The 115,343-nt window shown below is 49.8% G+C and carries 104 protein-coding genes and 4 pseudogenes; 66 read left to right on the top strand and 42 right to left on the bottom strand.

Going from position 1 to position 115,343, the window contains the following annotated elements; translation table 11 throughout:
- Positions 1-121: 121 nt before the first annotated feature.
- The 3 genes from FEK66_RS18225 to pdeR all read right to left on the bottom strand — a co-directional run bounded on the left by FEK66_RS18225 (position 122) and on the right by pdeR (position 3,272).
- Positions 122-871 (bottom strand): DNA-binding transcriptional regulator YciT, encoded by a 750-nt coding sequence (locus FEK66_RS18225; protein ID WP_135493844.1) that lies wholly within the window; start codon positions 869-871, stop codon positions 122-124.
- Between the two features lie 93 nt (positions 872-964).
- Positions 965-1,138 (bottom strand): protein YciZ, encoded by a 174-nt coding sequence (gene yciZ, locus FEK66_RS18220; protein ID WP_130208833.1) that lies wholly within the window; start codon positions 1,136-1,138, stop codon positions 965-967.
- Between the two features lie 148 nt (positions 1,139-1,286).
- The gene (pdeR, locus tag FEK66_RS18215) at positions 1,287-3,272 is read right to left on the bottom strand and encodes a cyclic di-GMP phosphodiesterase (RefSeq protein ID WP_135493846.1); all 1,986 of its coding nucleotides are present in this window, start codon (positions 3,270-3,272) and stop codon (positions 1,287-1,289) included.
- A gap of 53 nt (positions 3,273-3,325) precedes the next feature.
- Between pdeR and FEK66_RS18210 the strand changes: the two genes are divergently transcribed.
- The gene (locus FEK66_RS18210; RefSeq protein WP_135493848.1) at positions 3,326-3,448 is read left to right on the top strand and encodes a hypothetical protein; all 123 of its coding nucleotides are present in this window, start codon (positions 3,326-3,328) and stop codon (positions 3,446-3,448) included.
- Between the two features lie 63 nt (positions 3,449-3,511).
- Here FEK66_RS18210 and FEK66_RS18205 read toward each other — a convergent pair whose 3' ends face one another.
- From FEK66_RS18205 to fabI, 3 genes are all read right to left on the bottom strand, one after another.
- A complete protein-coding gene (locus tag FEK66_RS18205; protein WP_130208827.1) occupies positions 3,512-5,446 on the bottom strand; it encodes an exoribonuclease II in 1,935 nt (644 codons plus the stop codon).
- Positions 5,447-5,513: 67 nt separating this feature from the next.
- Positions 5,514-6,641: a CMD domain-containing protein gene (locus FEK66_RS18200; RefSeq protein ID WP_135493850.1), complete on the bottom strand. Its 1,128-nt coding sequence runs from the start codon at positions 6,639-6,641 to the stop codon at positions 5,514-5,516.
- 143 nt (positions 6,642-6,784) lie between these two features.
- Positions 6,785-7,573, bottom strand: a complete 789-nt coding sequence (gene fabI / locus FEK66_RS18195) for an enoyl-ACP reductase FabI (protein ID WP_000506490.1) — start codon at positions 7,571-7,573, stop codon at positions 6,785-6,787.
- A gap of 514 nt (positions 7,574-8,087) precedes the next feature.
- Here fabI and FEK66_RS18185 point away from each other — a divergent pair.
- The 5 genes from FEK66_RS18185 to FEK66_RS18165 all read left to right on the top strand — a co-directional run bounded on the left by FEK66_RS18185 (position 8,088) and on the right by FEK66_RS18165 (position 15,580).
- Positions 8,088-8,651, top strand: coding sequence for a TetR/AcrR family transcriptional regulator (locus FEK66_RS18185; protein WP_130208821.1), 564 nt, complete (start codon positions 8,088-8,090; stop codon positions 8,649-8,651).
- A 151-nt stretch (positions 8,652-8,802) separates the two neighbouring features.
- Entirely contained in the window at positions 8,803-9,924 is a 1,122-nt protein-coding gene (locus FEK66_RS18180) for an efflux RND transporter periplasmic adaptor subunit (protein ID WP_135493852.1), read from the top strand.
- Complete coding sequence (locus FEK66_RS18175; RefSeq protein WP_167854225.1) at positions 9,924-13,031, top strand: efflux RND transporter permease subunit; 3,108 nt, start codon at positions 9,924-9,926, stop codon at positions 13,029-13,031. The genes FEK66_RS18180 and FEK66_RS18175 overlap by 1 nt, the downstream gene beginning before the upstream one ends.
- A gap of 3 nt (positions 13,032-13,034) precedes the next feature.
- Entirely contained in the window at positions 13,035-14,408 is a 1,374-nt protein-coding gene (locus tag FEK66_RS18170; RefSeq protein WP_135493854.1) for a TolC family protein, read from the top strand.
- Positions 14,409-14,416: 8 nt separating this feature from the next.
- Positions 14,417-15,580 (top strand): multidrug effflux MFS transporter, encoded by a 1,164-nt coding sequence (locus tag FEK66_RS18165; RefSeq protein WP_135493856.1) that lies wholly within the window; start codon positions 14,417-14,419, stop codon positions 15,578-15,580.
- A gap of 52 nt (positions 15,581-15,632) precedes the next feature.
- On the opposite strand, the gene sapF is transcribed toward FEK66_RS18165, so the two are convergent.
- From sapF to puuA, 9 genes are all read right to left on the bottom strand, one after another.
- Positions 15,633-16,439: a peptide ABC transporter ATP-binding protein SapF gene (gene sapF / locus FEK66_RS18160; RefSeq protein ID WP_000573415.1), complete on the bottom strand. Its 807-nt coding sequence runs from the start codon at positions 16,437-16,439 to the stop codon at positions 15,633-15,635.
- A gap of 1 nt (position 16,440) precedes the next feature.
- Complete coding sequence (gene sapD, locus FEK66_RS18155; RefSeq protein WP_001128856.1) at positions 16,441-17,433, bottom strand: peptide ABC transporter ATP-binding protein SapD; 993 nt, start codon at positions 17,431-17,433, stop codon at positions 16,441-16,443.
- Positions 17,433-18,323 (bottom strand): peptide ABC transporter permease SapC, encoded by an 891-nt coding sequence (gene sapC / locus FEK66_RS18150; protein ID WP_130208813.1) that lies wholly within the window; start codon positions 18,321-18,323, stop codon positions 17,433-17,435. The genes sapD and sapC overlap by 1 nt, the downstream gene beginning before the upstream one ends.
- Positions 18,310-19,275, bottom strand: a complete 966-nt coding sequence (sapB, locus tag FEK66_RS18145; RefSeq protein ID WP_064527260.1) for a putrescine export ABC transporter permease SapB — start codon at positions 19,273-19,275, stop codon at positions 18,310-18,312. The genes sapC and sapB overlap by 14 nt, the downstream gene beginning before the upstream one ends.
- Entirely contained in the window at positions 19,272-20,915 is a 1,644-nt protein-coding gene (gene sapA, locus FEK66_RS18140) for an ABC transporter substrate-binding protein SapA (protein WP_130208811.1), read from the bottom strand. The genes sapB and sapA overlap by 4 nt, the downstream gene beginning before the upstream one ends.
- 312 nt (positions 20,916-21,227) lie before the next feature.
- Positions 21,228-21,473 (bottom strand): YmjA family protein, encoded by a 246-nt coding sequence (locus FEK66_RS18135; RefSeq protein ID WP_130208809.1) that lies wholly within the window; start codon positions 21,471-21,473, stop codon positions 21,228-21,230.
- Positions 21,474-21,607: 134 nt separating this feature from the next.
- The gene (puuP, locus tag FEK66_RS18130) at positions 21,608-22,993 is read right to left on the bottom strand and encodes a putrescine/proton symporter PuuP (RefSeq protein WP_135493858.1); all 1,386 of its coding nucleotides are present in this window, start codon (positions 22,991-22,993) and stop codon (positions 21,608-21,610) included.
- Positions 22,983-23,147 carry a hypothetical protein gene (locus tag FEK66_RS18125; RefSeq protein WP_130208911.1) on the bottom strand — a complete coding sequence of 55 codons (165 nt, stop codon included), beginning with the start codon at positions 23,145-23,147 and terminating at the stop codon, positions 22,983-22,985. The genes puuP and FEK66_RS18125 overlap by 11 nt, the downstream gene beginning before the upstream one ends.
- Positions 23,148-23,295: 148 nt before the next feature.
- Positions 23,296-24,714 (bottom strand): glutamate-putrescine ligase, encoded by a 1,419-nt coding sequence (puuA, locus tag FEK66_RS18120; protein WP_130208805.1) that lies wholly within the window; start codon positions 24,712-24,714, stop codon positions 23,296-23,298.
- 211 nt (positions 24,715-24,925) lie between these two features.
- Between puuA and puuD the strand changes: the two genes are divergently transcribed.
- The 5 genes from puuD (at position 24,926) to puuE (ending at position 30,510) form a co-directional block, all read left to right on the top strand.
- Complete coding sequence (puuD, locus tag FEK66_RS18115) at positions 24,926-25,690, top strand: gamma-glutamyl-gamma-aminobutyrate hydrolase (protein WP_130260919.1); 765 nt, start codon at positions 24,926-24,928, stop codon at positions 25,688-25,690.
- 25 nt (positions 25,691-25,715) lie between these two features.
- Positions 25,716-26,273, top strand: coding sequence for an HTH-type transcriptional regulator PuuR (gene puuR / locus FEK66_RS18110; protein WP_001278727.1), 558 nt, complete (start codon positions 25,716-25,718; stop codon positions 26,271-26,273).
- 164 nt (positions 26,274-26,437) lie between these two features.
- Entirely contained in the window at positions 26,438-27,925 is a 1,488-nt protein-coding gene (gene puuC / locus FEK66_RS18105; protein ID WP_135493860.1) for an aldehyde dehydrogenase PuuC, read from the top strand.
- 1 nt (position 27,926) lies between these two features.
- Positions 27,927-29,207 (top strand): gamma-glutamylputrescine oxidase, encoded by a 1,281-nt coding sequence (puuB, locus tag FEK66_RS18100; protein ID WP_135493862.1) that lies wholly within the window; start codon positions 27,927-27,929, stop codon positions 29,205-29,207.
- Between the two features lie 37 nt (positions 29,208-29,244).
- Positions 29,245-30,510: a 4-aminobutyrate transaminase gene (gene puuE, locus FEK66_RS18095; RefSeq protein WP_131161811.1), complete on the top strand. Its 1,266-nt coding sequence runs from the start codon at positions 29,245-29,247 to the stop codon at positions 30,508-30,510.
- 131 nt (positions 30,511-30,641) lie between these two features.
- Here the strand turns inward: puuE and pspF are convergent, their stop codons facing one another.
- Entirely contained in the window at positions 30,642-31,619 is a 978-nt protein-coding gene (pspF, locus tag FEK66_RS18090) for a phage shock protein operon transcriptional activator (protein ID WP_130208795.1), read from the bottom strand.
- A 166-nt stretch (positions 31,620-31,785) separates the two neighbouring features.
- Here pspF and pspA point away from each other — a divergent pair, with 166 nt between their 5' ends.
- From pspA to tyrR, 8 genes are all read left to right on the top strand, one after another.
- The gene (pspA, locus tag FEK66_RS18085; RefSeq protein ID WP_000511019.1) at positions 31,786-32,454 is read left to right on the top strand and encodes a phage shock protein PspA; all 669 of its coding nucleotides are present in this window, start codon (positions 31,786-31,788) and stop codon (positions 32,452-32,454) included.
- 53 nt (positions 32,455-32,507) lie between these two features.
- Complete coding sequence (pspB, locus tag FEK66_RS18080; RefSeq protein ID WP_001274965.1) at positions 32,508-32,732, top strand: envelope stress response membrane protein PspB; 225 nt, start codon at positions 32,508-32,510, stop codon at positions 32,730-32,732.
- Complete coding sequence (gene pspC, locus FEK66_RS18075) at positions 32,732-33,091, top strand: envelope stress response membrane protein PspC (RefSeq protein ID WP_130208793.1); 360 nt, start codon at positions 32,732-32,734, stop codon at positions 33,089-33,091. The genes pspB and pspC overlap by 1 nt, the downstream gene beginning before the upstream one ends.
- An 8-nt stretch (positions 33,092-33,099) precedes the next feature.
- Positions 33,100-33,321 (top strand): phage shock protein PspD, encoded by a 222-nt coding sequence (pspD, locus tag FEK66_RS18070; protein ID WP_096839698.1) that lies wholly within the window; start codon positions 33,100-33,102, stop codon positions 33,319-33,321.
- A 74-nt stretch (positions 33,322-33,395) separates the two neighbouring features.
- The gene (gene pspE / locus FEK66_RS18065; RefSeq protein WP_064527288.1) at positions 33,396-33,710 is read left to right on the top strand and encodes a thiosulfate sulfurtransferase PspE; all 315 of its coding nucleotides are present in this window, start codon (positions 33,396-33,398) and stop codon (positions 33,708-33,710) included.
- A gap of 118 nt (positions 33,711-33,828) precedes the next feature.
- Positions 33,829-35,226: a YcjX family protein gene (locus FEK66_RS18060; RefSeq protein ID WP_130260914.1), complete on the top strand. Its 1,398-nt coding sequence runs from the start codon at positions 33,829-33,831 to the stop codon at positions 35,224-35,226.
- The gene (locus FEK66_RS18055) at positions 35,223-36,284 is read left to right on the top strand and encodes a YcjF family protein (RefSeq protein WP_138211519.1); all 1,062 of its coding nucleotides are present in this window, start codon (positions 35,223-35,225) and stop codon (positions 36,282-36,284) included. Before FEK66_RS18060 ends, FEK66_RS18055 begins: the two co-directional genes overlap by 4 nt.
- A 146-nt stretch (positions 36,285-36,430) precedes the next feature.
- Positions 36,431-37,972 carry a transcriptional regulator TyrR gene (gene tyrR, locus FEK66_RS18050; protein ID WP_130208787.1) on the top strand — a complete coding sequence of 514 codons (1,542 nt, stop codon included), beginning with the start codon at positions 36,431-36,433 and terminating at the stop codon, positions 37,970-37,972.
- A gap of 44 nt (positions 37,973-38,016) precedes the next feature.
- Here tyrR and tpx read toward each other — a convergent pair whose 3' ends face one another.
- Positions 38,017-38,523: a thiol peroxidase gene (gene tpx / locus FEK66_RS18045; protein ID WP_064527317.1), complete on the bottom strand. Its 507-nt coding sequence runs from the start codon at positions 38,521-38,523 to the stop codon at positions 38,017-38,019.
- A gap of 118 nt (positions 38,524-38,641) precedes the next feature.
- Here tpx and ycjG point away from each other — a divergent pair, with 118 nt between their 5' ends.
- Complete coding sequence (gene ycjG / locus FEK66_RS18040; RefSeq protein WP_135493864.1) at positions 38,642-39,607, top strand: L-Ala-D/L-Glu epimerase; 966 nt, start codon at positions 38,642-38,644, stop codon at positions 39,605-39,607.
- On the opposite strand, the gene mpaA is transcribed toward ycjG, so the two are convergent.
- Positions 39,582-40,310, bottom strand: coding sequence for a murein tripeptide amidase MpaA (gene mpaA / locus FEK66_RS18035; protein WP_064527321.1), 729 nt, complete (start codon positions 40,308-40,310; stop codon positions 39,582-39,584). The two genes, ycjG and mpaA, sit on opposite strands and share 26 nt — an antisense overlap.
- Positions 40,311-40,492: 182 nt before the next feature.
- Here mpaA and mppA point away from each other — a divergent pair, with 182 nt between their 5' ends.
- The 3 genes from mppA to FEK66_RS18020 all read left to right on the top strand — a co-directional run bounded on the left by mppA (position 40,493) and on the right by FEK66_RS18020 (position 45,302).
- The gene (mppA, locus tag FEK66_RS18030; RefSeq protein WP_131161814.1) at positions 40,493-42,106 is read left to right on the top strand and encodes a murein tripeptide ABC transporter substrate-binding protein MppA; all 1,614 of its coding nucleotides are present in this window, start codon (positions 40,493-40,495) and stop codon (positions 42,104-42,106) included.
- A gap of 187 nt (positions 42,107-42,293) precedes the next feature.
- Positions 42,294-43,373, top strand: a complete 1,080-nt coding sequence (locus FEK66_RS18025; protein ID WP_240727103.1) for a GH25 family lysozyme — start codon at positions 42,294-42,296, stop codon at positions 43,371-43,373.
- Between the two features lie 3 nt (positions 43,374-43,376).
- Positions 43,377-45,302 carry a GH25 family lysozyme gene (locus FEK66_RS18020; RefSeq protein ID WP_135493866.1) on the top strand — a complete coding sequence of 642 codons (1,926 nt, stop codon included), beginning with the start codon at positions 43,377-43,379 and terminating at the stop codon, positions 45,300-45,302.
- Positions 45,303-45,359: 57 nt separating this feature from the next.
- On the opposite strand, the gene ynaI is transcribed toward FEK66_RS18020, so the two are convergent.
- A complete protein-coding gene (gene ynaI / locus FEK66_RS18015; RefSeq protein WP_130208775.1) occupies positions 45,360-46,391 on the bottom strand; it encodes a low conductance mechanosensitive channel YnaI in 1,032 nt (343 codons plus the stop codon).
- Positions 46,392-46,634: 243 nt separating this feature from the next.
- Here ynaI and FEK66_RS18010 point away from each other — a divergent pair, with 243 nt between their 5' ends.
- Entirely contained in the window at positions 46,635-46,892 is a 258-nt protein-coding gene (locus FEK66_RS18010) for a DUF2534 family protein (RefSeq protein ID WP_130208773.1), read from the top strand.
- A gap of 50 nt (positions 46,893-46,942) precedes the next feature.
- Here FEK66_RS18010 and uspE read toward each other — a convergent pair whose 3' ends face one another.
- From uspE to FEK66_RS25725, 4 genes and pseudogenes are all read right to left on the bottom strand, one after another.
- Positions 46,943-47,893 carry a universal stress protein UspE gene (uspE, locus tag FEK66_RS18005; RefSeq protein WP_130208771.1) on the bottom strand — a complete coding sequence of 317 codons (951 nt, stop codon included), beginning with the start codon at positions 47,891-47,893 and terminating at the stop codon, positions 46,943-46,945.
- A 150-nt stretch (positions 47,894-48,043) separates the two neighbouring features.
- A complete protein-coding gene (gene fnr / locus FEK66_RS18000) occupies positions 48,044-48,796 on the bottom strand; it encodes a fumarate/nitrate reduction transcriptional regulator Fnr (RefSeq protein ID WP_000611911.1) in 753 nt (250 codons plus the stop codon).
- A gap of 194 nt (positions 48,797-48,990) precedes the next feature.
- Entirely contained in the window at positions 48,991-49,506 is a 516-nt protein-coding gene (gene ogt, locus FEK66_RS17995; RefSeq protein WP_135493868.1) for a methylated-DNA--[protein]-cysteine S-methyltransferase, read from the bottom strand.
- Between the two features lie 10 nt (positions 49,507-49,516).
- A pseudogene (locus FEK66_RS25725) lies at positions 49,517-49,659 on the bottom strand (AbgT family transporter); the annotation flags it as partial.
- A 654-nt stretch (positions 49,660-50,313) separates the two neighbouring features.
- Here FEK66_RS25725 and smrA point away from each other — a divergent pair.
- The gene (gene smrA / locus FEK66_RS17990; protein ID WP_130208769.1) at positions 50,314-50,877 is read left to right on the top strand and encodes a DNA endonuclease SmrA; all 564 of its coding nucleotides are present in this window, start codon (positions 50,314-50,316) and stop codon (positions 50,875-50,877) included.
- 30 nt (positions 50,878-50,907) lie between these two features.
- Here the strand turns inward: smrA and FEK66_RS17985 are convergent, their stop codons facing one another.
- Entirely contained in the window at positions 50,908-52,140 is a 1,233-nt protein-coding gene (locus FEK66_RS17985; RefSeq protein WP_135493870.1) for a sensor domain-containing diguanylate cyclase, read from the bottom strand.
- Positions 52,141-52,396: 256 nt separating this feature from the next.
- On the opposite strand from FEK66_RS17985, the gene zntB reads away from it, so the two are divergent.
- From zntB to dbpA, 3 genes are all read left to right on the top strand, one after another.
- A complete protein-coding gene (gene zntB / locus FEK66_RS17980; RefSeq protein ID WP_130208765.1) occupies positions 52,397-53,380 on the top strand; it encodes a zinc transporter ZntB in 984 nt (327 codons plus the stop codon).
- Positions 53,381-53,654: 274 nt separating this feature from the next.
- Entirely contained in the window at positions 53,655-53,828 is a 174-nt protein-coding gene (ynaL, locus tag FEK66_RS26250; RefSeq protein ID WP_276319618.1) for a protein YnaL, read from the top strand.
- Between the two features lie 29 nt (positions 53,829-53,857).
- Entirely contained in the window at positions 53,858-55,231 is a 1,374-nt protein-coding gene (dbpA, locus tag FEK66_RS17975) for an ATP-dependent RNA helicase DbpA (RefSeq protein WP_131161816.1), read from the top strand.
- Between the two features lie 118 nt (positions 55,232-55,349).
- Here the strand turns inward: dbpA and ttcA are convergent, their stop codons facing one another.
- The 4 genes from ttcA to nifJ form a co-directional block, all read right to left on the bottom strand.
- Positions 55,350-56,285 carry a tRNA 2-thiocytidine(32) synthetase TtcA gene (gene ttcA, locus FEK66_RS17970; RefSeq protein ID WP_130208761.1) on the bottom strand — a complete coding sequence of 312 codons (936 nt, stop codon included), beginning with the start codon at positions 56,283-56,285 and terminating at the stop codon, positions 55,350-55,352.
- A gap of 175 nt (positions 56,286-56,460) precedes the next feature.
- Positions 56,461-56,895, bottom strand: coding sequence for a universal stress protein UspF (uspF, locus tag FEK66_RS17965; protein WP_130260872.1), 435 nt, complete (start codon positions 56,893-56,895; stop codon positions 56,461-56,463).
- A 139-nt stretch (positions 56,896-57,034) separates the two neighbouring features.
- Positions 57,035-58,153 (bottom strand): porin OmpC, encoded by a 1,119-nt coding sequence (gene ompC / locus FEK66_RS17960; RefSeq protein WP_138211518.1) that lies wholly within the window; start codon positions 58,151-58,153, stop codon positions 57,035-57,037.
- A gap of 365 nt (positions 58,154-58,518) precedes the next feature.
- Positions 58,519-62,043, bottom strand: a complete 3,525-nt coding sequence (gene nifJ / locus FEK66_RS17955; RefSeq protein WP_135493873.1) for a pyruvate:ferredoxin (flavodoxin) oxidoreductase — start codon at positions 62,041-62,043, stop codon at positions 58,519-58,521.
- A 272-nt stretch (positions 62,044-62,315) separates the two neighbouring features.
- Here nifJ and FEK66_RS17950 point away from each other — a divergent pair, with 272 nt between their 5' ends.
- The gene (locus FEK66_RS17950) at positions 62,316-62,582 is read left to right on the top strand and encodes a DUF333 domain-containing protein (RefSeq protein ID WP_130260869.1); all 267 of its coding nucleotides are present in this window, start codon (positions 62,316-62,318) and stop codon (positions 62,580-62,582) included.
- Here the strand turns inward: FEK66_RS17950 and hslJ are convergent.
- Together hslJ and ldhA are read right to left on the bottom strand one after the other, a co-directional pair.
- A complete protein-coding gene (gene hslJ, locus FEK66_RS17945) occupies positions 62,579-63,001 on the bottom strand; it encodes a heat shock protein HslJ (RefSeq protein ID WP_130208751.1) in 423 nt (140 codons plus the stop codon). The genes FEK66_RS17950 and hslJ overlap by 4 nt on opposite strands.
- A 141-nt stretch (positions 63,002-63,142) precedes the next feature.
- A complete protein-coding gene (gene ldhA / locus FEK66_RS17940; RefSeq protein ID WP_064527367.1) occupies positions 63,143-64,132 on the bottom strand; it encodes a D-lactate dehydrogenase in 990 nt (329 codons plus the stop codon).
- Positions 64,133-64,339: 207 nt separating this feature from the next.
- Here ldhA and FEK66_RS17935 point away from each other — a divergent pair, with 207 nt between their 5' ends.
- From FEK66_RS17935 to FEK66_RS26035, 5 genes and pseudogenes are all read left to right on the top strand, one after another.
- Positions 64,340-66,979, top strand: coding sequence for a YdbH family protein (locus FEK66_RS17935; RefSeq protein WP_135493875.1), 2,640 nt, complete (start codon positions 64,340-64,342; stop codon positions 66,977-66,979).
- Entirely contained in the window at positions 66,976-67,161 is a 186-nt protein-coding gene (locus FEK66_RS17930) for a YnbE family lipoprotein (protein ID WP_000706310.1), read from the top strand. Before FEK66_RS17935 ends, FEK66_RS17930 begins: the two co-directional genes overlap by 4 nt.
- Before the next feature lie 7 nt (positions 67,162-67,168).
- Complete coding sequence (locus tag FEK66_RS17925; RefSeq protein WP_135493907.1) at positions 67,169-67,492, top strand: YdbL family protein; 324 nt, start codon at positions 67,169-67,171, stop codon at positions 67,490-67,492.
- Between the two features lie 365 nt (positions 67,493-67,857).
- A complete protein-coding gene (gene pdxI / locus FEK66_RS17920; RefSeq protein ID WP_135493877.1) occupies positions 67,858-68,718 on the top strand; it encodes a pyridoxine 4-dehydrogenase in 861 nt (286 codons plus the stop codon).
- Positions 68,719-68,799: pseudogene (locus tag FEK66_RS26035) on the top strand (hypothetical protein); the annotation flags it as partial.
- A 41-nt stretch (positions 68,800-68,840) separates the two neighbouring features.
- On the opposite strand, the gene azoR reads toward FEK66_RS26035, so the two are convergent.
- Positions 68,841-69,446: an FMN-dependent NADH-azoreductase gene (gene azoR, locus FEK66_RS17915; protein ID WP_097740873.1), complete on the bottom strand. Its 606-nt coding sequence runs from the start codon at positions 69,444-69,446 to the stop codon at positions 68,841-68,843.
- Positions 69,447-69,646: 200 nt separating this feature from the next.
- Here azoR and hrpA point away from each other — a divergent pair, with 200 nt between their 5' ends.
- The 3 genes from hrpA (at position 69,647) to aldA (ending at position 76,257) form a co-directional block, all read left to right on the top strand.
- Complete coding sequence (gene hrpA, locus FEK66_RS17910; RefSeq protein ID WP_135493879.1) at positions 69,647-73,549, top strand: ATP-dependent RNA helicase HrpA; 3,903 nt, start codon at positions 69,647-69,649, stop codon at positions 73,547-73,549.
- 272 nt (positions 73,550-73,821) lie between these two features.
- On the top strand, positions 73,822-74,622 hold the full coding sequence (gene ydcF, locus FEK66_RS17905; protein ID WP_135406531.1) for a DUF218 domain-containing protein YdcF: 801 nt from the start codon (positions 73,822-73,824) through the stop codon (positions 74,620-74,622).
- A gap of 195 nt (positions 74,623-74,817) precedes the next feature.
- Positions 74,818-76,257 carry an aldehyde dehydrogenase gene (gene aldA, locus FEK66_RS17900; RefSeq protein WP_130260864.1) on the top strand — a complete coding sequence of 480 codons (1,440 nt, stop codon included), beginning with the start codon at positions 74,818-74,820 and terminating at the stop codon, positions 76,255-76,257.
- Positions 76,258-76,297: 40 nt separating this feature from the next.
- Here the strand turns inward: aldA and gap are convergent, their stop codons facing one another.
- A complete protein-coding gene (gene gap / locus FEK66_RS17895) occupies positions 76,298-77,299 on the bottom strand; it encodes a type I glyceraldehyde-3-phosphate dehydrogenase (protein ID WP_135493881.1) in 1,002 nt (333 codons plus the stop codon).
- Positions 77,300-77,487: 188 nt separating this feature from the next.
- On the opposite strand from gap, the gene cybB reads away from it, so the two are divergent.
- Together cybB and FEK66_RS17885 are read left to right on the top strand one after the other, a co-directional pair.
- On the top strand, positions 77,488-78,018 hold the full coding sequence (cybB, locus tag FEK66_RS17890) for a cytochrome b561 (RefSeq protein ID WP_130210235.1): 531 nt from the start codon (positions 77,488-77,490) through the stop codon (positions 78,016-78,018).
- 273 nt (positions 78,019-78,291) lie between these two features.
- Positions 78,292-78,465 carry a hypothetical protein gene (locus FEK66_RS17885; protein WP_130210233.1) on the top strand — a complete coding sequence of 58 codons (174 nt, stop codon included), beginning with the start codon at positions 78,292-78,294 and terminating at the stop codon, positions 78,463-78,465.
- Positions 78,466-78,530: 65 nt separating this feature from the next.
- Here FEK66_RS17885 and FEK66_RS17880 read toward each other — a convergent pair whose 3' ends face one another.
- Positions 78,531-78,680: a type I toxin-antitoxin system Hok family toxin gene (locus FEK66_RS17880; RefSeq protein WP_064527420.1), complete on the bottom strand. Its 150-nt coding sequence runs from the start codon at positions 78,678-78,680 to the stop codon at positions 78,531-78,533.
- Positions 78,681-79,078: 398 nt separating this feature from the next.
- Between FEK66_RS17880 and FEK66_RS17875 the strand changes: the two genes are divergently transcribed.
- The gene (locus FEK66_RS17875; RefSeq protein ID WP_135493883.1) at positions 79,079-80,719 is read left to right on the top strand and encodes a methyl-accepting chemotaxis protein; all 1,641 of its coding nucleotides are present in this window, start codon (positions 79,079-79,081) and stop codon (positions 80,717-80,719) included.
- A 30-nt stretch (positions 80,720-80,749) separates the two neighbouring features.
- Here FEK66_RS17875 and FEK66_RS17870 read toward each other — a convergent pair whose 3' ends face one another.
- Complete coding sequence (locus FEK66_RS17870) at positions 80,750-81,673, bottom strand: LysR substrate-binding domain-containing protein (RefSeq protein WP_130210229.1); 924 nt, start codon at positions 81,671-81,673, stop codon at positions 80,750-80,752.
- Between the two features lie 216 nt (positions 81,674-81,889).
- Here FEK66_RS17870 and FEK66_RS17865 point away from each other — a divergent pair, with 216 nt between their 5' ends.
- The 4 genes from FEK66_RS17865 to rimL all read left to right on the top strand — a co-directional run bounded on the left by FEK66_RS17865 (position 81,890) and on the right by rimL (position 86,081).
- Positions 81,890-83,233: a VOC family protein gene (locus FEK66_RS17865; protein WP_131161509.1), complete on the top strand. Its 1,344-nt coding sequence runs from the start codon at positions 81,890-81,892 to the stop codon at positions 83,231-83,233.
- Positions 83,234-83,457: 224 nt separating this feature from the next.
- The gene (gene opgD / locus FEK66_RS17860; RefSeq protein ID WP_135493885.1) at positions 83,458-85,113 is read left to right on the top strand and encodes a glucan biosynthesis protein OpgD; all 1,656 of its coding nucleotides are present in this window, start codon (positions 83,458-83,460) and stop codon (positions 85,111-85,113) included.
- Between the two features lie 141 nt (positions 85,114-85,254).
- Positions 85,255-85,479: a YdcH family protein gene (locus tag FEK66_RS17855; RefSeq protein WP_001296778.1), complete on the top strand. Its 225-nt coding sequence runs from the start codon at positions 85,255-85,257 to the stop codon at positions 85,477-85,479.
- Positions 85,480-85,541: 62 nt separating this feature from the next.
- The gene (gene rimL, locus FEK66_RS17850; protein WP_130260857.1) at positions 85,542-86,081 is read left to right on the top strand and encodes a 50S ribosomal protein L7/L12-serine acetyltransferase; all 540 of its coding nucleotides are present in this window, start codon (positions 85,542-85,544) and stop codon (positions 86,079-86,081) included.
- On the opposite strand, the gene ydcK is transcribed toward rimL, so the two are convergent.
- Entirely contained in the window at positions 86,073-87,053 is a 981-nt protein-coding gene (ydcK, locus tag FEK66_RS17845; RefSeq protein WP_135493887.1) for a YdcK family protein, read from the bottom strand. The genes rimL and ydcK overlap by 9 nt on opposite strands.
- 123 nt (positions 87,054-87,176) lie before the next feature.
- Here ydcK and tehA point away from each other — a divergent pair, with 123 nt between their 5' ends.
- From tehA to FEK66_RS17830, 3 genes are all read left to right on the top strand, one after another.
- Entirely contained in the window at positions 87,177-88,169 is a 993-nt protein-coding gene (tehA, locus tag FEK66_RS17840; protein ID WP_130210219.1) for a dicarboxylate transporter/tellurite-resistance protein TehA, read from the top strand.
- Positions 88,166-88,759: a tellurite resistance methyltransferase TehB gene (gene tehB / locus FEK66_RS17835; protein WP_130219288.1), complete on the top strand. Its 594-nt coding sequence runs from the start codon at positions 88,166-88,168 to the stop codon at positions 88,757-88,759. Before tehA ends, tehB begins: the two co-directional genes overlap by 4 nt.
- A gap of 297 nt (positions 88,760-89,056) precedes the next feature.
- Complete coding sequence (locus tag FEK66_RS17830) at positions 89,057-89,725, top strand: DUF3313 domain-containing protein (RefSeq protein WP_064527441.1); 669 nt, start codon at positions 89,057-89,059, stop codon at positions 89,723-89,725.
- A gap of 34 nt (positions 89,726-89,759) precedes the next feature.
- Here FEK66_RS17830 and ydcO read toward each other — a convergent pair whose 3' ends face one another.
- Entirely contained in the window at positions 89,760-90,971 is a 1,212-nt protein-coding gene (ydcO, locus tag FEK66_RS17825) for a BenE family transporter YdcO (RefSeq protein WP_138211521.1), read from the bottom strand.
- Between the two features lie 52 nt (positions 90,972-91,023).
- Here ydcO and FEK66_RS17820 point away from each other — a divergent pair, with 52 nt between their 5' ends.
- Together FEK66_RS17820 and rlhA are read left to right on the top strand one after the other, a co-directional pair.
- The gene (locus tag FEK66_RS17820) at positions 91,024-91,560 is read left to right on the top strand and encodes an XRE family transcriptional regulator (RefSeq protein WP_130210213.1); all 537 of its coding nucleotides are present in this window, start codon (positions 91,024-91,026) and stop codon (positions 91,558-91,560) included.
- Between the two features lie 72 nt (positions 91,561-91,632).
- On the top strand, positions 91,633-93,594 hold the full coding sequence (rlhA, locus tag FEK66_RS17815) for a 23S rRNA 5-hydroxycytidine C2501 synthase (protein WP_135493909.1): 1,962 nt from the start codon (positions 91,633-91,635) through the stop codon (positions 93,592-93,594).
- A 92-nt stretch (positions 93,595-93,686) separates the two neighbouring features.
- On the opposite strand, the gene FEK66_RS17810 is transcribed toward rlhA, so the two are convergent.
- On the bottom strand, positions 93,687-93,917 hold the full coding sequence (locus FEK66_RS17810) for a YncJ family protein (RefSeq protein ID WP_130260851.1): 231 nt from the start codon (positions 93,915-93,917) through the stop codon (positions 93,687-93,689).
- Positions 93,918-94,137: 220 nt separating this feature from the next.
- Here FEK66_RS17810 and FEK66_RS17805 point away from each other — a divergent pair.
- From FEK66_RS17805 to patD, 8 genes and pseudogenes are all read left to right on the top strand, one after another.
- Positions 94,138-94,314: pseudogene (locus FEK66_RS17805) on the top strand (type II toxin-antitoxin system HicA family toxin).
- 43 nt (positions 94,315-94,357) lie between these two features.
- Complete coding sequence (gene hicB / locus FEK66_RS17800) at positions 94,358-94,774, top strand: type II toxin-antitoxin system antitoxin HicB (protein ID WP_130210249.1); 417 nt, start codon at positions 94,358-94,360, stop codon at positions 94,772-94,774.
- A 79-nt stretch (positions 94,775-94,853) separates the two neighbouring features.
- Positions 94,854-96,263: a PLP-dependent aminotransferase family protein gene (locus tag FEK66_RS17795; RefSeq protein ID WP_135493889.1), complete on the top strand. Its 1,410-nt coding sequence runs from the start codon at positions 94,854-94,856 to the stop codon at positions 96,261-96,263.
- Between the two features lie 241 nt (positions 96,264-96,504).
- On the top strand, positions 96,505-97,650 hold the full coding sequence (gene ydcS / locus FEK66_RS17790; RefSeq protein ID WP_135493891.1) for a putative ABC transporter substrate-binding protein YdcS: 1,146 nt from the start codon (positions 96,505-96,507) through the stop codon (positions 97,648-97,650).
- 17 nt (positions 97,651-97,667) lie between these two features.
- Positions 97,668-98,681: an ABC transporter ATP-binding protein gene (locus tag FEK66_RS17785; RefSeq protein ID WP_138211517.1), complete on the top strand. Its 1,014-nt coding sequence runs from the start codon at positions 97,668-97,670 to the stop codon at positions 98,679-98,681.
- Entirely contained in the window at positions 98,682-99,623 is a 942-nt protein-coding gene (locus FEK66_RS17780; RefSeq protein ID WP_001251315.1) for an ABC transporter permease, read from the top strand.
- On the top strand, positions 99,613-100,407 hold the full coding sequence (locus tag FEK66_RS17775) for an ABC transporter permease (RefSeq protein ID WP_130260846.1): 795 nt from the start codon (positions 99,613-99,615) through the stop codon (positions 100,405-100,407). Before FEK66_RS17780 ends, FEK66_RS17775 begins: the two co-directional genes overlap by 11 nt.
- Before the next feature lie 21 nt (positions 100,408-100,428).
- Entirely contained in the window at positions 100,429-101,853 is a 1,425-nt protein-coding gene (gene patD, locus FEK66_RS17770) for an aminobutyraldehyde dehydrogenase (protein WP_135493893.1), read from the top strand.
- Between the two features lie 98 nt (positions 101,854-101,951).
- Here patD and yncL read toward each other — a convergent pair whose 3' ends face one another.
- The gene (gene yncL, locus FEK66_RS17765) at positions 101,952-102,047 is read right to left on the bottom strand and encodes a stress response membrane protein YncL (protein ID WP_074399477.1); all 96 of its coding nucleotides are present in this window, start codon (positions 102,045-102,047) and stop codon (positions 101,952-101,954) included.
- A 194-nt stretch (positions 102,048-102,241) separates the two neighbouring features.
- Between yncL and FEK66_RS17760 the strand changes: the two genes are divergently transcribed.
- Both FEK66_RS17760 and ydcY read left to right on the top strand, forming a co-directional pair.
- Positions 102,242-102,415 carry a GhoT/OrtT family toxin gene (locus FEK66_RS17760; protein WP_135493895.1) on the top strand — a complete coding sequence of 58 codons (174 nt, stop codon included), beginning with the start codon at positions 102,242-102,244 and terminating at the stop codon, positions 102,413-102,415.
- A gap of 85 nt (positions 102,416-102,500) precedes the next feature.
- Positions 102,501-102,734, top strand: coding sequence for a DUF2526 family protein YdcY (gene ydcY / locus FEK66_RS17755; protein WP_113649882.1), 234 nt, complete (start codon positions 102,501-102,503; stop codon positions 102,732-102,734).
- Here ydcY and FEK66_RS17750 read toward each other — a convergent pair whose 3' ends face one another.
- Together FEK66_RS17750 and mddA are read right to left on the bottom strand one after the other, a co-directional pair.
- Entirely contained in the window at positions 102,735-103,184 is a 450-nt protein-coding gene (locus FEK66_RS17750) for a DMT family transporter (RefSeq protein ID WP_001548534.1), read from the bottom strand.
- Positions 103,181-103,699 carry an L-methionine sulfoximine/L-methionine sulfone acetyltransferase gene (gene mddA / locus FEK66_RS17745; protein ID WP_130210195.1) on the bottom strand — a complete coding sequence of 173 codons (519 nt, stop codon included), beginning with the start codon at positions 103,697-103,699 and terminating at the stop codon, positions 103,181-103,183. The genes FEK66_RS17750 and mddA overlap by 4 nt, the downstream gene beginning before the upstream one ends.
- A 180-nt stretch (positions 103,700-103,879) precedes the next feature.
- Here mddA and curA point away from each other — a divergent pair, with 180 nt between their 5' ends.
- Together curA and mcbR are read left to right on the top strand one after the other, a co-directional pair.
- The gene (curA, locus tag FEK66_RS17740; RefSeq protein ID WP_138211516.1) at positions 103,880-104,917 is read left to right on the top strand and encodes an NADPH-dependent curcumin/dihydrocurcumin reductase; all 1,038 of its coding nucleotides are present in this window, start codon (positions 103,880-103,882) and stop codon (positions 104,915-104,917) included.
- Between the two features lie 198 nt (positions 104,918-105,115).
- Positions 105,116-105,781 (top strand): colanic acid/biofilm transcriptional regulator McbR, encoded by a 666-nt coding sequence (mcbR, locus tag FEK66_RS17735; RefSeq protein WP_130210191.1) that lies wholly within the window; start codon positions 105,116-105,118, stop codon positions 105,779-105,781.
- Between the two features lie 142 nt (positions 105,782-105,923).
- On the opposite strand, the gene pqqU is transcribed toward mcbR, so the two are convergent.
- Positions 105,924-108,026, bottom strand: a complete 2,103-nt coding sequence (gene pqqU, locus FEK66_RS17730) for a TonB-dependent receptor PqqU (RefSeq protein WP_135493897.1) — start codon at positions 108,024-108,026, stop codon at positions 105,924-105,926.
- A gap of 240 nt (positions 108,027-108,266) precedes the next feature.
- On the opposite strand from pqqU, the gene FEK66_RS17720 reads away from it, so the two are divergent.
- Positions 108,267-109,328 (top strand): YncE family protein, encoded by a 1,062-nt coding sequence (locus FEK66_RS17720; RefSeq protein WP_135493899.1) that lies wholly within the window; start codon positions 108,267-108,269, stop codon positions 109,326-109,328.
- Positions 109,329-109,408: 80 nt separating this feature from the next.
- Here FEK66_RS17720 and ansP read toward each other — a convergent pair whose 3' ends face one another.
- Positions 109,409-110,908: an L-asparagine permease gene (gene ansP, locus FEK66_RS17715; protein ID WP_131161496.1), complete on the bottom strand. Its 1,500-nt coding sequence runs from the start codon at positions 110,906-110,908 to the stop codon at positions 109,409-109,411.
- Between the two features lie 973 nt (positions 110,909-111,881).
- Between ansP and FEK66_RS17705 the strand changes: the two are divergent.
- The 4 genes and pseudogenes from FEK66_RS17705 to FEK66_RS17690 all read left to right on the top strand — a co-directional run.
- Positions 111,882-112,411: pseudogene (locus tag FEK66_RS17705) on the top strand (type IV secretion protein Rhs).
- Entirely contained in the window at positions 112,408-112,764 is a 357-nt protein-coding gene (locus FEK66_RS17700) for a hypothetical protein (protein WP_130210181.1), read from the top strand. Before FEK66_RS17705 ends, FEK66_RS17700 begins: the two are co-directional and overlap by 4 nt.
- Positions 112,765-112,974: 210 nt before the next feature.
- On the top strand, positions 112,975-114,969 hold the full coding sequence (gene tssI / locus FEK66_RS17695; RefSeq protein WP_135493901.1) for a type VI secretion system tip protein TssI/VgrG: 1,995 nt from the start codon (positions 112,975-112,977) through the stop codon (positions 114,967-114,969).
- Between the two features lie 51 nt (positions 114,970-115,020).
- Positions 115,021-115,343, top strand: a 323-nt coding sequence (locus FEK66_RS17690; RefSeq protein ID WP_138211515.1) for a DcrB-related protein, incomplete at its 3' end; no start/stop codon positions are given.

The following is a 115,343-nucleotide window of genomic DNA, read 5'->3' as shown; positions in this document are numbered from 1 at the left end:
CTAATGTTAAGTTTACAACTTTGAAGTTTTAAGGACAGGTAAATAGTCTTAATTAACAGCCAGGAATCATCTTAGAGCGGATGATTTGCGAAAGTGCAAATCATCCGTAGAGGAGGGGAAATTAATTGTCGACGACGTGAACTGTCAGTCTATTATGCTCAAGATGCAACAGGTGGCTGGCAGGTATCTTCGAGTCGGTAATGACCCGTTTGATTTTCTCAACAGGGCCGATGGAGTAAGAATGTACGGCACCAAATTTTGAGCTGTCCGTCAGAACTATTGCTTCGCACTCTTTTTCCAACACTGCATTGACTACGTCGGTACGCATCATGTCGCGTCCAGTAAATCCAGTTTCAGGTTGCCAGCCATCAATACCAATAAATGCCTTACTGAAATGAACCTGCTGGATACACTGACGTGTCAGAGGGCCAACCATGCTTTCGCTTTTTTTCTGGTACACGCCACCAAGTAAAATGACTTCACAGGGGGCGTCTTTCAACAAATGCGCAATGTAGCTGCTAACCGTAATGATGGTAACATCTTTCTTCTGTTCGCCTAACGTGCGAGCCAGAAGGGCATTGCTGCTGCCATTTTCAATAAAGATAGTTTCACCTGACTGAACCAGAGCAGCCGCAAACTCGGCAAGTTCACGCTTCAGCGTATAATTACTCATCATCCTGGTTTCAACATCATCGCTATCAAGCGAAACTGCAAAACCATGCGCGCGGCGCAGATAACTCAGTTTTTCGAGGGTGTTGAGATCCTGGCGAATAGTAACTTCAGAAACACCAGTGGTTTTTGCCAGTTCGGTTACGCTAACCTGACCCTGGTCAATGACCATCTGTAGAATTGTTTGTTGTCGGGAATTCATCGCTGTAATTCTTATAACGTTATAATATTCAATAAAAAAGCTGACGCGCCTGGCATCCTTTTCTGCTAAATGGAAAGCCTGAAAGCACGACTGTTAAATCTCCCACGGTGCCTTCGGGATGTCTGGCGTAGATGCAGCAACCTGGCGCAAGAGTTCTGCTTTTAGTATCTCGAGATTATGGATCGCAGAGTGGTGATCGCCCGCCACAAGGATATCTAACACAATATCAATACGTTCGGCAACGCGCTGGGCATCAAATTCAGACATGAGGGTATCCTTATGGCAAATAAAGGCAAAAATGAATAATGCAAAAATTGCCACTAAAAGAGAAGCGTATAGTGGCAAAGGCCAATTTTCATTCGAGAAAATGATGTGTGATAAGATTATATATCGCTAATTATATACATTCGTCTCTTTATAAGCGTTTCAGGTAACGTTTAAACCAACGTTCAAAGGCCACGGCAGGCATTGGTTTGGCAAACAAAAATCCTTGCCTCTCATTGATGCCGTTTTTGGTTAAAAAGGCATCTTCTTTTTTGCTTTCCACGCCTTCGGCGATGACTTGCAGATTCAATGCCTGTGCGACGGCGACAATCGCACGCACTAATGACTGCGAGACAGGTTGTTTGTGAATATTACGGACAAAAGCCTGGTCAAGTTTAATGGCATCGATGGGAAAACGGGCCAGTTGCGAAAGCGAAGAGTAACCGGTGCCAAAATCATCCAAATGCACTTGCGCGCCTAACTGACTAAATTGCTGAATGACGGAGAGGGCGAGTTCATCATTTTCTATCAGACAGCTTTCAGTTAACTCGATATCAATAGGGCAGTATTCAAAATTCAGTTCTTGAAGAACCTGCTTCAGATCGGTAAAAAGAGTTTGATCGGCAAACTGGCGAGCAGAGATGTTCACCGCTACCCGCAGATTAATGCCTTTATCACGCCATTTCGCCACCTGACGCACCACATCGAGAATCACCCAACGTCCTAATGGAACAATTAGCCCAGACTCTTCTGCATAGGAAATAAAGTCTAACGGGGGAATGAGTCCGCGTTCAGGCGACTGCCAGCGCACCAACGCTTCCAGGCTTCGAACTTCACCGCGCCAGGTGATTTTTGGTTGATAATGAATAACTAACTGATCGTTTTCCAGCGCTTTACGCAGGTTGGTATCAAGCCAAAGATATTCGAAAACACGTTGGTTCATTTCTGGCGAAAAAACACAGAACTGTCCGCGCCCACCTTCTTTTGCGGTGTACATTGCGGTGTCGGCATGGCGAATAATGGCTGCGCTGTCCATACCATGTTGTGGCGAAAGTGAAATACCGACGGAACAGCCAGTATAAACTTCAATTAAACCAATACGGAAGGGTTGGCGAAGCCGGGTTAAAATACGTGATGCCATCGCTTCCAGTGCGCTTTGTGATGTATTGGGTGCCAGCACCAGAAACTCATCCCCGCCAGGACGCGCCAGCACCTGATCCTGTTCAAGGCAGCTTAAAATGGCCAGTGACACCTCACGTAACAACTGGTCGCCAAATAAATGCCCGTAAGCGTCGTTTACCTTTTTAAAATTGTCTAAATCAAGATATACAACACCAACCTTACAGTCGTTAGCTTGATCAATGGCATGATCGATTAACGCCTGCATGGCGTTACGATTCGGTAGTCCAGTGATGCTGTCGGTATTTGCCAGTATGCGAAGTCGTTCCTGGGCGCGACGCTCTTCGGTAATATCGGTGCCGGAACAGATTAAATAGATCTCATTTTTGCCGCTACCGCTGTGCACAAATTTGTTGCGAAACAGAAATAGCCGTTGACCGTTGCGCGTTGGTATCCAGAGCTCAATTTCATAAGCATTACCACTGCGAAAAAAGCCTCGGTTATTGCGGCTGGATGCCGCAGCTTCACGACGACTCATAAATAGCTTAAATACGCTTTGCCCAATGACATCGTGCTCTTTGAAACCTGTGTATTCTTCACATAATCGATTAAACCGTTGGATATTTCCCCGGCTGTCAAGAATGACTATCGCGGAATGAGCTTCAGACACTACCTGTTCAGCAAAAGAAAGCCCATGCGATAAATCGCGGGCTACTGCAAGTGTGTCATGCCATGCAGACGCGTTGCCGCCCCATTCGCGCTTATTGATTTTTCGTCCAACCAGATGCACAGAAAGATCGCTCTCATTGACGGTCAGACTCATCATCAGGCTGGAAGTGATGACCGTCATTTCCCTGATGCGAGCAGCCTGTTCAGCAGTTAACTGCAAAGTACGTTCAGGTTCTGTGGTTTCGGTGGTGGAAAAGCGCAAAACATCGCTGCTTTCCGATAAACGCCAGTATGGATTGTGCGATCCGAGAAAGTTGTACAACGTTGTGGACTCCCTAACTGTTTTCATGAAGCGTGTCTTCCGGTTAACAGCGGAGTTCGCGATTAAAAGAAAGGTCCAACATGAATTACATAAAATTAGCGACGGCTAAACGTATTGTTTTATTTATATATTTATTTGTAATCCAGTTTTGGAAAAACGCCAGTTTACAAACGAAAGTCTGTGAAAAAAGTCTGGGGGGATAAAAACGAATGCGGAGACGAGTAAAGTAAACGGCCCATCCGTAATGAATGGGCCGGAAAAGAATATTACGCTACCGGACGAGCAATAATGCTGCGAGTTTCCATACGAACTTCGGCAATAGTGACGTCGATAACATCGGTTACCTTGTAAACCGTTTCACCTTTAATTTGCACGGTGCCATTTTCCTGACTGCAAACCAGTTCGTCGCGTACGGCGTGTAAGAATGGCGCAGGAATAAAAGCGATAGCGCCATTATCAACCAGACGCACACGCATGCCGCCACGGCTGATATCGACAATTTCCGCCGCAAAACGGGTGTCGGTCCCGGCTTTGTCTTTCAGGAAACGGGCGTATAACCAATCACCGACATCACGTTCCGCCATCCTGTTGAGACGACGACGCTCGGCCATTTGAACGGTGATCTCATCCTGCGGACGCGTCGCCGTTTCGCCTTTGATGACCGCTTTCAGCAGACGATGGTTGATCATGTCGCCATACTTACGGATTGGTGAGGTCCAGGTGGCATACGCTTCCAGACCGAGGCCAAAGTGAGGGCCTGGCTCAGTGCTGATTTCGGCAAAGGACTGGAAACGACGAATACGGCTGTCGAGGAAACCGGTTGGTTGCGCATCCAGTTCGCGACGCAGCTTGCAGAAACCATCCAGCGTGAGCACTTCTTCAGCATCGACATGCAGACCGTGCGTTTTTAGCAATGCTGCCAGCGCTTCAGCATTTGCCGGATCAAAGCCCATATGCACGTTATAGATACCAAAACCGAGCTTATCGCGCAGTACGCGGGCAGCACAAATGTTAGCAGCAATCATCGCTTCTTCGACGATACGGTTGGCAATACGACGAGGCTCGGCGACGATATCCAGCACTTCACCTTTTTCACCGAGAATAAAACGGTAATCCGGGCGATCTTTAAACACCAGTGCATGGTTATGGCGCCACTCGCCGCGACGCTGGCAAATTTGCGCCAGAAGGCGAATTTGTTCGGCAATGGCCTCACTTTCTGGCTGCCAGTCGCCGGTGTTTTCCAGCCAGTCGGAAACCTGGTCATAAACCAGTTTCGCTTTGGACTCGATAGTCGCGGCAAAGAACTCGATATTGTCTTCAATGGTGCCATCTGCGGAGAGCGTCATCCGACACGCCATTACCGGGCGAACTTCATTGGCGCGCAGTGAGCAGAGATCGTCGGAAAGCTCACGCGGCAGCATTGGGATGTTGAAACCTGGCAGATAGTTGGTGAATGCACGAACTTTTGCCGCTTTGTCCAGTTTGCTACCTTCTGCAATCCACGCGGTTGGATCGGCAATCGCCACGATCAGTTGCAGTTTGTCATCCGGGAGCGCCTTCGCGAAGAGGGCGTCATCCATATCTTCCGTGCTGGCGCTATCGATGGTGACAAAATCCAGTGCAGTCAGATCTTCGCGCACCAGACCTTCGTCGAGCATTTCAGTAGCAACGCCGTTCGGCGCTTCTTTTTCCAGGTTATGACGCGCCAGAGTTACCCACCACGGCACGAAGTGATCGTCGCCAAAAGTGATGTACTGCGTGAGTTCTGCATAGAAAGAACGATCGCCTTTCAATGGATGACGGCGCATTTCGGCAACTGCCCAGTCGCCTTCTTTAAATTCATGTGTCAGGCCACGGGCTGCGCGGCAAGGAATGGCATCTTTCAATAATGGATGATCAGGGACAATGGCCAGACGGTCATTCTTGCCCTGAACTTTACCCACGAAGCGGGTTAGAAAAGGTTCAACCAGCTCTTCTGGTTCGGCAGATTCACGATCTTTTTCGCTGTGGATGACTGCGATAATTCTGTCGCCATGCATCACTTTTTTCATTTGCGGCGGCGGAATGAAATAACTTTTCTGTGCATCGACTTCCAGGAAGCCAAAGCCTTTTTCAGTGGCTTTTACCACCCCTTCAGCGCGGGGCGTCTGGGAATGCAGTTGCTGTTTAAGCTGCGCTAGCAGCGGGTTGTCCTGAAACATAATTGTCTATTTTGGTGGCCATTAGAGCGGCTGACAGTTTTACGCGATTCTGTCTGACGCAGCAAGGTTAATATGTTTCACCCAACGCGATTTTTAAGCGATTGATCCAGCCACAAAGCCCGCTCCATACCAACAAATTAATAACCTGTGTTGATGATATTTCGTGTTCGAGTAATGGGCTGAACTGGGCGGCGCTAAAGCGATCGGGTGCTCGGGTCAGCCATTGTATCGCCTGAACGGTAGCGCGCTCAACACAATGGCTATCAGCCCACCGATTAATTTCATTTTCGCCCTGACGTAGAATGAGGATTGCCTCTTTATATTCTGCTGTTGAATATGTTTGGCTAGCGAAGCAAGCGGCGCTGCCATTAATCCGCGCGGTTAACAACGTCGCAAGTTGATGGTTGGTTTTGGCGCTAACCAATGTGCTGGCGAATAGCTCCTCAAGGCGTGAAAGTAGAGCTGGGTGAAGATTGAGTATTTCGGTCAGTTGGCTGAGTTCAACCGACGAACTATTCACCGCATCTTCACATGATTTTTCTACGGCGTAGCAGGTACGCCAGCGAGTTGATTCATTCGCAAATAGTGATGCATCGGCGTAGTTTTGCATCTCCGGACCGGGTAGCCAACGAACTGGTTGCTCAAGATAAGCCTGCAATGAGGCAATCACTCGCGCCTGAAAACCGACAAAGCCAATAATTTGGTTAATGAACACACAGTCCCAGGCGGTAAGGCCGACATCTTTAAGATGCTCACGGGATCGACCGTCGATAATAGATGGAGAGAAGGCCAGTTGGCGGGCATATTGTGTGATTTGCGCCAGCCGATGATTACTTTCCCTGGAGGAATCCGGTCCGGGAAGTGGTGTCAGGCGCGCGGAATAGTAGTTGCACAACCGCTGGACGCCGCAGACCTGGGCAACAGTCAGAGCTGTAGACAGGCGTTCATAAGCGGTGAATGTCTGCAAGCGGGTCACGGCCAGCTGATCCGGGAACAATGTTCCAGCGAGTGCACGTGCGGGTGCCAGCCATGACTGAAAGGGGGCCAGCGTTTGTTCCTCAAGAATCACGTCGAGCAAAAAAGGGTCGTTGACCTTTGCGGCTTCGGGTACAAGTGGCAGAACGTTATGCTCTGAAGTGCTGGATTGGATTTCATGATACCAATGGCTTTTTCCTGAACTGTGGCGTTGTTCCATGGGCGCTCCTTGGTCATAACGGAAATCGTTATCCTGACGCAAGGCGGGAAGGGGAGAAAGACGGATCGGCGATAACAAATATCAGAAAGGTATAACAGAGAAAACGGGCGGCAGAACGCCGCCCATCTTGACCAACAGAACGATTATTTCAGTTCCAGTTCGTTCATTGCAGCGATGCTGAAACCGCCGTCAACGTGGACCACTTCACCGGAGATACCGGCAGAGAGATCGGAGCACAGGAACGCTGCGGAGTTACCCACATCTTCGATGGTAACGGTACGACGAATCGGCGTAACGGCTTCGCAGTGCGCCAGCATTTTACGGAAGTCTTTGATGCCGGAAGCGGCCAGCGTACGGATCGGACCTGCGGAAATGGCGTTAACACGCACACCTTCCGGCCCCATTGCGTTGGCCATATAGCGCACGTTAGCTTCCAGAGACGCTTTTGCCAGACCCATAACGTTGTAGTTCGGGATAGCGCGCTCAGCGCCCAGATAGGAAAGGGTCAGCAGAGCAGAGCCCGGATTCAGCATGGAGCGGCAAGCTTTTGCCATTGCAACGAAGCTGTAGGAGCTAATGTCGTGGGCAATTTTGAAGCCTTCACGAGTTACGGCATTAACATAGTCGCCATCCAGCTGATCGCCAGGTGCAAAACCAATAGAGTGTACGAAACCGTCAAATTTCGGCCAAACTTTACCCAGTTCAGCGAACATGGTGTCGATGCTGGCATCTTCGGCAACATCGCACTGCAGAACGATGTCAGAACCTAATTGAGCGGCAAATTCTTCTACGCGGCCTTTCAGTTTGTCGTTCTGGTAGGTGAATGCCAGTTCAGCTCCTTCGCGGTGCATCGCCTGAGCGATACCGTAGGCGATGGACAGTTTGCTGGCAACACCGGTTACCAGAATGCGCTTACCGGAAAGAAAACCCATAGCTTTAATCCTTATTGTTGATGCTTGTTGTGCCTGAAAATCAGGCGATTCGTCGTTTTAGTAAACAGTACGAACAGATAAACGGTTATTATAATCAACCTGGCTGTGGGTGGCTATAGTTGCGCTTTCTGTACCGGAGAGAATCAGCAGTCCAGAGCATTTTGCGACGCCTGCGAGGGGCCGATTGTGGAAATATCTTATAGCGTCTGGCTTTAAAACTATTCGTATTACTTCCGGTAAGTTTGATGATAAAACAGACGCGGATTTATCAGGTCCGGCGTTTGTTGTGTCATCGACGATTAATAATCTGGCGACAACAAGTCGCGGTCTTATCTCTGACAAATAGCCCCCAATTTAATATTGTCAACTATCTTCACAGAATCTCCACAATCTCTTCATTATCAGAATATACACCATGAATGAGATAAAAATACTTTCCCTCACTTTGGAGAAATGTATAATTGGCAAAAATGAGAATGATCGTTCTCACTAAGTGAAAGGACAGGAGACAGAAATGACCAGCAAGCTGGAGATACGTCACAAACAGCGTCAGGATGAAATCATCAACGCCGCCCGTCGGTGTTTTCGTCGTTGCGGTTTTCACGCCGCCAGTATGTCGCAAATTGCCAGCGAAGCTCAGCTTAGCGTGGGTCAGATATATCGTTACTTCGCCAATAAAGACGCCATTATTGAAGAGATGGTTCGCCGTATCATCGACTTTCGTATTGCCCAGATGGACATTGACGCGCGTACCGATCACTTCCCGGAAGTTCTTGCTTTGCGGAAATCCTTAAATGAGGACGACGACGCGTTGATGCTGGAAGTGGCTGCAGAAGCCACACGCAACCCACGGGTGATGGCGATGCTCGAGGAAGCTGACGCCAGAATGTTCGCTAACGGTTGTGCACATATGAAAAGAATGCATCCCCATCTTAGCGATGAGCACATTCGTTGCTGCGTTGAAGTGCTTGCCACCATGATGGAAGGTACGGTTTATCGTCGCTTAACACCGCAAAAAAGCGATCCCCAACGTCTGCAAAAAATATATCAGGACATTGTTAGTATGTTGATAAATTAATAAGAAAAGAATTAACCGATAGTGGGGGATATTAATCCCCCTTATTTCATTGCGAAATTCATTTCGCGATGCGGGTTCGTTATATCTGAATATCCCTGACATATCCTCATTAATTTTAATGGGGAGGGTATTGTTCACCCTGGAGAAAATAATGAAGTATATAGCAACGTCTGTAGTGGCAATGCTACTCTTATCTGGTTGTGATAATACGCAAAATAACAATTCATCCCCGTCGGAAACAGAAGTGGGCGTTGTTACGCTCAAATCTCAACCGGTTTCGGTAGTCAGTGAATTAACCGGGCGCACCAGTGCGGCACTCAGTGCTGAAGTACGTCCGCAGGTTGGGGGAATTATCCAGAAACGCCTATTTACTGAAGGCGATTTGGTTAAGGCTGGACAACCATTGTACCAAATTGATGCGGCCAGTTATCGGGCGGCATGGAATGAAGCCCGGGCAGCATTACAACAGGTACAGGCACTGGTAAAAGCCGATTGCCAGAAAGCGCAGCGTTATGCCCGACTGGTGAAAGATAACGGTGTCTCACAACAGGATGCTGATGATGCTCAGTCTACCTGCGCACAAGATAAAGCCAGTGTTGAAGCGAAAAAAGCCGCACTGGAAACCGCGCGCATTAATCTTGACTGGACCACGGTAACCGCGCCGATTTCGGGGCGTATTGGCATTTCGTCGGTGACCCCTGGCGCACTGGTGACCGCGTCGCAGGATACGGCGTTAACGACTATTCGTGGTCTGGATACAATGTATGTCGACCTCACTCGCTCAAGTGTCGATTTATTACGTCTGCGCAAACAGTCACTGGCGACCAACAGTGACACCATGAGCGTCTCACTTATTCTGGAAGATGGCACAACCTACAGCGAAAAAGGGCGTCTGGAACTCACCGAAGTCGCTGTGGATGAGTCTACCGGCTCGGTGACATTACGGGCGATTTTCCCCAATCCACAACAACAGTTATTACCAGGCATGTTTGTTCGCGCTCGTGTCGATGAAGGCGTGATGGAAGACGCTATTCTCGCGCCTCAACAGGGCGTCACGCGCGATGCTAAAGGCAATGCAACTGCGCTGGTGGTGAATAAAGACAATAAAGTAGAGCAGCGAACGCTCGAAACGGGAGAAACGTATGGTGATAAATGGCTGGTGCTGAACGGCCTGCATGACGGCGACCGACTGATTGTTGAAGGTTCCGCCAAAGTAACTTCAGGGCAGACCGTCAAGGCTGTTGAAGTTCAGGCTAATGGAGGCAACGCCTGATGTTTTCGCGCTTTTTTGTTCGCCGTCCGGTCTTTGCCTGGGTTATCGCCATTTTGATTATGTTGGCGGGTATTCTGGCCATTCGCACATTACCCGTCGCGCAATATCCTGACGTTGCGCCGCCGACCATAAAAATTTCAGCCACTTATACCGGTGCTTCAGCCGAAACGCTGGAGAACAGCGTGACCCAGGTTATCGAACAGCAACTCACCGGGCTGGATAATTTGCTCTATTTTAGCTCAACCAGCAGCTCTGATGGTTCGGTCAGTATTAATGTGACCTTTGAACAAGGTACCGATCCCGACACTGCACAGGTTCAGGTGCAGAATAAAATTCAGCAGGCTGAGTCACGCTTACCGAGTGAAGTGCAGCAAACGGGCGTCACAGTGGAAAAATCACAAAGCAACTTTTTGCTGATTGCTGCCGTGTATGACACCACTGACAAAGCCTCCAGTTCGGATATCGCCGACTGGTTGGTCAGTAACGTTCAGGACCCGCTGGCGCGCGTTGAAGGTGTGGGGAGTCTGCAAGTCTTTGGCGCAGAATATGCTATGCGCATCTGGCTTGACCCGGCCAAACTGGCGTCTTACTCGCTGATGCCTTCAGACGTGCAGAGTGCTATCGAAGCGCAAAACGTGCAGGTTACTGCCGGGAAAATTGGGGCTTTGCCCTCGCCGAATACTCAGCAACTGACGGCGACAGTACGGGCGCAGTCTCGTTTGCAGACGGTGGAACAGTTCAAAAATATTATCGTGAAAAGCCAGTCAGACGGTGCAGTTGTTCGCATAAAAGATGTGGCTCGCGTTGATATGGGCAGTGAAGATTATACCGCGATCGGCAAACTTAACGGTCACCCGTCTGCCGGGGTTGCTGTAATGCTTTCGCCCGGTGCGAATGCGCTGAATACAGCGACGCTGGTCAAGGATAAGATTGCCGAATTCCAGCGGAACATGCCGCAGGGATACGACATCGCATACCCGAAAGACAGCACTGAATTTATTAAAATCTCTGTAGAGGACGTAATTCAGACGCTGTTTGAAGCCATCGTACTGGTGGTTTGCGTGATGTATTTATTCCTGCAAAACCTGCGCGCTACGCTGATCCCGGCGTTAGCTGTCCCCGTTGTTTTGCTGGGCACATTCGGCGTTCTTGCGTTGTTTGGTTATTCGATTAATACCCTGACGTTGTTTGCAATGGTGCTGGCGATCGGCTTGTTGGTGGACGATGCCATTGTGGTGGTGGAGAACGTCGAACGCATTATGCGTGACGAAGGGTTGCCCGCGCGTGAAGCCACGGAAAAATCAATGGGCGAGATTTCTGGCGCACTGGTTGCTATTGCGCTGGTGTTGTCAGCCGTATTCCTGCCGATGGCCTTCTTTGGGGGATCTACGGGAGTAATTTATCGTCAGTTTTCGATAACCATTATCTCCGCAATGCTGCTTTCCGTGGTGGTGGCATTGACCTTGACTCCCGCGCTGTGCGGTTCCGTCCTTCAGCATGTTCCACCGCATAAAAAAGGCTTTTTCGGCGCATTTAACCGCTTTTACCGCCGTACTGAAGATAAATATCAGCGAGGCGTAATTTATGTCCTGCGCCGTGCTGCCCGAACGATGGGTGTTTATGCCGTGCTGGGTGGCGGAATGGCCCTGATGATGTGGAAACTGCCGGGCAGTTTCTTACCCACTGAAGACCAGGGTGAAATCATGGTGCAGTACACGCTGCCTGCCGGGGCAACCGCAGCTCGTACAGCAGAAGTGAATCGCAAGATTGTTGACTGGTTCCTAGTAAACGAAAAAGCAAATACCGATGTCATCTTTACCGTTGATGGTTTCAGTTTTAGCGGCAGCGGACAGAATACCGGGATGGCGTTTGTCTCGTTGAAAAACTGGTCACAACGTAAAGGGGCAGAAAATACCGCCCAGGCTATCGCCTTACGGGCAACCAAAGAGTTGGGCACAATTCGTGATGCCACGGTATTTGCCATGACGCCGCCAGCCGTTGACGGACTGGGGCAAAGCAATGGCTTTACGTTTGAATTAATGGCAAGTGGTGCGACTGACCGTGAAACCTTACTTAAAATGCGTAATCAGTTGATTGAACAGGCTAATCAAAGCCCTGAATTGATTTCTGTGCGCGCCAATGACCTGCCGCAAATGCCGCAATTGCAGGTAGATATCGATAACAATAAAGCCGTATCGCTGGGGTTGAGCTTAAGCGATGTCACCGACACGCTGGCCAGCGCGTGGGGCGGTACTTATGTGAATGACTTTATTGACCGTGGTCGTGTGAAGAAAGTCTACATTCAGGGCGACAGTGAATTTCGTTCCGCGCCGTCAGATTTAGGGAAATGGTTTGTGCGCGGTAGCGATAACGCCATGACGCCGTTCTCTGCTTTTGCCACTACACGTTGGATCTATGGCCCGGAAAAACTAGTTCGCTACAACGGTTCTGCGGCTTATGAAATTCAGGGCGAAAACGCGACTGGCTTTAGTTCCGGCGATGCAATGACAAAAATGGAGGAACTGGCAAACAGTCTTCCTGCGGGAACGACCTGGGCCTGGAGTGGTTTGTCATTGCAGGAGAAACTGGCCAGTGGTCAGGCATTAAGTCTGTACGCAGTCTCTATTCTGGTGGTTTTCCTCTGTCTTGCAGCCCTGTACGAAAGCTGGTCAGTTCCGTTCTCGGTCATTCTGGTGATCCCACTGGGGCTTCTTGGCGCGGCGCTGGCGGCCTGGATGCGTGATTTAAACAACGATGTTTACTTCCAGGTGGCGCTATTAACCACTATCGGCTTGTCGTCGAAAAACGCCATTCTGATTGTTGAATTTGCTGAAGCGGCAGTTGCTGAGGGCCATTCCCTGAGTCGGGCGGCATTACGCGCGGCGCAGACTCGTTTACGCCCAATCATCATGACCTCGCTGGCGTTTATTGCGGGGGTAATGCCGCTGGCGATGGCGACCGGCGCAGGTGCGAACAGCCGTATCGCCATTGGTACGGGCATTATTGGCGGTACGCTGACCGCTACGTTGCTGGCTATTTTCTTTGTTCCTCTGTTTTTTGTACTGGTGAAACGTTTGTTTGCCGGTAAACCGCGCCGTCAGGAGTAAGTTATGTTGCGTCGTTCTCTTATTTTTCTGGTGCTGTTGAGTGCGGGATGTGTCTCGCTCGATCCTCACTACAGCACGCCTGAATCCCCAATCCCGGCGACCTTGCCGGGAGCACAGGGCCAGGGAAAGGCAATCAGCCATGACTGGCAGCAGGTGATCCACGATCCCCGATTGCAGCAGGTGGTGACCATTGCTCTGAACAGTAACCGCGATGTGCAAAAAGCGATAGCTGATATTGACTCCGCACAGGCGCTCTATGGGCAAACTAATGCGTCGTTATTCCCGACGGTGAATGCGGCCTTAAGTTCGACCCGCAGTCGTTCGCTGACGAATGGTACGGGAACCACTGCCGAGGCTGATGGCACGGTGTCCAGTTTTACGTTAGATCTGTTTGGTCGTAATCAGAGTTTATCTCGGGCGGCGCGGGAAACCTGGCTTGCCAGTGAATTTACAGCCCAGAACACCCGTTTAACGCTGATTGCTGAAATCAGCACCGCCTGGCTGACCCTGGCGGCTGATAACAGCAATCTGGCCCTGGCAAAAGAAACGATGGCCAGTGCAGAAAACTCATTGAAAATTATCCAGCGCCAGCAACAGGTTGGCACGGCGGCAGCGACAGATGTCAGTGAGGCGATGAGTGTTTATCAGCAAGCGCGCGCCAGCGTTGCCAGCTATCAGACACAAGTGATGCAGGATAAAAATGCTCTGAACTTACTGGCAGGTACAACGCTTGCGGAAAATCTGCTACCGGGAACACTGGAAAGCCTGCCGGAACAGATGATAAGCCTGGTTCCTGCGGGAGTGTCATCTGACGTTCTGCTGCGTCGCCCGGATATCCAGGAAGCGGAACATAATCTGAAGAGCGCCAATGCCGATATTGGCGCCGCGCGGGCTAACTTTTTCCCGACGATTTCGCTGACTGCCAGCGCTGGTGTTGGCAGTGACGCATTGTCATCGCTGTTCAGCCACGGAATGCAGATCTGGTCATTTGCGCCATCGGTCACATTACCGCTGTTCACCGGCGGTAGTAATCTGGCGCAGCTTCGTTACGCAGAAGCACAAAAGCGCGGGCTCATTGCCACCTATGAGAAAACCGTTCAGAGCGCGTTTAAAGATGTCGCTAACGCACTGGCGCGGCGGACCACGCTTGAAGAGCAACTGGATGCACAGCGCCAGTATGTTAAAGCTGAACAACAAACGGTCGATGTTGGCCTGCGTCGCTATCAGGCGGGTGTTGGTGATTACCTGACCGTGTTGACGGCACAGCGCAGCTTGTGGAGCGCACAGCAGGAGCTGCTGGCATTGCAACTGACTGATTTTACGAACCGGATCACGATCTGGCAGTCGCTGGGCGGCGGCATGTCATCACTCAAGTAAGGAATAGTATGGCTAGAGTCTCTCTTTCATGGGCATTGATTCTTGGTCTTTTAGCCGGTATCGGCCCGATGTGTACCGATCTTTATTTGCCTGCTTTGCCGGAGATGTCAGAGCAACTGGCGGCAACCTCGACCATAACGCAATTAACGCTGACCGCATCACTGATCGGTCTTGGCGTCGGACAACTGTTATTTGGCCCTCTGAGCGACAAAATAGGGCGTAAACGTCCGTTAATCTTGTCGTTGCTATTGTTTATTGTTTCTTCCATTTTGTGCGCGACAACGAACAATATTTACTGGCTGGTGGTCTGGCGTTTTATTCAAGGGATCGCGGGGGCAGGTGGTTCGGTGCTCTCTCGTTCTATTGCTCGTGACAAATATCAGGGAGTAACGCTGACCCAGTTCTTTGCGCTGTTAATGACGGTGAATGGCCTGGCTCCGGTGTTGTCGCCAGTGCTGGGCGGTTATATTGTCAGCACGTTTGACTGGCGCACTTTATTCTGGGTGATGGCTGAAATTAGCACCGTACTGTTGCTGGGCTGCCTGTTATTTATCAATGAGACATTGCCAGAAAATAAAAGGGGCTCTTCATTGCTATTAACCGGACGAAGCGTGGTGCAGAACCGCCGTTTTACGCGCCTTTGCCTGATTCAAAGTTTTATGCTGGCAGGCTTGTTTGCGTACATCGGCTCTTCGTCGTTCGTGTTGCAGAAGGAATTTGGCTTTAGTCCAATGCAATTTAGCCTGGTGTTTGGCCTTAACGGCATCGGACTTATCATCGCTTCATGGATCTTCTCGCGCCTGGCGCGACGAGTTAACGCGATGAAATTGTTGAGAGGTGGCCTGATAGCGGCAATTTTGTGTGCATTGCTCACGGTCTTATGCGCATGGTTGCAGTTACCCATTCCGGCACTGGTGGCATTATTTTTCACCATCGCATTTTGTAGCGGCATCGGCACTGTTGGCGGGGCAGAGGCTATGAGTGCAGTAGGGACGCAGGAATCTGGAACGGCGTCTGCATTGATGGGGATGAGCATGTTTGTCTTCGGCGGTATAGCCGCGCCATTGTCGGGGCTTGGTGGGGAAACGCTGTTAAAAATGAGCCTGGCAATTATGGTGTGTTATACGCTGGCATTGCTGGTTGCTCTCACCAGAATCGACAATCAAAAGTAATGAATACCTCATTCTGACGGGGATTTCCCCTGTCAGAATGAGGTACCGAATACTAACGATCTTTACGCCACGCATCCGCCGTCAATGCTTCGCCAAAGTGGCCGGAAATTAGCCGTTTGGTGAGTTCGTGCAGTGGCGATGCCAACACATCCGCGGTGCTACCGCGTTCGACAACTTCTCCCTGATGCATGACCAGCACCTGGTCGCTGATGTGCTTCATCATCCCGATATGCTGGGTAACATAAATATAAGAAATACCCTGTTTCTCTTGTAACTCCAGCATCAGGTTAATTAGCTGCGAACGCATCGACATATCCAGCGAGGCGAGGGCTTCATCGGCAATAATCACTTTTGGGCGCAATATCAGCGCGCGCGCCAGACCAAGACGCTGTTTTTGCCCGGGGGCCAACATATGCGGATAGTAACTGACGTGATCCGGCAGCAGTCCGACCATCCGCATCGTTTCAATTATCTGTTTGCGGCGCTGTTCCGGTTCCAGGTCTGTGTTCAAACGCAGTGGAAAATCAAGGATCTGCGAAATACGTTGACGTGGATTCAATGAAGTCGACGGATCCTGAAATATCATGCGAATACGCTGGCTTCGGAAGGAATAATCGCCAAAATGCAGAGGGTGATCGTCAATCAATAACTCGCCGCTGGTTGGCTCAATCATTCCTGCCAGCATCTTTGCCAGCGTCGATTTACCGGAACCGTTCTCACCAATAATCGCCAGTGTCTGGCGTTCACGCAGCGTAAAGCTCAATGGTTTTACCGCTTCGACTGTCTGACGGCGAAACCAGCCGGTCCTGTAGCGGAACGTTTTGCTTAAATTACGCACTTCGAGCAGAGTTTCTATCATCTCACTCTTTCTCCATGTTCAGCGGGAAATGACAGGCATAGAGATGATTTTTCGCTCCCGTCAGACGCGGCGTCACAATGCATTCTCGTTGTGCATAAGGGCAACGCGGTCCCAGACGACAACCAATCGGTAATTGTTCCAGCAGCGGGATTGCGCCCGGCAGGGTATTGAGGCGGCTTTTATGCGGCATCGCACTGCCAAAGTCCGGTATCGCGCGTATCAGCGCCTGGGTGTAAGGATGATGCGGCATTGTCACCAGCTCCTTACTTGGCGCGGATTCCACCGTCTGACCACAATAAAGCACGTTGATTTTATCCGCCCATTGGCTAAGCATTTGTAAGTCATGACTGATAAGCAAAATGGTGGTGTTGCTGTTTTGGTTGAGACGCGTCAACAGGCGGAAAATTTGCGCCTGCGTTGTTGGCTCCATCGAGTTGGTCGGTTCGTCGGCAATCAGTAGACGCGGTTGATTCGCCAGTGCAATGGCTATCATCACTTTCTGGCATTCACCTTCGGTCAACTCGTAAGGGAAACTGCGCATCGCATCTTTATGATCTTTAATCCCAACGCGGTGTAGCAACTCAATGGCGCGGCGTTTGCGCCAGCCAAAACGCTGCCACCAACGGCCTTTATAGGTCCAGGCCGGGATGTTTTGCATCAACTGGCGACCCACACGTTCCGATGGATCAAGACACGATTGCGGTTCCTGGAAAATCATCGACACGTTGTGTCCAACCAGTTTGCGCCGTTCGCGTGCGGAGAGACGCAGCAAATCGATATCATCAAAACGCATTCGGTCAGCGGTAACACGCCAGTTATCTTTATTCACCCCACAAATCGCTTTCGCAATCAAACTTTTGCCGGAGCCGGATTCGCCAACAAGACCGCGAATTTCACCTTCGGTTAAGGTCATACTCACGCGGTCGACGGCTTTAACCCATTCATCACCGGTTTTAAATTCAATAGTCAGGTTACGAATATCCAATAATGGCATTATTCCACCCCCGCAATAATCGCACGACGAACGCCATCGCCAAGGAGGTTAACCAACAACACGCTAATCATAATTGCCGCACCTGGCAGCATTACGGTCCACGGGGCGACATAAATCAGTTCCAGCGCGTCACCAAGCATCGCGCCCCATTCAGGCGAGGGCAGTTGTGCGCCGAGGTCAAGAAAGCCCAGCGCGGCGATATCGAGAATTGCCATCGACAATGCGCGAGTGATCTCGGTGACCAGTCCGGCGGTGATGTTAGGCATCACCGCAAACCAGAGAATATTCAGCGTCGTTGCGCCATCCAGACGGGCGGCGATAACGTACTCTTTTTCCAGTTCGTCATGAACCATGCTGTAAATCGAACGTACCATACGCGGCAGCAGTGCCAACCAGACGGCAAACATGGCGTGCGATAAACTCGGTCCGGCAAATGCTACTACGATGATCGCCAACAGCAGGGACGGAATCGCCAGCAAAGTATCCAGAATATGGTTTAGCACCGCTGACCGCAGACCGTGCGTTGCACCGGCGAAGGTGCCAAGTACCAGACCACAAATCGTCGCGGCGAGCGTCACCACAAATGCGCCCCCCACGGTAGGTGCTGCGCCACTCAATAAACGGCTTAAAACGTCGCGCCCCAGGTCGTCGGTCCCAAGGAAGAACGAGACTTCGCCATAGCGTGACCATGACGGCGGCAACAATTGATAACCAAGAAATTGCTGGTCGATGCCGTAAGGCGCAAACCAGCTACCAAAAATACACAGCACCGCCAGCCCCGCGCAGCCGTACAGGCCGACCATCGCAGCGGCGTCTCCATAGAATTTGCGCCAGGCAGTACGCAGCGTGCCCGGCGGGCGCTTCTCGCTGTATACGCTATCGTAAGGCATACCATTCCTTATGTTTCAGAGGGTTAGCCATGGCACCCAAAATATCAGATATCACGTTAATAATAATGACCAATGAACCGCACACCATCACTCCGGCGGAAATGGCTGCGTAATCCTGCTGGCGGATGGCGTTAATTAACCAGCGCCCTAAACCCGGCCAGCTAAAAACCATTTCGGTGATCATCGCCAGCGTCAGCATGGTGGAAAACTGCAAGCCCAGGCGAGGAATAACCGGAGGTAACGCGTTATGCAGCACGTGGCGACGCAAAATAGTAAAGCGCGACAAACCGCGAGTCGCCGCCGCTTTCACATAGTTTTGGTCATAGACTTCGATGGTGCTGATACGCATCAATCGGATCACTTCAGTTGTTGGCGCAACCGACAGGGTAATCACCGGTAGCACCATATGGCGAAGTGCGCTCATGATCATTTCGTCCCGCCACGGTGAGTCCGAAAGCCAGGCATCAATTAACGCAAAGCCGGTAATCGGTTTCACTTCATAGAGCAGATCGAAACGCCCTGAAACGGGCAGCCAACCTAGCGTGAGTGAACAAAACAGCGTCAACAGAAGCGCCAGCCAGAACACCGGGATGGAAAAGCCCAGCAAGGCGATGGCGTTGATCAAGTTATCCTGCCACTTATGGCGTGTAATCCCGGCAATCATGCCCACCGGGATCCCGACAATCAGCGCAAAACCGAAGGCGAGGATGCACAACTCCATCGTTGCCGGAAAGACTTCTTTTAACTGTTCGGCAATAGGCTGGCCGTTAATGCTGGAAACACCAAAATCCCAGTGGATCAGTCCATTAAACCAGAACACCCAGGCATTCCACAGTGAAGCGCCTTGTAACGGCGCGTGTGGCGTGAAATAGCTCAAACTGAAGCCAACAAAGGTCAGCAGGAATAAGGTGACGATTAATAACAAAATACGACGTAAGGTGAAGATAATCATGGTTTTTTCACCTCTTCTTGCTTCTCGCGATACACCCCCGCGAAGGAGGCGTTACCGAACGGGCTCAGTACCAGACCTTTAATATCGTAACGGTAGGCCTGCAAGCGCAGTGATGAGGCCAGCGGCAGAATGGGCAGTTCCTGCGCCAGAATGCTTTGCGCTTCATCATAAGCTTCAATACGCGCCGCCAGTTGCTGCGAGGAGAGGGCATTACGCAACACGCTGTCGAATTTCGGATCGCACCAGTGGGCAAGGTTGGTTTGCGAGTGAATAGCCGCGCAGCTCAGTAACGGACGGAAGAAACTGTCCGGGTCGTTACTGTCCGTCGCCCAACCAGATAACGTCAGATCATGGCTCATATCCATCAACCGCGCCTCCTGAAAACGACCTTCTACCGGCACAATCACCACTTTCACGCCAACCTGCGCCATATCCGCCTGAATCAGTTCGGCAGTTTTCAGCGGACTGGGGTTCCATGCCTGCGATCGTGTCGGTACCCACAGTTTCAGCGTTAAGTTTTCCAGCCCCAACGCTTTCAGTTGTTCGCGCGATTTCGCTGGGTTGTATTCAGTAATTTTAGCCTCGTTGTCATAAGCCCACGAGGCGCGCGGTAAAATAGAGGCCGCAGTTTCAGCCGTACCATAATAGATGGATTGCATCAGGCGCTGGTTATTGATAGCCAACGCCAGTGCATGGCGGACAGCCGGATTATTTAGCGGTGGTTTAGCGGTATTAAACGCCAGATAGGCCACGTTCATCCCCGGGCGCAGCGTTAAACGCAAACGCGGGTCGTCGCGCAAAATGGATAACTGGCTGGCGGCAGGCCAGGCCAGAACGTCGCATTCACCGGTCAGGAGTTTCGACAATCGTCCGGTACCGCCGGAGCCTAAATCCACCACCACCTGCGGCATCAACGGTTTGCCACGCCAGAACTCATCGTGACGTTGTAAGCGAATATATTGCCCGGCGCGGTATTCCGACAATTGATACGGCCCGGTGCCGACCGGTTGACGGTCGAGTTGTTCCTGGCGATCTTCTTTCTCTAATTTCTGCGCGTATTCGGCAGACATTACTGACGCATAGTGGGTCGCCAGGTGCCATAAGAAGGATGCATCCGGCTGGGCGAGACGGAACTCAACGGTGTGATTATCCAGCTTGCGGACACTTTTAACGTTATCGGCAAATTGCAGACTGTCGAAATAGGGGAAGTTACTGCCGTTGACGTTATGCCACGGATTATTGCGGTCAAAAATCCGTTGGAAGGTAAACACCACATCATCGGCATTCATTTTGCGAGTGGGAGTAAACCAGGCGGTTTTTTGAAACGGGACATCGCGACGCAGGTGGAAGCGATAGGTTGCGCCGTTGTCGAGCACTTCCCAGCTTTCGGCAAGTTCTGGCATCAGGCGATAGGTATACGGATCGACATCCAGCAGTCGATCATAAAACTGGGCGGCAAGGGTATCGACAATTAACCCACTGCTCGCTTTGGATGGGTTAAAGGTGTTGACTTGCCCGCTGACGCAATAGACAAAACCGCTGTCGCGGATATCAGCATGCGGGGGGGATTCAGGCGCGGCTATTGCCTGACCACTCACAAGTCCAGCAATCACCAAAAGAGACGATAATACCTGGCGCATAATATTAAGGGATTTTATGTAAAGAGGCTATCTTACTAATATTTAATGACATTTGCCATTACCGTTTGTGTTCAGGGGGCGTAATGAGGGCCGTGTGGTTGGTCGTTGAACAGGTAGCGTCGCCATCTGTTCAACATTCGTACCCGTGATTTCTCTATAACTATAACTCACAGAACAACTTAGCGAAGAGCAGAGTGGTACGATCGTGAGAAACCCATTAAAGCAGGCTGCGGTGCGTGTCATTTATAGCCGGATGCGCCGTGAACGCTTTATCCGGGCAACGATACTGACCGACTGTCTGCAATTAAATAATTATTCATTACCCCATTGATTCAAAAACTCTGCGATTTCATCAATGCGCGCGGGATTAATCCCCGCTTCAGCGGCCATGTCATGCTGGGCTTCTTCGCTGATCTCTTCATTGTTCATCAAACGGGTGAGTAGTAACTGGAAGTAATGGGCCAGCGGTGTGCGTTCTGCGTCTGCGACAGGTTCTGCGCATTCAGTTGCGTATTCATCGGCAATATCGAAATATTTTAATGGGATATCGTGGTTCATTGTTTGCCCCTGGAGTTAATGCGCTAAGCATAAGGGCGGATGATAGCACTCGTGATCCGGGTCATACATCTTTTTATAGTTAATGGCGCGGCGCATTACCCTCAGGCAGGATAATGCGCCGTGTATCCTGGATATTACGTTTCGCTCACCGGCGTTCTGTCACCATCATACAACGGCACTTTGCGATAGCGGCGGATCAGATACCACAAATATGCGCCGCCTAACGAAGCCCATACCAGCCCTAACGTCAGCGAGGTGGCTTCGAGGTTAACCCACAGGACACCCACCGTCAGCGCGCCAACCAGCGGCATCAGTAAGTAGTGGAAGTGTTCCTTCCAGCTTTTATTCATCCCTTTGCGCCGCCAGAAGTGGTTGAACACCGACAGGTTAACGAAGGTAAACGCCACCAGCGCACCGAAGTTAATCAGCGCCGTGGCGGTGACTAAATCGAAGAACAACGCCGACAATGCGACAATTCCGACCATAATGACGTTCAGCGCCGGGGTGCGCCATTTTGGGTGTACATAGCCAAACACGCGCTCCGGAAACACATTGTCACGCCCCATCACATACAGCAGACGCGACACGCTGGCATGTGAAGCCAGGCCAGACGCTAACGTGTTCACAAACGTGGTGCAGAGGAAAATCGACTGGAACAGCTTGCCGCCGACGTACAGCGCAATTTCCGGCAGCGCGGCGTCCGGGTCTTTAAAGCGGCTGATATCCGGGAAGAACAGCTGCATAAAGAACGACGCCGCAATAAAGATAACGCCGCCGTAGACCGCCGTCAGGAAGATGGCTTTCGGGATCACGCGTGCGGCGTCCGGCGTCTCTTCCGAAAGCGTGGTCACCGCATCGAAACCGAGGAACGAGAAACAGACAATCGTCGCCCCGGTAATAATCGGGATCAAGTGCGCGTTCTCGCTGATAAACGGCTGAAGTGACCAGACGGTGCCAACGCCTTCACCTTTATGCAGTCCCTGAACCACCAGGAAGATAAACACCACCATGATGGAGATTTGCACCAGCACAAACAGGGTATTGAAGTTAGCCACCAGGTTGACGCTCTTCAGGTTCGCGGCAGTTAAGATGGCGACGAACGTCACCACCCACACCCACGGTGGCACTTCCGGGAAGAGGGCGGAGAGATAGATCTTCGCCAACAAGACGTTGATCATCGGCAAAAAGAGGTAATCCAGCAGCGATGACCAGCCGACCATAAAACCGACGTGCGGGTTAATCGACTTTTGCGCGTAGGTATAGGCCGAACCTGCCTCCGGGAACTGGCGAACCAGTTTGCCGTAGCTGATAGCGGTAAACAGCACGCCCGCCAGCGCCAGCAAATAAGATGCCGGAACGTGACCGTTGCTAATACCGGAAACGATGCCAAACGTATCGAACACGGTCATTGGCGTGAGATAGGCAAGCCCCATCATCACCACCTGCCACAACTTCAGCGACTTGCGCAGTTTAGTTTTGCCGGGTTGCGCAGCAATATTCAGTGGTGAATTAATAGCCATAATTGTTGCCTCCCCTGCGTAATAAGGTTTGCGGTCGTGTCGACCTGAAATCAAACCTGTTTAGCAAGGGAAGCAAAGGGGGCGGAGTCCAGTCAGTCGCAGGGAGGGCGCACACGCAGCCTCCCTCGCCATGCGGGGATTTAATCATCGGCATCATCTCATTTCCTCGTCACAGTCTTAATCGTTAACGGAAGCCCGTTGCCGCCTGCGCTCCATAACGCGACATCCGGGAAATGTCTGGATTACCAGCAAATGTCAGGCCTGGCTCCGCTCAGGCCGATGAAACAACCCCGCAAGGGGTACTATGCGTTTTTCAACATCCACTCAATTTCTGTTTCTGTGATGAGGCGCTCAAACTGCAACAACTCATCATTTTTACAGGCGTGATACACATGGCAAAAACGCTCGCCTAAATAGCGGCGCAAATGATCGTTCTCGATAAACTCCCACAGGGCATCGCTCTGGCGAATCGGGAAGGGTAAGCCTTCCTGCTCCAGCCCGTTGCCTTCTACTTCTTCCTGCAACGGCAGTTCGTTATCAAGGCCATGCAAAATACCGGCAAAAATCGCTGCCATCACCAGATATGGGTTGGCATCGGCACCTGCCACGCGATATTCCACGCGGTGGTTATGACGATCGCCGCACGGAATACGCAGGGCGACGGTACGGTTGTTATGGCCCCACGACGCCTGCGTTGGCACATACATGCCTGGCTGGAAGCGGCGATAGGAATTCACGTTCGGCGCCAGCAGCGCCATTGATGACGGCATCAGGTCGATCATCCCGGCGAGCATCTTTTTCAGCAGCGGCGAATCTTCGCCTTCTGCGTCAGAAAGCACGTTCTCGCCACGATTATTTTGCATACTGATATGGATATGCATCCCGCTGCCCGCGTGCTCTTCATACGGCTTCGCCATAAAAGTGGCGTGCATCTTATGCTTTTCTGCCATCAGGCGCACCAGGCGTTTTAGCGCCAGCGCATCATCGCAGGCTTCCAGCACGTTATCGGTATGGTAAAGGTTGATTTCAAACTGGCCTGGCGAGGCTTCGGCGACCGCACCGTCGGCGGGAATTAACTGTAACTGCGCCAGTTCATCAATATCATTGAGCACATCGGCGAAGTGGTTGAGGTTATCAACCGAGTAAACCTGACTTTGTGTATTGCGGTCATCGGTGCCGGGCGCGCAGGGCGGTTGCAGATACCCTTCAGCGTCGCGCTGGCGATCCAGTAAATAGAACTCCAGCTCTACCGCTACAACCGGGAACAATCCGCGCTGGCGTAGCTGCTGCCACAGACGGTTAAGTACGTTCCGCGGCTCAACGTCAAAGGGAGCGCCATCTTCATCGACCATGGTCAGGAGTATCTGACCGATAAACTCTGGATCGGCAGCAGAAGGGGTTAAGGTACCGAGTATTGGCACACAAGTACGATCTGGTTCACCCATTTCCTGACCCAGGCCCGCTTCTTCTACTACATTGCCCAGAATATCCATTGCAAACACCGAGGCCGGGAAATAACACCCTTTCTCCAGCTTCTGCAGACTTGAAACAGGAATGCGTTTCCCACGGAAGCAACCATTCAAATCAGTAAGTAAAACATCAACATATTGTGTATTCGGGTAGCGCTCCAGGTAGCGTTTCACTTCCTGCGTAAAGGCGCTACCCCGCCTCTCTTCTGACTGCTGAACAAAGTTCTCTACTTCAACGATATTGGTTTCCATGATTCTTCGCCTTTGGTTTGTTTTCCGCTCGATAGCAAAGCGTAAAATATAATGACCACTATTCGAATCTGTATGCAAGCTAAATGTTTGTCAAATGTTAAATTGAGTTTGCAAAAATGAAAATCGACTGCTAGATTGAAAAAATATTGAACATAAAGGTCATTTAAACCGCAGTAATGGCGATAATTTAGTCCACTTTGTGAGATTGAGCATGGAAAATATAATGAACAATCCGGTTATCGGTGTCGTAATGTGCAGGAACAGGCTTAAGGGTCATACGACCCAGACTCTGCAAGAAAAGTACCTGAATGCCATCGTCCACGCGGGCGGTTTACCGATTGCGCTGCCACATGCGCTGGCGGAACCGTCATTACTTGAAGAACTGCTGCCTAAACTTGATGGCATTTATCTTCCAGGTAGCCCCAGCAATGTGCAGCCGCACCTATATGGTGAAAACGGCGATGAGCCTGACGCCGATCCCGGGCGTGATCTTCTGAGCATGGCGTTAATTAATGCTGCACTCGAAAGGCGCATCCCCATTTTCGCCATCTGCCGGGGGTTACAGGAACTGGTGGTAGCAACCGGTGGGTCGTTGCATCGCAAACTGTGCGAACAGCCTGAATTGCTGGAACATCGTGAAGATCCCGAACTGCCGGTGGAGCAGCAATATGCGCCGTCGCACGAAGTTCAGGTTGAAGAGGGGGGATTACTGTCTGCATTGTTACCTGAATGTAGCAACTTTTGGGTAAACTCTCTGCATGGACAAGGGGCGAAGGTCGTTAGCCCGCAGTTGCGTGTTGAAGCTCGCTCGCCGGATGGCCTGGTTGAGGCGGTGAGCGTCATCAATCATCCTTTCGCGCTGGGCGTACAGTGGCACCCGGAATGGAACAGTAGCGAGTACGCGCTTTCGCGTATATTGTTCGAGGGCTTTATCACCGCTTGTCAGAACCATATCGCTGAAAAACAGCGACTCTGACCACTACAGTTAAGGAAATGCAAATATGAGTGATGAGGGACTGGCGCCAGGAAAACGCTTGTCAGAAATCCGCCAGCAGCAGGGGCTTTCACAACGTCGTGCCGCCGAACTCTCCGGGCTGACTCACAGTGCTATCAGTACGATAGAACAAGATAAAGTCAGCCCTGCCATCAGTACGCTGCAAAAGCTACTGAAGGTGTATGGTCTGTCACTCTCGGAATTCTTTTCCGAGCCGGAAAAACCTGATGAACCGCAGGTCGTCATTAATCAGGACGACTTAATTGAAATGGGCAGTCAGGGTGTGTCGATGAAGCTGGTGCATAACGGTAACCCGAATCGCACGCTGGCGATGATCTTTGAAACGTACCAGCCGGGCACAACCACTGGGGAAAGAATTAAGCATCAGGGTGAGGAAATAGGCACTGTACTGGAAGGTGAAATTGTTCTGACCATTAACGGCCAGGATTATCATCTCGTCGCGGGGCAAAGTTATGCCATTAATACCGGCATCCCGCACAGTTTCAGTAATACGTCGGCAGGCATTTGCCGAATTATCAGCGCCCATACGCCCACCACGTTTTAATCTTTTTGCTTTTGTAGGCCGGGTAAGCGAAACGCCACCCGGCTAGCTATAAAGGCAATCTATAAAGAATGTCGCCAGAAATAAACGGGCATGCAGCCCGGGGATCTCTGCGCCCTGACGTTCACAAACTGCATATATCTGATAGACGTGAAACAGGAGTCATAATGAATTTTCATCATCTGGCTTACTGGCAGGATAAAGCGTTAAGTCTCGCCATTGAAACCCGCTTATTTATTAACGGTGAATATACCGCTGCGGCGGAAAATGAAACCTTTGAAACCGTTGATCCGGTCACCCAGGCACCGCTGGCGAATATCGCGCGCGGCAAGAGCGCCGATATCGACCGTGCGGTGAGCGCAGCACGCGGCGTATTTGAACGCGGCGACTGGTCGCAGGCCGCCCCGGCAAAACGTAAAGCGGTGCTGAATAAACTCGCCGACTTAATGGAAGCCAACGCCGAAGAGCTGGCACTGCTGGAAACTCTCGACACCGGCAAACCGATTCGTCACAGCCTGCGTGATGATATTCCCGGCGCGGCGCGCGCCATTCGCTGGTACGCCGAAGCGATCGACAAAGTGTATGGCGAAGTGGCGACCACCAGTAGCCATGAGCTGGCGATGATCGTGCGTGAACCGGTCGGCGTGCTTGCTGCCATTGTACCGTGGAACTTTCCGCTGCTGCTGACTTGCTGGAAGCTTGGCCCAGCGCTGGCGGCAGGGAACAGCGTGATTCTAAAACCATCTGAAAAATCACCGCTCAGTGCGATTCGTCTCGCGGGGCTGGCGAAAGAAGCAGGTCTGCCGGATGGCGTGCTGAATGTGGTGACGGGGTTTGGTCATGAAGCGGGGCAGGCGCTGTCGCGTCATAACGATATCGACGCCATTGCCTTTACTGGTTCAACCCGCACCGGGAAACAGCTGCTGAAAGATGCTGGCGACAGCAACATGAAACGCGTCTGGCTGGAAGCGGGCGGCAAAAGCGCCAACATCGTTTTCGCTGACTGTCCGGATCTGCAAAAAGCCGCGAGCGCAACAGCCGCAGGTATCTTCTACAACCAGGGCCAGGTGTGCATCGCTGGAACGCGTTTGTTGCTGGAAGAGAGCATCGCCGATGAATTCTTAGCCCTGTTAAAACAGCAGGCGCAAAACTGGCAGCCGGGCCATCCGCTTGATCCCGCGACCACCATGGGCACCTTAATCGACAGCGCTCACGCCGACTCGGTGCATAGCTTTATTCGTGAAGGCGAAGGCAAAGGGCAACTGCTGCTGGATGGACGCAACGCCGAACTGGCAGCGGCCATCGGCCCGACCATCTTTGTGGATGTGGACCCGAATGCGTCCTTAAGTCGCGAAGAGATTTTCGGCCCGGTGCTGGTGGTCACGCGTTTCACATCAGAAGATCAGGCGCTACAGCTTGCTAATGACAGCCAGTACGGGCTCGGCGCGGCGGTATGGACGCGCGATCTCTCCCGTGCGCACCGCATGAGCCGCCGCCTGAAAGCTGGTTCCGTCTTCGTCAATAACTACAACGACGGCGATATGACCGTGCCATTTGGCGGCTATAAGCAGAGCGGCAATGGTCGCGACAAATCCCTGCACGCGCTGGAAAAATTCACCGAACTTAAAACCATCTGGATAAGCCTGGAGGCCTGAAATGACCGAACATACCAGCAGTTACTACGCCGCCAGTGCGAATCAATACGCGCAATTCGACACGCTGAATGAGTCGATTTCCTGCGACGTTTGCGTGGTCGGTGGCGGCTATACCGGGCTGTCTTCCGCGCTGCATCTGGCGGAAGCGGGCTTTGACGTAGTGGTTCTCGAAGCCTCACGCATCGGATTTGGCGCCAGCGGGCGCAACGGCGGGCAGCTTGTAAACTCCTACAGCCGCGACATCGACGTTATCGAAAAAAGCTACGGCATGGACACCGCCCGTATGCTTGGCAGCATGATGTTTGAGGGTGGTGAGATCATCCGCGAACGTATCAAACGTTATCAGATTGACTGCGACTACCGCCCCGGCGGCCTGTTTGTAGCGATGAATGATAAACAGCTCGCCACGCTCGAAGAGCAGAAAGAGAACTGGGAACGCTACGGTAATAAACAGCTGGAGATGCTGGACGCCAACGCCATTCGCCGCGAAGTGGCCAGCGATCGCTACACCGGCGCGCTGCTGGATCACAGTGGCGGGCATATCCACCCGTTGAACCTCGCCATTGGCGAAGCGGACGCCATCCGCCTGAACGGTGGGCGCGTGTATGAGCTCTCTGCGGTGACTCAGATCCAGCACACCACGCCAGCGGTGGTGCGCACTGCCAAAGGCCAGGTGACGGCGAAGTATGTGATTGTCGCCGGGAATGCGTACCTGGGCGATAAAGTGGAGCCGGAACTGGCGAAACGCAGCATGCCGTGCGGCACTCAGGTGATCACCACCGAGCGGCTTTGCGATGAGTTAGCCCGTTCGCTGATCCCGAAAAACTACTGCGTTGAAGACTGTAATTATCTGCTTGATTACTACCGTCTTACCGCCGACAACCGCCTGCTGTACGGCGGCGGTGTGGTGTACGGCGCGCGCGACCCGGATGACGTTGAGCGTCTTGTGGTGCCGAAACTGCTGAAAACCTTCCCGCAGCTGAAGGGCGTGAAAATTGATTACCGCTGGACGGGCAACTTCCTGCTGACCCTTTCACGGATGCCGCAGTTCGGTCGCCTTGATACCAACATTTATTACATGCAGGGCTACAGCGGACACGGCGTCACCTGTACCCATCTTGCAGGGCGCTTGATTGCCGAACTGCTGCGCGGTGACGCCGAGCGTTTCGACGCCTTCGCCAATCTGCCGCATTACCCGTTCCCAGGCGGGCGCACGCTGCGCGTGCCGTTTACCGCGATGGGCGCGGCTTATTACAGCCTGCGCGATCGTCTGGGCGTTTAATTTCCGATTAACCGTGAAGAGTCAAAAGGTGTGAAACATGAGCAACAATGAATTCCATCAGCGTCGTCTTTCTGCCACCCCGCGCGGGGTTGGCGTGATGTGTAACTTCTTCGCCCAGTCGGCTGAAAACGCCACGCTGAAGGATGTTGAGGGCAACGAGTACATCGATTTCGCCGCAGGCATTGCGGTGCTGAATACCGGTCATCGTCACCCTGAACTGGTGGCGGCGGTGGAGCAGCAACTGCAACAGTTTACCCACACGGCGTACCAGATTGTGCCATACGAAAGCTACGTCACGCTGGCGGAGAAAATTAACGCCCTTGCCCCGGTGAGCGGGCAGGCTAAAACCGCGTTCTTCACCACCGGTGCTGAAGCGGTGGAAAATGCGGTGAAAATCGCCCGCGCCCATACCGGACGCCCTGGTGTGATTGCGTTTAGCGGCGGCTTCCATGGTCGCACGTATATGACCATGGCGTTAACTGGAAAGGTCGCGCCGTACAAAATCGGCTTCGGCCCGTTCCCCGGTTCGGTGTATCACGTGCCGTATCCGTCAGATTTACAGGGCATTTCGACGCAAGATTCCCTCGACGCCATCGAGCGTCTGTTTAAATCAGACATCGAAGCGAAGCAGGTTGCCGCCATTATTTTCGAACCGGTGCAGGGCGAGGGCGGCTTTAACGTGGCGCCAAAAGAGCTGGTTTCTGCGATTCGCCGTCTGTGCGACGAGCACGGTATTGTGATGATTGCTGATGAAGTGCAAAGCGGGTTTGCGCGTACCGGTAAACTGTTTGCCATGGATCACTACGCCGATAAGCCGGATTTAATGACCATGGCGAAAAGCCTCGCGGGCGGGATGCCGCTTTCAGGCGTGGTCGGTAACGCGAATATTATGGACGCCCCCGCGCCGGGCGGACTTGGCGGTACCTACGCCGGGAACCCGCTGGCGGTGGCTGCCGCGCACGCGGTGCTCAACATTATCGACAAAGAATCACTTTGCGAACGCGCGAATCAACTGGGCCAGCGCCTGACAAACACGCTTATTGAGGCCAAAGAAAACGTTCCGGCGATCGCGGCAGTACGTGGTCTGGGGTCGATGATTGCAGCAGAGTTTAACGATCCGCAAACGGGCGAACCGTCAGCGGAGATTGCGCAGAAAATCCAGCAACGTGCGCTGGCGCAGGGGCTGCTACTCCTGACCTGTGGCGCATACGGCAACGTGATTCGTTTCCTGTACCCGCTGACCATCCCGGATGCGCAATTCGATGCGGCAATGAAAATTTTGCAGGATGCGCTGAGAGATTAATACGCAGAAGCGAAGGCCAACGCAATAATGCCTGATGCGCCGCGCTTATCAGGCCTACAAATGACGTATTGATTATGTAGGCCGAATAAGGCGTTCACGCCGTATCCGGCAAGTTGTATTGCCCAACTTCGCTAAATCTGGTGCTTTTTCAACAACGCGCGGAACTGATGATAGGTTAATCCCAGCAATTCAGCTGCGCGTTTCTGGTTATATTTCCCCTGTTGCAAACTGAGTTGTAGCAACTCTTTTTCCTGCTGCATCTGAAACTCACGTAAATCCAGCGGCAGCGTCGGAAGCAAGGTGGTTTCTGAAACGGCGATGGCTTCTTCAGGTGGACGCCGTTTAAAGGGATCAATAATGATGTCATCAAGCGGATAATCGCTGGTGCCGTGGCGATACACCGAACGTTCCACCACGTTTTTCAATTCACGAATATTTCCCGGCCAGCGATAATTCAGCAACGTTTCTCTGGCGCGCTCGGTAAAACCCGGGAACAGAGGCAGTTTGATTTCCCGACACATCTGGATGGCAAAATGTTCTGCCATCAACATAATGTCGCTTTCGCGTTCGCGCAGTGGTGGCAGTTGCACAACATCAAAAGCCAGCCGGTCGAGCAGGTCAGCGCGAAAAGTACCTTCATTGACCATCGCCGGAAGATCGGCATTCGTCGCGCATACCAACCGCACATTCACCTGCAATGGCTGGCTGCCGCCAACGCGCTCCAGTTCACCATACTCAATCACGCGCAATAATTTTTCCTGCACCATCATCGGTGCCGTAGCGAGTTCATCAAGAAACAGCGTACCGCCGTCGGCACGTTCAAATCTCCCTGGATGACGTTTTTGCGCACCGGTAAACGCCCCCGCTTCGTGACCAAATAGTTCGGAATCCAGCAGATTTTCATTTAACGCCGCGCAGTTAAGGGAAATAAACGGCCCTTGCCAACGAGAGGAGAGATAATGCAGACGGCTGGCGATCAGCTCTTTACCTGTTCCGCGCTCGCCGATGATGAGCACCGGTTTGTCCAGCGGTGCGAGATGCGAAACCTGCTCTAAAACTTCGAGAAAGCTGTTCGCCTCACCGAGTAAGTTATCTTTGTATTCTGCCATGATGAAATTCGCCACTTGTTAGTGTAATTCGCTAATTCATCCTGGCATGTTGCTGTTGATTCTTCAATCAGATCTTTATAAATCAAAAAGATAAAAAATTGGCACGCAAATTGTATTAACAGTTCAGCAGGACAATCCTGAACGAAGAAATCAAGAGGACAACATTATGGGTATTTTTTCTCGCTTTGCCGACATCGTGAATGCCAACATCAACGCTCTGTTAGAGAAAGCGGAAGATCCGCAGAAACTGGTGCGTCTGATGATCCAGGAAATGGAAGACACGCTGGTTGAAGTGCGTTCTACTTCGGCACGTGCGCTGGCGGAAAAGAAACAGCTGACTCGCCGTATTGAACAAGCGTCGGCGCGTGAAGTTGAGTGGCAGGAAAAAGCCGAACTGGCACTGCTGAAAGATAGAGAAGACCTGGCGCGTGCGGCGTTAATTGAAAAACAGAAACTGACCGATCTGATTAAGTCCCTGGAACATGAAGTGACGCTGGTGGACGATACGCTGGTGCGTATGAAGAAAGAGATTGGCGAGCTGGAAAACAAATTGAGCGAAACTCGTGCTCGCCAGCAGGCATTGATGTTACGCCATCAGGCGGCAAACTCGTCGCGCGATGTGCGTCGTCAGTTGGACAGTGGCAAACTGGATGAAGCGATGGCCCGTTTCGAATCTTTCGAGCGCCGTATCGACCAGATGGAAGCAGAAGCGGAAAGCCACAGTTTCGGCAAACAAAAATCGCTGGATGATCAGTTTGCCGAGCTGAAAGCTGATGATGCAATCAGCGAGCAACTGGCACAATTAAAAGCCAAAATGAAGCAAGACAATCAATAATAACATCCAGGCGGCGTCCGAACACGCCGCCGCTCATCCCTTAAGGAGTCCTTATGAGCGCGCTATTTCTGGCTATTCCGTTAACCATCTTTGTGCTGTTTGTTTTACCGATTTGGTTATGGCTGCATTACAGCAACCGCTCCAGTCGTGGAGAGCTTTCGCAAAGCGAACAACAGCGATTAGCGCAATTGGCTGATGAAGCAAAACGGATGCGCGAGCGTATTCAGGCGCTGGAATCCATTCTTGATGCTGAACATCCGAACTGGAGGGATCGCTAATGGCGGGTATTAATCTCAATAAAAAATTATGGCGCATTCCACAACAGGGCATGGTTCGCGGGGTCTGTGCCGGGATTGCTAACTATTTTGATGTACCGGTAAAACTGGTACGTATTCTGGTGGTGCTGTCGATTTTCTTCGGCCTGGCGCTGTTTACCTTGGTTGCTTACATCATTTTGTCATTTGCGCTTGATCCGATGCCTGACAACATGGCATTTGGTGAACAACAACCTTCCAGCAGCGAATTGCTGGATGAAGTCGACCGTGAACTGGCGGCCAGTGAAACGCGTTTACGCGAGATGGAACGTTATGTCACTTCCGACACCTTCACGCTACGTAGTCGTTTCCGTCAACTGTGAGGAAAGTTATGAATACTCGCTGGCAACAGGCCGGGCAAAAGATGAAGCCTGGTTTCAAATTAGCAGGCAAGCTGGTACTTCTTACCGCACTGCGCTATGGCCCGGCGGGTGTGGCTGGTTGGGCGATAAAATCAGTTGCTCGCCGACCGCTGAAAATGTTGCTGGCTGTGGCGCTGGAACCGCTATTAAGTCGGGCGGCCAATAAACTGGCGCAGCGTTATAAAAGGTGAGGGGAGTTCCGCAAAAATTGTTAGATCTCAGGCGTATAATGGATGGCAATTTTCATCCATAGAAGGATACTTATATGTTTAAAAAAGGCTTACTTGCCCTGACTCTGGTGTTTTCACTGCCTGTTTTCGCCGCTGAACACTGGATAGATGTTCGTGTTCCAGAGCAGTATCAGCAAGAGCACGTTCAGGGGGCCATCAACATTCCCCTGAAGGAAGTGAAAGAGCGCATAGCCACCGCCGTTCCGGATAAAAACGACACCGTGAAAGTGTATTGCAACGCCGGACGCCAGTCCGGGCAGGCAAAAGAGATCCTCAACGAGATGGGATATACCCACGTTGAGAACGTCGGTGGCCTGAAAGACATCGAAATGCCGAAGGTCAAAGGTTAACAAATTATTGCCTGAGCGGTGTAACTAACGCCGCTTATTCATTTGATAAATCAAAATTAACCCACATTATTATCTCCAGTATCTAATCCTTTCTACGGCTTTCTGGCACAGGACAGCAATGAAGCGACTTAAAAATGAACTTAATGCGCTGGTGAATCGGGGTGTCGACAGACATCTGCGCCTCGCTGTAACCGGACTTAGCCGCAGCGGCAAAACAGCGTTTATCACCGCGATGGTTAATCAGTTGCTCAATATTCATGCCGGAGCACGCTTGCCGCTATTAAGCGCGGTGCGTGAGGAGCGCCTGCTGGGCGTAAAACGCATTCCCCAGCGTGACTTTGGTATTCCGCGCTTCACCTATGATGAAGGGCTGGCGCAGTTATATGGCGATCCTCCCGCCTGGCCGACGCCAACGCGCGGCGTCAGTGAAATCCGCCTGGCGCTACGTTTTAAATCGAATGATTCACTGCTGCGTCACTTCAAAGACACCTCCACGCTGTATCTGGAGATTGTGGATTATCCCGGCGAATGGCTGCTCGACCTGCCGATGCTGGCGCAGGATTACTTAAGTTGGTCGCGGCAGATGACGGGCTTACTCAATGGTCAGCGCGGCGAATGGTCGGCGAAATGGCGAATGATGAGCGAAGGGCTGGATCCGTTAGCGCCTGCCGACGAAAACCGACTGGCGGATATTGCCGCCGCGTGGACCGATTATCTCCACCAGTGTAAACAGCAGGGGCTGCACTTTATTCAGCCAGGGCGCTTTGTTTTGCCTGGCGATATGGCAGGAGCGCCCGCGCTGCAATTCTTCCCGTGGCCTGATGTCGATGCCTGGGGCGAGTCCAAACTGGCGCAGGCCGATAAACACACCAACGCCGGAATGCTGCGCGAGCGGTTTAATTATTATTGTGAGAAGGTGGTGAAAGGGTTCTATAAGAATCATTTTCTGCGCTTTGACCGCCAGATTGTGCTGGTGGATTGCCTGCAACCTCTCAACAGTGGGCCACAGGCATTTAATGATATGCGTCTGGCGCTGACGCAGCTGATGCAAAGTTTCCACTACGGGCAGCGTACCCTGTTCCGGCGCTTGTTCTCGCCGGTAATCGACAAACTGTTGTTTGCTGCTACTAAAGCGGACCATGTGACCATCGATCAGCACGCCAATATGGTTTCATTACTGCAACAACTGATTCAGGATGCCTGGCAAAATGCGGCGTTCGAAGGGATCAGCATGGACTGCCTGGGGCTGGCGTCAGTTCAGGCGACCACCAGCGGCATTATTGATGTTAACGGTGAGAAAATCCCGGCGCTGCGCGGTAATCGACTCAGCGATGGCGCACCGCTCACTGTATATCCTGGCGAAGTTCCCGCACGTTTGCCTGGTCAGGCGTTCTGGGATAAGCAAGGCTTCCAGTTTGAGGCGTTTCGTCCGCAGGTGATGGATGTCGACAAACCGCTGCCGCATATTCGTCTTGATGCTGCGCTGGAATTTTTAATAGGAGATAAATTGCGATGACCGAACCGTTAAAACCACGTATTGATTTCGACGGTCCGCTGGAGGTCGATCAGAGTCCAAAATTCAGGGCGCAGCAGACCTTTGACGAAAGTCAGGCGCAAAATTTTGCCCCGGCAACGCTCGATGAAGCACAGGAAGAAGAGGGGCAAATTGAAGCGGTGATGGACGCAGCGTTACGTCCGAAACGCAGTCTGTGGCGCAAAATGGTGATGGGCGGGCTGGCGCTGTTTGGCGCAAGCGTTGTCGGCCAGGGTGTACAGTGGACAATGAATGCCTGGCAAACTCAGGACTGGGTGGCGCTGGGCGGTTGTGCCGCAGGAGCATTGATTATTGGTGCAGGCGTAGGGTCTGTAGTGACAGAGTGGCGGCGCTTATGGCGCTTGCGCCAGCGTGCTCATGAACGCGATGAAGCGCGCGATTTGTTACACAGTCACGGCACGGGTAAAGGCCGCGCGTTTTGCGAAAAACTGGCGCAGCAGGCGGGTATTGATCAGTCTCATCCGGCGCTGCAGCGCTGGTATGCCTCAATCCATGAAACGCAGAACGATCGTGAAGTGGTTAGTTTGTATGCTCACCTGGTCCAGCCGGTTTTAGATGCCCAGGCGCGGCGCGAAATCAGCCGATCAGCGGCGGAGTCGACGTTGATGATTGCGGTCAGCCCGCTGGCGCTGGTGGATATGGCCTTCATCGCCTGGCGTAATTTGCGCCTGATTAATCGCATCGCCACGCTGTATGGCATTGAACTGGGGTATTACAGCCGCCTGCGCCTGTTTAAACTGGTCTTGCTGAATATCGCTTTCGCGGGTGCCAGCGAACTGGTACGTGAAGTGGGGATGGACTGGATGTCGCAGGATCTCGCCGCGCGCTTGTCTACTCGCGCCGCGCAGGGAATAGGTGCCGGGTTACTGACCGCACGACTGGGGATCAAAGCTATGGAACTTTGCCGCCCGCTGCCGTGGATTGACAATGACAAACCACGTTTGGGTGATTTCCGTCGTCAGCTCATCGGTCAGGTAAAAGAGACGTTGCAAAAGAGCAAAACGTCCGGCGAAAAATAGTGCACTTTCGGGCACTGATCGGATACCTTTACGCCGAAGTGCCCGTTTATCCATCGTTGTGTCAATGTTTGTTGACAGAAACCTTCCTGCCACTCGAATAGTGTCATATCATCATATTTATTGTTCTTTTTCATGTGAAGGTTCCCATGCGTCTGGAAGTCTTTTGTGAAGACCGACTCGGTCTGACCCGCGAATTGCTCGACCTACTGGTGCTAAGAGGCATCGATTTACGCGGTATTGAGATTGACCCAATCGGGCGGATTTACCTGAATTTTGCCGAACTGGATTTTGACAGTTTCAGCAGTTTGATGGCGGAAATACGCCGTATCGCGGGCGTTACCGATGTGCGCACTGTGCCGTGGATGCCTTCCGAGCGAGAACATCAGGCGTTGAGCGCATTGCTTGAAGCACTGCCTGAACCCGTGCTTTCTGTCGATATGAAAAGCAAGGTGGACATGGCAAACCCGGCGAGCTGTCAGCTATTCGGGCAAAAACTGGATCGCTTACGCAATCATACCGCTGCGCAATTGATTAACGGATTTAATTTTTTACGTTGGCTTGAGAGCGACCCGCAAGATTCACATAACGAACATGTAGTGATTAATGGACAAAATTTCCTGATGGAGATAACGCCTGTCTATCTTCAGGATGAAAACGACCAACATGTCCTGACCGGTGCGGTAGTGATGCTGCGCTCAACAATCCGTATGGGCCGTCAGTTGCAAAATGTGGCTGCCCAGGATGTCAGCGCCTTCAGTCAGATTGTCGCCATCAGTCCTAAAATGAAGCATGCGGTAGAGCAGGCGCAAAAGTTAGCAATGTTAAGCGCGCCGCTGCTAATCACGGGTGATACCGGCACGGGTAAAGATCTCTTTGCTTACGCTTGCCATCAGGCAAGCCCGCGTGCGAGCAAACCTTATCTGGCGCTGAACTGTGCTTCTATTCCAGAAGATGCTGTAGAGAGTGAACTGTTCGGGCATGCGCCAGAGGGGAAAAAAGGATTCTTCGAACAGGCGAACGGCGGCTCGGTTTTGCTGGATGAGATTGGCGAGATGTCGCCGCGAATGCAGGCAAAATTATTGCGTTTTCTCAACGATGGCACTTTCCGTCGCGTTGGGGAAGACCACGAAGTGCATGTGGATGTGCGGGTAATTTGCGCGACGCAGAAGAATCTGGTCGAGCTGGTGCAAAAAGGCATGTTCCGCGAAGATCTCTATTATCGTCTGAACGTGCTGACGTTAAATCTGCCGCCGCTGCGGGACTGTCCGCAGGACATCATGCCGTTAACCGAGCTATTTGTTGCCCGATTTGCTGACGAGCAGGGCGTGCCACGTCCGAAATTAGCTGCAGATCTGAATACCGTGCTTACACGTTATGCATGGCCGGGTAACGTGCGGCAGTTGAAAAACGCCATTTACCGCGCACTGACGCAACTGGAAGGTTATGAACTGCGTCCGCAGGATATTTTGCTGCCAGATTATGACGCTGCAACTGTGGCCGTTGGTGAAGATGCTATGGAAGGTTCGCTGGACGAAATCACCAGCCGTTTTGAACGTTCGGTATTAACCCAGCTTTATCGCAATTACCCCAGTACGCGCAAACTGGCAAAACGTTTGGGCGTTTCACACACCGCGATTGCCAATAAACTGCGGGAATATGGATTGAGTCAGAAGAAGAGCGAAGAATAAGTGGGATAAATGCCTGATGGCGCAATACCATCAGGCATAATAATTTACGCTTTCAGTACCGCGAGAGCTGCTTCGTAATCCGGCTCAGTGGTGATTTCATTGACCAACTGACTGAAGATCACATTATCATTTTCATCAATAACGACAACCGCACGAGCCGCCAGACCTTTCAGTGGGCCTTCAGCGATCTCAACGCCGTAAGCTTGCAGGAATTCAGCGTTACGGAAAGTGGAGAGAGTGATAACGTTGTTCAGACCTTCCGCGCCGCAGAAACGAGACTGAGCAAACGGCAGATCGGCGGAGATGCACAGCACAACCGTGTTGTCGATTTCGGTTGCCAGTTGGTTAAACTTACGTACTGATGCGGCGCAAACACCGGTATCAATGCTCGGGAAAATGTTCAGCACTTTGCGTTTGCCCGCAAACTGACCGAGGGTGACGTCAGACAGATCTTTTGCCACGAGAGTAAAAGTCTGCGCTTTGCTACCCGCTTGCGGGATGGAATTGGCGACTGTAACCGGGTTGCCCTGGAAATGAACGATTTGTGACATGATTATCTTTCCTGTTTACATATAGTTAACGTCACGCCTAGTTTATGCTAACTGTCAATAACACAGCAATCGCTATTTGCGCTTAATCCGCAGACCACCGCGGCAACAAGGAGTAAAGATGAGAACCGTTAAGGTATTTGAGGAAGCCTGGCCGTTACATACCCCGTTTGTTATTGCGCGGGGAAGCCGCAGTGAAGCGCGCGTGGTGGTGGTTGAACTGGAAGAAGAAGGCGTCAAAGGTACGGGCGAATGTACGCCTTATCCGCGCTATGGCGAAAGTGATGCCTCAGTCATGGCGCAAATAATGAGCGTGGTCCCACAACTGGAAAAAGGGCTGACGCGCGCAGAGTTGCAAAAAGTTCTGCCTGCCGGTGCGGCGCGTAATGCGCTGGATTGTGCGCTGTGGGATCTGGCCGCAAGACAACAGCAGCAGACGCTGGCTGTACTTACCGGTATCTCTCTTCCTGAAACGATCACCACTGCGCAGACGGTAGTGATCGGTACGCCGGATCAGATGGCAGCCAGTGCCGCAGCACTATGGCAGGCTGGGGCTAAGCTGCTAAAAGTGAAGCTGGATAATCATCTTATCAGCGAGCGGATGGTGGCGATTCGCGCGGCAGTGCCGGATGCGACGTTAATTGTTGATGCTAATGAATCCTGGCGTGCGGAAGGACTGGCGGCTCGATGCCAGTTGCTGGCCGATTTAGGCGTCGCAATGCTGGAGCAACCTCTCCCGGCTCAGGACGATGCGGCGCTGGAGAATTTTATCCATCCATTGCCTATTTGCGCGGACGAAAGTTGTCATACCCGCAGCAACCTGAAGGCGCTGAAAGGGCGCTATGAGATGGTTAATATCAAGCTTGATAAAACCGGCGGCCTGACGGAAGCGTTGGCGCTGGCAACAGAAGCGCGTGCACAAGGCTTCAGCCTGATGTTGGGCTGCATGTTATGCACCTCACGCGCCATTAGCGCAGCATTACCGCTGGCGCCGCAGGTCAGCTTCGCCGATCTCGACGGGCCGACCTGGCTGGCGGTGGATGTGGAACCGGCTCTTCAGTTTACGACCGGCGAATTGCATCTTTAGGATGCCAGCGCAGTAAATTCGCCATCGCAAAAAGATATTTTTCGCTGGCTTCATCGGCGGAGATGGGGGGAAACTCAGCAGTGATACAGTGCAAGTTCAGGTCTGCACACCAACTGCCAAAGGATCCGGGGGTGTCGTAGCCGACGCTGGTTACCAGCGGCAATTCAAATGCCTGGGCCAGCCATTCACCTAATTCGCTGTGTCTGGGATCTTCAATACACGCCAGCGGATCGTGGAACGAGACGACCCAGGCGGGCTGAATGCGGTGAATGAGTTGGCATAACGCCTGGGTTTCAGGTTCGGAGCCGGGTTTATCTCCGGTCAGCAAGACAACGTCGCGCTCTTCGGCGGCACTGTTCCAGCGATAAACCGTTTCACCTTCCTTCCAGTTCGCCGCGGGAAAGTTTCGGTTTAAATCCACACCATTAGCATTGGCACGTAGACCCAACTGGCAACCGTCGGGATTCACACACAGCACCACATGATGGCGGCGCAAAGACGGTGTTAATGTGCGTAATGCGCAGGAGAGGGCGACGACGGAAGAATTCTCATCGCCGTGGGTACCAGCAAGAATCAAACCACTTTCGCTGCTGGCGGCATGGGCGGGAAACCAGAGCAGCGGCGCACCCAATAATGAACGTCCGTAATGTTCAGTTCCTGGGGGGAAAGCGCCCCGTTCGGCGCGTGGGCGAGTCACGGTCATAATCGTCTCTGACAATAGAAGTATTACAGGCAGTGTTGTGCAAATTTTGTGGATTATCAAATCCTTTTCGACAACGATATGTTATCGATCTTTTATCACTTTTTGGCCGGAAGTTATTTGCATTTCTTTAAGGAGAAACAAATAATTACGCATCAATATTAACGTCGGTTTGAGGGTAACTTATGAAGCACTCTGTTTCAGTAACTTGTTGTGCGCTGTTAGTCAGCAGCATTTCTCTTTCGTATGCTGCTGATGTTCCGAGCGGCACAGTACTGGCAGACAAGCAGGAGCTGGTGCGTCATATTAAGGATGAGCCTGCATCATTGGATCCCGCGAAAGCGGTTGGTTTGCCAGAGATTCAGGTGATTCGCGATTTGTTTGAAGGACTCGTGAATCAGAATGAAAAAGGGGAGATTGTCCCCGGCGTCGCCACCCAGTGGAAAAGCAATGACAACCGTATCTGGACCTTTACCCTGCGCGATGATGCTAAATGGGCAGATGGCACACCGGTTACCGCGCAGGATTTTGTCTATAGCTGGCAACGTCTGGTAGACCCGAAAACGTTGTCCCCATTTGCCTGGTTTGCCGCGCTGGCGGGGGTAAACAATGCTCAGGCGATTATTGATGGTAAAGCCACGCCTGACCAACTTGGCGTCACTGCCGTTGATGCCCATACCCTGAAAATCCAGCTTGATAAGCCATTGCCGTGGTTTGTTAATTTGACGGCCAACTTTGCCTTCTTCCCGGTGCAAAAAGCCAACGTTGAAAGCGGTAAAGATTGGACAAAACCAGGGAAACTTATCGGCAACGGCGCATATGTGCTTAAAGAACGCGTAGTGAATGAAAAGCTGGTGGTTGTACCGAATACCCATTATTGGGATAACGCAAAAACGGTACTGCAAAAAGTGACTTTCCTGCCGATTAACCAGGAGTCCGCTGCCACGAAACGTTATCTTGCAGGTGATATTGATATCACTGAGTCCTTCCCGAAAAATATGTATCAAAAGCTGTTGAAGGATATTCCAGGGCAGGTTTATACACCGCCGCAGCTGGGGACTTATTATTATGCCTTCAATACGCAAAAAGGTCCGACGGCAGATCAACGCGTTCGTTTGGCATTAAGTATGACGATTGACCGCCGCCTGATGACGGAAAAAGTATTAGGCACCGGTGAAAAACCAGCATGGCATTTTACGCCAGATGTTACTGCCGGATTTACGCCGGAGCCTTCGCCGTTTGAACAAATGAGTCAGGAAGAACTGAATGCGCAGGCAAAAACTTTGTTGAGCGCAGCCGGTTATGGTCCGCAAAAACCGCTGAAGCTGACGCTGTTGTATAACACTTCAGAAAACCATCAGAAAATTGCGATTGCCGTAGCGTCGATGTGGAAAAAGAATCTTGGTGTGGACGTCAAATTGCAAAATCAGGAATGGAAAACCTATATCGATAGCCGTAACACCGGTAATTTTGACGTTATCCGCGCATCATGGGTAGGGGACTATAATGAACCGTCTACCTTCCTGACGCTGTTAACGTCAACGCACTCGGGAAATATTTCAGGGTTTAATAATCCGGCATACGATAAAGTGCTGGCCCAGGCATCGACTGAAAATACCGTTAAAGCGCGCAATGCCGATTACAACGCGGCAGAGAAAATTCTCATAGAACAAGCGCCTATTGCACCGATTTACCAGTATACCAATGGGCGATTAATCAAACCGTGGTTGAAAGGTTATCCAATTAATAACCCGGAAGATGTGGCGTATAGTCGCACAATGTATATTGTGAAGCATTAATATGATGTCATCTGGCGCGTTTATGCGCGCCAGATTTAACAACCCCGATAAAATACCTTCTTTTTTAAAATCCCCCCTATAAAAATCACACCCAAGATAATTATTTGAATTTTTCTGCCAATGTCCAGCATAAATAATAATCAAATATTTTATTTAAAAGGTGTATTACATACTCCCAATATAAGCTGTGCTTTACTTTTCTTTACAACGCAAGACGTATTGCGTTCCTTGTGAAAATTTTCATTCGCAAACAGACACACAGCTAAAATGGGGTGGTAAAATGAAAAAGTCCTTAGCTATTCCTTTAGTTATCTCGTTATTACTCCTTCATTATCCTTCTTTAAGCCTGGCCGCAGAATCACTGCCCGATGCCACGTCGTTGGGGCTGGAAAACTTAACGAATGATCTCTCACGACAAGAATTGTTTGTAAAAATACTGGAATCGGATCCATCTCGTGATAAAGAGTTTGATTCCTTTGCGGTAAAAAAATATTTTAAATTTCCGGCTGATGTCGCTTACGATTCGGTATTGAATCAACCACGACCCAGTTCTTTATTTGGTGTGGATATCAGCCATCATAACGGTAAAAACTTCCCGATCGAACTGTTGGCAAAAAATAAGTCTGTGTTCTTGTATATGAAGTCCAGTCAAGGAACGCGTTATGTTGATCCTGAATTCGCCGGTTTTTGGCAGCGGGCTGGGGATACTGAGCGAGGGATAAAACTTCACCGTGGGGCCTACCACTTTCTTTCCAGTGGCACACCGGCAGACGACGCGGAATTGTGGGGACGCAAGCAGGCAATGACGTTTGTTAAAGTTATTAAAGCCAATGGCGGGTTAAGGGCGACAGATATGCCACCGGCGGTGGATGTTGAGTGGGATGTAGATTCATCAACAGGTAAGGACCGCTGGCAGAAGCGTAAACCCACTGAAATAATCACGATGATCAAGGCATTCACCGCGCAGGTAGAAGCCGATTTAGGGCGTAAACCGGTTATCTACACTGCGCGGGCGTGGTGGAAAGATGCCGTCGGCGGAGAAAAAAGTTTTGCCCAGGTTGCAGAACATAATCTGTGGCTGGCTGATTATTCTAATCAGGCACAGGCCAGCGAAACGCCGCGTTCAATTAACCAGACAAAATGGGCAATCTGGCAGTTTACCGATGCTGCGCAGCTTAATTTGGGATCAAGTCAGAAATTCGATGCCAGTATATACAAGGGCCCGACCGCTGAGTTTTATTCCACTCTGGGTGTGCAGGAGTTTTAAATCATGAACAGGCGATGGCCAAATTTATGTAAAACGGTCCTGGGGCTGTTAATTGCAGGAATATCACTGGGAATGACTGATGCCCGCGCAGATGACATTTGCAAAAATGGCGCAATGGTCCCTGATGAATATTGTCATTTTTTTGTCCACTATGGGCCAGAGAACCCAGGGAAACTGGATATCCGGATCAGTGATGCGTTAAAAATACCCGATCAGGATGCAGCGAAAACGCGCTCCATCGGGTTGATTATTGCAATTTCAAAATATCCACTATTACATGCAGATATTCCGGCAGCCGCGGTGGATGGCCAAAGAATGGCTGATTTTCTGATCAACGGACAGAAGTTTGATGAGGTTATTTTATTGAGAGATCAGGAAGCTTCATTAGATAATATTAATTATTTTTTAAAGGAATATTTACCTGCCAGAGGGATGATGTTTGATAAGAAAGCTCGCTTGTTAATTGCTTATTCAGGCCATGGTCGTTTTGGCACTCAAAATGGTAATTCTGATAAAGCACCTGCATTTGTATTGAGCAACGCTACGGATATTGATGGTTCAAAAGGCATGTATGAAATGCCAGCTCTGAACACACAACTTAATATTCTGGCAAAGCGTTATTTCCATGTTCTGACTTTAGTCAATGCCTGCTTTGGTTCTGGCTTGTACGGCATGACTATCGGCGCGGGTAATTCTAACTCGTACAGTAATCCTGGTGCCTATGCAATAGCTGCCGGTGATGATAAAACAGAGGTTTACTCACTGGAGGCAAAGCGCGGCAGTGTCTTTTTCGATACAATTATCAAAGGAGTAACGAATGGCGTTGCCGACGAACGTTTTGGTAAGTCGTATATGGTAAAAGTAGATGGAAAAAAAGAATACTACGCAGGAATAACCAGAACGTTGAGTTTATTTATCTATGTTAATGATCAATATTCAGATATTAATGAAAAACTGGATGAACAAGGTAAGGGATTACATTTAAGCGATGCCTGGATAGGTGCAACAGAAATGCCAGCGGGTCCAGGGGGATTCTTCTTCATCAATGAACCTGCGGCAAGTCGTCTGGATAATAAGACTCAGCTGGCTGCGGGTAAAGCAGGGGAGTTTACGAATATTGATGTAGCCTCATTCTCGATTGATAAGTCAGCCCCTGTCCCCGCAGATAATCAGGAAAAAGATAATAAATCGATTGAGATTCCTTATGGCCCCGTAAGTGCAATTCCCAACCGTCCTGACATTCGTATTTTTAAAACGCCGGAAATTTACCCAATTCACGGACATGATATTTCTTCTAACGATGGTGAAATAGACTGGAAATTATTCCAGGAAAAATCATCTGCGCGTTTTGTGTATGCGAGAGTGGTTGGCTGGAGAGGTCCCGATTCATCATTTAAGTCTCACTGGAAACAATTAGCTGATTCCAAATTTGATCGTGGAGGTTATTTCAAATTTGATTTTTGCCGCACACCTGAGGCGCAATTGGAAACGGCAAAAAGTCTCCTGCCCGCAGAGCCGAAAATGTTACCGCCCGGCATTTTATTGGTAAATCCTGAAGGTGAAGATACAACTCAACTAAACTGCTTTAAAAAATCGGGAATGGCTAATGCACGTAATGATATTTTGCGTTTTGCCGATTTAATCTACCAAAATTATCACAAAACCCCCATATTTTATGGAAATCATAATAACCTGTCACATTTCATGGATAGTCGATTCGAGCAGTATATGGTGTGGATGGGGTATTGGGGACAAGCTGGTGTGAAGCTTGAAGGACGCAATCCCTGGACGCTTTGGCAATATTCAGGGAATGAAACGGTACCGGGGATCGGTCACAGTACGGAGTCTGAAGTTTTCTTTGGTACTGAGGAACAATATGTTCAGTTTAAAGCTGGCGAGAATAATGTCGCGCTGGCTGCTGTTAATTGAATAATAAATAAGACTGGATGGCGAATAAGCATATCGCCATCCAGTTTCTGCAGGTTATTACTTCACCTGTTCTGGTAGTGTGTTATTCTCCATATACAACGTCTGGCTGGGGAAGGCAAAATCCGCGCCATGCGACTGTACAATATCGATAATTTTCAAATATACGTCCTGCTGGGCGGCAAGCCATTCGGCCCAAACCGTGGTTTTAGTAAAACAATAAACCATAATATTTAGCGACGAATCGGCAAACTGGTTGAAATAAACCAATAGGGTTTGCTGCTGGTCGATGGCGGGATGATTTGTAAGCATTTCGCGTACCGCTTCGACAATAGCGCCCACTTTAGCCGCATCTTCATAACGTAAACCAATGGTCGTAGTAATACGACGGTTGGTCATTCGACCGGGGTTTTCAACGCTGATAGATGAAAACAGTGAGTTCGGCACGTACAGCGGACGATGATCAAATGTGGTGATTTTAGTCATTCGCCAGCCAATTTCTGCCACCGTTCCTTCGATATTTCTGTCAGGAGAACGGATCCAGTCGCCAATACTAAAGGGGCGATCAAAATAGAGCATAATGCCGGAAAAGAAGTTGCTCAGAATATCCTTACCGGCCATACCTACTGCAAGGCCACCAATACCACCAAAAGTCAGCAAGCCTGAAAGGCTCATGCCGAAATGTTCGCCATAGAGCAGAACAATGACGACGATGATGCTGATTTTGATGATCCGCGACATAATCCGTGCACTGGTAATATCGCGGCCTTTTTTAATCTGCTTCCGTTCAAACTGATTGATTAGAAGGAATAACTTAACCGTCAGGATAAGGGCTATCAGTGACGTACAGATAAAATCAACGGCGTCCGGTGTGATAAATTTGAGTTTGTAGTTTTCGATGACATAATTAATGATGCTACCAACAGCACTGATAATTATGGTGTAGATTAAAAATTGCACTGCGTGGAATAAGAATCCTTTTCTTTTATGATTTCCACGGCGAAACCAAAAGCTCATAAGAATCAATGCTGCGCAGCTACCGAAAATAATGACCAGATTAAGCGCATTATTTGTAAACAGTTCAGCGATCATTGTTTTATTAGGCTCCTCCAGATTGTTGACGTCATGCCGGAAACCCCTGGCGGGGTTATTTTATCGCGATAATTCATGCATATCATCAATAGACAGGGAAGGAAGTAGCAACATTAGCTAATTTATCAACGAGTTGATGATATGTTACGCGACAATCTATTGCTTTCAGGGCAGACAACACCAAAATGTCATGGTATTGTTACACACAAGTAACAAAGGGTTTATCTGCAAAAGGATTACATTATGATCATGGCGAAACTGAAGTCAGCGAAAGGGAGAAAGTTTCTCATAGGTTTGTTGGCGGTTTTCATTATTGCGGCGTCGGTAGTGACTCGCGCGACTATCGGTGGTGTTATTGAACAATACAATATCCCGCTGTCCGAATGGACGACATCCATGTATGTGATTCAGTCATCGATGATTTTTGTCTATAGTCTGGTCTTTACCGTGTTACTGGCAATCCCGCTGGGTATTTATTTCCTCGGTGGAGAGGAAAAGTAAGTAAAAGAAAAGGCCCGTAACTTCGGGCCTTGAAAGTAAGTGACGAACGATTAATCGTCGTCTTCGTCATCCAGTTCGACAGGTGTCTGGTATTGGTCGGGTTTAATCACCAGCAGGTCGCAGCGAAGATGATCAATCACTTGTTCCGCCGTATTGCCAAGGAATGCCGCAGAAATACCAGTGCGTCCTACGGTTCCCAGAACCACAATCCCTGCCTGTAAATGCTCCGCTAAATCGGGAATCACTTCTTCCGGTAGACCTTTTTCGACATGCGTCATTTTCTCGTCAATGCTGAATTTCTGCCGCAGGGCTTTCATCGCCAGTAAATGTTGCCCGCGAATAGCATCGTTATAAACGCTTGGATCAAATTCCGGCAGTTCAATCGCAATATTGATGGGGGTTACTGGATAAGCACCAACCAGATGTACCTCGGTGTGGTTGACCTGGTCCGCCAGTTCGATCGTCTCTTTCACCAGTTTTTCATTGAGCGCATTATGATACGGCTCTTCGCTGGCGAGATTCACCGCCACCAGTGCCTTACCCCCTTCCGGCCACGGTTGGTCTTTCACCATCCACACCGGGCTTGGGCATTTGCGTAACAGGTGCCAATCTGTTGGCGTAAAAATCACCGCTTCCAGGCGGTCATGTTGGTGCGCCATTTTTAGCACCAGATCGTGCCCACCGCTAAGTACTTCCTGAATGATGGCTTCGAAAGGACGGTTATGCCAGACCACTTTAATTTCAATGGGAACGCCAGCGTTAAGATAATATTTCGCCTGCTCGTGGATCCACGCAGTACGCTGACTAATGACGCCCTGACGCATGGCGGTCCGCTCATCCGGGGAGAGTAGGGTAGTCATCTCGTATGAGAAGTCATAAATAGGCAAAAAGGCTTTAATTTTGCCACCAATCCGTTGATGCAAATAAACAGCTCGCCGTAATGCGGGTTGATCGTCCTGATTAGGATCGATAACAACAAGCATGTTCTGATACATAGCCATACAGAGTCTCCTTACAACAACTGTCAATGCAGTTTGTATTAAAAGAGTAACCTAGATCTGGTGAATGAAACAGTGATGAACCTTCTGCCAGATCAATAAATGAGAAAAATTTAATGATATGACAGAAGGATAGTGAGTTATGCGGAAAAATCAGGCGACGTTGCGTGTATGACCGGCTAGTTGGGCCAGCGCATCGTTATTTTCGATGGTGATATATTTACCTTTGACTGCCAGCATGCCGCTTTTCTGGAAGCGCCCCAGCAGACGGCTGATGGTTTCAACTGTCAGGCCCAGATAGTTACCGATATCGCCACGAGTCATCGTCAGGCGGAATTCACGAGGGGAGAAGCCGCGTTGGGCAAAACGACGGGACAGATTATAGATAAATGCAGCCAGACGTTCTTCGGCATTTTTCTTCGACAATAGCAGGATCATGTCCTGATCGCCTTTAATTTCGCCGCTCATCAGACGCATCATTTGTTGGCGCAAATTTGGCATTTTACCGGACAGATCGTCCAGCGTTTCGAACGGTATTTCACACACCATCGAGGTTTCCAGCGCCTGGGCGAAGCTTGGATGATGACCGCTGCCTATGGCATCGAAACCCACCAGATCGCCTGCTAAATGAAAGCCAGTGATTTGCTCGTCGCCTTGCTCTGTAATGGTATAACTTTTAATCGTACCGGAGCGGATGGCATAAAGCGATTTAAGTTCATCACCAGCCTTAAACAGCGTCTGGCCTTTCTGAATAGGCTTCTTTCGCTCAATGATATTATCAAGCTGATCAAGCTCATGTTCGTTGAGTGTGAACGGGATGCAAAGCTGACTGATGCTGCAATCCTGGCAATGGATAGCACAACCGCCAGACTGAATGCGCCGTATAATTCGCTTTTCCGGGATCATAGGTCTGCTCAAGCCGTAATTGATATTTGTCAATTTTAACATCTTTTTAGGGAGCAAGTAAGTCTAAGCAAACCTTAACAGCGGAGAATTCCGATAATAGATGTAAATTTATGTCTATCTAATTGAAAAACCTTAGATTGTTAAGGGTAACTTTACGTAAAACTGTGAACACGCAGGCACAAATTGCTTAATGTTTACAGTAAAAGATAACCTTCATGGCGCAATAGCCACTCTTTTCGCTGCACTCCGCCTGCATATCCTGTCATCGTGCCGTTTCGGCCAATGACCCGGTGACAAGGCACCACAATACTGATCGGGTTTGCACCGTTGGCTGCGCCGACGGCACGCGCGGCCCCTGGGCGGCCTAGTTGTTCTGCCAGTTGACCGTAATGCATTACCTGTCCACACGGGATAGTGCGTAGCGTTTTCCATACTTCCCGTTGAAATGGCGTACCGCCGGTGGCAGTGGGTAGGGAATCAATAATGCTTAGATTACCGGCAAAATAATCACGAAGTTTATCGCTTAACCCGCCGGGATTGGTGGCGGGAATACGCTCATAACCTTCTTTGCGATAATGGATGTCCAGCAATTGCACCATGCGATCGCTATACTCTTCCCACTCAACCGCCCGCAGACGAAATTGTTCATCGCAAATAACCCACAGAGGACCCAGTGGCGTGGCAATTTTTTCTTCAAGTAATCTCAGCATCCGTTCTCTCTTAAGATAAATGTGGGTAAACCCCCGGACTAATCAGCAGACCGACAAGATACCATGCAAGCAACATTAGCAGCCATACCACAAGAAGATAAGAGGGTACGGTACGACTAATGAATAGTAGGTACCTGGATTAGTTTCCGGTTTGATCGATAGCGCTGAGGTGGATTTCCGGGCTAAATGCGTCTGCCGCTTCGTTACTTCTCCCGACACCAGCGAGAATGTGGTTTTCTGCAATGCAAACAAATGAATAAAAAAATAGAGCCTGTCGACATCCGCCAGACTCTACAGTACACACAGCAGTGCATCCGCGTCTTGAATCCGGCCTGCTTCCTGTCAGCCGGTGACAGTGTTATAACGGTTTTGCCCATCAGTTGCCAATTTTCTTCAGTGACAGATTTCACGAAAATATAAGTTAAAACGTTCATCTCATGATTGAATAATCATGCATCGTTAATCGACTGGTGAATTTAGCGGATGATTAACCTGTGCGGGGGTTAAACATATTGCAGAGTGATTTGCTGAAGTATATTTCAGGCGAAGTGCAACAAATTACCGTCATCATATATTGGTTGCTGTGATGGACAAATCGCCTTAATTAGGGCCTGTGCAGGCTCACTCCCGGCTTAAACTGTTCGATACTGCAACCAGGCTGGTATAAAATGCCCCGCCTGCGGGGACACTAGCCTGTATGGAGCAAGATGTTGCTTCAACTTGCGAAGTGAACGATACAGCAGGCATCAGATGTATGAACAATTAACTCGTCTGGATCACGACGTGCGAAGGTACATAGGAGGTTACATGAACCTTGACGACAAATCGCTGTTTCTTGACGCCATGGAAGATGTCCAACCACTGAAACGTGCTACTGATGTCCACTGGCATCCTGTGCGTAACCAACGTGCGCCACAGCGTATAGACACGCTGCAACTTGATAATTTCCTCACCACAGGATTTCTCGACATCATCCCGCTAAATCAGCCCCTGGAATTTCGTCGGGAAGGTTTGCAACATGGGGTGATCGATAAGCTACGCAGCGGCAAATATCCGCAACAGGCTAGCCTGAATTTACTTCGCCAGTCGGTGGAAGAGTGCCGCAAAATGGTGTTTAGTTTTATTCATCAGGCGCGGGCGGATGGTTTGCGTAATGTACTTATTATTCACGGCAAAGGCAGAGAAGATAAGTCTCACGCCAACATTGTCCGTAGTTATGTCGCACGTTGGCTGACAGAGTTTGATGATGTACAGGCTTATTGCACCGCGCTACCGCATCATGGCGGCAGCGGGGCGTGTTACGTAGCACTGCGTAAAACAGCGCAGGCGAAACAAGAAAACTGGGAGCGTCACGCTAAACGCAGTCGATAATTCATTGACGCTTCCGCGCTATTGAAAATATCAAGCCGCCAGTACGCGGTTGCGTCCGTCATTTTTCGCCCGATACAACGCATCATCTACGCGTTTAAACAATTCATCGATGCCTTCATTGCCTTCGTGATGTGCCACGCCAATGCTGACCGTAAAACGCGGTAAGCCAGAAATACTCACTTTTGCCACGCTCAATCGGATAGTTTCAGCGAGAGAAATTGCGGTATCCAGCGGAGTTCTGGGTAATAACAAGACGAACTCTTCACCTCCCCATCGAAACACCATATCGCCTTTGCGAGCGCAGCTTTCGAGTGTACGTGCCAGAGTGCATAAAACTTCATCACCTTTCTGGTGACCGTACAGGTCATTAATATGCTTAAAACGATCGGTGTCGATAAGCAGCAAACTGTAATCCTGAGCGATTGCGAGATGCTGCATCTGGCCTTGCTCGGTGATGTGATAAAATTGTCGGCGGTTAAGTAACCCCGTCAACGCGTCATGGTGAGCCGCGTGTTCCAGTTGTTGTTCCAGCCTTTTTTGCTCGGTAATGTCATGCACGATGCATAACATTAACTTGTCGCCATAAATCTCAATTGGCCCGGCATAAGTTTGCACATGGCGAGTGGAACCATCTGCCAGCTTATGGACAAAGTTAAGAGGTTTATGTCCGCCGGGTAAACGCGAAATTTCATGCATGACAGGCATCACGCGACGCCCAAGAATATTAATTTCCCAGGTGTGTTTCTGACAGATTGTTTCATGGTTATAGCCATAGAAATTGAGTGCGGCCACATTGGCGTCGACAATTTGGCCATCACTCGAGGGATCTATCAACAGCATTGGCGCGGAGTTAGTCAGAAAAAAACGCGCATAAAACCCTTGTTTTTTACGCTGATAATTTGCAGATCGGCTGGCTTTTAAGCCCAGACTTGCGGGTGTCTCCATCCCTTCAAATATAATCACTTCCCCAGAATCACCAATCTCTTTGAGGGTTAACCGACAGCTTAGCGCTGTCTCTTCACCATTACGCTTGACCGTGAGAATTTCTACAATATCGAGTTGGTTATGCAGGTCTACGAGATATTTTGGTAGTTCGTTTTGGGAGGAGACGGAATAGAGGCCGGTTCGTAGCTGACTAAAAGTGAGTTCTTGCATCAACAGTTGCGCAGCGCTATTGGCATAAATTAACCGTTCCTCGAAGGGGGAAACGATCCAGACAGGACTGGTTAATAAGTCCAGGGTATTGAAGTTGTGCGTAGTCATTGAAATCCCGTTATTTTTATCAATTTTCTATTGTTATCTGATCGCAAAAATGCCACCACGAATGATCAGATAATTCTGATAATGATAGACGCTATTTAACACTTTACCCCTTTTCTAATCATGAAAAGTATTTTGCTTTCTGTATTTAGTTTTGACAGGATTTTATTAATCATTTCAGGGTAATGGGGTGAGGAGATGTTGCGTAAGATGACCAGAAGACTAGACTACAAAATAAAGCATTGATAATGGAGGCACTGTGGAAACGATTAAGGGAGCGGACATAAATGTACCGGATGCAGTATTTGCCTGGATGTTGGATGGTAAAGGCGGCGTTAAACCGCTGGAAAATACAGATGAGATAGATGAAGAGCATCCCTGCTGGCTCCACCTTAATTATGTGCACCATGACAGCGCGCAGTGGCTGGCAACGACACCATTGCTACCAAATAACGTGCGTGACGCGCTGGCAGGGGAAAGCACGCGACCCAGAGTCAGCCGTCTTGGTGAAGGGACGTTGATTACGTTGCGCTGCATTAATGGCAGTACTGATGAACGTCCCGACCAGCTGGTCGCCATGCGTGTTTATATGGACGGTCGGTTCATTGTCTCGACCCGACAACGTAAAGTACTGGCGTTAGACGATGTAGTTAGCGATCTGGAAGAGGGTACCGGCCCGACTGATTGCGGAGGCTGGCTGGTGGATGTGTGTGATGCATTAACCGATCACTCCAATGAGTTTATAGAGCAACTGCACGATAAAATTATCGACCTGGAAGATAATTTACTTGATCAACAAATTCCGCCGCGCGGTTTCCTGGCACTACTACGAAAACAACTCATTGTTATGCGTCGCTATATGGCGCCGCAGCGAGATGTTTATGCTCGTCTTGCCAGTGAGCGCCTGCCCTGGATGAATGACGATCAACGGCGCCGAATGCAGGATATTGCTGACCGTCTTGGGCGCGGTCTGGATGAGATTGACGCGTGCATTGCGAGAACTGGCGTGATGGCGGACGAAATCGCCCAAGTGATGCAGGAAAATTTAGCCCGCCGTACTTACACAATGTCATTGATGGCAATGGTCTTTTTACCCAGTACATTTTTAACCGGGTTATTTGGCGTTAACCTCGGCGGTATTCCAGGTGGAGGATGGCAATTTGGTTTTTCGCTTTTTTGTATTCTGTTAGTTGTTCTTATTGGTGGTGTTGCTTTATGGTTGCATCGTAGTAAATGGTTGTAACAAAAGCAATTTCCCCGGGTTTCTGTATACAAAAACGCCGTAAAGTTTGAGCGAGGTCAATAAACTCTCTACCCAATCAGGGCAATATCTTCCACGCAGGTGAATGCAACGTCAAGCGATGGGCGTTGCGCTCCATATTGTCTTACTTCCTTTTTTGAATTACTGCATAGCACAATTGATTCGTACGACGCCGACTTAGATAAGTCGGCTTTTTTTTGTCTGTTATCTGTCAACGTCTACCCTTTAAGAGTCTACCCAATGACCAAAGGGAAATATGATGACACTCATTTATTTGCAAATTCCTGTCCCTGAACCGATTCCTGGCGATCCCGTCCCAGTCCCCGATCCAATCCCTCGTCCACAACCTATGCCCGACCCGCCGCCCGATGAAGAACCGATTAAATTGTCGCAACGTGAGCGTAGATCTGCGAGGATACGCGCCTGCTAACTTTGCGCTGATGACCACGAGAATAGATTGTGACCGCTTTTTCTACCCTGAACGTTTTGCCTCCCGCCCAGCTCACTAACCTTAATGAGTTGGGTTACTTAACCATGACACCAGTGCAGGCCGCCGCACTTCCGGCGATCCTTGCTGGAAAAGATGTTCGCGTGCAGGCGAAAACCGGCAGCGGAAAAACCGCGGCATTTGGCCTCGGGTTGTTACAGCAAATTGATGCGTCGCTGTTTCAGACTCAGGCTTTAGTGCTGTGTCCGACTCGTGAACTGGCGGATCAAGTCGCAGGGGAGTTACGTCGGCTGGCGCGTTTCCTACCAAATACCAAGATCTTGACCTTATGCGGCGGTCAGCCGTTTGGCATTCAGCGCGATTCACTGCAACACGCGCCGCATATCATCGTGGCAACGCCGGGGCGTTTGCTGGATCACCTGCAAAAAGGCACTGTTTCGTTAGATGCGTTGAATACGTTGGTCATGGATGAAGCCGACCGTATGCTAGATATGGGGTTTAGCGACGCAATTGATGAAGTCATCGGTTTTGCGCCAGCTTCTCGCCAGACGCTTCTCTTCTCTGCCACCTGGCCGGAAGCGATCGCCGCGATAAGCGGTCGTGTACAACGAGATCCCCTGGCGATTGAAATAGACACAACAGATGCTCTTCCGCCTATTGAACAACAATTTTATGAGACATCCAGCAAGGGCAAAATTCCGTTGTTGCAACGGTTATTAAGTTTGCATCAGCCAGCGTCTTGTGTGGTGTTTTGTAACACCAAAAAAGATTGCCAGGCTGTGTGTGACGCACTGAATGAAGTGGGGCAAAGTGCATTGTCGTTACATGGCGATCTGGAACAGCGCGATCGCGACCAGACGTTGGTTCGTTTTGCCAACGGTAGCGCTCGTGTGCTGGTAGCGACCGATGTCGCTGCGCGTGGTCTGGATATTAAATCGCTTGAGCTGGTGGTGAACTTTGAGCTGGCGTGGGATCCTGAAGTTCATGTGCATCGTATCGGGCGTACGGCGCGTGCCGGGAATAGCGGTCTGGCAATCAGTTTCTGTGCGCCAGAAGAAGCACAGCGCGCTAATATCATTGCCGACATGTTGCAGATGAAACTTAACTGGCAAACGTTACCAGCCAGCAGGGACATTGTGCCGCTGGAGGCTGAAATGGCAACGTTGTGTATCGATGGCGGGAAAAAAGCCAAAATGCGTCCCGGTGATGTATTAGGCGCGCTGACAGGAGATATCGGGCTGGATGGCGCAGATATTGGCAAAATCACCGTGCACCCAGCGCATGTCTATGTCGCTGTGCGACAGGCTGTTGCTCATAAGACATGGAAGCAGTTACAGGGCGGCAAGATTAAAGGAAAAACTTGCCGGGTACGGTTATTAAAATAACGAAATGTTGAATTGCCTGATGCAAGGCTAAACATCTCGCCGGATGCGACGCTGGCCGCGTCTTATCCGGCATGCATAAGAGTAGCCCGATAATCTTACGCATCGGGCGTTATCCTGATTATTTCACTTCAACCACATTCAGCCGCAGTTCATCCAGCTGATTTTCGTCTTCTTCAGGCTGCCAGCCCGTCGGTTGTAGTGGCAGCTCTTCGCGATCAAACGCCAGATCACCGCCGTTAACCACTTCTGAACCGTGGGTAATGCCTTTGAAATCGAACAGACTGGTATCGCACAGATGAGACGGCACTACATTTTGCATCGCGCTGAACATTGTCTCGATACGTCCCGGATAACGCTTATCCCAGTCACGGAGCATATCGGCAATCACCTGACGTTGCAGGTTAGGCTGCGAGCCGCACAGGTTGCACGGAATAATCGGGAACGCTTTCGCATCGGCAAAACGCTGAATATCTTTTTCGCGGCAGTAGGCCAGCGGACGAATCACGATATGTTTGCCATCATCGCTCATCAGTTTCGGCGGCATCCCCTTCATCTTGCCACCGTAGAACATATTTAAGAACAGTGTTTGCAGGATATCGTCGCGGTGGTGACCCAGTGCGATTTTCGTGGCACCCAGTTCTGTTGCGGTGCGATAAAGGATACCGCGACGCAGACGAGAGCAGAGCGAGCAGGTAGTTTTTCCTTCAGGGATTTTCTCTTTTACGATCCCGTAAGTATTCTCTTCAACAATCTTATACTCAACGCCCAGCTTATCGAGATACTCCGGCAGGACGTGTTCCGGGAAACCAGGCTGTTTCTGGTCGAGGTTAACGGCAACCAGCGAGAAATTGATTGGCGCGCTTTGCTGCAAATTACGCAGGATCTCCAGCATGGTATAGCTGTCTTTGCCCCCGGAGAGGCAAACCATAATGCGGTCGCCATCTTCAATCATATTGAAGTCAGCAATGGCTTCGCCCACGTTACGACGCAGACGTTTTTGCAATTTGTTGAGATTGTATTGTTCTTTCTTACTAATTTCTTGATTTTGCGACATTTAATAGCGACTCAATTCGTTATATGGCATCAGAAAAGTATGCGTCATGCCGGAACGCCCAGCATAAGAAATCTGATATAAAAACTGTGGCGTGTATGGTACGGATTAGAGGGGAAAATGTCAGCACATTTGCGAAATGAATCAAAAAGCCCGCAGCGGTCTGCGGGCGTTAGTGTTAGCGCACGACCAGCACTGAGCACTCGGCGTGACGTACTACGGCAGCGGCGTTAGAGCCGAGCAGGTAGGTGGTGATATCCGGTCGATGAGAAGCAATGATTATCATGTGAGCAGGGATTTTTTTCGCCATTTCCAGAATACGGTCTTTTGGCGAACCTTCTTCAACATGGACATGCACTCTGTCAGTCGGCAGTTTGAATTTTTTAATGACTTTTTCCAGTTGCGATTTGGCTTCCGCTTTCAGGTCATCCATTGCCGGTAACTCTGCGGAATACGCTAATCCCAGAGAGGCATAGTAGGGTAGCGAAGGTATTACCGTCAGGAAATGAACCTCTGCATCATCAATCTTTGCCTCTGCCTCAACGTGGCTAATCACACGTTGAGTTAATTCTGAATCTGAAATATCGATAGGGACAAGAATCGTTCTGTTCATAAAACCTCCTGTTTTAGTATCCGCATAAAGTGTAACGCCAGATGACTCATTTTGTGTAATGACGGAGTTCACATTTTTAATTTAGATCAAGGGAGGAGAAATATGAAGAAAATGCCCGCCAAACGGCGGGCAGGCAAGATTAAAACTGGTATACCAGACCTAAAGCAACGATATCATCGGTAGAGATACCGTTCGCAGCGTAGAAGCTGTCATCCTCATCAAGTAGGTTGATTTTATAATCAACATAGGTGGACATGTTTTTGTTGAAATAATATGTTGCGCCAACGTCGGCGTATTTAACCAGATCTTTATCGCCATCAGTACCGACTAAATCGTTGCCTTTAGACATCAGGAAGGAGACAGCCGGACGCAGGCCAAAATCAAACTGATACTGGGCAGTAACTTCAAAGTTCTGGGTTTTGTTGGCAATCGTATTTGCAGAATTGCCGTAAGGCGTCATGTTACGGGTTTCAGAGTACATGGTTGCAAGGTAGATATTGTTAGCATCGTATTTTGCCCCTGCCGTCCATGCGTCAGCCTTATCGCCTTTTGCAGTAGAGAATTCAGCCTGTTGGTTGGTACGATCAGAACTGGTATACGCAGCACCAATGCTCACCCCCATACCTAAGTCGTAGGTAGAGGAGATACCGAAACCGTCGCCATTGGCATTCTTAATATTACGACTGCCGCCGTTTGCCGTACCTTCTTGCTCATGACTAACCTGGTTTTCGTTCGCTCCCTGATACTGCACAGCAAAGTTCAGGCCATCAACCAGACCGAAGAAATCGGTGTTACGGTAGGTCGCGACGCCGTTTGCACGACCGGTCATATAGTTATCGGCTTTGGTATAAGAATCGCCACCGAATTCAGGCAGCATATCTGTCCAGCCTTCGATGTCGTACATCACACCATAATTACGACCATAGTCAAATGAATCGAAGTCACCAAATTTCAGACCAGCAAATGCCAGACGAGTCCAGGAGTCGCCTTTATCATTTTCAGAGCCATTAGCCTGAACGTTATATTCCCACTGACCATAACCGACCAGTTGATCGGTAATTTGAGTTTCGCCTTTAAAACCAAAACGTACATAAGTTTGATCGCCATCACTATTCGCATTATCAGAAAAATAATGCAGGCCATCGACTTTGCCGTACAGGTCTAATTTATTGCCGTCTTTATTATAAATTTCTGCTGCATGTGCAGCACCTGCGGCGAGCAGGGCAGGGATTAAGAGCGCCAGTACTTTGCTTTTCATTGAATAAATCCTTTAGTTTTTTTATTTGCCTTAATTTCCCCTGTTTGGGGAATGAAAACATCCTAAAGGAGAAGTTCAGTTAGCAGATAAATATCATTTGTTACGCCTTAAGTAAAACCTTAATCAAATAATTCTATGGAAATAGTAATAAGTTTGATGAATGTGTTTTTGGGGAATCATGCAAAATAAAAATTATACATTTAATAAAGCATGGGTTATTCTGCGCGGGTTATATGCCTTTATTGTCACAGATTTTATTTTCGGTTGGGCCATTGCATTACTAATGTTTTTCCAACGAATAAAAAGACAAGCCCGAACTTTCGTTCGGGCTTTTTTTTGAATTGGATAATAGTTATCCAGAAAGGTTACTCGGTGCTATTTTTTTCCGCCTTTCCGGCCATTTGTGCCAGGAAGTCATAACGTTTTTGCAAATCAGCGGCGGCATCTTTCCATAACTGTTCGGCCACTTCCGGCTGTTGCGTGTTCAGACGGCGGAAACGCTGCTCATGAAGAAGCGTTTCTTCCAGAGCTTCTGAAGGCGGGCGGGAATCCAGCGCCAGAGGCAGTTTACCTTCATCGGTTCGACGCGGGTCAAAGCGATACAGCGGCCAGAAGCCAGTTGCGGTGAGTTGACGCATCTGGTCGTGACTTAATGCCAGGTCATAACCGTGCTCTTCACATGGGCTGTAAGCAATAATCAGCGATGGCCCCGGATACGCTTCTGCTTCCTGTATCGCTTTCACCGTCTGGTTGAGTTGTGCGCCAAGAGAAATCTGCGCGACATAAACATGACCGTACATCATCATGCTAACACCAAGATCTTTGCGTGCTTTGCGTTTGCCATGTTCACCAAACTTAGTTACCGCGCCAAGCGGGGTGGCTTTCGATGCCTGACCACCGGTATTGGAATAGCATTGCGTATCCAGCACCAGGATGTTGACGTTTTCCGTCAGACTCAACACATGATCCAGACCGCCAAAGCCGATGTCGTAAGCCCAGCCGTCACCACCAATCAGCCAGATTGATTTCTCCACCAGTGCATCTGCGTCACGCAGCAGTTCATGCGCTTCAGCCACATCTTTGAGTTGCTGGCGCAGAGCAGCGACTTGTTCGCGACGAACGTCTGGTGTGGCGTCTGATTTCAACGCAGTCAGTAACTCAGTAGGGATTTTATCAGCAAATTGATCCAGCAGACGCAGCACGCGGACACGGTGTTGATCGACTGTCAGGCGGAAACCAAGGCCGAATTCGGCATTATCTTCAAATAGCGAGTTCGCCCATGCCGGTCCACGACCGTTGGCATCAGTGGTATATGGCGTGGAGGGCAGGTTGCCGCCGTAAATAGAAGAACAACCAGTAGCGTTGGCAATCAACATCCGATCGCCATAGAGCTGAGTGAGCAATTTGATATACGGCGTCTCACCACAACCGGAGCAAGCGCCAGAATATTCAAACAGCGGAGTGATCAACTGCGAAGTACGAATATCAATACGTTCCAGTTTGCTGCGGTCGATTTCTGGTAAATTCAGGAAGAAGTCGTAATTGATTTTCTCTTCTTCCACATGTTCCAGACGCGACATCATATTGATGGCTTTGATCTCTGGATTTTGTCGGTCTTTCGCCGGGCAAACTTCTACGCATAGGTTACAACCGGTGCAGTCTTCCGGTGCGACCTGCAACACATATTTCTGTCCGCGCATATCACGAGATTTCACATCCAGTGAATGCAGGCTGGTCGGAGCGTTTTCCATCGCTTCGGGCGGTACGACTTTCGCGCGAATGGCGGAGTGTGGGCAAGCCGCGACGCAGTGGTTACATTGAGTACAGAGTTCCTCTTTCCAGATAGGGATCTCTTCGGCAATGTTGCGTTTTTCCCAGCGAGTAGTGCCCATCGGCCAGGTGCCGTCTGGCGGCAGCGCCGAAACGGGGAGGGCGTCGCCAAGTCCGGCGAGCATCGCAGCGGTAACCGTTTTGACAAAATCAGGTGCGGCATCAGATACCACTGGTGGACGGTTGGCACTTTGCGGATTTACCGGTTGCAGTGGTACTTCTTCAACGGACTCGCGCGCCAGCGCCAGAGCTTGCCAGTTGCGTTCCACCAGATCCTGGCCTTTGCTGCTGTAACTTTTGGCAATGGCGCCCTGAAGTTCGGCCAGGGCGCTGTCGCCAGGCAGAATTTGCGTCAGGTGGAAGAAAGCCATCTGCATGACGGTGTTAATGCGTGCTGCCAGCCCACATTCGCGGGCAATTTTCGCCGCGTTAATCACATAGAAACGCGCTTTTTTCTGATTCAACACAGCCTGAACTTCTTGCGGCAGCCGCGACCACACTTCATCGGCGCTGTACGGTGTGTTAAGCAGGAAAATGCCACCAGGTTTTAAACGCTCGGCCATTTGATATTTGTCGATAAACTGCAACTGGTGGCAGCCAACAAAATCAGCTTGCGAAATCAAATACGCGGAACGGATGGGCTGCTCGCTTACGCGCAGATGGGAAACTGTCAGGCCACCCGCTTTTTTAGAGTCGTAAACAAAATAGCCCTGGGCATACCACGGCGTGGAGTTACCGATAATTTTGATATTGTTTTTAGTTGCGGAAACGCTGCCGTCGCTACCCAGCCCGTAAAAGAGTGCTTCCAGTTTTGCCGAATTTGGCAGAGTATTTTCCGGCAATGGTAGCGACAAATTGGTCACATCGTCATAAATACCGACGGTAAAGCGAGCTTTCGGTTTAGCTGCGTTGAGTTCGGCAAATACCGCCAGTACACAGTCTGGGCCAAATTCTTTGGATGAAAGACCATAGCGCCCGCCAATGACGCGTGGCAGTGTTTCGCGCTCGCCATTATTAAAGGCTTCAGCCAGCGCCGTCATTACATCCAGATACAGGGGTTCTGCCTGCGCACCAGGCTCTTTGGTGCGATCCAGCACCGCCACAGTACGTACAGAGTTCGGCAATGCTTGCAGTAAGTGTCTGGCGGAGAAAGGGCGGTAAAGTCGCACTTTTAGTACGCCCACTTTTTCGCCACGGGTCAGCAATTCGTCCACGACTTCTTCACAGGTGCCGATGGCCGACCCCATCAGGATAATTACCCGTTCCGCTTGCGGATGACCATAATACTCAAACGGCTGATACTGGCGACCTGTCGCGGCAGCGAAATCAGCCATCGCCTGTTCAACATGGTCATAGACCGCGTTGTACCACGGGTTAGTGGCCTCACGTGACTGGAAGTAAGTGTCCGGATTAGCCGACGTACCGCGGATTACCGGATGTTCCGGGTTAAGTGCGCGAATGCGATGAGCATCAATTTCTGCCTGGGGCATTAGCTCAAGAATAGTGTCGTCGGCCAGCGGGACAATTTTGTTGATTTCGTGGGAAGTGCGGAAACCATCAAAGAAATGAATAAATGGCACGCGGCTTTTCAGTGTTGCGATGTGCGAAATGAGAGCAAAGTCTTGGGCTTCCTGCACGTTTGCTGCACACAGCATGGCGCAGCCAGTCTGACGTACCGCCATCACATCTGAATGATCGCCAAAAATAGAGAGCGCATGAGTGGCCACAGTACGCGCTGCCACATGCAGTACAAACGGCGTCAGCTCACCTGCCAGTTTATACAGCGTCGGGATCATCAGCAGTAAACCCTGCGACGATGTAAATGATGTCGAAAGAGCGCCTGTTTGCAAAGCACCATGCACAGTTGCGATAGCGCCAGCTTCTGACTGCATTTCAACCACACGAGGTGTATCTCCCCATACGTTCTTCAGGCCGTTTCCGGCCCAGGCATCAGCCTGTTCAGCCATCGTGGAACTCGGGGTAATAGGGTAAATGGCGATAACTTCACTGGTGCGAAATGCCACCGAAGCTACCGCGCCATTTCCGTCAATTGTGATCATACGACACCCTTACATTGCGCAAATGAGGGGCGCACGAAAAAGCTGCGCGCCCAGTAGTAATCTTTTAATTTTAGCAAACGGCTTTCTGCTGCATTTTCGCTTTTGTGTTCTCTATATCAGCGTAATGAATGTTTTGATCAAATCCGGTACAAAAAAATAGCCACAAAATAGTAACAATACGTTGCAATTCACAATACAGTTCTCGACGTAGCCGCCTGAGCTGCCTATTATTACGGCGGTGTCGTTGGACTTAAAGATTTGAGGAAGTAAAGATGCGAGTAATGTTGTGCGTAGGGGCTGCTGTTTTATTGTTGTCGGCGTGTAGTAGTGAACCTGTTCAGCAGGCGACCGCGGCACATGTGGCCCCAGGTTTAAAAGCGTCAATGTCGAGTAGCGGAGAGGCAAATTGTGCGATGATTGGCGGTTCGCTTTCCGTTGCCCGTCAACTGGATGGTACAGCGATCGGGATGTGTGCATTGCCCAACGGCAAACGCTGTAGCGAACAGTCGCTTGCCGCCGGAAGTTGTGGCAATTATTAATTCATTAAATCCGCCAGCTTATACGTTAATGTCTGTTTTGCGGTCGCCAGCGTTAACTGATTCGCGGTCAGATCCACTTGCGCACCTTCTTTCAGCATTTCGCGGATGGTGTTATCGAGTTCGTTAAGCTGTGGATTGGCACACATCATACGAGTCATTGCCAGTCCTTTAACTTTTAGTTCTCCGTCCGAAAGTTTACCTTCGCCGCTAAAGCGGTTGCACATGTTGCCAGAAATCATCATCTTTTCACCAAAGCTGATTTCTGGCGGGTTTTTCTCGCTGGCAACAGGTTGACCATTTACACTTTCCAGTACGAAACGGTGATGCTGTAACTGTTCTGGCGTTACAGCAATTTTGTCATTACTTACACATCCCGCCATCAGCAGGCTTAGCGCGACTAGCGCGGCAACTTTCTTCATTGTGGTTCTCAACTTAAGGTATATACCGGATGCAACGCGACGCGCCTTATCCGTCCTTCAAACGTATTTTAAGGATAGTGGATGAAAGATCTTTGGGGATTATCTGAATAAGCTCCCCTGACTTGCAGGGGAGCCGCAAAATTAAACCAGTTCGTTCGGGCAGGGTTCGCCTTTTTCCAGATTGCTCAAATTTTGCAGCGTTGTCTGGGAAATACTGGTCAGGGCTTCTGCCGTCAGGAACGCCTGGTGTCCGGTGAACAGTACGTTATGGCAGGCTGACAGACGACGGAAAACATCATCCTGAATCACATCGTTGGATTTATCTTCAAAGAACAGATCGCGTTCATTCTCATACACGTCCATTCCCAGCGAGCCAATTTTCTGGTTTTTCAGTGCTTCAATCGCGGCTTGTGAATCAATCAGCGCACCACGGCTGGTGTTGATGATCATTACGCCATTTTTCATCTGATCGAACGCCGCCTCATTCAGCAGGTGGTAGTTCTCCGGCGTCAGCGGGCAGTGTAGGGAGATAACGTCTGATTCAGAGAACAAGGTCGGCAGATCGACATATTCCACGCCGAGTTCCAGTGCTGCTGCACTTGGATACGGATCGAATGCCAACAGGCGCATACCAAAACCTTTCAGTATACGCAGCATTGCTACACCGATTTTACCGGTGCCAATCACCCCCGCCGTTTTACCGTACATGGTAAAACCAGTAAGCCCCTCCAGAGAGAAGTTGGCGTCACGGGTACGCTGATACGCGCGGTGAATACGACGGTTCAGCGTCATCATCATACCAATCGCATGTTCAGCAACGGCTTCCGGATCGTAAGCTGGGACACGCACCACTTTGAACCCCAGCTCTTTTGCCGCGTCGAGGTCGACGTTATTGAAACCGGCACAGCGCAGGGCGATATACTTAACGCCGTGCTTTTTCAGCTCCTCCAGCACCGGACGGCTGCCGTCGTCGTTTACGAAAATACATACTGCTTCGCAACCGTTGGCGGTTTTTGCCGTTTTTTCCGTCAGCAGAAAGTCAAAAAATTCCAGCTCAAAGCCAAAGGACTCGTTCACCTGTTGCAGGTACTTTTTGTCGTACTGTTTTGTGCTATATACGGCGAGTTTCATAAGACTTTCTCCAGTGATGTTGAATCACATTTAAGCTACTAAAAATATTTTACAAAATTTAAAATTTAATTGAAAGTTATGGCGATATTGAAAATTCCAGGAACATCTATGCTTAGTGTAGGCGCAACCTTCAACTGAACGGTTAAACATGCCACAATACCTGTATTGACTGCTTAATTTTTCGCTAAATCAGGATATTAACTACCCATGTTGGGTAAATATAAAGCCGTTCTCGCGCTGCTATTACTGATTATTCTTGTGCCGTTGACGCTGCTGATGACGCTCGGGCTGTGGGTTCCCACGCTGGCGGGTATCTGGCTACCGCTCGGTACACGCATTGCATTGGATGAAAGCCCACGCATTACGCGTAAAGGTTTAATTATTCCCGATCTCCGTTATTTGGTGGCGGATTGCCAGTTGGCACATATCACCGATGCCAGCCTTTCGCATCCCAGTCGCTGGTTATTGAACGTCGGTACAGTAGAACTTGACTCCACTTGCCTGGCGAAATTGCCACAGGAAGAACCCTCGCCAGCCGCACCGAAAACTCTTGCGCAGTGGCAATCCATGCTGCCTAACACCTGGATCAATATTGATAAACTGATTTTTTCACCCTGGCAGGAATGGCAGGGAAAACTCTCTCTATCGTTGACCTCCGATATCCAGCAACTGCGTTATCAGGGCGAAAAAGTTAAATTTCAAGGCCAACTTAAAGGGCAGCAACTCACGGTCAGTGAACTGGATGTTGCCGCCTTTGCAAATCAGCCGCCAGTAAAACTGGTGGGAGAATTTACCATGCCGCTTGTGCCGGATGGGCTTCCGGTAAGTGGTCATGCTACAGCAACGTTGAACCTGCCACAGGAACCGTCACTGGTGGATGCCGAGCTGGAGTGGCAGGAAAATAGTGGGCAATTGATTGTAATGGCTCGAGATAACGGCGATCCGTTGCTCGATTTGCCGTGGGAAATTACCCGTCAACAGTTGACCGTTAGCGATGGTCGCTGGAGCTGGCCGTATGAAGGTTTTCCCCTGAGTGGGCGGCTGGGTATCAAAGTCGACAACTGGCAGGCAGGCCTTGAGAACGCGTTGGTGAGTGGTCGACTGAGTGTGCTGACCCAGGGGCAAGCGGGTAAGGGTAACGCGGTGCTTAATTTCGGCCCAGGAAAATTAAGCATGGATAACAGTCAGATGCCGCTGCAACTGACCGGTGAAGCGAAGCAGGCAGATCTCATTTTATATGCTCGCTTACCTGCTTACTTAAGCGGAAGTCTGGCTGACCCAACGCTGGCCTTTGAACCGGGAGCGTTATTACGTTCAAAGGGGAGAGTCATCGATTCGCTGGACATCGATGAAATCCGTTGGCCTTTAGCAGGGGTAAAAGTCACTCAACGTGGCGTTGACGGGCGCTTACAGGCTATTTTGCAGGCTCATGAAAATGAATTGGGCGACTTTGTGCTGCATATGGATGGACTGGCGAATGATTTTCTTCCTGACGCTGGCCGCTGGCAGTGGCGTTACTGGGGCAAGGGCAGTTTTACCCCAATGCACGCCACCTGGGATGTTGCAGGAAAAGGTGAGTGGCAGGACAGCACGATTACGCTGATCGATCTCTCAACCGGGTTCGATCAGTTGCAATATGGCACGATGACCGTGGAAACACCGCGCTTAATTCTTGATAAACCCGTTGTCTGGGTGCGCGACGCCCAGAATCCGTCTTTTAGTGGCGCGCTTTCGCTGGATGCAGGACAAACACTTTTCACGGGCGGCAGTGTGTTACCGCCATCAACGTTAAAATTTAGTGTCGATGGGCGCGATCCGACGTATTTCCTCTTCAAAGGGGATTTACATGCTGGTGAGATTGGTCCGGTACGGGTGAATGGTCGCTGGGACGGTATTCGCCTGCGCGGCAACGCCTGGTGGCCTAAACAATCACTGACCGTATTCCAGCCGCTGGTGCCACCAGACTGGAAGATGAACTTACGCGATGGCGAGTTGTATGCCCAGGTGGCATTTTCTGCTGCGCCTGAGCAGGGTTTCCGTGCGGGTGGGCATGGCGTGTTGAAAGGTGGCAGCGCGTGGATGCCAGACAACCAGGTCAACGGTGTCGACTTTGTTTTGCCATTTCGTTTTGCCGACGGTGCGTGGCACCTGGGAACGCGGCGGCCTGTGTCATTACGTATTGCTGAGGTGGTTAACCTGGTGACGGCAAAAAATATCACTGCCGATCTTCAGGGCCGTTATCCGTGGACCGAAGACGAACCCTTGTTACTGACCGATGTGAGTGTTGATGTTTTGGGCGGTAACGTGCTGATGAAACAATTACGTATGCCGCAACACGATCCGGCGCTGTTGCGACTGAATAATCTCTCTTCCAGTGAACTGGTTAGCGCCGTCAATCCGAAGCAATTCGCGATGTCAGGGGCATTTAGTGGTGCATTGCCGCTATGGCTTAATAATGAAAAATGGATTGTGAAAGATGGTTGGCTGGCAAACGCAGGTCCCATGACTTTGCGCCTGGATAAAGACACCGCCGATGCAGTGGCAAAAGACAATATGACCGCAGGAACTGCCATCAACTGGTTGCGCTATATGGAAATTAGCCGTTCATCGACAAAAATTAATTTAGATAATCTCGGCGTGTTAACCATGCAGGCGACGATCAGTGGTAATAGTCGCGTCGATGGTAAAACCGGTACGGTAAATCTCAATTACAACCATGAAGAGAATATTTTCACGCTGTGGCGCAGTTTACGCTTTGGCGATAATCTCCAGGCATGGCTGGAACAGAATGCCCGACTCCCGGAAACTGGCTGCCCATCAGGAAAAGAGTGTGAGGAAAAACAATGAAAATAGTGATAGCCGCGTTCGCGTCCTCTTTTATGTTGGTTGGCTGTACGCCGCGCATTGAAGTGGCTGCACCGAAAGAGCCAATCACCATTAATATGAACGTTAAAATTGAGCACGAGATCATTATCAAGGCGGACAAAGACGTTGAAGATTTGCTCAAAACCCGTAGCGATCTTTTTTGAGGTAATGATGAAAAGAACATTACTCATAGCGGTATGGATTATTGGCCTGGTGAGCAGTAGTGCGATGGCATTAACCCTGAATGAAGCCAGAAGTCAGGGGCGGGTAGGTGAAAGGCATAATGGCTACCTTGCGGCTATAAGCACTGATCCGGAAACACGCGAGCTGGTAGCAAATATCAACCAGGCACGGAAAGAGAGTTATCAGAAGCTCGCTGAAAGCCATAATATCCCATTGGAGGAAGTGGCGAATCTGGCAGGGACGAAGCTGGTGGAAAAGGCAAAACACGGTGAATACGTGCAGGGCATAAATGGTATGTGGGTACGGAAATAACATACAACGGTAGTTCAAACACCATTTGGTAGTAGTCGGTGAAAAATAGGGTATTAGTTCACAAGATCATTGTGCACCGTGTCGCTGCAAAGGAGAACATCGATTACACCGACATAGCATTCAAGGCGACAATAACAATACTAATCTCGACGGTAAATTAACGGTTGTTGTTGATAGTGAAACGACCGCTCAGGAATATTTAAAAGTTGATGGTAGTAGATGCGGCGCTTGACGCGTTTTGTTTTGGTGTCTTTCAGGACAATAGAGCAACTCATCCAGTAATCTTGTTTACGCCTTCGCATTATTTATCTCTTTTCATTTCTATACTGATTTTCTTAATCCGTTTTATTACAGGGCAGGGTGCGATGAGCAGCAACACATTTACTCTCGGTACAAAATCCGTTAATCGTCTTGGTTACGGTGCAATGCAACTGGCTGGGCCTGGCGTTTTCGGCCCTCCGAAAGATCGCCACGTTGCTATAACCGTGCTGCGTGAGGCACTGGCATTGGGCGTCAATCACATTGACACCAGTGATTTTTATGGTCCGCATGTCACCAATCAGATTATCCGTGAAGCGCTTTATCCTTACTCTGACGACCTGACAATTGTCACTAAAATTGGCGCGCGGCGTGGTGAGGATGCTTCCTGGTTGCCCGCTTTTTCTCCGGCAGAGCTGCAAAAAGCGGTGCACGATAATCTACGTAATCTCGGCCTGGACGTACTGGATGTGGTTAACCTGCGCGTTATGTTTGGCGATGGTCATGGCCCAGCGGAAGGATCGATTGAAGCCAGCCTGACCGTGCTGGCGGAGATGCAACAACAAGGGCTGGTAAAACATATTGGTCTGAGTAACGTCACACCGACGCAGGTTGCAGAGGCGCGTAAGATTGCCGAAATCGTCTGTGTACAGAACGAATACAACATCGCGCACCGTGCTGATGACGCAATGATTGATGCTTTGGCCCGCGATGGCATTGCATACGTACCGTTCTTTCCGCTCGGTGGTTTCACGCCGCTGCAATCCTCCACGCTTTCGGAAGTGGCAGCAAACCTTAATGCGACACCGATGCAGGTGGCGCTGGCATGGCTGTTACAGCGTTCACCGAATATTTTGCTTATCCCTGGGACGTCTTCCGTCGCGCATTTACGGGAGAATATGGCTGCTGAAAAATTGCATCTTTCTGAGGAAGTGTTGTCTACGTTGGATGGTATTTCGCGAGAATAACGAATCAGACGCTCGCAGATTGTGCTGAAGGAAGAGCACAAAGCGATGCTGAGATTGTGGGAAAATAGGTTAGCGGATTGAGATGTGGACTGAACTACAGTCCACATCAAGATCGTGTCCGGTTATGCAGCAACAATGCTGTCAATGGCTGCTTTCGCGTCAGACTGTGCTTTTGCTGCCATTTCCGGACCGTAGGCAATCCCTTCGGCGAAAACAAATTTCACATCAGTAATGCCGATAAAGCCCAGGAACGTGGACAGATACGGCGTCACCAGGTCAGTTGGTCCATCTTTATGGATACCGCCGCGGCTGGTAATAACGATGGCTTTTTTACCCGTTACCAGACCTTCCGGACCATTCTCGGTATAGCGGAAAGTAACGCCTGCACGTGCAACCAGGTCAAAATAGTTTTTCAACTGAGTCGAGATGTTGAAGTTGTACATCGGTGCCGCAATAACGATAACGTCGTGGGCTTTCAGCTCGGCAATTAGATCATCGGAAAGCGCTAAAGCCTCCTGCTGACGCGGAGTCAGCGGCGCATCGCTCGGACGCAGAGCGCCAACCAGTTCACCATCCAGGACCGGAATCGGATTTGCAGCCAGGTCACGAACAGTGATTTCATCAGCGGAATGCTTTTCACGCCACTGTTCAACAAAATAATCGGACAACTGATTAGACTGAGAGTACCCTGCCAGGATGCTGGATTTAAGAACTAATACCTTGCTCATGGTGTTTCCTTATAGATGTTTGAATGGGCGATGCCCCGTTGCTTGTTGACACTTTATTCACAATCCTGCCACAGAGATAGCGCAATATATCGAAGTCTATGTTCGAATTTATTGAACAACACATAAAAAGCTGCGATGTGGTACTCTATATCTATCATTTAAAAGAAAATTAATCAGGCAGCCTACTGCCCGCTAACGTTATGACAGAACAACAAAAATTGACCTTTAACGCCTTACAGCAACGGCTGGATTCGCTGATGCTGCGTGACGGACTGCGTTTTTCTCGCCGTCTGCACGGCGTGAAGAAGGTTAAAAATCCTGATGCACAACAGGCCATTTTCCAGGAGATGGCTAAAGAGATTGACCAGGCGGCAGAGAAAGTCCTGCTGCGTGAAGCGGCACGACCGGAAATTACTTACCCGGACAATTTGCCGGTTAGTCAGAAAAAACAGGACATTCTCGAAGCAATTCGTGATCACCAGGTGGTGATCGTCGCCGGGGAAACGGGTTCCGGTAAAACGACCCAGCTACCGAAAATCTGTATGGAGCTGGGGCGCGGGATTAAAGGGCTGATCGGCCATACCCAGCCGCGTCGCCTGGCGGCAAGAACGGTGGCGAACCGTATTGCGGAAGAGCTGAAAACGGAGCCGGGCGGTTGCATCGGTTACAAAGTGCGTTTCAGCGATCACGTAAGTGATAACACGATGGTCAAGCTGATGACCGACGGTATCTTGCTGGCGGAAATCCAGCAAGATCGCCTGTTGATGCAGTACGACACCATCATCATCGACGAAGCGCACGAACGTAGCCTGAACATTGATTTTCTGCTCGGCTATTTGAAAGAGTTGCTGCCGCGGCGTCCTGACCTAAAAATCATTATCACTTCCGCGACTATCGACCCGGAACGCTTTTCGCGCCACTTTAATAATGCGCCGATTATTGAAGTCTCCGGTCGGACCTATCCGGTGGAAGTGCGCTATCGCCCGATTGTTGAAGAAGCCGATGACACCGAGCGCGACCAGTTGCAGGCTATTTTCGATGCCGTAGATGAACTGAGCCAGGAAAGCCCTGGCGACATTCTGATCTTTATGAGCGGCGAGCGAGAAATTCGCGATACCGCCGATGCGCTGAACAAGCTGAACTTACGCCATACCGAAATCTTGCCGCTTTATGCGCGGCTTTCGAACAGCGAACAGAACCGCGTGTTCCAGTCGCACAGCGGGCGACGCATTGTGCTGGCGACCAACGTCGCGGAAACCTCGCTGACCGTACCGGGTATAAAGTACGTTATCGATCCAGGTACGGCGCGTATCAGCCGTTACAGCTATCGCACTAAAGTGCAGCGTTTGCCGATTGAGCCAATTTCGCAGGCTTCAGCTAATCAGCGTAAAGGCCGCTGCGGACGTGTGTCAGAAGGGATCTGTATTCGTCTCTATTCGGAAGACGATTTCCTCTCGCGCCCGGAGTTTACCGACCCGGAGATTCTGCGTACTAACCTGGCATCGGTTATTTTGCAGATGACCGCGCTGGGGCTGGGCGATATCGCCGCGTTCCCGTTTGTTGAAGCGCCAGATAAACGCAATATTCAGGATGGTGTGCGTCTGCTCGAAGAGCTGGGCGCGATCACCACGGATGAACAGGCCAGTGCCTATAAACTGACGCCGCTCGGTCGCCAGCTCTCGCAGTTGCCTGTCGACCCACGTCTGGCGCGTATGGTGCTGGAAGCGCAAAAACATGGCTGCGTGCGTGAGGCGATGATTATCACGTCCGCGCTCTCCATTCAGGATCCGCGCGAACGTCCGATGGACAAACAGCAGGCATCGGACGAAAAACATCGTCGCTTCCACGACAAAGAGTCTGACTTCCTCGCGTTTGTAAATCTGTGGAATTATCTTGGCGAGCAGCAAAAGGCGCTTTCTTCAAACGCCTTCCGTCGCCTGTGTCGTACCGATTATCTCAACTATCTGCGCGTGCGCGAATGGCAGGATATCTACACCCAGTTGCGCCAGGTAGTTAAAGAACTCGGCATTCCGGTGAACAGCGAACCGGCGGAGTATCGCGAAATTCACATCGCCTTACTGACTGGTTTGCTTTCCCATATCGGCATGAAAGATGCCGATAAACAAGAATATACCGGCGCACGTAACGCGCGTTTTTCCATCTTCCCCGGTTCCGGTTTATTCAAAAAGCCGCCGAAATGGGTGATGGTGGCGGAACTGGTAGAAACCAGCCGTCTGTGGGGGCGCATTGCGGCACGCATCGATCCGGAATGGGTGGAACCCGTCGCTCAGCATTTGATTAAACGCACCTACAGTGAACCGCACTGGGAACGGGCGCAGGGCGCGGTGATGGCAACGGAAAAAGTCACCGTTTATGGCTTGCCGATTGTCGCCGCGCGTAATGTTAACTACAGCCAGATTGATCCTGCGCTGTGTCGTGAACTCTTTATTCGCCATGCGCTGGTGGAAGGTGACTGGCAGACGCGTCACGCTTTCTTCCGCGAAAACCTGAAACTGCGGGCAGAAGTGGAAGAGCTGGAACACAAATCACGTCGCCGCGATATTCTGGTCGATGACGAAACGTTGTTTGAGTTCTACGACCAGCGCATCAGCCACGATGTGATCTCTGCACGCCACTTCGACAGCTGGTGGAAAAAAGTCAGCCGCGAAACGCCTGATTTGCTCAACTTTGAAAAGAGCATGTTGATCAAAGAAGGGGCAGAAAAAATCAGCAAGCTGGATTACCCGAACTTCTGGCATCAGGGCAATCTCAAACTGCGTTTGAGCTATCAGTTTGAGCCCGGCGCAGATGCTGACGGTGTGACCGTACATATTCCGCTGCCGTTACTTAACCAGGTTGAGGAGAGTGGGTTTGAGTGGCAGATCCCCGGTCTGCGCCGCGAACTGGTGATTGCTCTGATTAAATCGTTGCCGAAACCGGTACGCCGTAATTTTGTACCCGCGCCAAACTACGCCGAAGCGTTTTTAGGCCGCGTCACACCGCTGGAGTTACCGTTGCTCGACAGCCTTGAACGCGAGCTACGGCGGATGACCGGCGTTACCGTTGACCGCGAAGACTGGCACTGGGATCAGGTGCCTGATCACCTGAAAATCACCTTCCGCGTGGTGGATGACAAAAACAAGAAGCTAAAAGAAGGACGCTCGCTACCAGATCTGAAAGATGCCCTGAAAGGCAAAGTGCAGGAAACGCTGTCTGCGGTGGCGGATGACGGTATCGAGCAGAGCGGCTTACATATCTGGAGTTTTGGGCAACTGCCGGAAAGCTACGAACAGAAGCGTGGCAACTACAAAGTGAAAGCGTGGCCGGCGCTGGTGGATGAGCGCGACAGTGTGTCGATCAAACTGTTTGATAACCCGCTGGAGCAAAAGCAGGCAATGTGGAACGGTCTTCGCCGTCTACTGCTGCTGAATATTCCATCGCCGATCAAGTATTTGCATGAGAAGTTACCAAACAAAGCTAAGCTGGGGCTGTACTTTAACCCGTATGGTAAAGTGCTGGAGCTTATTGACGACTGTATTTCCTGCGGTGTGGATCAACTGATCGACGCCAATGGTGGACCGGTCTGGACGGAAGAAGGCTTTGCTGCGCTGCATGAAAAAGTGCGCGCTGAACTGAACGACACGGTGGTGGATATTGCGAAGCAGGTCGAACAAATCCTCACTGCGGTGTTCAATATCAACAAACGCCTGAAAGGTCGGGTGGATATGACGATGGCGCTGGGACTGTCGGATATCAAAGCGCAGATGGGCGGGCTGGTTTATCGCGGTTTTGTTACTGGTAACGGCTTCAAACGGCTGGGCGACACGCTGCGATATTTGCGGGCGATTGAAAAACGACTGGAAAAACTGGCGATTGATCCACATCGCGACCGTGTGCAGATGCTGAAAGTCGAAAACGTCCAGCAGGCGTGGCAGCAATGGATCAACAAACTGCCGCCTGCACGTCGTGAGGATGAAGACGTGAAAGAGATCCGCTGGATGATAGAAGAGCTGCGCGTTAGTTACTTCGCTCAACAGTTGGGGACACCTTATCCGATTTCAGATAAGCGTATTTTGCAGGCGATGGAGCAGATTAGCGGTTAACTCTGCTATTTGCCTGATAAATCTAAAACCCGGTAAGCATTTAGCGCCGGGTTTTTTATTAATTCTAAAAACGGTAAAGGCAAAAATTGGGGAATTCAGAAAAATACAATTCTCTGCTGCAAGATGAATAATGTTTATCTACAGCTTTTCCGTAAAAGATATGTCAGGCTTGCGGAGAGGTGGTTAAGGAAATACGGCTTCCTCCTTTCAGAGTGCTCCGCTTCTCATTATTATCTCACGCAGTATTCTTAAGGGAACGATAAGGAGGGACCATGAATATTAACCCGTTTCCGACGCTTTCAGCGTCAACCATTGATGCTATAAACGTTATCGGTCGATGGCTGGCGCAGGATGATTTCTCCGGTGAAGCTCCGTATCAGGCCGATTGCGTGATACTTGCAGGCAATGCTGTCATTCCCACTATCGATGCCGCTTGTAAGATTGCAAGAGATCAGCAAATTCCTTTACTGATTAGCGGTGGTATAGGTCACTCGACAACTTTTTTGTATAGCGCCATCGCACAGCATCCGCACTACAACACTATCAGCACCACTGGCAGGGCAGAAGCTACCATCCTGGCGGATATCGCTCATCAGTTCTGGCACATTCCGCAGGAAAAAATCTGGATTGAAGACCAGTCAACTAACTGTGGAGAAAATGCCCGTTTCAGTATCGCATTATTGAATCAGTTAGCAGAGCGAGTCCATACCACGATTGTCGTCCAGGATCCCACTATGCAACGCCGAACCATGGCGACGTTCCGTCGTATTACCGGAGATAATCCTGATGCGCCTCGCTGGCTAAGTTATCCGGGATTCGTACCACAGTTGGGAAATGATGCAGGCAGCGTGACGTTTGCTAATCCGCTGACAGGACTATGGCCAGTTGAGCGATATTTGTCTCTACTTACTGGCGAGCTGCCACGCTTGCGCGATGACAGCGATGGCTATGGACCGCGCGGACGCGATTTTATCGTTCACGTCGATTTTCCGTCAGAAGTTACGCAGGCATGGCAGCTATTACAGCATGACGCTGTGCTTATTGAGGCAATGGAGAGTCGCTCACTGCGCTAATAATTGCCCGTTTGTGAACAAATGATTGCAAACGGGTAATGATCTGCTCTTTTTCTTCCTCTCTTTATTCCCGTCGTATCTCTTTTTATGAAGCCTTTCACAAAATTGCACATCCACGATGCCTTCTCTGCTGTGATTGATGTTAATTAACACATGAGTTACAAAATATAAACATATCAATCGCAGGAGTAGCCCATGTCTGTACCCGTTCAACATCCTATGTATATCGATGGACAGTTTATCACCTGGCGCGGCGACGCATGGATTGATGTGGTTAACCCCGCAACAGAGGCAGTGATTTCCCGCATTCCTGATGGCCAGGCTGAAGATGCTCGCAAAGCAATCGATGCGGCAGAGCGAGCGCAGCCAGAATGGGAAGCATTACCCGCGATTGAACGAGCGAACTGGTTACGGAAAATCTCTGCGGGGATCCGCGAACGGGCCAGTGAAATTAGCTCATTGATCGTCGAGGAAGGTGGCAAAATTCAACAGCTGGCCGAAGTCGAAGTCGCTTTTACTGCTGACTATATCGATTACATGGCAGAATGGGCTCGTCGCTACGAGGGCGAGATTATTCAAAGTGATCGTCCTGGGGAAAACATCCTGCTGTTTAAACGTGCGTTGGGCGTAACGACCGGTATCCTACCGTGGAACTTCCCGTTTTTCCTGATCGCTCGCAAAATGGCGCCAGCTCTTCTCACAGGCAATACCATCGTCATCAAACCGAGCGAATTTACGCCAAACAATGCGATCGCATTTGCTAAAATCGTCGACGAAATTGGCCTACCACGCGGCGTGTTTAACCTTGTGTTAGGACGCGGTGAAACGGTAGGTCAGGAGTTGGCGGGTAATCCAAAAGTCGCTATGGTCAGCATGACAGGCAGCGTCGCTGCCGGAGAAAAAATCATGGCGACCGCGGCGAAAAATATCACCAAAGTGTGTCTGGAGCTGGGGGGCAAAGCCCCTGCTATCGTGATGGATGACGCCGATCTTGAATTGGCCGTCAAAGCCATTGTTGATTCACGCGTGATAAATACCGGGCAGGTGTGTAACTGTGCGGAACGTGTCTATGTGCAGAAAGGTATTTACGATCGCTTTGTTAATCGACTGGGCGAGGCAATGCAGGCGGTTCAATTTGGTAACCCCGCCGAACGTAACGACATTGCGATGGGGCCGCTGATTAACGCTGCGGCTCTGGAAAGGGTGGAACAAAAGGTAGCGCGGGCAGTAGAAGAGGGCGCGAGAATCGCGTTGGGTGGTAAGGCTGTAGAAGGGAAAGGTTATTATTATCCGCCAACGTTGCTTTTGGATGTCCGCCAGGAAATGTCCATTATGCACGAAGAAACCTTTGGGCCAGTGCTGCCGGTAGTCGCTTTTGACACGCTGGAACAGGCTATCTCCATGGCCAACGACAGCGATTATGGCCTGACGTCATCGATATATACCGAGAATCTTAACGTGGCGATGAAAGCCATCAAAGGACTCAAGTTTGGCGAAACCTACATCAACCGAGAAAACTTCGAAGCTATGCAAGGTTTCCATGCTGGATGGCGTAAGTCGGGTATTGGCGGCGCAGATGGCAAACATGGTTTGCATGAGTATCTACAGACTCAGGTGGTCTATTTGCAGTCGTAAGATATGAAAGAGGCGGAGGTTTTTCCTCCGCCAGTGCTGGTCAGAGTTTGGCGAATTTTTCCAGAGTACGAATGAGTTGAGTGACAAAACCATACTCGTTATCGTACCAGGCGACGGTCTTCACCAGTTGTAAATCGCCCACTGCGGTGATTTCCGTTTGGGTCGCATCAAACACCGAACCAAAATGGCTGCCAATGATATCGGAAGAGACAATCTCTTCGTCGGTATAACCAAATGACTCGTTATTGGTCGTTGCTTTTTTAAGTGCGTTATTCACCTCTTCAGCAGTCACTTTTTTCCCAAGGATAGACACCAGCTCGGTCACTGAACCTGTTTTCACTGGCACGCGTTGCGCATGGCCTTTAAGTTTGCCGCTAAGTTCCGGGATCACCAGACCAATAGCTTTTGCCGCACCGGTAGTGTGGGGGATGATATTTTCCGCCGCTGCCCGCGATGCACGTAAATCTTTACCACGCGGACCATCCACCAGAGACTGGGTGCCGGTATAGGCATGGATCGTTGTCATTGTGCCAACTTCTATCCCAAAACTGTCATGCAATGCTTTGGCCATCGGCGCAAGACAGTTGGTTGTGCATGACGCCACAGAAATAATGGTGTCGTTGCCATCCAGAGTGCCATCATTGACGTTATAAACGATGGTTTTCATTTCTCCTGCCGGTGCGGAAATCAACACCTTTTTCGCTCCAGCGTCCAGATGCGCCTGGGATTTTTCTGCGGAAGTATAAAAACCGGTACATTCAATGACAATTTCAGCACCTTTTACTTTCCAGGGGATATTTTTCGCGTCTTTTTCGGCGTAAACCGCAATACTTTTTCCATTAACAATAAGTGAATCCTCTGTGAAATCGACGCTCCAGGGGAAAGGACCGTAGTTTGAATCGTGCTTTAGTAGGTAGGCGAGAATTTTCGGAGACGTAAGATCATTAATGGCGACAACGTCAATGTTACTTTTAATCTCAAGTAGCCGACGTAATACCAGCCGGCCGATACGACCAAAACCGTTAATGCCAACTTTGCTCATGGTTTTCTCCAGTCAAGAACTTGTGGGTAAAAATTAGTCCTTTCCAGGCTTAGACCAGGATGACAGGATGGGCAATCTACCTTTTTGCCATGAAACGTAACGTACTGAAAACGGGTGAACAATATTTAATGAAATTTTAAGAAAAGCTCGTTATGTTAACGGCAAATTGTGTTAAAGCAGGAAATGTTATGGGAATTAGATATTCAAGGTTACAAATTGGCATTCACTGGCTGGTCTTTTTGCTGGTTATTGCAGCCTATTGTGCGATGGAGTTTCGTGGATTTTTCCCGCGTAGCGATCGTCCGGTGATCAACATGATCCACGTTTCATGTGGCATCTCAATTCTCGTGCTGATGGTGGTTCGTCTGTTACTCAGATTGAAATACCCAACGCCGCCCATTGTACCGAAACCCAGGCCCATGATGACGGGACTCGCTCATTTGGGACATTTGGTGATCTATCTCCTGTTTATTGTATTGCCAGTGATTGGTTTGGTGATGATGTATAACCGGGGTAATCCGTGGTTTGCGTTTGGTCTGACAATGCCTTACGCGTCAGAGGCCAATTTTGACCTGGTGGATAGATTAAAGTGGTGGCATGAAACGTTGGCCAATCTGGGATATTACGTTATCGGGCTTCATGCGGCTGCTGCTCTGGCACACCACTATTTATGGAAAGACAACACGCTTTTGCGCATGATGCCGCGTAAGCGCTCCTGAGGGTATTAGAAGAAAGCGCCTGTACTAAACCAGACCCGTGGTACAGGCGAAGAATACGGGCCTACATCGGAAGCGCCTATTATATTTATTTGTATGACAAATAAAACCATAATCCGAGTTTATATGTTCAACGGGTTGATATTTAATCAATATATCTACTGTTAAGATTGAAATTCAATTTCTCCAATCTTTGATCTCCCCTAAGTGAAATAAAGACCGCACAGCGTATAACTTTTATACCGAACATAAGATTCGGCAAGCCATGGAGGTTGTATGAAAAAGTTGCTCTTTATTTTACTGATGGGATTACTGATGTCTTTTTATGTTGATGCCGGGCGCAAACCCTGTTCTGGTGCGAAAGGGGGGATCTCTCACTGTACAGCTGGCGGTAAATTTGTCTGTAATGATGGTTCTATCAGCGCATCGAAAAAAACATGCACTAACTAAAAGGGGCGCCATGAGAAAATGAACTCGTCAACCAGATGCGCGGGGAATTCTCCCCGCGCAGGCCCTTACCTGGACTGACAGGCCATGAGAGCCGCTACCTCCTTATCACCGTCCCGGAATCGCAGTTCGTAGAGCGTTTGTCGGGTCAGGAGTGTGAATGCCAGAATCGTGATACAGATAATGAGCAGACACACCACCAGGGGGTTGCGCTTCATAGCCTTTCTCCTTGCCGGATGGCAGGTAAGAGGCTAACATCTGAATTGCTAGCTTCATTCGTTGGCCTCGGTTGATAGAAATATCGGTCGGGGCCTTCGTCTTTCTGATTTTCGGTAAGCCTGAAAACAGAAAGTCTCAGGCGCCCGCAAACATCCTATGTAATTACCCTTACCAGCGAAATAATCACTTCACGAAATTGCGTGGCATTTTCCAGAATTTTTCGTAATACGCCTTACAAGGTATAACTACTCGTAAGTCTCCTCATTCCGATGGTAATAATCTCTCATCACAAAAATTGTTGTAAAAATGTGATATGAACAGGTTTTTGCCAGTAAGCAATTACCATCGATTGCCGATGACTCTCTATCGGGAGTAACCAGGAAGAGAGACAACGGTCATGAATACAACATCCTCACACCGCTTAGGCTTTTTACATCACATCAGGCTGGTTCCATTATTTGCCTGCATTCTTGGCGGCATCCTGTTTCTGTTTGCCTTGAGTTCATCCCTGGCGGGGTATTTTCTCTGGCAGGCAGACCGCGATCAGCGCGACGTCAGCGACGAGATCCAGATACGCACGGGTTTAGCAAACAGCTCTGATTTATTGCGTTCAGCCCGGATCAATATGATTCAGGCCGGGGCAGCAAGTCGTATCGCTGAAATGGAAGAGATGAAGCGAAATATTGCGCAAGCGGAATTGCAAATAAAGCAATCGCAACAAGGCTATAACGTTTACCGTGCTCGCCTGGTGAAAACTCCCGCTGACGATGCGCTGGACGGAGAATTAAATCAGCGTTTCCTGGCTTATATTTCCGGCCTGCAACCCATGTTGAAATATGCCAAAAATGGCATGTTTGAAGCCATTATCAATCATGAAAGTGAGCAGATCAGAACGCTTGATAATGCCTATAACCAGCAGTTAAGCAAAGCCATTGAGATACGTAGCGCCAGAGCTAACCAGCTAGCGGAACAGGCGCATCAGCGTACTCGTCTGGGAGGGATGTTTATGATTGGCGCATTTATACTTGCGCTGGTAATGACGCTGATAACCTTTATGGTGTTACGCCGGATTGTCATTCGTCCACTGCAACATGCTGCCCAACGGATTGAAAAAATTGCCAGTGGCGATCTGACTCTGGTTGACGAACCCACTGGCCGCAGTGAAATTGGCCGCTTAAGTCGCCATCTACAGCAAATGCAGCATTCGCTGGCGCTGACGGTGGGAACGGTGCGTCAGGGGGCTGAAGAGATCTATCGTGGCACCAGTGAGATTTCTGCCGGTAATGCTGACCTTTCCTCACGCACCGAAGAACAAGCGGCGGCAATTGAACAAACCGCCGCCAGCATGGAGCAACTCACCGCAACAGTGAAGCAAAATTCTGATAATGCACATCATGCCAGCAAACTGGCGCAAGAGGCCTCAAGTAAAGCCGGTGATGGCGGACAAACAGTTTCCGGTGTAGTGCGGACAATGGGGAATATCTCCAGTAGCTCAAAGAAAATTTCTGAAATCACGGCTGTTATCAACAGTATTGCCTTCCAGACCAATATCCTGGCGCTCAACGCCGCTGTTGAAGCCGCACGAGCCGGTGAGCAAGGGCGGGGATTTGCCGTTGTCGCCAGCGAAGTGCGTACACTTGCAAGCCGTAGCTCCCAGGCGGCGAAAGAGATTGAAGGCTTGATCAGTGAGTCCGTCAGGTTGATTGGCCAAGGGGCCGATGAGGTGGCAACGGCAGGGAAAACCATGAGGGCTATTGTTGATGCTGTGGCGAGCGTCACACATATCATGCAAGAAATAGCTGCCGCCTCAGATGAACAAAGCAGAGGTATCACACAAGTTAGCCAGGCGATTTCTGAAATGGATAAAGTGACGCAACAGAACGCTTCTCTGGTGGAAGAGGCTTCAGCTGCGGCGGTATCTCTTGAAGAACAGGCGGCGCGGTTAACTGAAGCCGTGGATGTGTTCCGTCTGAAGAAACAACCAGCTCAGGCGGATCAACAAGGAACAGGGAGTTCAGTGAGTTTGGCAACGGTGTGATAAAAAAGGGATCGTAAGATCCCTTACTTTTCAGAACGGCATTGATTTTCGAATGGCGTTAATCATCAACTGACAACCGGAAGAGAGTGTTGCATCTACGCGGGTCAGTATTCCAATAGGTTCGCCTGCTCCATGCCCCGGAACAGGCAGGGCCACCAGCGTGGCATGACGCAGGTCGTCTTTCACAGCGCCAGAAGGAACAAACCACACATAGTCGTATTCAACCGTAAGCTGACGTGAAAGCGATGCAGACAACGTTTCAATACAGCCTGAAGGAATTTTACATCCCTGGCTTTTTACTAATGCCTCTGAATGCTGCCGTGGCGCGGTGCCTTCTGGTGATACGACAACAGGCCATTCCAGTACCCGACTTAACGTTACGTTCTCCTGAAGCAGGGGGTGATTAGGTCTAACAACTAACTTAAGTGATTCGAGAAACAGCAGCTCGTAATTAAGTCCGGTCATCAGTTCAGGATCTGACATCCGACCAACACCAATATCGATTTCCCCTGTTTTTAACCCCGCCAGGATCATCGTGTTACTCATGGTGGCAACTTGCAGTGTGGTTTCTTTTTGTTGCTGATGAAACTGACCTATAACCGAAGGTAATATCCCCAGCGCCGCGGTAGGTAGCGCGCCCACTCTGACGACATCATTGTTAAGGCCTTCTTTACGATTAAGTGATTGTCCAGCGGTGTTAATGGCGTCAAGAACTCTGACTGCGTGAGTTAAAAATTGCTCGCCAGGTAAGGTGAGCTGCGCGCCTTGACGTCCTCGGTCGAACAGGCGAGCCCCCGTCAATTGCTCCAGCTCATTCAATGTCTTAGAGAGTGCCGGTTGACTCAGATTAAGGGTTTCAGCCGCGCGCCCCAAAGTTCCTTGTTGTGCGACAGCTACGAATGTATGAAGGTGGCGCAAACGGATGCGCTGACTAAACAGACTATTTTTTTCCATAAGCGATGTTAAAAACGAAGCGGTGCCGCTGACAAGTGATGTTGTTTGATTATGATAACTTGATTGCAAAATATTATTAACATTTAAAGTAGTTATGTTACATCGAAATCGATAATATTGATGATTTCGCGGCGAGATCACAGTTTGTAAATTCTTCCCACCAGAGTGAATGCGGTTACCTACACTCGAGATAATTGACCACTGGGGGTAGGCATTATGGCGAACAGCATCACAGCGGATGAGATTCGGGAACAGTTTTCGCAGGCAATGTCAGCCATGTATCAACAAGAAGTTCCACAGTACGGTACGTTGCTGGAACTGGTCGCTGACGTGAATCTGGCTGTGCTGGAAAATAATCCCCAACTGCATGAAAAAATGGTTAATGCGGATGAACTGGCGAGGCTTAACGTTGAACGTCATGGGGCGATACGTGTAGGAACCGCGCAGGAACTTGCCACATTAAGGCGGATATTCGCCATTATGGGAATGTATCCGGTGAGTTATTACGATCTCTCGCAGGCTGGCGTGCCGGTACATTCTACGGCATTTCGGCCCATCGATGATGCCTCGCTTGCGCGTAATCCTTTCCGCGTTTTTACCTCATTGCTCCGCCTTGAGCTTATCGAAAACAAAACATTGCGCCAAAAGGCGGCGGAGATTTTACGCCAGCGCGATATCTTTACCCCACGTTGTCGGCAACTGTTAGATGAATATGATCGGGAGGGCGGTTTTAGTGAAGCGCAAGCGCGGGAGTTTGTGCGAGAAGCCCTGGAGACATTTCGTTGGCATCAGTCAGCAACGGTAGATGAAGAAACCTATCACGCGTTGCATAACGAGCATCGGCTGATCGCTGATGTAGTCTGTTTTCCAGGCTGTCATATCAATCACCTGACGCCACGCACGCTAGACATTGATCGGGTGCAGTCGATGATGCCCGAATGCGGTATCGAACCAAAAATTCTCATCGAAGGGCCGCCGCGCCGCGAGGTGCCTATTTTATTGCGTCAAACCAGCTTTAAGGCACTGGAAGAAACGGTTCTGTTTGTGGGGCAACAGCAGGGGAGGCATACCGCGCGATTTGGCGAGATAGAGCAGCGCGGAGTGGCGTTAACGCCGAAAGGGCGGCGGCTGTATGATGAACTTCTGCGTAATGCCGGAACTGGACAGGATAATCTCACTCATCAACTGCATTTGCAGGAAACCTTTCGCGCTTTCCCGGACAGCGAATTTTTGATGCGCCAGCAAGGGCTGGCATGGTTCCGTTATCGACTGACACCATCGGGTGAAGCGCATCGTCAGGCGATACATCCAGGGGACGATCCGCAACCTTTGATTGAACGTGGCTGGGTTGTCGCACAACCTATTACCTATGAGGATTTTTTGCCGGTGAGTGCGGCGGGGATCTTCCAGTCCAATCTCGGTAACGAAACGCAGACGCGCAGTCATGGTAATGCCAGTCGTGAGGCATTCGAGCAGGCGCTGGGCTGCCAGGTTTTTGATGAATTTCAGTTATACAAGGAAGCGGAAGAACGCAGTAAACGCCGCTGTGGATTGCTTTAAAATCGGGCCATCCTGCTTTGCAAAAATTTGCCTGATTTTACAAATGAATCAGGCTCTTCCCATCGACATAAAAAAATTGCCGATTTGTGCAGATTCTCCATGCTCAACAATTGGATTATTAATAAATATTGTCTAGAGTGAGCGGTCATTAATAAGCACTTTCTTGCCGCTGAAAACGACCAGCGCGGGACCATTCACAACACCAGAAGGACTCACTGTCAGGTATGGATCGTAGACGATTTATTAAAGGTTCAATGGCTATGGCCGCCGTGTGCGGTACCAGCGGTATTGCTTCTCTTTTTTCTCAGGCTGCGTTCGCGGCAGATTCTGATATTGCCGATGGGCAAACTCAGCGTTTTGACTTTTCGGTTTTACAGTCGATGGCGCATGATTTAGCGCAAAAGCCGTGGGGTGGCGAGCCGCGTCCGTTACCCAACACGTTGGCGACTATGACCCCGCAGGCTTATAACAGCATTCAATACGACGCCGAACAATCACTGTGGCATAACGTCGAGAACCGCCAGCTTGATGCCCAGTTCTTTCATATGGGGATGGGTTTCCGCCGCCGCGTACGCATGTTCTCGGTTGATCCTGCAACGCATCTGGCACGTGAAATTCACTTTCGTCCAGAATTGTTCAAATACAATGATGCGGGCGTAGATACCAAACAACTGGAAGGGCAAAGCGATCTCGGCTTTGCAGGCTTCCGCGTATTTAAAGCGCCGGAACTGGCTCGCCGCGATGTGGTATCGTTCCTCGGTGCAAGCTATTTCCGTGCCGTTGATGACACGTATCAATACGGTTTATCGGCCCGTGGTTTGGCAATTGATACTTATACCGACAGCAAAGAAGAGTTCCCCGATTTTACCGCTTTCTGGTTTGATACCGTAAAACCAGGCGCAACCACCTTTACCGTTTATGCCTTACTCGATAGCCCCAGCATTACCGGTGCCTACAAGTTCACCATCCAGTGTGAAAAGAGTCAGGTGATTATGGATGTTGAAAACCATCTGTATGCGCGTAAAGAGATCAAGCAATTGGGTATTGCGCCGATGACCAGTATGTTTAGTTGCGGCACTAACGAACGTCGTATGTGCGATACTATTCATCCGCAAATCCATGATTCTGACCGTCTTTCCATGTGGCGGGGCAATGGCGAGTGGATCTGCCGTCCGCTAAATAATCCGCAGAAATTGCAGTTCAATGCCTACACCGACAATAACCCGAAAGGCTTTGGTTTATTGCAACTGGATCGTGATTTCTCCCATTATCAAGACATCATGGGCTGGTACAACAAACGACCAAGTTTGTGGGTAGAGCCTCGTAATAAATGGGGCAAAGGCACCATTGGTCTGATGGAAATCCCAACAACGGGTGAAACGCTGGATAACATTGTCTGCTTCTGGCAGCCAGAAAAAGCAGTAAAAGCAGGGGACGAGTTTGCATTCCAGTATCGTCTGTACTGGAGCGCACATCCCCCTGTTCAATGTCCATTGGCACGTGTTATGGCGACGCGCTCCGGCATGGGAGGTTTTCCGGAAGGTTGGGCGCCGGGTGAGCATTATCCAGAAAAATGGGCGCGTCGTTTTGCCGTCGATTTTGTTGGTGGGGACCTGAAAGCGGCTGCGCCTAAGGGAATTGAACCTGTTATTACGCTCTCCAGCGGTGAAGCGAAGCAAATCGAAATTCTCTACATTGAACCGATTGATGGTTACCGTATTCAATTTGACTGGTATCCGACTTCGGACTCTACTGATCCGGTTGATATGCGGATGTATCTCCGCTGTCAGGGCGATGCCATCAGTGAAACATGGCTGTATCAGTATTTCCCACCAGCTCCGGATAAGCGCAAATACGTTGACGATCGCGTGATGAATTGATCGTCATTTTTTTCGGCACCTTCTGACGGAAGGTGCCGTCTGGTAAAACACGATCCCGCTCGCATTTTTCCCCAAACTATCTGAGTAATCTGATGATGTGTATTTCATGTACACTTTGTCAGCCACTAACAGGGAGTGCGTATGTTTCCAGAATACCGAGATTTAATATCCCGTCTGAAAAACGAAAATCCTCGCTTTATGTCCTTGTTCGATAAACACAATAAACTTGATCATGAAATTGCCAGAAAGGAAGGTTCCGACGGTCGAGGATACAATGCGGAAGTGGTCCGCATGAAAAAACAGAAGCTCCAGTTGAAAGATGAGATGCTCAAAATCCTGCAACAGGAGAGCGTCAAAGAGGTGTAAACTTTCTTAAGCCGCCTGCCAGGCGGCTTTTTTAACAACTGCATGGATTGACTGGAGATAAGATGACTGAAACGATAAAAGTAAGCGAATCACTTGAATTACATGCTGTTGCAGAAAGTCATGTCACACCTCTTTATCAGTTAATCTGTAAAAATAAAACCTGGTTACAGCAGTCGCTAAACTGGCCACAGTTTGTTCAAAGTGAAGAGGACACGCGAAAAACGGTGCAGGGTAATGTGATGTTGCATCAGCGTGGATATGCCAAAATGTTCATTATTTTCAAAGAAGATGAACTTATCGGCGTTATCTCGTTTAATCGTATTGAACCACTGAATAAAACCGCGGAAATCGGCTACTGGCTGGACGAATCTCATCAGGGGCAGGGGATCATTTCTCAGGCGCTGCAGGCATTGATTCATCATTATGCTCAGTCTGGTGAACTCAGACGCTTCGTGATCAAATGTCGGGTGGATAATCCCCAAAGCAATCAGGTAGCTTTGCGCAATGGTTTTATCCTTGAAGGTTGCCTTAAACAGGCTGAGTTCCTGAATGATGCCTTTGATGATGTGAACTTATACGCGCGTATTATCGATTCACAATAACCCTGGCAGCGGCGTTCGCGTAATGCGCTCCTCGCCGTTAATAACTTTTGGACCACGGACATGAACCGTGTCGCCATCAAAGGCTGCAACGACGGCGTGGTCGGTTAACTCCACATGGTTTTCAATCATCACCGCACCTGTAATGCGGCTGTTCCCCTGTATGGTGACGTGATTGTCGAGTAAAACCGGACCACCACGTACGAGAGCATGACCACCCACCAGAACATGATGTTTTAACACACAATTGCCTTCCACCGAGGCATGTTCCGCTACCTGCGAACTGTAATGAAGCGTGGGAATGGCATCTTCTTCTGTTCCGGCGATCACACGTGCATGTCCGTAGACTTTCGTGCAGTCACACAGCCAGACGTTGTTCTCTTCATTACCTTCAATACTTGCAAAATCAAAAACTTCGGCGCGATGCTCAATGAACGCAAATTTCACAATGGCATCACCATATATTTGCGCCTGATGAACAATGCGCGAGGCGCTGACTCTTGCGCGATCATAAATTTGCAACAGAAGATGGTGGTCGGGCGTTAAACCTTGCGCAGCGACTACCATTGAGTTCTGATCAATGCAGGCATGACCAGAAATCCTGCAATTTCCGCATATTAATGAATCATGAATTGTGACGTTGTCACTTATCAGGGCGCCCTGACTGATTTTGCTATTATCGATCCAGACGTTATCCTTCGCGCAAACATCGCCCCATAGCTCGCTGCTTCCGGTGATGCGTGTATTACCGGATATCACCGTTCCGGCAAACGCGATGGCATTCTGGTCATAGATCCAACAATTTCCGTCCTGGGCCAATACGGTTTCATTATCAATCCAGCCGCCAGGCGTTCCGGCTATTACGTCATTAAAATCAGCGATGGCAATAATCTGCCGCAATAAAACACTCTTTTTATCGCTATCTTCCTGATAACTAAAAGCTCGTTGTTCTTCACTAAGACGATATTTGCGCATAGCGTTTTCCCGCAGGTGACCTACTATAACCGTAGCAAATTCTGTGACTCTGGCTATGTTTAGCAAATTTCCATAAAATGCATTTCAAATATACTTTATAAATTAAACAAAATGAGTAAGAAGATGCAGAGCGATAAAGTGCTCAATTTACCGGCAGGTTACTTTGGCATTGTGTTGGGGACGATAGGGATGGGATTTGCCTGGCGCTATGCCAGCCAGGTTTGGCAGGTCAGCCACTGGTTGGGCGATGGGCTGGTGATTCTGGCAATGATCATTTGGGGATTACTGACTAGCGCATTTATTACCCGACTCATACGCTTTCCGCATAGCGTGCTGGCGGAAGTGCGTCATCCAGTGATGAGCAGTTTTGTGAGTTTGTTTCCGGCAACAACGATGCTGGTGGCAATTGGTTTTGTCCCCTGGTTTCGTCCGCTGGCGGTGGGCCTGTTCAGTATTGGTGTTGTGATTCAACTGGCTTATGCCGCCTGGCAAACAGCCGGTTTATGGCGCGGTTCCCATCCTGAGGAAGCTACGACACCCGGACTTTATTTACCGACTGTTGCCAACAACTTCATCAGTGCAATGGCCTGTGGAGCATTGGGCTACACCGATGCTGGTCTGGTATTTTTAGGGGCTGGCGTTTTCTCCTGGTTAAGTCTTGAGCCGGTAATCCTTCAGCGTCTGCGCAGCTCGGGAGAATTGCCCACGGCACTGCGTACATCGCTGGGGATTCAGCTTGCACCGGCGCTAGTGGCATGTAGCGCCTGGTTGAGCGTCAACGGTGGCGAGGGCGACACACTGGCGAAAATGCTTTTCGGTTACGGTCTACTGCAACTTCTTTTTATGTTACGCCTGATGCCGTGGTATCTCTCCCAGCCGTTTAATGCCTCATTCTGGAGTTTCTCGTTCGGCGTATCTGCACTGGCAACCACCGGTTTGCATTTAGGAAGCGGTAACGACAATGGCTTTTTCCATACCCTGGCTGTGCCGCTATTTATTTTTACCAATTTTATTATCGCATTACTGCTCATCCGTACTTTCGCGCTTCTGATGCAGGGAAAATTGTTAATCAGAACCGAGCGCGCCGTTTTAATGAAAGCTGAGGACAAAGAATGATTATTCGTGATGAAAACTACTTCACTGATAAATATGAATTAACCCGCACACACTCTGAAGTTCTGGAAGCGGTGAAAGTGGTTAAGCCGGGTAAAACGCTGGATCTGGGCTGTGGTAATGGCCGTAACAGCCTTTACCTGGCAGCCAATGGTTATGATGTCGACGCATGGGATAAAAATGCCATGAGCATTGCCAACGTCGAACGCATCAAATCCATTGAAAAACTGGAAAATTTGCGCACCCAGGTTGTTGATCTAAATAGCCTGACGTTTGATGGACAATACGATTTTATTCTTTCTACCGTGGTGCTGATGTTCCTGGAGGCGAAAACCATTCCTGGATTGATTGCCAATATGCAGCGTTGCACCAAACCCGGTGGTTATAACTTGATTGTGGCAGCAATGGACACAGCTGATTTTCCATGTACCGTCGGGTTCCCCTTTGCCTTTAAAGAAGGGGAGTTACGTCAATATTACGAAGGCTGGGAGATGCTGAAATACAATGAAGACGTGGGTGAACTCCACCGCACCGACGCTAACGGCAATCGCATTAAACTACGTTTCGCCACGATGCTGGCACGTAAAAAATAAGCTAACAGGGCAAGGCGCATGAAAATGCCCACGTGAGATGTTTAACTGTTTTTTTTCGGTAAGCATATTTTTTATCGAGGTGATGTGAAATATATCACAGTGGTTGAAGTTTTTTATCGGCTTAACTGCCTGAAATTTAACAACTGATGATTGACTCTGCCCCCTTTTCGTCATTGACTATATTGTCAGAAAAGGGGCTGGAAAATTTATTTTCACCAACACTTTTTTTGCCACAACACGAAGCGGTACTTTTTGCTATAACTTAAAAAGTAATATAATCATCTCAGGAAACTATTCATGCGTACCACATCAATTGCGAAAGTTGCGGCTTTATGCGGCTTGTTGGCTCTGTCAGGTTGTGCCTCTAAAATCACCCAGCCAGATAAATATTCTGGTTTTTTAAACAATTACTCCAACCTTCAAGAAACAACTTCAGCAACGGGCAAACCGGTATTACGCTGGGTTGATCCAAATTTTGATCAAAGTAAATATGACAGCATCGTCTGGAACCCAATCACCTATTATCCGGTGCCTAAACCTTCTACCCAGGTAGGGCAAAAAGTTCTGGATAGAATTTTGAGCTATACCAATACTGAAATGAAAGAAGCCATCTCACAGCGTAAACCACTGGTTACCACCGCTGGGCCTCGTAGTCTGATTTTCCGTGGTGCTATTACTGGTGTAGATACCAGCAAAGAAGGGTTACAGTTCTATGAAGTTGTTCCTGTCGCATTAGTGGTAGCGGGGACGCAAATGGCGACGGGTCACCGTACCATGGATACCCGCCTGTACTTTGAAGGTGAGCTGATTGATGCGGCTACCAACAAACCAGTTATCAAGGTGGTTCGTCAGGGCGAAGGTAAGGACCTGAACAACGAAAGCACACCAATGGCTTTCGAAAATATTAAGCAAGTTATTGATGACATGGCGACCGACGCGACCATGTTTGACGTTAACAAAAAATAATGCCAGTCGCGCCATCGCAAGATGGCGCTTCTGATTATCGGCTTCTGTCAGCGATCAAATTCAATACTACATAACAGACACCACCGGCAATTAATCCCCAAAACGCCGAGCCAATACCTACCAGCGTCAGCCCACTTGCCGTTACCAGAAAAGCCACCACAGCAGCGTCGCGCTCACGCTCATTATGCAAAGCCTGATACAAACTGCCTCCGATGGTACTTAACAGCGCCAGACCAGCCAGCATCTGGATCCAACTTACAGGCAGGGCAGCCATCATCCCGGTAATGGCACTGCCAAACAGACCCGCCAGTAAATAAAAGACGCCAGCCGCAGCGGCAGCCAGCCAACGCTGATCTTTGTCCGGGTGCGCCTCCGGGCTCTGGCAAATAGCCGCAGTGATAGCCGCAATACCTACGGAATAGACGCCGAAAGGAGAAAACAGAAGCGCCAGTAATCCAGTAAATACAATCAATGGCGAAACAGGAGCTGAATACCCGGCGGCTTTCATCGCCGCAATCCCTGGCGCATTCTGCGATGCCATCGTCACCAGAAAAAGGGGGAGTGCAACGCTCAAACTGTGAGTAAACGAAAATTCAGGGGCGAGATAAGCGGGGAGAACTGGTTTGAAAACGATATCTTTTGTGACAACGTCACCTTGTGCGATAACGACCACGATCCCAACAATCATCGCCGCAATTACCGCATAACGCGGCGCAATAGCCTTTGTCGCCAGCCACGCCAGCAACATACTACCGCATAACATAAACTGACCATCCAGGCTGGCAAACGCCTGTAAACCAAAGCGTAACAAAATTCCGGCCAGCATTGCCGCTGCCAGCGAGTGCGGAATAATACGCATCAAGCGGGCGAATAATCCTGTCACACCACAGAGAACAATTAGCGCATTCGTGACAATAAAAACGCCGATGGCCTGGTTTAGCGTTAGTCCCTGTAACCCGGTGACCAGCAACGCAGCACCGGGCGTTGACCATGCGGTAAGAACAGGCACGCGATACCACAACGTCAGAGCCAGCGTACTGACTCCCATTGCCAGCCCCAGCGCCGTCATCCAGCCGGAAATTTGCTCTGTGGTGGCTCCAGCGACAATCGCCGCTTGCCATATTATTGCCGCAGAGCTGGCATAACCAATCAATACCGCCAGAAACCCTGCAAGCAGTGTGGGAGGAGGAATGGAAAACAGACGCATAGTTACCTCGTGCGTTATAGCGTACAGGCACCGTAGCATTTGTCCGTTATAACGCACAAGTGATAAACTCCCGTTTTGCAGGAGGAGTCGCATGGAAAATCTCGCTCGCTTTTTATCCACTACGCTTAAACATCTTCGTCAGCAGCGAGGCTGGAGTCTTTCGCGGCTGGCTGAAGCGACGGGCGTTTCAAAAGCGATGTTAGGGCAGATTGAACGTAATGAATCCAGCCCGACGGTCGCAACATTATGGAAAATAGCTACTGGAATGAACGTACCGTTTTCGACGTTTATTTCGCCACCGCAGACCGCTACGCCATCCGTTTATGATCCACAACAGCAGGCAATGGTGATCACTTCTTTATTTCCTTATGATCCGCAACTCTGTTTTGAACATTTCTCGATCATGATGGCCCCTGGTGCAATAAGCGAATCGACGCCGCACGAAAAGGGTGTTATCGAGCATGTTGTCGTCATTGGTGGGCAGCTTGACCTGTGCGTTGGTGGTGAGTGGCGAAGCCTTAAAAGTGGAGAAGGTGAACGCTTTGCCGCAGATGTTGCCCATGCCTATTGCAACCGTGGCGAGCAAACCGTGCATTTTCATTCCATTATCCATTACCCGCGTAGTTGAACAGGAAAACTATTTCGCAACGTCGCGCTTGTGGCTAAAATAACCGCCTTTTTTCAGCTACTGGATAAGAAAGTGACCGTATCTTCTCATCGTCTTGAACTGTTAAGCCCGGCACGCGATGCCGCCATTGCCCGCGAAGCTATTTTGCACGGTGCCGATGCTGTTTATATCGGCGGCCCTGGTTTTGGTGCCCGTCATAACGCCAGTAATAGTCTGAAAGATATCGCCGAACTGGTGCCATTTGCCCACCGTTATGGCGCAAAAATTTTCGTCACGCTGAACACCATTTTGCATGACGACGAACTGGAACCGGCGCAACGACTGATTACCGATCTTTACCAGACAGGCGTAGATGCGCTGATTGTTCAGGACATGGGGATTCTGGAACTTGATATTCCGCCGATTGAACTGCACGCAAGTACGCAGTGTGATATTCGCACTGTAGAGAAAGCGAAGTTCCTCTCTGACGTTGGCTTTACCCAGATTGTGCTTGCGCGTGAGCTTAACCTGGAGCAGATTCGTGCGATTCATCAGGCCACGGACGCGACTATTGAGTTCTTTATTCATGGCGCATTGTGTGTGGCATATTCCGGTCAGTGCTACATTTCTCATGCACAAACGGGACGTAGCGCCAACCGTGGTGATTGCTCCCAGGCGTGCCGTTTGCCATACACGTTGAAAGACGATCAGGGGCGGGTGGTTTCCTATGAAAAACATCTGCTGTCGATGAAAGATAACGATCAGACTGCCAACCTTGGCGCGTTGATCGATGCGGGCGTGCGTTCTTTCAAGATTGAAGGCCGTTACAAAGATATGAGCTACGTGAAGAATATCACCGCCCATTATCGCCAGATGCTGGATGCCATTATTGAAGAGCGCGGCGATCTGGCTCGTGCTTCATCAGGTCGTACTGAACATTTCTTTGTGCCTTCGACAGAAAAAACCTTCCATCGTGGTAGCACCGACTACTTTGTTAACGCGCGTAAAGGTGACATTGGCGCGTTCGATTCGCCGAAATTTATCGGCCTGCCGGTGGGTGAAGTATTGAAAGTGGCGAAAGATCATCTCGATGTTGCCGTCACCGAGCCACTGGCAAATGGCGATGGCCTGAACGTAATGATTAAACGTGAAGTGGTTGGCTTTCGTGCCAATACGGTAGAGAAAACCGGAGAAAATCACTACCGCGTCTGGCCAAATGAAATGCCAGCAGATTTGCATAAAATTCGCCCACATCATCCGCTTAACCGTAACCTTGACCATAACTGGCAACAGGCACTGACGAAAACCTCCAGCGAGCGTCGGATCGCGGTAGACATTGAACTGGGTGGCTGGCAAGAACAACTCATTCTGACGTTAACCAGCGAAGAGGGCGTTAGCATCACTCATACCCTGGATGGGCAGTTCGACGAAGCGAATAACGCCGAAAAAGCGCTGAATAACCTGAAAGATGGCCTGGCAAAACTGGGGCAAACCATCTATTACGCCCGCGATGTGCGAATTAATTTGCCGGGGGCGCTGTTTGTGCCAAACAGTCTGTTAAATCAGTTCCGCCGTGAAGCCGTCGAAATGCTGGATGCTGCACGTCTTGCCAGCTACCAGCGCGGCAGTCGTAAACCGGTTGCTGAACCTGCGCCGGTTTATCCGCAAACGCATTTGAGCTTCCTTGCTAACGTCTACAACCATAAAGCACGCGAGTTCTATCATCGCTATGGCGTACAACTGATTGATGCGGCGTATGAAGCGCATGAAGAGAAGGGCGAAGTCCCGGTGATGATCACCAAACACTGCCTGCGCTTTGCCTTCAATCTGTGTCCGAAACAGGCGAAAGGTAATATTAAAAGCTGGAAGGCAACGCCGATGCAACTGGTTAACGGTGATGAAGTACTAACGCTGAAGTTTGATTGCCGCCCGTGTGAGATGCACGTCATCGGTAAAATCAAAAATCACATTCTGAAAATGCCGTTACCGGGAAGCGTTGTCGCATCTGTAAGCCCGGATGATCTGCTGAAAACATTGCCGAAGCGGAAAGGATAAAACGCAAGCTTTCAGGGGTATTCACAACTCATTGAATCTGCATGATATTGTTGCCGGATAAGGCGTTCATGCCACATCCGGCAACAAACGACTCAAGGTTGTCCCGTTTCTGGTTTGCGTGATTTTTGCCAGTAATAATGCTCGCGCAAACCTTCCGCCGACTCTTCCGCCACAGCCCGCAATTCATCGCTGTCCGCCTCATGACGCAGTTGATGATCCACATTCTTCACCCACAAAAATTCATGTCCTTTGTGTCCCGCCATGAGCTGTCCTGAGAACAGCGCACACGTTAATAAGACTACCGATAACGCTTTCGTAAACATCCCGCCACCCGTTTATTACACTTTGCCGCTATGATGCCGATAGTTTCTTTGAGTTATTATTCTGTTTTGCAAATTAGCGCAAAGAATTTTGGAACCTGCCTTCCTGATTTGGCACTGCTTTTCACCGTTGCGGCGAATTAGTGCTATTTTCGAGCAAATTAAAAAAGGAGGTAAACATTAATGTTTACTTTGTTGATATACTCAGCGGCAGGGAGGCGATGTGAAACAAAGCGAGTTCAGACGTTGGCTCTAATCTCAGGGCGTAGATGTGGCGAATGGCAGCAACCATTTGAAACTCAGGTTTCAGGGGCGACGTAGTGTCATGCCGCGTCACCCCAGTGACGAGATCAAAGAACCATTGCGTAAAGCAATCCTGAAACAACTCGGTTTAAATTAATCGCCATAAGAAGGTTAATGACATGCGAGAGACAGTCAAAATTATGCGTTATCCCGTCACTCTTACACCTGCGCCGGAAGGCGGTTATGTGGTTTCTTTTGTAGATATCCCTGAAGCGTTAACGCAGGGAGAAACTGTTGCTGAAGCGATGGAAGCAGCAAAAGATGCCTTACTCACCGCATTTGATTTTTATTTTGAAGATAACGAGCTAATCCCGTTGCCTTCGCCATTAAATAACAACGATCACTTTGTTGAAGTGCCTTTAAGTGTCGCTTCTAAGGTATTGCTGTTAAATGCTTTTTTGCAGTCAGATATCACCCAGCAAGAGCTGGCGAGGCGGATTGGTAAACCCAGGCAGGAGATCACTCGCTTGTTTGATTTGCATCATGCGACAAAAATCGACGCCGTCCAGCTTGCGGCTAAAGCCCTGGGCAAAGAGTTATCGCTGGTAATGGTTTAATTACAGTTAACGTAAAGTTGTCATTTTTAACAACTGATATAGACTGCCGGATCACCTGCACATAATAACGATCCAATTAATGAAAAAATACCAGCAGCTCGCAGAACTATTACGTGAGCAAATTGCGTCAGGCATCTGGCAACCCGGCGATCGCCTGCCTTCTCTACGTGAACAGGTTGCGCTTTCTGGCATGAGCTTTATGACTGTCGGTCATGCTTATCAGTTGCTCGAAAGTCAGGGGTATATTATTGCGCGGCCGCAGTCAGGTTATTACGTTGCGCCGCGCACGGTGAAATCACCGCAGGCACCTGCTATTCCGGTAACGCGTGATGAAACGGTCGATATTAACACCTATATTTTTGATATGTTGCAGGCCAGTCGCGATCCATCGGTAGTACCGTTTGCTTCAGCCTTTCCCGATCCGCACCTGTTTCCGCTACAGCAACTGAACCGCTCGCTGGCGCAGGTGAGTAAAACCGCCACGGCGATGAGCGTGATTGAAAACTTGCCGCCAGGGAATGCAGAACTGCGTCAGGCTATTGCTCGTCGCTATGCCTTACAAGGCATCACTATTTCTCCTGATGAAATTGTCATTACCGCCGGGGCGTTAGAGGCATTAAACCTCAGTTTGCAAGCGGTCACTGAACCGGGCGATTGGGTGATTGTCGAGAATCCTTGTTTCTACGGCGCGTTGCAGGCGCTGGAGCGGCTACGGTTGAAAGCGTTATCGGTGGCGACGGACGTTAAAGACGGGATAGATCTTCAGGCGCTGGAGCTGGCGTTACAGGAGTATCCGGTCAAAGCCTGCTGGCTGATGACTAATAGCCAGAATCCACTCGGATTTACCTTAACGCCACAGAAAAAAGCGCGGCTGGTAGCGTTGCTCAATCAGTACAACGTGATGTTAATTGAAGATGACGTTTACAGTGAGCTTTACTTTGGTCGGGAAAAACCGCTACCCGCGAAAGCGTGGGATCGTCACGATGGTGTACTGCTTTGCTCATCATTTTCTAAATGTCTGGTGCCAGGTTTTCGCATTGGTTGGGTCGCCGCCGGAAAACATGCACGCAAAATCCAGCGATTGCAGTTGATGAGCACGCTTTCCACAAGTTCGCCAATGCAGCTTGCACTGGTGGATTACCTTTCTACTCGCCGTTACGATGCCCATCTTCGTCGTCTACGTCGCCAGCTTGCGGAACGTAAACAACGCGCCTGGCAGGCACTGCTGCGTTATCTGCCTGCGGAAGTCAAAATTCATCATAATGACAGCGGTTATTTTCTCTGGCTGGAGCTTCCCGAACCGTTAGATGCGGGCGAATTAAGTGTTCAGGCATTGGCGAATCACATCAGCATTGCGCCGGGTAAAATGTTTTCTACTGGCGAAAGTTGGTCACGTTTTTTCCGTTTTAATACTGCATGGCAGTGGGGGGAGCGCGAAGAACGGGCGGTTAAACAATTAGGTCACCTTATTAAAGAATACCTGAAATAGATCCCCATTTAATTTCTCTCAGGTTGGGTAATATGAATTTCTAATACAAGCTATATTTCCTAACCCCTTGTCTATACTCCAGAAGATAGCTTCTCAAACGGCATAATGCGCGTTAGCTCACATCCTGATTAAATTTTCTCGGGGGCGAGGGTGCGCCTGCAAGCCGCCGTCTATGGTTAAACAAGGAGATATTTTTACGGCACGGCGGCTGAACAATTAATTACGACAGGAGTAAGACTTTATGAGCAAGACATTTGCCCGCAGCAGCCTGTGTGCGCTTACCATGACATTAATGACCGCCCACGCCGCCGAACAGCCTACAAATTTGGATAAACCGGAAGGACGACTGGATATTATCGCCTGGCCGGGATACATCGAACGCGGACAAACCGATAAACAATACGACTGGGTGACGCAATTTGAAAAAGAAACAGGTTGTGCGGTCAATGTGAAAACTGCGGCGACTTCCGATGAAATGGTCAGCCTGATGACCAAAGGAGGTTACGATCTGGTCACGGCGTCCGGCGATGCCTCGCTGCGTTTGATTATGGGTAAACGCGTGCAGCCGATTAATACCGCATTGATTCCCAACTGGAAAACGCTCGATCCGCGCGTGGTTAAAGGCGACTGGTTTAACGTGGGTGGAAAAGTCTATGGCACGCCATATCAATGGGGTCCGAACCTGTTGATGTACAACACCAAAACCTTCCCGACACCACCAGATAGCTGGCAAGTGGTTTTTGTTGAGCAGAATCTACCGGACGGTCAGAGTAATAAAGGCCGCGTACAGGCTTATGACGGCCCTATCTACATTGCAGATGCTGCGCTGTTCGTCAAAGCGACTCAGCCGCAGTTGGGTATCTCCGATCCATACCAACTCACTGAACAACAGTATCAGGCAGTACTGAAAGTGCTGCGCGATCAACATAGTTTGATCCATCGCTACTGGCATGACACTACCGTGCAAATGAGCGATTTCAAAAACGAGGGAGTGGTCGCTTCCAGTGCCTGGCCCTATCAGGCCAACGCCTTGAAAGCCGAAGGCCAGCCTGTCGCTACCGTTTTCCCGAAAGAGGGCGTTACCGGTTGGGCTGACACCACCATGCTACATAGCGAAGCGAAACATCCGGTTTGCGCCTACAAATGGATGAACTGGTCATTAACGCCGAAGGTGCAGGGCGATGTAGCGGCCTGGTTTGGTTCGCTGCCGGTAGTACCGGAAGGCTGCAAAGCCAGTCCGTTGCTGGGCGATAAAGGCTGTGAAACCAACGGCTTTAACTATTTCGATAAAATCGCCTTCTGGAAAACGCCTATAGCCGAAGGGGGCAAGTTTGTTCCCTACAGTCGCTGGACGCAGGATTACATTGCCATTATGGGCGGTCGTTAACTTCGCTGGGGTGTTTTATGACGTACGCAGTGGAGTTTGACAACGTCTCGCGGTTGTACGGCGACGTGCGCGCGGTAGATGGCGTCAGTATTGCGATAAAAGATGGTGAGTTCTTCTCTATGCTGGGACCGTCCGGTTCCGGCAAAACCACCTGCCTGCGCCTGATTGCTGGCTTCGAACAGCTTTCCGGCGGGGCGATTGCTATCTTTGGCAAACCGGCCAGTAATCTACCACCGTGGGAGCGGGACGTGAATACCGTCTTCCAGGACTACGCGCTGTTTCCCCATATGTCGATTCTCGAGAATGTGGCCTACGGGCTGATGGTTAAAGGCGTGGATAAAAAGCAGCGGTACGCAATGGCGCAAGAGGCGCTGGAGAAAGTGGCGTTGGGGTTTGTACAGCAACGTAAACCGTCACAGCTTTCTGGTGGTCAGCGCCAGCGAGTCGCCATCGCCAGAGCGCTGGTGAACGAACCGCGCGTGTTGTTGCTGGATGAACCGCTCGGCGCACTGGATCTCAAATTGCGCGAACAAATGCAGCTTGAGCTGAAAAAGCTGCAACAGTCGCTCGGTATCACTTTTATTTTCGTTACCCACGATCAGGGCGAAGCGTTATCGATGTCCGATCGTGTGGCGGTTTTCAATAATGGACGCATTGAACAGGTCGATTCCCCGCGCGATCTCTATATGCGCCCGCGCACGCCGTTTGTTGCGGGATTCGTCGGGACATCCAACGTTTTTGATCCGCTAATGGCCGAGAATCTTTGCGGCATGGTGGGCAGTTTTGCCCTGCGGCCGGAACATATTCGCCTGAATACACCAGATGAAGTGCAGGCCAATGGCACGATTCAGGCGGTGCAATATCAGGGGGCAGCCACACGTTTTGAACTGAAACTTAACAGCGGTGAAAAACTGCTGGTTAGCCAGGCAAATGTAACGGGCGAAGACTTACCCAACACGCTCACGGCTGGTCAACAGGTGATGGTTTCCTGGGCGCGTGATGTGATGGTGCCACTGGTTGAGGAGAGGTGAATGGCGATGAACGTATTGCAATCACCTTCACGTCCTGGTCTGGGTAAGGTGTCCGGTTTCTTCTGGCGTAATCCGGGGCTGGGGCTGTTTTTGCTGCTGCTTGGCCCTCTAATGTGGTTTGGTATTGTCTATTTCGGCTCGCTGCTGACGTTGTTATGGCAGGGCTTTTATACCTTTGACGATTTCACCATGTCGGTAACGCCGGAACTGACGCTGGCGAATATCCGTGCGCTGTTTAATCCGGCGAATTACGACATCATTCTCCGCACACTGACAATGGCTGTGGCAGTCACTATCGCCAGTGCCATTCTGGCCTTTCCGATGGCGTGGTATATGGCGCGCTATACCAGCGGCAAAATGAAAGCGTTCTTTTACATTGCGGTGATGTTGCCCATGTGGGCAAGCTACATTGTTAAAGCCTATGCCTGGACCTTATTGCTGGCTAAAGACGGTGTGGCGCAGTGGTTTTTACAACATCTGGGGCTGGAACCACTGCTGACAGCGTTCCTTACATTACCAGCGGTGGGCGGTAATACGCTGTCAACTTCTGGGCTAGGGCGCTTTCTGGTGTTTCTCTATATCTGGTTGCCGTTCATGATCCTGCCTGTGCAGGCGGCGCTTGAGCGTTTGCCGCCGTCATTGTTGCAGGCGTCGGCTGATCTTGGCGCGCGTCCACGGCAAACCTTTCGTTATGTGGTGCTGCCGCTGGCGATCCCAGGCATCGCGGCTGGCTCTATCTTTACCTTTTCGCTCACACTGGGTGATTTTATCGTCCCACAGCTGGTTGGCCCGCCAGGGTATTTTATCGGCAATATGGTCTACTCCCAGCAGGGAGCGATTGGCAATATGCCGATGGCTGCGGCTTTTACTCTGGTGCCGATAGTCCTTATCGCACTCTATCTGGCGTTCGTGAAACGTCTGGGAGCGTTCGATGCACTCTGAACGCGCACCGTTTTTCCTCAAACTGGCGGCCTGGGGCGGCGTGGTTTTCCTACATTTTCCCATCCTTATTATTGCTGCCTATGCTTTTAATACTGAAGAAGCCGCATTTAGCTTCCCCCCGCAAGGTCTGACACTGCGCTGGTTTAGCGTGGCAGCACAGCGTAGTGATATTCTTGATGCCGTGACACTGTCACTTAAAGTGGCGGCGCTGGCAACATTAATTGCGCTGGTGTTAGGGACGCTGGCAGCTGCCGCGCTGTGGCGACGAGACTTTTTCGGCAAAAACGCCATTTCTCTGTTACTGCTGCTGCCTATTGCGCTGCCAGGCATTGTTACTGGTCTGGCGTTATTAACCGCGTTTAAAACCATCAATCTGGAGCCGGGATTTTTCACCATCGTGGTCGGTCATGCGACTTTTTGCGTAGTGGTGGTGTTTAACAATGTCATTGCCCGTTTTCGCCGCACCTCGTGGAGTCTGGTTGAGGCGTCAATGGATCTTGGGGCTAATGGCTGGCAAACCTTTCGTTATGTGGTGTTGCCGAATCTCAGTTCGGCGCTACTGGCAGGAGGGATGCTGGCGTTTGCCTTGTCGTTCGATGAAATCATCGTTACGACCTTTACGGCAGGCCATGAACGGACGTTACCGTTGTGGTTGCTCAATCAGCTTGGGCGACCACGTGATGTACCGGTAACCAACGTGGTGGCACTGCTGGTTATGTTGGTAACAACCTTGCCGATCCTGGGGGCCTGGTGGCTAACCCGCGAAGGCGACAATGGTCAATAACCACTGATACAGGAATATGCTATGCAACATAAGTTACTGATTAACGGAGAACTGGTTAGCGGCGAAGGGGAAAAACAGCCTGTCTATAATCCGGCAACGGGGGACGTTGTACTGGAGATTGCCGAGGCATCGGCAGAGCAAGTTGATGCTGCTGTTCGCGCGGCAGATGCGGCATTTGCCGAATGGGGGCAAACCACACCGAAGGTGCGCGCAGAATGCCTGCTGAAACTGGCTGATGTTATTGAAGAAAATGGTCAGGTTTTTGCCGAACTGGAGTCTCGTAACTGTGGCAAGCCTCTGCATAGTGCGTTCAATGATGAAATTCCTGCGATTGTCGATGTTTTTCGCTTTTTCGCCGGAGCTGCTCGCTGCCTGAATGGTCTGGCGGCAGGAGAATATCTCGAGGGACATACTTCGATGATCCGCCGCGATCCGCTGGGCGTTGTGGCTTCTATTGCCCCCTGGAATTACCCATTGATGATGGCTGCATGGAAACTGGCTCCGGCACTGGCGGCGGGGAACTGCGTGGTACTGAAGCCATCAGAAATCACGCCGCTGACCGCACTAAAACTGGCAGAGCTGGCGAAAGATATCTTCCCGCCGGGCGTGATCAATGTACTGTTTGGCCGGGGCCAGACCGTGGGCGATCCGCTGACCGGGCATCAAAAAGTGCGCATGGTTTCGCTGACGGGGTCTATCGCCACCGGTGAGCACATCATCAGCCATACCGCGCCATCCATTAAGCGCACCCACATGGAGTTAGGCGGCAAAGCGCCGGTCATTGTTTTTGATGATGCTGATATTGAAGCTGTGGTTGAAGGTGTCCGCACGTTTGGTTATTACAACGCTGGTCAGGATTGCACCGCAGCTTGTCGAATCTATGCGCAAAAAGGCATTTACGATGCGCTGGTGGAAAAACTCGGCGCCGCTGTCGCAACCTTGAAATCGGGCGCGCCGGATGACGAATCAACAGAACTGGGGCCGTTGAGTTCCCAGGCTCATCTCGACCGCGTCAGCAAAGCAGTGGAAGAGGCGAAAGCGACGGGACACATTAAAGTGATCACCGGTGGGGAGAAACGAAAAGGTAACGGTTATTACTATACGCCGACGCTGCTGGCAGGCGCGTTGCAAGAAGATGCTATCGTTCAAAGAGAGGTATTTGGTCCAGTGGTGAGCGTGACTGTCTTCGATAATGAAGAACAGGTAGTGAACTGGGCAAATGATAGCCAGTATGGCTTAGCCTCTTCAGTGTGGACGAAAGATGTGGGGCGGGCGCATCGCGTTAGTGCACGTCTGCAATATGGCTGCACATGGGTCAATACCCATTTCATGCTGGTAAGTGAAATGCCGCACGGTGGTCAGAAACTTTCAGGTTATGGCAAGGATATGTCACTTTATGGGCTGGAGGATTACACCGTTGTCCGCCACGTAATGGTTAAACATTAAGGATAATATTGTAGCCAGGGAGAGTGTGAGAAGATCTAACACACTGTCAGAGAGTTGATATCTCTCTGACAGTGTGTACTGCGTGCAATATCGCTACATCAAATAAACCAACCAAATCTCATAGAGATAAGAGCAAACAATCCAACAGCAGCAAAGAGATTTATAAGCACTACAGTTCTACTGGAAACATTCATATTTTGCCACCTTTTGTCATAGCCCCTATGTGTATAGTACGGGTTAAGTAAATCTGCAATAATACTCATTCTGAAGATGGACAAGGGAAGCTCCCGGGTTATGGAAATATCTCAAACGGGTTGAAAAACTTGATGTGCATCAAAAAATAACGCATATTTGCGCGCGTTTTATTCCTCTGGCTGGATGCCCGTACATGTCTCTTTATCAATGCCTGCTTGTTTTTTATGCTGTTATGGCAGCTATCGCGTTTGTTACTACCTGGTTTCTTTCCCACGAGAAGAAGCACATTCGTTTTCTGAGCGCCTTCCTGGTAGCGGTGACCTGGCCGATGAGTTTTCCGGTGGCGCTGCTGTTTTCGCTGTTTTAAATCTTGAGCACTAGCTTGACGGCACAACGCAGACTTATATCATTTGGGAGAATCGATAATTTTCACAAGTGGCTAAGGAGAAAGTATGTCGCATCTGGAAGAGGTCATCGCACGCGTGGATGCAGCGATTGATGAGAGCGTCATTGCCCATATGAACGAATTATTAATCGCCCTGAGCGATGACGCAGAGTTAAGCCGGGAAGAACGTTACACTCAGCAGCAGCGTTTGCGTACAGCAATCGCTCATCACGGGCGTAAGCATAAAGAAGATATGGAAGCTCGCCACGAACAGTTAACCAAAGGCGGCACTATCCTGTGATTAAAACGAGCGTCTGGCCACCAGCCAGGCGCCAACCACAAGTAAAATTGCGCCACAAATTGGGCCGATCAACGCCCGTAATGGCACGCCATGGCTACGCAAAATATCCAGCACCAGCCCTCCAATCAACTGACTGGCGACCAGTACTGCAATGGTCGTAGCTGCCCCCACATTCTGATATCCGCTGATACTGGCAAAGACAAAAAATGATCCCAGCAAGCCAGGAATCAGTGTCCACCAACGCACACTGGAAACCAGTTCGCCAAACCCTGCCATCCCTTGTTTAAACCATAAAATGGAGACGAATAGCACAATCCCCACCAGTGAGTTCAGCAACATGGCGATGAGAATGGTAGAGGAGGTCTGGGTGATGCGCACCATCAGCGTGTTTTGCACCACCAGGCCAATTCCGGCGGCAATCAAAAAGGCAAGGGTGAGCGACTGATTCATCCAATCGCGTCCGGTTCAGTGCGCTCGTCGAGTTGCAACTGCATAAATGTCAGATCCAGCCAACGACCAAATTTAGTGCCTACCTGCGGCATTTGTGCGGTGACGACAAATCCCAGAGACTGGTGGAGATGCAGCGAGGCCAGATTTTGCGATTCGATCCCGGCGACCATGACATGCTTCCCGCAATCCCGCGCTTCATCGATCAATCGGCTTAACAATTTACGCCCAAGACCTTTGCCCTGATGATCGGGATGGACATAAACCGAATGTTCCACGGTATGGCGAAAACCATCGAAACTACGCCAGTCGCCAAACGAGGCATATCCCGTCACTACGCCGTTTTCCTCGCTCACCAGCACTGGATAACCTGCTAAAGTCCGCGCTTCAAACCAGGCAATGCGGTTATCTGCATCCACAGTTTGGTCATTCCAGATAGCCGCCGTATACAACACGGCGTGGTTATAAATTTCCGCAATAGCAGCACAATCGGCTTTGCAGGCAAAACGGATGGACATATCTGGCCTCGATTAAATATTGATGATGATGTTATCAATACTATCGAAAACAGCCGGAAGCAACGCAATCTACAATGAAATTATTGCGTGTTGTGGGAGGAATGTGATGCATACAGACAAATATAACCACGTGTGCCTGCTACCATTGATCGATTCATGCCAAAAGCACAGGAGAGCATTATGGGGCAACAAAAGCAGCGTAACCGCCGTTGGGTTCTGGCCTCGCGTCCGCATGGCGCGCCGGTTCCGGAGAATTTTCGTCTTGAAGAAGATGATGTCGCCACACCGGGTGAAGGACAGGTGTTACTGCGCACAGTTTATTTGTCACTGGACCCGTATATGCGTGGACGAATGAGCGATGAGCCATCTTATTCACCGCCCGTTGATATTGGCGGGGTGATGGTCGGCGGTACGGTGAGCCGTGTCGTGGAGTCGAATCATCCTGATTACCAGCCTGGCGACTGGGTGCTTGGCTACAGTGGATGGCAGGACTATGACATATCCAGTGGCGATGAACTGGTGAAACTTGGCGATCATCCGCAAAATCCTTCGTGGTCACTGGGTGTGCTGGGGATGCCCGGCTTTACCGCTTATATGGGCCTGCTGGATATCGGTCAGCCCAAAGAGGGCGAAACGTTGGTGGTCGCTGCAGCGACAGGACCAGTGGGGGCGACGGTGGGGCAAATCGGAAAACTTAAAGGTTGTAGGGTAGTTGGAGTGGCCGGTGGCGCGGAAAAATGCCGCCATGCTACCGAGGTGCTGGGCTTCGATGTTTGCCTTGACCACCACGCGGATGATTTTGCCGGGCAGCTGGCGAAAGCGTGTCCGAAAGGGATTGATATCTATTATGAAAACGTTGGCGGGAAGGTGTTTGATGCCGTGCTGCCGTTGCTTAATACCTCCGCGCGTATTCCTGTCTGTGGCTTAGTAAGCGGCTATAATGCGACGGAGTTGCCATCGGGGCCAGACCGTTTACCGTTGTTGATGGCCACGGTGCTAAAAAAACGTATTCGCCTGCAAGGCTTTATTATCAGTCAGGATTATGGCCACCGAATCCATGAGTTCCAGCAGGAGATGGGACAATGGGTGAAAGAGGGTAAAATTCACTATCGTGAACAAATTACCAACGGTTTGGAGAACGCACCGCAGACGTTTATCGGCCTGCTGAGCGGCAAAAACTTCGGCAAAGTTGTTATTCGCGTCGCGGATGATGACTAAAGATACGGCGGCGGCGTAAAGCCGCCACAAAAATCCAGGCAAAAATCTTATTTCCAGCTTTAATTAACTAATCACATCACTGTTCTGTAGCTAATAACAATAAAGATGAGTGGATAATGATTATTCAGCTTCATACACCAGGTAAACGACTTCTGCTATACCGGCAGAGTTGGAACGAATACACCTGAAGGAAATAACATGCCTGGAACGGAAAAAATATCGCATATCAGTTTGACTATGCAGGTTGAGAACGACCTGAAACATCAGCTTAGTATTGGCGCACTGAAACCTGGTGCACGCTTGATCACTAAAAATCTGGCGGAGCAATTAGGCATGAGTATTACACCCGTGCGTGAAGCACTATTACGCCTGGTTTCGGTTAATGCGCTCTCTGTCGCACCTGCACAAGCATTTACAGTACCGGAAGTAAGGCAAAGTCAATTAGACGAAATCAATCGGATCCGCTACGAACTGGAATTAATGGCAGTTGCCCTGGCTGTTGAAAACATTTCCTCGCAAGACATAGCGGAACTTCAGGAATTGCTCGAGAAATTACAGCAGGCGCAAGAAAACGGCGATATGGAACAACTCATTAATGCAAACAAACTATTTCGCTTAGCGATTTATCATCGTTCAAAAATGCCCATTCTGTGTGAAATGATTGAGCAATTATGGGTCAGGATGGGACCTGGTTTACATTATCTTTATGAAGCGATTAATCCAGCGGAATTACGTGAGCGTATTGAAAGCTATCATGTACTATTCGCCGCGTTAAAAGCAAAAGACAAAGAGGGATGCAGACATTGTCTTGCTGAAATTATGCAAAAAAACGTTGCTATGTTGTGCCAGCAATACAGTTGTTAAATTAAAACGCCCGGCAAATATCGGGCATCAATGTATACTCGTCATACTTCAAGTTGCATGTGCTACGTCTGCGGGTTATTCGGCCCATCCATGGGCCTCACCCCTTACGGGGCCGCTGCAACTCGAATTATTTAGAGTATAGTTATTCAAATCGCCATGCGATATTCACGCCCACACCATAATTACGCCCGGGAGCTGGTTCGTAATATCGATCATTTGATTCATTAACAATCACCGATCCGACATATTCTTTATCGAATAAATTATCGACACGACCAAATAAATCCATAGTTAGATTGTGGTAATTGTATTTATACCCGGTAAATAAGCCGACGAGAGTATAAGAAGGCGCTTTGGCCGTATTTTCATCATCTGCCATTATATCGCCCATGTAACGCGCTTCCGTGCCTGCATACCAGCCATCTTCCGGTACATAACCTATCGACGCAAAACCCATATTACGGGCGATCCCTGGCATCCGGTTACCGTTACAATCCTGTTCACTGCAAACATTGCTGCGATAGGTGGCATCAAGCCAGGTCCAGGACGCTTTTACGCGAAAATCTCCCGCGAAACGTTGATCCCATGCCAGTTCAGCGCCCTGACGACGCGTTTTACCGGCATTTTTATACGTGGTGCGTCCACCGCTACTGCTATCGACAACAATTTCATCATCGGTGTCGGTCTGGAACAATGCAAGACTAAGCAACCCATCACCAATACGCGTTTTACTGCCGATCTCAATTGTATCGTTGGTGGATGGTTTTAAACCAAAGTTCATACCGCTTTGCCCATCAGCGCGATAAGACAGTTCATTAATCGTCGGCGTTTCAAAACCACGCCCGGCTGCCAGATAGATATTCCAGGCATTGGTCATTGCATATTTTAGCGATCCGGCTGGTAGCCATTTGTGATAACTGGCATCACCGCTATCATCGCCGTTACCCGGAGTAACGTAATGATCGTTGGAATCAAACCATACGGAGCTGTAGCGCACGCCAGCATCCAGCGAAAGTTTTTCGTTCAGCTGCCACTGTGTCTGTAAATAGGGATCGACGTTCCACATCAGATTGCGTTCGTCGCGGCGCAACTCACCTTTTTGCCCGTACTCCGGCACGCCGCTATTCAGGCGAAAATTATTGTAGCCTTTGCGGTTTTCACTCATGTTTTCGTAGTTCAGGCCGGTAGTGAACGTGACCGGAACGCCCAGTTCACCTCGGTGTGTCCAGCGGCTGTCTATCCCCTGGTAATGGCGTTGCAGAGTAATCACGCCGCCCGCATGCGACGGGTTAAGTTGCGGTGTCATTGGGATTGACTGATACTGGGTCGTTTCTCGCTCTCCGGCATACATCATCACACTCATATCATCCCGCGAACTCAGGCTACGCTCATAGCGCAGCCCAGCCTGAGTTTGCTTGATGGTTTTTCGCGTGTCGTACTGTTCAGCGCGTGGCGCTTGTTGCGGATTCGCCTTCCATTCTGCTTCGGTTAATCCACCTGGATCATCTGCTTTGATATCCACGCTGTTGAAAATCAGGCTTAATTTGCTGGCGTCATCAATGCGTACGCCCAGTTTGGCATTGGCTAAATTTTTCTGTGCACCACTATGGTCACGATAGCCGTGGGTCGTAAAGCGTGTGGTTGAGACGGTGTAATCGACATCGCCAGGCTGTGTGCCGTCGCCCGTTGCGCCCGTTGCTTTCAGCCCATAGCGCCAGCTGCCAAAACTGCCATAGTAACTACTGGCTTCAATGGTTGGCGGCTGTTGCCCGGTTTGAGTAGTGACATTCATCACCCCGCCAGACGCGTTGCCATACAGGGCAGAGAAGGGGCCACGCAGCACTTCCACATTTTGCACACTGCTTAAATCGATGTTAGATGTTTGCCCTTGTCCGTCGGGCATGGTGGCGGGAATACCGTCCACATACAGGCGAATACCGCGAATTCCGTAAGTGGAGCGGGAACCAAATCCGCGAATCGACAGCTGTAAATCTTGCGCATAGTTCTGCCGGTTTTGTACCTGCAAACCAGGCACGCTGGTCAGTGATTCAGACAAATTGATGCGCGGTGTTGCCAGGCGCATCTCCTCGCCATCCACCGCGCTAACGGCTGCTGGCGTATCCAGCTCGGAAATCACTTGTGGCGCGGCACTGACAATCATGGTTTGTTCATTGGTTGCAAAAGCGGAAGGAGAAAGGGCAATCAGTGCGGGCAAAATGGTCTGTCGGACGGAAAAAATCTTCATGAAAAAGCCAGGTTAAGAATGGGAATACTCCGTCATGGTAATAAAATTGTAAATTTATGGAAAACGAAACGGCACAATACGTTAAGTAATTGAGGAAATTGTAGTCGTAACGACAAGAAATACTCCACATTTGAGAAAATAATGATTACCATTCCCATTTATAACAAGAGTGTAACGATGATTACGCTCAGCGAAGCATTGTGAAGCAGCAAAAATATCGGTTCATCAAAGGGAGTCGTCATGCATTTACGTCATCTGTTTTCATCGCGCCTGCGTGGTTCATTACTGTTAGGTTCATTGCTCGTTGCTTCATCATTCAGTACGCAGGCCGCAGAAGAAATGCTGCGTAAAGCGGTAGGTAAAGGTGCCTACGAAATGGCTTATAGCCAGCAGGAGAACGCGCTGTGGCTTGCTACTTCGCAAAGCCGCAAACTGGATAAAGGCGGCGTGGTTTATCGTCTCGATCCGGTCACTCTGGAAGTGACTCAGGCGATCCATAACGATCTCAAGCCGTTTGGTGCCACCATCAATAACACGACTCAGACGTTGTGGTTTGGTAACACCGTAAACAGCGCGGTCACGGCGATAGATGCCAAAACGGGCGAAGTGAAAGGGCGTCTGGTGCTGGATGATCGTAAGCGCACGGAAGAGGTGCGCCCGTTGCAGCCGCGTGAGCTGGTAGCTGACGATGCCACGAACACGGTTTACATCAGTGGTATTGGCAAAGAGAGCGTGATTTGGGTCGTTGATGGCGAGAATATCAAACTGAAAACCGCCATCCAGAACACCGGTAAAATGAGCACTGGTTTAGCGCTGGATAGTAAAGGCAAACGTCTTTACACCACTAACGCTGACGGCGAATTGATTACCATCGACACCGCCGACAATAAAATCCTCAGCCGTAAAAAGCTGCTGGATGACGGCAAAGAGCACTTCTTTATCAACATCAGCCTTGATACCGCCAATCAGCGTGCATTTATCACCGATTCAAAAGCGGCAGAAGTGTTAGTGGTCGATACCCGTAATGGCAATATTCTGGCGAAGGTTGCGGCACCGGAATCACTGGCTGTGCTGTTTAACCCAGCGCGTAATGAAGCCTACGTGACGCATCGTCAGGCGGGTAAAGTTAGTGTGATTGGTGCGAAAAGCTATAAGGTGGTGAAAACGTTCGATACGCCGACTCATCCGAATAGCCTGGCGCTGTCTGCCGATGGCAAAACGCTGTATGTCAGTGTTAAACAAAAATCCACTAAACAGCAGGAAGCTACCCAGCCGGACGATGTGATTCGTATTGCGCTGTAATCGACACAGGGGAGTTTGTCTTTCGTAGGCCGGATGCGGCGCTAGCGCCGCATCCGGCTTTAAACCGAGCAATTATGCAATTAACTCGTCGTTTCAGGCTTAAACACAATTTCCTGTTTTTCTTCATCTTCCTCGATGACTGGCGCAGTGCTGTGAATTTCAGCAACGCGTTTGCGCACACCAAACCAGCCTATAACCAGCAGAATACCGATAATCGGCAGCGCAGCGATGGTATAAGTCCCGTTCGGGTAATCGAACGCCATCAGCACCAGCACGCACAGCAAAAACAGTAGCGTCAGCCAGGATGTGAAGGGCGCGCCAGGCAGTTTAAAACTGACGTCCGCTGCTTTGCCTTCTTTAATCGCTTTACGTAGGCGCATCTGGCACACGATGATAAACGCCCACGAGGCGATAATTCCCAGCGACGCGAAGTTCAGGACAATCTCAAATACGCGAGACGGCACCAGATAGTTCAGGAATACGCCAACAACATAAACGACCAACGTCGCCAGAATCCCGGCATACGGCACATGCTGACGGCTCATTTTCGCCATAAAACTCGGTGCGGAACCGCCCATCGCCATCGAGCGCAGAATACGTCCGGTGCAGTACAGACCTGAGTTCAGGCTGGAGAGGGCAGCGGTCAGCACTACAATGTTCATAATGCTGCCGATGTACGGCACACCCAGTTTAGAGAAGAATGTCACGAACGGACTTTGCCCCGCCTGATACGCGCTCCACGGCAATAACATAACCAGCAACACCACGGAGCCGACGTAAAACAGACCAATACGCCAAATCACACTGTTAATCGCTTTAGGCACCATGGTCTGCGGATCTTTACATTCTCCGGCAGCTGTACCAACCATTTCAATGGAGGCAAAAGCAAACACTACGCCCTGAATCAACACCAGCGCAGGCAGCAAACCGTGGGGGAAGAAGCCGCCGTTATCGGTAATTAAATGAAAGCCAGTGGTGTTGCCATCCAGCGGCTGACCGCTACCGAGGAACACTGTACCCACGACCAAAAAGGTCACAATGGCGAGCACTTTAATAAGCGCAAACCAGAACTCCATCTCCGCAAACCATTTCACACCGATCATATTCATGGTGCCAACGATGGTCAGCGCAGCGAGCGCAAAGACCCACTGCGGCACGCCGCCAAACGCACCCCAGTAATGCATATACAGAGCGACGGCGGTAATATCGACAATCCCCGTCATCGCCCAGTTGATGAAGTACATCCAGCCAGCAACGTAAGCGGCTTTCTCTCCTAAAAACTCTCGGGCATAAGAGACAAAACTGCCACTGGAAGGGCGATGTAATACTAACTCACCCAATGCACGCAGAATAAAAAACGAAAACAAGCCACATATTAAATAAACCAGTGCCAGCGCAGGACCTGCCATTTGCAGTCGGGCTCCTGCACCTAAAAACAAACCGGTGCCAATCGCGCCGCCGATGGCGATCATCTGCACCTGGCGATTGCCCATCGCTTTGTGATACCCCTCTTCGTGGGCATTAAGCCAGCGGCGTTTCGCGGCGTGTTGATCTGAAGTGTCGGTGTCGTGTTTACTCATTGTTCTCCCTGATTGCTTTAATGAAAAAGTCATATAAGTTGCCATGAACAATGTTTATTCATCCTGGCGATGACAAGATTCACCATTATTCTTTATGGGTATAACTGTCGGCGCAGAATCCTACCCGTTATCGTGTAATGATGCAAAATAATCCCGCTATAAATGTGTGGGGATAATGGCGGCTAGCGACAAAGTCGCAACCTGATGAAATTATGACGGAAAAACCACTTTTGGTTCGATGATACTCGACGGTCGCCGACTTTTTCACCACTCGTTCGTTGCTCTGAACGCCAGTGGTTGCAGTGGACACAGGTGTGGTTGGTCGTCGCTGATTATCATTGAATAGTGAAGGACTAGCGTATGACTGGTTTCAGGGGTAATACGCCAAAGACCAATACAATTGCTGATTAGAAATGCCAGTTACCGACGTTACAGAAAATGCCAAAAAATGTAAGAGGGATATAGGGTGATAAACGCGCTATTGCCCAACAGAAACTTCTTGAATTAGTCCCGTTCCAGGGACATTACAACCCTTAAAACATTACTTCAATATAATCAATGTGTATATCATTCTCGATATTAATTTATGAAGTGAATTTGATATATTCCGAATTCTTAATTTACATTACTAATGTATGGGGCATAACGTTAAGATGGCTATGTGCAGATTAAGATATCAGGGTGGGGCGGTAGCGTTTACAGATATTAATTAATTGATGAAAATTATGTTACCCGTGCAATCATTTACATCAACTATTGATATTGAAGATAGATAAATAAAGATGCTGAGAACCAATGTTAAGGAATCGTAATGGAAATCGTTGAGAACTTGCTTTGATTTCATTGTCTATGAAGATGATGCCATCAATACTGCATAAAGTGGAAATGTTGAACATCAAAGAGAACCCTATTTAATAAATAATAAAAGAGCATTTGTTTTTATCTGAAAAATATTATCTCCAGGAGGAATGATATGTCATTAAGGAGAATGACATCTGGTGAATTAACATTAGCCAGATCGATTTTTGAGAATACACTTGATTATAACAAGGTATGGATCCACAATGAAAAATATTTGCCAGGTCAAGGGGAAAGAACAGCGATGACCCCAAACGGGGAAATGTATTATCCTGATGCTGTTTATAGTTCAGATTTTTCATCGCAAGCAATGCCTGGCGATCGTGAAACAGTAGCAGGTGCTTCTCACTTGTTTATCCATGAAATGATGCATGTTTGGCAATATCAGAAAGGGTATTCAGTTAAGTTACGTGGTTTATTTTCCTGGGCGGCAAATTATCATTACGATCTTAATTTACAGTCAATTTCTTCTTATTCCATGGAACAACAAGCATCTATAGTTTCTGATTATTGGCTATTGATTAACTATGGACTGGTAGCTGATTTGGCAAATGTTAACTATGTAGGTGATACAACTGAATCAGTGGACACTTTATCGAAAAATACAAAAAGGTACTTAATTTATTTCCTGCTGGCGTCATATGAAGAGATTCTTTTTGTTGCTCTTTTTGTCGGGATGCACTGTTGGTGATTATGTTCGCCCATTGTTGCCCGGTAATATATATTTACAAGACGGACGGGTTTGTTCAAAACCAGACGATGGGAATATGATTTCAAATTATATTTTGTATGAAGGTAAATATGGCAATGCAATAAAACTGAAAAGAGTGACTGGTCAGTTCGATCCCGTATGCATTGACATAAATAAGCTATCTCCAGATGTTATTTATATCGGAAAATATATGCTCTCTTCCGGAAGTGATAAAGAATACTATGGTTTTAGCATAATTAGGTCAGGGGAGCGTATTTTAAGACTTGATGATAATCATACTAAATAACAAATTAAATAGTTTCATTGATTTTATTAATGTGCTTTAGGTGAATATTTTCATCAGGTTAACATGACTATGGTATATATAGTTGATAGTATCTTCAGTAGCATTCATAAGTATTGAGATGTTTTATGCCAACTACGAATATATTGCATATTTTACTCTCTGTAAGATTTCTTATTAGCACTTGGCCATTTCTAGTTAAAAGGATTAATTATGAGTTTTACAGCTACAGATTATCCATCCGGTGCACTAATTGGATCGGGTACACATAACGTGACTTTGAGCGGCAGTGCAGTTCCTGATGGAATGTTACTGTTTGCAAGCTTGGGGGGTACAGAAACAGTAGGGGAACTATTTACTTATTCTATTAAATTAAAAACTCCTGACATCCTGAACCTGGGCTATGTTTCCCCCGCAGCCAACCTGCAGCTCAAACCGATGGTGGGCAAAGATCTGTGCGTCCATATCGAATTGGATGACGGCGGAAAACGTTATATCAGCGGGCTGGTGACGGCGGCACGCGTGGCTGGTCATCAAGGACGTTCGGTGGTGTATGAACTGCGGATCGAACCGTGGTTAAAAATACTGACCCACACTAGTGACTACAAAGCGTTTCAGAATAAAAACGTGGTGGACATTCTGGATGAGGTACTGGATGAGTACCCCTGGCCAGTCGAAAAACGACTGGTGGAAAATTATCCGACTCGTGCCTGGCAGGTGCAGTACGGTGAAACAGATTTCGATTTTATTCAGCGCCTGATGCAGGAATGGGGTATCTACTGGTGGTTTGAGCACAGCGAGAACAGTCACACGTTAGTGCTGGCTGATGCCATTAATGTCCACAAGGCATGCGCAGATTCGCCGCTGGTGTGTTATTACCAGAAAGGGCTGAAACTGGACAAGGAGTTTATCCATACCATCACAGCAAATGAAAGCCTGCGCAGCGGACAGTGGGTGCTGAATGATTTCGACTTTATGAAGCCGCGTTCACTGCTGAAGAGCACCGTGGCTAATCCGCGTGAAACCGGCCTTGCTGAATATGAGCACTATGAATGGCCGGGAGACTACTTCACAAAGAGTGAAGGTGAAATGCTGACACGCATCCGCATGGAAGAACAGCGTAGCCCCGGTAGTCGGGTACAGGGCAGCGGCAATATTCGTACCCTGATGACAGGTTTTACCTTCACCCTGGAAAACTATCCGACAGCCGAAGTGAACCGGGAATATCTGCTGGCACAGACCACGCTATTTATACAGGACAATGCGCAACACAGCGGCCAGGAGCAGCACTTTTCTTACTCAACCAGCTTTGAGTTACATCCCACCAATGAAGTTTACCGTCCGCAGCGAACCCTGAGCAAACCCCACACCAAAGGCCCACAGAGCGCCATCGTGACCGGCCCGGCGGGACAGGAAATCTGGACAGATAAATATGGAAGGGTGAAAGTTCAGTTTGGCTGGGATCGTTACGGTAAGAATGATGAAAACAGTTCCTGCTGGGTCCGTGTCAGTTATCCGTGGGCGGGTAAAGGATTCGGTGGCATTCAGATCCCGCGCATTGGTCAGGAAGTTCTGGTGGATTTCAAAAATGGTGATCCGGATTTACCCATTATCGTAGGGCGGACATACAACCAGGACACCATGCCACCGTGGGGACTACCGGGCGCAGCGACGCAAAGCGGGTTTTACAGCCACACCATCGGCGGCGGCCCAACCAATGCTAACGCCCTGCGTTTTGAGGATAAAACTGGCGGAGAAGAAATCTGGTTGCATGCCGAGAAAGATCAACGCATTGAAGTAAATAATAATGAAAGCCATTGGGTGGGCAATAATCGCCTTAAAGTCATTGATAAAACAGAAACTGCGATTATTGGTGAGAAACGTTCTCTAACAGTCCAGACAGATGATATCTCTCTCGCCGGAAGGGATAAAACGATTCAGACAGTGCAGAATTTACGCCTTGCTGCGGGAGATTCCATTATTCTTAGCTGCGGAGAAACTATCCTGCAAATGACCAGTGACGGAATATTTAATATAACCTGTAAGAATTTTAATATTACTGCAACAGAGAATGGAAAAATAAATACACAATCAGGGCAGCTTGATTTAAATATGAATAACAGAGCGGCAGATATACCTCCGCCTGGAACATTAGAGAAAACAGCCCTTCAGTTGGCGATAGACACCACATTCATGACTAAAAAATAAATAAAAACCCATCAATAAATAATTCATTAATTAAAAAGGACTCATACCATTATGACGGAGTACTATCTCAATGAAACTGTTGTAACTTTTCCTGGAAATATTATTCAGGACAGTACGATTAATATGCTGCGCCTCAGCGATCCCGACGCTGCACTAATTATCAGCCGGGGCCAGATGCAGGAAGGAGATGAATTAGCATCTCAGGTTGAACAGCAAATGAAAAAGCTGGAAAAGCAGGTAAAAGAACTGCGCTACACGCCCGTGCAGGTGACCCGCGTGGGGATTAATGACGCAGAGGAAGGGCTGGAAATACAGAGCCAGTTTCTCCGGGGTAACGAGCATGTGTACCAGTGCCAGGTGGCATTTGTATTGCC

The sequence above is a fragment of the Escherichia sp. E1130 genome (assembly GCF_005781065.1).
In the GTDB taxonomy this organism is placed as follows: domain Bacteria; phylum Pseudomonadota; class Gammaproteobacteria; order Enterobacterales; family Enterobacteriaceae; genus Escherichia.
Note: the sequence above shows the minus strand (reverse complement) of the source record. Positions and strands in the feature narration are given on the sequence as shown.

Excerpts from the sequence above, each read along its gene's own strand:
- FEK66_RS18225 (WP_135493844.1), bottom strand. The coding sequence starts at position 871 with ATGAATTCCCGACAACAAACAATTCTACAGATGGTCATTGACCAGGGT.
- yciZ (WP_130208833.1), bottom strand. The coding sequence starts at position 1,138 with ATGTCTGAATTTGATGCCCAGCGCGTTGCCGAACGTATTGATATTGTG.
- pdeR (WP_135493846.1), bottom strand. The coding sequence starts at position 3,272 with ATGAAAACAGTTAGGGAGTCCACAACGTTGTACAACTTTCTCGGATCG.
- FEK66_RS18210 (WP_135493848.1), top strand. The coding sequence starts at position 3,326 with ATGAATTACATAAAATTAGCGACGGCTAAACGTATTGTTTTATTTATA.
- FEK66_RS18205 (WP_130208827.1), bottom strand. The coding sequence starts at position 5,446 with ATGTTTCAGGACAACCCGCTGCTAGCGCAGCTTAAACAGCAACTGCAT.
- FEK66_RS18200 (WP_135493850.1), bottom strand. The coding sequence starts at position 6,641 with ATGGAACAACGCCACAGTTCAGGAAAAAGCCATTGGTATCATGAAATC.
- fabI (WP_000506490.1), bottom strand. The coding sequence starts at position 7,573 with ATGGGTTTTCTTTCCGGTAAGCGCATTCTGGTAACCGGTGTTGCCAGC.
- FEK66_RS18185 (WP_130208821.1), top strand. The coding sequence starts at position 8,088 with ATGACCAGCAAGCTGGAGATACGTCACAAACAGCGTCAGGATGAAATC.
- FEK66_RS18180 (WP_135493852.1), top strand. The coding sequence starts at position 8,803 with ATGAAGTATATAGCAACGTCTGTAGTGGCAATGCTACTCTTATCTGGT.
- FEK66_RS18175 (WP_167854225.1), top strand. The coding sequence starts at position 9,924 with ATGTTTTCGCGCTTTTTTGTTCGCCGTCCGGTCTTTGCCTGGGTTATC.
- FEK66_RS18170 (WP_135493854.1), top strand. The coding sequence starts at position 13,035 with ATGTTGCGTCGTTCTCTTATTTTTCTGGTGCTGTTGAGTGCGGGATGT.
- FEK66_RS18165 (WP_135493856.1), top strand. The coding sequence starts at position 14,417 with ATGGCTAGAGTCTCTCTTTCATGGGCATTGATTCTTGGTCTTTTAGCC.
- sapF (WP_000573415.1), bottom strand. The coding sequence starts at position 16,439 with ATGATAGAAACTCTGCTCGAAGTGCGTAATTTAAGCAAAACGTTCCGC.
- sapD (WP_001128856.1), bottom strand. The coding sequence starts at position 17,433 with ATGCCATTATTGGATATTCGTAACCTGACTATTGAATTTAAAACCGGT.
- sapC (WP_130208813.1), bottom strand. The coding sequence starts at position 18,323 with ATGCCTTACGATAGCGTATACAGCGAGAAGCGCCCGCCGGGCACGCTG.
- sapB (WP_064527260.1), bottom strand. The coding sequence starts at position 19,275 with ATGATTATCTTCACCTTACGTCGTATTTTGTTATTAATCGTCACCTTA.
- sapA (WP_130208811.1), bottom strand. The coding sequence starts at position 20,915 with ATGCGCCAGGTATTATCGTCTCTTTTGGTGATTGCTGGACTTGTGAGT.
- FEK66_RS18135 (WP_130208809.1), bottom strand. The coding sequence starts at position 21,473 with ATGAACCACGATATCCCATTAAAATATTTCGATATTGCCGATGAATAC.
- puuP (WP_135493858.1), bottom strand. The coding sequence starts at position 22,993 with ATGGCTATTAATTCACCACTGAATATTGCTGCGCAACCCGGCAAAACT.
- FEK66_RS18125 (WP_130208911.1), bottom strand. The coding sequence starts at position 23,147 with ATGCCGATGATTAAATCCCCGCATGGCGAGGGAGGCTGCGTGTGCGCC.
- puuA (WP_130208805.1), bottom strand. The coding sequence starts at position 24,714 with ATGGAAACCAATATCGTTGAAGTAGAGAACTTTGTTCAGCAGTCAGAA.
- puuD (WP_130260919.1), top strand. The coding sequence starts at position 24,926 with ATGGAAAATATAATGAACAATCCGGTTATCGGTGTCGTAATGTGCAGG.
- puuR (WP_001278727.1), top strand. The coding sequence starts at position 25,716 with ATGAGTGATGAGGGACTGGCGCCAGGAAAACGCTTGTCAGAAATCCGC.
- puuC (WP_135493860.1), top strand. The coding sequence starts at position 26,438 with ATGAATTTTCATCATCTGGCTTACTGGCAGGATAAAGCGTTAAGTCTC.
- puuB (WP_135493862.1), top strand. The coding sequence starts at position 27,927 with ATGACCGAACATACCAGCAGTTACTACGCCGCCAGTGCGAATCAATAC.
- puuE (WP_131161811.1), top strand. The coding sequence starts at position 29,245 with ATGAGCAACAATGAATTCCATCAGCGTCGTCTTTCTGCCACCCCGCGC.
- pspF (WP_130208795.1), bottom strand. The coding sequence starts at position 31,619 with ATGGCAGAATACAAAGATAACTTACTCGGTGAGGCGAACAGCTTTCTC.
- pspA (WP_000511019.1), top strand. The coding sequence starts at position 31,786 with ATGGGTATTTTTTCTCGCTTTGCCGACATCGTGAATGCCAACATCAAC.
- pspB (WP_001274965.1), top strand. The coding sequence starts at position 32,508 with ATGAGCGCGCTATTTCTGGCTATTCCGTTAACCATCTTTGTGCTGTTT.
- pspC (WP_130208793.1), top strand. The coding sequence starts at position 32,732 with ATGGCGGGTATTAATCTCAATAAAAAATTATGGCGCATTCCACAACAG.
- pspD (WP_096839698.1), top strand. The coding sequence starts at position 33,100 with ATGAATACTCGCTGGCAACAGGCCGGGCAAAAGATGAAGCCTGGTTTC.
- pspE (WP_064527288.1), top strand. The coding sequence starts at position 33,396 with ATGTTTAAAAAAGGCTTACTTGCCCTGACTCTGGTGTTTTCACTGCCT.
- FEK66_RS18060 (WP_130260914.1), top strand. The coding sequence starts at position 33,829 with ATGAAGCGACTTAAAAATGAACTTAATGCGCTGGTGAATCGGGGTGTC.
- FEK66_RS18055 (WP_138211519.1), top strand. The coding sequence starts at position 35,223 with ATGACCGAACCGTTAAAACCACGTATTGATTTCGACGGTCCGCTGGAG.
- tyrR (WP_130208787.1), top strand. The coding sequence starts at position 36,431 with ATGCGTCTGGAAGTCTTTTGTGAAGACCGACTCGGTCTGACCCGCGAA.
- tpx (WP_064527317.1), bottom strand. The coding sequence starts at position 38,523 with ATGTCACAAATCGTTCATTTCCAGGGCAACCCGGTTACAGTCGCCAAT.
- ycjG (WP_135493864.1), top strand. The coding sequence starts at position 38,642 with ATGAGAACCGTTAAGGTATTTGAGGAAGCCTGGCCGTTACATACCCCG.
- mpaA (WP_064527321.1), bottom strand. The coding sequence starts at position 40,310 with ATGACCGTGACTCGCCCACGCGCCGAACGGGGCGCTTTCCCCCCAGGA.
- mppA (WP_131161814.1), top strand. The coding sequence starts at position 40,493 with ATGAAGCACTCTGTTTCAGTAACTTGTTGTGCGCTGTTAGTCAGCAGC.
- FEK66_RS18020 (WP_135493866.1), top strand. The coding sequence starts at position 43,377 with ATGAACAGGCGATGGCCAAATTTATGTAAAACGGTCCTGGGGCTGTTA.
- ynaI (WP_130208775.1), bottom strand. The coding sequence starts at position 46,391 with ATGATCGCTGAACTGTTTACAAATAATGCGCTTAATCTGGTCATTATT.
- FEK66_RS18010 (WP_130208773.1), top strand. The coding sequence starts at position 46,635 with ATGATCATGGCGAAACTGAAGTCAGCGAAAGGGAGAAAGTTTCTCATA.
- uspE (WP_130208771.1), bottom strand. The coding sequence starts at position 47,893 with ATGGCTATGTATCAGAACATGCTTGTTGTTATCGATCCTAATCAGGAC.
- fnr (WP_000611911.1), bottom strand. The coding sequence starts at position 48,796 with ATGATCCCGGAAAAGCGAATTATACGGCGCATTCAGTCTGGCGGTTGT.
- ogt (WP_135493868.1), bottom strand. The coding sequence starts at position 49,506 with ATGCTGAGATTACTTGAAGAAAAAATTGCCACGCCACTGGGTCCTCTG.
- smrA (WP_130208769.1), top strand. The coding sequence starts at position 50,314 with ATGAACCTTGACGACAAATCGCTGTTTCTTGACGCCATGGAAGATGTC.
- FEK66_RS17985 (WP_135493870.1), bottom strand. The coding sequence starts at position 52,140 with ATGACTACGCACAACTTCAATACCCTGGACTTATTAACCAGTCCTGTC.
- ynaL (WP_276319618.1), top strand. The coding sequence starts at position 53,655 with ATGATGACACTCATTTATTTGCAAATTCCTGTCCCTGAACCGATTCCT.
- ttcA (WP_130208761.1), bottom strand. The coding sequence starts at position 56,285 with ATGTCGCAAAATCAAGAAATTAGTAAGAAAGAACAATACAATCTCAAC.
- uspF (WP_130260872.1), bottom strand. The coding sequence starts at position 56,895 with ATGAACAGAACGATTCTTGTCCCTATCGATATTTCAGATTCAGAATTA.
- ompC (WP_138211518.1), bottom strand. The coding sequence starts at position 58,153 with ATGAAAAGCAAAGTACTGGCGCTCTTAATCCCTGCCCTGCTCGCCGCA.
- nifJ (WP_135493873.1), bottom strand. The coding sequence starts at position 62,043 with ATGATCACAATTGACGGAAATGGCGCGGTAGCTTCGGTGGCATTTCGC.
- FEK66_RS17950 (WP_130260869.1), top strand. The coding sequence starts at position 62,316 with ATGCGAGTAATGTTGTGCGTAGGGGCTGCTGTTTTATTGTTGTCGGCG.
- hslJ (WP_130208751.1), bottom strand. The coding sequence starts at position 63,001 with ATGAAGAAAGTTGCCGCGCTAGTCGCGCTAAGCCTGCTGATGGCGGGA.
- ldhA (WP_064527367.1), bottom strand. The coding sequence starts at position 64,132 with ATGAAACTCGCCGTATATAGCACAAAACAGTACGACAAAAAGTACCTG.
- FEK66_RS17935 (WP_135493875.1), top strand. The coding sequence starts at position 64,340 with ATGTTGGGTAAATATAAAGCCGTTCTCGCGCTGCTATTACTGATTATT.
- FEK66_RS17930 (WP_000706310.1), top strand. The coding sequence starts at position 66,976 with ATGAAAATAGTGATAGCCGCGTTCGCGTCCTCTTTTATGTTGGTTGGC.
- FEK66_RS17925 (WP_135493907.1), top strand. The coding sequence starts at position 67,169 with ATGAAAAGAACATTACTCATAGCGGTATGGATTATTGGCCTGGTGAGC.
- pdxI (WP_135493877.1), top strand. The coding sequence starts at position 67,858 with ATGAGCAGCAACACATTTACTCTCGGTACAAAATCCGTTAATCGTCTT.
- azoR (WP_097740873.1), bottom strand. The coding sequence starts at position 69,446 with ATGAGCAAGGTATTAGTTCTTAAATCCAGCATCCTGGCAGGGTACTCT.
- hrpA (WP_135493879.1), top strand. The coding sequence starts at position 69,647 with ATGACAGAACAACAAAAATTGACCTTTAACGCCTTACAGCAACGGCTG.
- ydcF (WP_135406531.1), top strand. The coding sequence starts at position 73,822 with ATGAATATTAACCCGTTTCCGACGCTTTCAGCGTCAACCATTGATGCT.
- aldA (WP_130260864.1), top strand. The coding sequence starts at position 74,818 with ATGTCTGTACCCGTTCAACATCCTATGTATATCGATGGACAGTTTATC.
- gap (WP_135493881.1), bottom strand. The coding sequence starts at position 77,299 with ATGAGCAAAGTTGGCATTAACGGTTTTGGTCGTATCGGCCGGCTGGTA.
- cybB (WP_130210235.1), top strand. The coding sequence starts at position 77,488 with ATGGGAATTAGATATTCAAGGTTACAAATTGGCATTCACTGGCTGGTC.
- FEK66_RS17885 (WP_130210233.1), top strand. The coding sequence starts at position 78,292 with ATGAAAAAGTTGCTCTTTATTTTACTGATGGGATTACTGATGTCTTTT.
- FEK66_RS17880 (WP_064527420.1), bottom strand. The coding sequence starts at position 78,680 with ATGAAGCGCAACCCCCTGGTGGTGTGTCTGCTCATTATCTGTATCACG.
- FEK66_RS17875 (WP_135493883.1), top strand. The coding sequence starts at position 79,079 with ATGAATACAACATCCTCACACCGCTTAGGCTTTTTACATCACATCAGG.
- FEK66_RS17870 (WP_130210229.1), bottom strand. The coding sequence starts at position 81,673 with ATGGAAAAAAATAGTCTGTTTAGTCAGCGCATCCGTTTGCGCCACCTT.
- FEK66_RS17865 (WP_131161509.1), top strand. The coding sequence starts at position 81,890 with ATGGCGAACAGCATCACAGCGGATGAGATTCGGGAACAGTTTTCGCAG.
- opgD (WP_135493885.1), top strand. The coding sequence starts at position 83,458 with ATGGATCGTAGACGATTTATTAAAGGTTCAATGGCTATGGCCGCCGTG.
- FEK66_RS17855 (WP_001296778.1), top strand. The coding sequence starts at position 85,255 with ATGTTTCCAGAATACCGAGATTTAATATCCCGTCTGAAAAACGAAAAT.
- rimL (WP_130260857.1), top strand. The coding sequence starts at position 85,542 with ATGACTGAAACGATAAAAGTAAGCGAATCACTTGAATTACATGCTGTT.
- ydcK (WP_135493887.1), bottom strand. The coding sequence starts at position 87,053 with ATGCGCAAATATCGTCTTAGTGAAGAACAACGAGCTTTTAGTTATCAG.
- tehA (WP_130210219.1), top strand. The coding sequence starts at position 87,177 with ATGCAGAGCGATAAAGTGCTCAATTTACCGGCAGGTTACTTTGGCATT.
- tehB (WP_130219288.1), top strand. The coding sequence starts at position 88,166 with ATGATTATTCGTGATGAAAACTACTTCACTGATAAATATGAATTAACC.
- FEK66_RS17830 (WP_064527441.1), top strand. The coding sequence starts at position 89,057 with ATGCGTACCACATCAATTGCGAAAGTTGCGGCTTTATGCGGCTTGTTG.
- ydcO (WP_138211521.1), bottom strand. The coding sequence starts at position 90,971 with ATGCTACGGTGCCTGTACGCTATAACGCACGAGGTAACTATGCGTCTG.
- FEK66_RS17820 (WP_130210213.1), top strand. The coding sequence starts at position 91,024 with ATGGAAAATCTCGCTCGCTTTTTATCCACTACGCTTAAACATCTTCGT.
- FEK66_RS17810 (WP_130260851.1), bottom strand. The coding sequence starts at position 93,917 with ATGTTTACGAAAGCGTTATCGGTAGTCTTATTAACGTGTGCGCTGTTC.
- hicB (WP_130210249.1), top strand. The coding sequence starts at position 94,358 with ATGCGTTATCCCGTCACTCTTACACCTGCGCCGGAAGGCGGTTATGTG.
- FEK66_RS17795 (WP_135493889.1), top strand. The coding sequence starts at position 94,854 with ATGAAAAAATACCAGCAGCTCGCAGAACTATTACGTGAGCAAATTGCG.
- ydcS (WP_135493891.1), top strand. The coding sequence starts at position 96,505 with ATGAGCAAGACATTTGCCCGCAGCAGCCTGTGTGCGCTTACCATGACA.
- FEK66_RS17785 (WP_138211517.1), top strand. The coding sequence starts at position 97,668 with ATGACGTACGCAGTGGAGTTTGACAACGTCTCGCGGTTGTACGGCGAC.
- FEK66_RS17780 (WP_001251315.1), top strand. The coding sequence starts at position 98,682 with ATGGCGATGAACGTATTGCAATCACCTTCACGTCCTGGTCTGGGTAAG.
- FEK66_RS17775 (WP_130260846.1), top strand. The coding sequence starts at position 99,613 with ATGCACTCTGAACGCGCACCGTTTTTCCTCAAACTGGCGGCCTGGGGC.
- patD (WP_135493893.1), top strand. The coding sequence starts at position 100,429 with ATGCAACATAAGTTACTGATTAACGGAGAACTGGTTAGCGGCGAAGGG.
- yncL (WP_074399477.1), bottom strand. The coding sequence starts at position 102,047 with ATGAATGTTTCCAGTAGAACTGTAGTGCTTATAAATCTCTTTGCTGCT.
- FEK66_RS17760 (WP_135493895.1), top strand. The coding sequence starts at position 102,242 with ATGTCTCTTTATCAATGCCTGCTTGTTTTTTATGCTGTTATGGCAGCT.
- ydcY (WP_113649882.1), top strand. The coding sequence starts at position 102,501 with ATGTCGCATCTGGAAGAGGTCATCGCACGCGTGGATGCAGCGATTGAT.
- FEK66_RS17750 (WP_001548534.1), bottom strand. The coding sequence starts at position 103,184 with ATGAATCAGTCGCTCACCCTTGCCTTTTTGATTGCCGCCGGAATTGGC.
- mddA (WP_130210195.1), bottom strand. The coding sequence starts at position 103,699 with ATGTCCATCCGTTTTGCCTGCAAAGCCGATTGTGCTGCTATTGCGGAA.
- curA (WP_138211516.1), top strand. The coding sequence starts at position 103,880 with ATGGGGCAACAAAAGCAGCGTAACCGCCGTTGGGTTCTGGCCTCGCGT.
- mcbR (WP_130210191.1), top strand. The coding sequence starts at position 105,116 with ATGCCTGGAACGGAAAAAATATCGCATATCAGTTTGACTATGCAGGTT.
- pqqU (WP_135493897.1), bottom strand. The coding sequence starts at position 108,026 with ATGAAGATTTTTTCCGTCCGACAGACCATTTTGCCCGCACTGATTGCC.
- FEK66_RS17720 (WP_135493899.1), top strand. The coding sequence starts at position 108,267 with ATGCATTTACGTCATCTGTTTTCATCGCGCCTGCGTGGTTCATTACTG.
- ansP (WP_131161496.1), bottom strand. The coding sequence starts at position 110,908 with ATGAGTAAACACGACACCGACACTTCAGATCAACACGCCGCGAAACGC.
- FEK66_RS17700 (WP_130210181.1), top strand. The coding sequence starts at position 112,408 with ATGAAGAGATTCTTTTTGTTGCTCTTTTTGTCGGGATGCACTGTTGGT.
- tssI (WP_135493901.1), top strand. The coding sequence starts at position 112,975 with ATGAGTTTTACAGCTACAGATTATCCATCCGGTGCACTAATTGGATCG.